Source organism: Desulfovibrio sp. (assembly GCF_019424165.1).
Classification (GTDB): Bacteria; Desulfobacterota; Desulfovibrionia; order Desulfovibrionales; family Desulfovibrionaceae; genus Desulfovibrio.
Genome location: NZ_JAHZAA010000001.1, coordinates 1 through 115,343 on the forward strand (window position 1 = coordinate 1; position 115,343 = coordinate 115,343).

At 59.7% G+C, this 115,343-nt stretch carries 82 protein-coding genes, 1 tRNA gene and 1 riboswitch (1 of these 84 running past the window's edge); of the genes, 43 read left to right on the forward strand and 40 right to left on the reverse strand.

Annotation, left to right across the window (positions count from 1 at the left end; translation table 11 throughout):
* The 3 genes from QZ377_RS00005 to feoB form a co-directional block, all read left to right on the forward strand.
* A partial coding sequence (locus tag QZ377_RS00005; RefSeq protein WP_291438393.1) for a TonB-dependent receptor occupies positions 1 to 1,346 on the forward strand: 1,346 nt, incomplete at its 5' end.
* A gap of 9 nt (positions 1,347 to 1,355) precedes the next feature.
* A complete protein-coding gene (locus tag QZ377_RS00010) occupies positions 1,356 to 2,261 on the forward strand; it encodes a FeoA family protein (protein ID WP_291438395.1) in 906 nt (301 codons plus the stop codon).
* On the forward strand, positions 2,258 to 4,240 hold the full coding sequence (feoB, locus tag QZ377_RS00015; protein ID WP_291438396.1) for a ferrous iron transport protein B: 1,983 nt from the start codon (positions 2,258 to 2,260) through the stop codon (positions 4,238 to 4,240). Before QZ377_RS00010 ends, feoB begins: the two co-directional genes overlap by 4 nt.
* Positions 4,241 to 4,416: 176 nt before the next feature.
* Here feoB and purE read toward each other — a convergent pair whose 3' ends face one another.
* The 3 genes from purE to QZ377_RS00030 form a co-directional block, all read right to left on the reverse strand.
* On the reverse strand, positions 4,417 to 4,914 hold the full coding sequence (gene purE / locus QZ377_RS00020) for a 5-(carboxyamino)imidazole ribonucleotide mutase (RefSeq protein ID WP_291438398.1): 498 nt from the start codon (positions 4,912 to 4,914) through the stop codon (positions 4,417 to 4,419).
* Between the two features lie 276 nt (positions 4,915 to 5,190).
* Positions 5,191 to 6,480: a phosphoribosylamine--glycine ligase gene (gene purD / locus QZ377_RS00025; protein ID WP_291438399.1), complete on the reverse strand. Its 1,290-nt coding sequence runs from the start codon at positions 6,478 to 6,480 to the stop codon at positions 5,191 to 5,193.
* A 107-nt stretch (positions 6,481 to 6,587) separates the two neighbouring features.
* Positions 6,588 to 8,273: a VCBS repeat-containing protein gene (locus tag QZ377_RS00030; protein WP_291438401.1), complete on the reverse strand. Its 1,686-nt coding sequence runs from the start codon at positions 8,271 to 8,273 to the stop codon at positions 6,588 to 6,590.
* A gap of 380 nt (positions 8,274 to 8,653) precedes the next feature.
* Between QZ377_RS00030 and QZ377_RS00035 the strand changes: the two genes are divergently transcribed.
* Positions 8,654 to 10,042 (forward strand): RsmB/NOP family class I SAM-dependent RNA methyltransferase, encoded by a 1,389-nt coding sequence (locus tag QZ377_RS00035; RefSeq protein WP_291438402.1) that lies wholly within the window; start codon positions 8,654 to 8,656, stop codon positions 10,040 to 10,042.
* Positions 10,043 to 10,330: 288 nt separating this feature from the next.
* On the opposite strand, the gene QZ377_RS00040 is transcribed toward QZ377_RS00035, so the two are convergent.
* Positions 10,331 to 13,081: a carbamoyltransferase HypF gene (locus tag QZ377_RS00040; protein ID WP_291438759.1), complete on the reverse strand. Its 2,751-nt coding sequence runs from the start codon at positions 13,079 to 13,081 to the stop codon at positions 10,331 to 10,333.
* Positions 13,082 to 13,160: 79 nt separating this feature from the next.
* The gene (locus QZ377_RS00045; protein WP_291438404.1) at positions 13,161 to 13,370 is read right to left on the reverse strand and encodes a hypothetical protein; all 210 of its coding nucleotides are present in this window, start codon (positions 13,368 to 13,370) and stop codon (positions 13,161 to 13,163) included.
* A 230-nt stretch (positions 13,371 to 13,600) separates the two neighbouring features.
* Here QZ377_RS00045 and QZ377_RS00050 point away from each other — a divergent pair, with 230 nt between their 5' ends.
* The 5 genes from QZ377_RS00050 (at position 13,601) to QZ377_RS00070 (ending at position 18,932) form a co-directional block, all read left to right on the forward strand.
* Positions 13,601 to 14,170 carry an XRE family transcriptional regulator gene (locus QZ377_RS00050; RefSeq protein ID WP_015939326.1) on the forward strand — a complete coding sequence of 190 codons (570 nt, stop codon included), beginning with the start codon at positions 13,601 to 13,603 and terminating at the stop codon, positions 14,168 to 14,170.
* A gap of 238 nt (positions 14,171 to 14,408) precedes the next feature.
* Positions 14,409 to 16,094, forward strand: coding sequence for an AMP-binding protein (locus QZ377_RS00055; RefSeq protein ID WP_291438406.1), 1,686 nt, complete (start codon positions 14,409 to 14,411; stop codon positions 16,092 to 16,094).
* A gap of 246 nt (positions 16,095 to 16,340) precedes the next feature.
* The gene (gene sppA / locus QZ377_RS00060) at positions 16,341 to 17,492 is read left to right on the forward strand and encodes a signal peptide peptidase SppA (protein WP_291438407.1); all 1,152 of its coding nucleotides are present in this window, start codon (positions 16,341 to 16,343) and stop codon (positions 17,490 to 17,492) included.
* 375 nt (positions 17,493 to 17,867) lie between these two features.
* Positions 17,868 to 18,347, forward strand: coding sequence for a hypothetical protein (locus QZ377_RS00065; RefSeq protein WP_291438408.1), 480 nt, complete (start codon positions 17,868 to 17,870; stop codon positions 18,345 to 18,347).
* A 99-nt stretch (positions 18,348 to 18,446) separates the two neighbouring features.
* Positions 18,447 to 18,932 (forward strand): hypothetical protein, encoded by a 486-nt coding sequence (locus tag QZ377_RS00070; RefSeq protein WP_291438410.1) that lies wholly within the window; start codon positions 18,447 to 18,449, stop codon positions 18,930 to 18,932.
* A 310-nt stretch (positions 18,933 to 19,242) separates the two neighbouring features.
* Here the strand turns inward: QZ377_RS00070 and QZ377_RS00075 are convergent, their stop codons facing one another.
* A complete protein-coding gene (locus QZ377_RS00075; RefSeq protein WP_291438412.1) occupies positions 19,243 to 20,196 on the reverse strand; it encodes a diguanylate cyclase in 954 nt (317 codons plus the stop codon).
* A gap of 266 nt (positions 20,197 to 20,462) precedes the next feature.
* The gene (locus QZ377_RS00080; RefSeq protein ID WP_291438413.1) at positions 20,463 to 22,175 is read right to left on the reverse strand and encodes a 30S ribosomal protein S1; all 1,713 of its coding nucleotides are present in this window, start codon (positions 22,173 to 22,175) and stop codon (positions 20,463 to 20,465) included.
* 163 nt (positions 22,176 to 22,338) lie between these two features.
* A riboswitch (cobalamin riboswitch) is annotated at positions 22,339 to 22,562 on the forward strand.
* A 32-nt stretch (positions 22,563 to 22,594) separates the two neighbouring features.
* On the opposite strand from QZ377_RS00080, the gene QZ377_RS00085 reads away from it, so the two are divergent.
* Positions 22,595 to 23,509, forward strand: a complete 915-nt coding sequence (locus QZ377_RS00085) for a sirohydrochlorin cobaltochelatase (RefSeq protein WP_291438415.1) — start codon at positions 22,595 to 22,597, stop codon at positions 23,507 to 23,509.
* Positions 23,510 to 23,835: 326 nt separating this feature from the next.
* Complete coding sequence (locus QZ377_RS00090; protein WP_291438417.1) at positions 23,836 to 24,627, forward strand: helix-turn-helix transcriptional regulator; 792 nt, start codon at positions 23,836 to 23,838, stop codon at positions 24,625 to 24,627.
* 338 nt (positions 24,628 to 24,965) lie between these two features.
* Here QZ377_RS00090 and QZ377_RS00095 read toward each other — a convergent pair whose 3' ends face one another.
* The 5 genes from QZ377_RS00095 to QZ377_RS00115 all read right to left on the reverse strand — a co-directional run bounded on the left by QZ377_RS00095 (position 24,966) and on the right by QZ377_RS00115 (position 32,792).
* Positions 24,966 to 25,565 carry a hypothetical protein gene (locus QZ377_RS00095; RefSeq protein WP_291438419.1) on the reverse strand — a complete coding sequence of 200 codons (600 nt, stop codon included), beginning with the start codon at positions 25,563 to 25,565 and terminating at the stop codon, positions 24,966 to 24,968.
* 206 nt (positions 25,566 to 25,771) lie between these two features.
* Positions 25,772 to 28,888: a hypothetical protein gene (locus QZ377_RS00100; RefSeq protein ID WP_291438421.1), complete on the reverse strand. Its 3,117-nt coding sequence runs from the start codon at positions 28,886 to 28,888 to the stop codon at positions 25,772 to 25,774.
* A 446-nt stretch (positions 28,889 to 29,334) separates the two neighbouring features.
* Positions 29,335 to 30,615 (reverse strand): phenylacetate--CoA ligase, encoded by a 1,281-nt coding sequence (locus QZ377_RS00105; RefSeq protein ID WP_291438423.1) that lies wholly within the window; start codon positions 30,613 to 30,615, stop codon positions 29,335 to 29,337.
* 364 nt (positions 30,616 to 30,979) lie between these two features.
* On the reverse strand, positions 30,980 to 32,092 hold the full coding sequence (locus QZ377_RS00110; protein ID WP_291438425.1) for an asparaginase: 1,113 nt from the start codon (positions 32,090 to 32,092) through the stop codon (positions 30,980 to 30,982).
* Positions 32,093 to 32,288: 196 nt separating this feature from the next.
* A complete protein-coding gene (locus QZ377_RS00115; RefSeq protein WP_291438427.1) occupies positions 32,289 to 32,792 on the reverse strand; it encodes a GNAT family N-acetyltransferase in 504 nt (167 codons plus the stop codon).
* Positions 32,793 to 32,976: 184 nt separating this feature from the next.
* Here QZ377_RS00115 and QZ377_RS00120 point away from each other — a divergent pair, with 184 nt between their 5' ends.
* Positions 32,977 to 34,230 (forward strand): MFS transporter, encoded by a 1,254-nt coding sequence (locus QZ377_RS00120; RefSeq protein WP_291438429.1) that lies wholly within the window; start codon positions 32,977 to 32,979, stop codon positions 34,228 to 34,230.
* Positions 34,231 to 34,718: 488 nt separating this feature from the next.
* On the opposite strand, the gene QZ377_RS00125 is transcribed toward QZ377_RS00120, so the two are convergent.
* Positions 34,719 to 36,296 (reverse strand): BCCT family transporter, encoded by a 1,578-nt coding sequence (locus tag QZ377_RS00125; RefSeq protein ID WP_291438430.1) that lies wholly within the window; start codon positions 36,294 to 36,296, stop codon positions 34,719 to 34,721.
* A gap of 402 nt (positions 36,297 to 36,698) precedes the next feature.
* On the opposite strand from QZ377_RS00125, the gene QZ377_RS00130 reads away from it, so the two are divergent.
* Complete coding sequence (locus tag QZ377_RS00130; RefSeq protein ID WP_291438432.1) at positions 36,699 to 38,585, forward strand: alkaline phosphatase family protein; 1,887 nt, start codon at positions 36,699 to 36,701, stop codon at positions 38,583 to 38,585.
* 85 nt (positions 38,586 to 38,670) lie between these two features.
* Positions 38,671 to 39,222 carry a hypothetical protein gene (locus tag QZ377_RS00135; protein WP_291438434.1) on the forward strand — a complete coding sequence of 184 codons (552 nt, stop codon included), beginning with the start codon at positions 38,671 to 38,673 and terminating at the stop codon, positions 39,220 to 39,222.
* A 135-nt stretch (positions 39,223 to 39,357) separates the two neighbouring features.
* On the opposite strand, the gene QZ377_RS00140 is transcribed toward QZ377_RS00135, so the two are convergent.
* A complete protein-coding gene (locus QZ377_RS00140) occupies positions 39,358 to 40,818 on the reverse strand; it encodes a sigma 54-interacting transcriptional regulator (protein ID WP_291438436.1) in 1,461 nt (486 codons plus the stop codon).
* Between the two features lie 180 nt (positions 40,819 to 40,998).
* Here QZ377_RS00140 and QZ377_RS00145 point away from each other — a divergent pair, with 180 nt between their 5' ends.
* The 8 genes from QZ377_RS00145 to QZ377_RS00180 all read left to right on the forward strand — a co-directional run bounded on the left by QZ377_RS00145 (position 40,999) and on the right by QZ377_RS00180 (position 47,881).
* On the forward strand, positions 40,999 to 41,436 hold the full coding sequence (locus QZ377_RS00145) for an OsmC family peroxiredoxin (RefSeq protein ID WP_291438438.1): 438 nt from the start codon (positions 40,999 to 41,001) through the stop codon (positions 41,434 to 41,436).
* A 2-nt stretch (positions 41,437 to 41,438) separates the two neighbouring features.
* Positions 41,439 to 42,866, forward strand: coding sequence for a dihydrolipoyl dehydrogenase (gene lpdA, locus QZ377_RS00150; protein WP_291438440.1), 1,428 nt, complete (start codon positions 41,439 to 41,441; stop codon positions 42,864 to 42,866).
* A 60-nt stretch (positions 42,867 to 42,926) separates the two neighbouring features.
* A complete protein-coding gene (gene gcvH, locus QZ377_RS00155; RefSeq protein WP_291438442.1) occupies positions 42,927 to 43,331 on the forward strand; it encodes a glycine cleavage system protein GcvH in 405 nt (134 codons plus the stop codon).
* 19 nt (positions 43,332 to 43,350) lie between these two features.
* Positions 43,351 to 44,379 carry a DMT family transporter gene (locus QZ377_RS00160; RefSeq protein WP_291438444.1) on the forward strand — a complete coding sequence of 343 codons (1,029 nt, stop codon included), beginning with the start codon at positions 43,351 to 43,353 and terminating at the stop codon, positions 44,377 to 44,379.
* Positions 44,380 to 44,415: 36 nt separating this feature from the next.
* Positions 44,416 to 44,691: a hypothetical protein gene (locus QZ377_RS00165; RefSeq protein WP_291438446.1), complete on the forward strand. Its 276-nt coding sequence runs from the start codon at positions 44,416 to 44,418 to the stop codon at positions 44,689 to 44,691.
* Positions 44,692 to 44,993: 302 nt separating this feature from the next.
* A tRNA-Met gene (locus QZ377_RS00170) sits at positions 44,994 to 45,070 on the forward strand.
* Between the two features lie 533 nt (positions 45,071 to 45,603).
* Positions 45,604 to 45,867 (forward strand): metal-sensing transcriptional repressor, encoded by a 264-nt coding sequence (locus tag QZ377_RS00175; RefSeq protein WP_291438448.1) that lies wholly within the window; start codon positions 45,604 to 45,606, stop codon positions 45,865 to 45,867.
* Positions 45,868 to 45,979: 112 nt separating this feature from the next.
* The gene (locus QZ377_RS00180; RefSeq protein ID WP_291438450.1) at positions 45,980 to 47,881 is read left to right on the forward strand and encodes a cation-translocating P-type ATPase; all 1,902 of its coding nucleotides are present in this window, start codon (positions 45,980 to 45,982) and stop codon (positions 47,879 to 47,881) included.
* A gap of 348 nt (positions 47,882 to 48,229) precedes the next feature.
* Here QZ377_RS00180 and QZ377_RS00185 read toward each other — a convergent pair whose 3' ends face one another.
* From QZ377_RS00185 to QZ377_RS00250, 14 genes are all read right to left on the reverse strand, one after another.
* Complete coding sequence (locus QZ377_RS00185; RefSeq protein ID WP_291438452.1) at positions 48,230 to 49,648, reverse strand: phospholipase D-like domain-containing protein; 1,419 nt, start codon at positions 49,646 to 49,648, stop codon at positions 48,230 to 48,232.
* A gap of 58 nt (positions 49,649 to 49,706) precedes the next feature.
* Positions 49,707 to 55,034: a 7TM-DISM domain-containing protein gene (locus tag QZ377_RS00190; protein WP_291438454.1), complete on the reverse strand. Its 5,328-nt coding sequence runs from the start codon at positions 55,032 to 55,034 to the stop codon at positions 49,707 to 49,709.
* Positions 55,035 to 55,262: 228 nt separating this feature from the next.
* A complete protein-coding gene (locus QZ377_RS00195; protein ID WP_291438456.1) occupies positions 55,263 to 56,033 on the reverse strand; it encodes a tetratricopeptide repeat protein in 771 nt (256 codons plus the stop codon).
* Between the two features lie 534 nt (positions 56,034 to 56,567).
* Entirely contained in the window at positions 56,568 to 57,218 is a 651-nt protein-coding gene (locus QZ377_RS00200) for a tetratricopeptide repeat protein (protein ID WP_291438458.1), read from the reverse strand.
* The gene (locus tag QZ377_RS00205) at positions 57,211 to 57,348 is read right to left on the reverse strand and encodes a CcmD family protein (RefSeq protein WP_015939361.1); all 138 of its coding nucleotides are present in this window, start codon (positions 57,346 to 57,348) and stop codon (positions 57,211 to 57,213) included. Before QZ377_RS00205 ends, QZ377_RS00200 begins: the two co-directional genes overlap by 8 nt.
* Positions 57,349 to 57,412: 64 nt before the next feature.
* Entirely contained in the window at positions 57,413 to 58,105 is a 693-nt protein-coding gene (gene ccsA, locus QZ377_RS00210; RefSeq protein WP_291438462.1) for a cytochrome c biogenesis protein CcsA, read from the reverse strand.
* Complete coding sequence (locus QZ377_RS00215) at positions 58,105 to 58,782, reverse strand: heme exporter protein CcmB (protein ID WP_291438464.1); 678 nt, start codon at positions 58,780 to 58,782, stop codon at positions 58,105 to 58,107. The genes ccsA and QZ377_RS00215 overlap by 1 nt, the downstream gene beginning before the upstream one ends.
* Positions 58,770 to 59,480 (reverse strand): ABC transporter ATP-binding protein, encoded by a 711-nt coding sequence (locus tag QZ377_RS00220; protein ID WP_291438761.1) that lies wholly within the window; start codon positions 59,478 to 59,480, stop codon positions 58,770 to 58,772. Before QZ377_RS00220 ends, QZ377_RS00215 begins: the two co-directional genes overlap by 13 nt.
* Before the next feature lie 18 nt (positions 59,481 to 59,498).
* A complete protein-coding gene (locus QZ377_RS00225; protein WP_291438466.1) occupies positions 59,499 to 61,478 on the reverse strand; it encodes a cytochrome c-type biogenesis CcmF C-terminal domain-containing protein in 1,980 nt (659 codons plus the stop codon).
* Between the two features lie 126 nt (positions 61,479 to 61,604).
* Complete coding sequence (locus QZ377_RS00230) at positions 61,605 to 62,018, reverse strand: cytochrome c maturation protein CcmE (protein WP_291438468.1); 414 nt, start codon at positions 62,016 to 62,018, stop codon at positions 61,605 to 61,607.
* A gap of 481 nt (positions 62,019 to 62,499) precedes the next feature.
* Positions 62,500 to 64,032: a sensor domain-containing diguanylate cyclase gene (locus tag QZ377_RS00235; protein WP_291438470.1), complete on the reverse strand. Its 1,533-nt coding sequence runs from the start codon at positions 64,030 to 64,032 to the stop codon at positions 62,500 to 62,502.
* Between the two features lie 353 nt (positions 64,033 to 64,385).
* Positions 64,386 to 66,212, reverse strand: coding sequence for a glutamine--fructose-6-phosphate transaminase (isomerizing) (gene glmS / locus QZ377_RS00240; RefSeq protein WP_291438471.1), 1,827 nt, complete (start codon positions 66,210 to 66,212; stop codon positions 64,386 to 64,388).
* A 164-nt stretch (positions 66,213 to 66,376) separates the two neighbouring features.
* On the reverse strand, positions 66,377 to 68,296 hold the full coding sequence (locus QZ377_RS00245) for a SurA N-terminal domain-containing protein (protein WP_291438473.1): 1,920 nt from the start codon (positions 68,294 to 68,296) through the stop codon (positions 66,377 to 66,379).
* Between the two features lie 232 nt (positions 68,297 to 68,528).
* On the reverse strand, positions 68,529 to 70,163 hold the full coding sequence (locus QZ377_RS00250; RefSeq protein ID WP_291438475.1) for a sigma-54-dependent Fis family transcriptional regulator: 1,635 nt from the start codon (positions 70,161 to 70,163) through the stop codon (positions 68,529 to 68,531).
* A gap of 341 nt (positions 70,164 to 70,504) precedes the next feature.
* Here QZ377_RS00250 and QZ377_RS00255 point away from each other — a divergent pair, with 341 nt between their 5' ends.
* From QZ377_RS00255 to QZ377_RS00270, 4 genes are all read left to right on the forward strand, one after another.
* Positions 70,505 to 70,789, forward strand: a complete 285-nt coding sequence (locus QZ377_RS00255; RefSeq protein WP_291438477.1) for a UxaA family hydrolase — start codon at positions 70,505 to 70,507, stop codon at positions 70,787 to 70,789.
* A gap of 4 nt (positions 70,790 to 70,793) precedes the next feature.
* A complete protein-coding gene (locus QZ377_RS00260) occupies positions 70,794 to 71,954 on the forward strand; it encodes a UxaA family hydrolase (protein ID WP_291438479.1) in 1,161 nt (386 codons plus the stop codon).
* An 87-nt stretch (positions 71,955 to 72,041) separates the two neighbouring features.
* Positions 72,042 to 73,430, forward strand: a complete 1,389-nt coding sequence (gene dctA, locus QZ377_RS00265) for a C4-dicarboxylate transporter DctA (protein ID WP_291438481.1) — start codon at positions 72,042 to 72,044, stop codon at positions 73,428 to 73,430.
* Between the two features lie 90 nt (positions 73,431 to 73,520).
* On the forward strand, positions 73,521 to 74,198 hold the full coding sequence (locus QZ377_RS00270) for a dimethylmenaquinone methyltransferase (protein ID WP_291438482.1): 678 nt from the start codon (positions 73,521 to 73,523) through the stop codon (positions 74,196 to 74,198).
* A 474-nt stretch (positions 74,199 to 74,672) separates the two neighbouring features.
* On the opposite strand, the gene QZ377_RS00275 is transcribed toward QZ377_RS00270, so the two are convergent.
* Positions 74,673 to 76,193, reverse strand: coding sequence for a sigma-54 dependent transcriptional regulator (locus QZ377_RS00275; protein ID WP_291438484.1), 1,521 nt, complete (start codon positions 76,191 to 76,193; stop codon positions 74,673 to 74,675).
* A 194-nt stretch (positions 76,194 to 76,387) separates the two neighbouring features.
* Between QZ377_RS00275 and larB the strand changes: the two genes are divergently transcribed.
* On the forward strand, positions 76,388 to 77,176 hold the full coding sequence (gene larB, locus QZ377_RS00280; RefSeq protein WP_291438486.1) for a nickel pincer cofactor biosynthesis protein LarB: 789 nt from the start codon (positions 76,388 to 76,390) through the stop codon (positions 77,174 to 77,176).
* Positions 77,177 to 77,715: 539 nt separating this feature from the next.
* On the opposite strand, the gene QZ377_RS00285 is transcribed toward larB, so the two are convergent.
* Together QZ377_RS00285 and QZ377_RS00290 are read right to left on the reverse strand one after the other, a co-directional pair.
* On the reverse strand, positions 77,716 to 77,940 hold the full coding sequence (locus tag QZ377_RS00285) for a hypothetical protein (protein ID WP_291438487.1): 225 nt from the start codon (positions 77,938 to 77,940) through the stop codon (positions 77,716 to 77,718).
* A gap of 30 nt (positions 77,941 to 77,970) precedes the next feature.
* The gene (locus tag QZ377_RS00290; protein ID WP_291438489.1) at positions 77,971 to 79,467 is read right to left on the reverse strand and encodes a M23 family metallopeptidase; all 1,497 of its coding nucleotides are present in this window, start codon (positions 79,465 to 79,467) and stop codon (positions 77,971 to 77,973) included.
* Positions 79,468 to 79,947: 480 nt separating this feature from the next.
* On the opposite strand from QZ377_RS00290, the gene QZ377_RS00295 reads away from it, so the two are divergent.
* The 12 genes from QZ377_RS00295 to QZ377_RS00350 all read left to right on the forward strand — a co-directional run bounded on the left by QZ377_RS00295 (position 79,948) and on the right by QZ377_RS00350 (position 98,127).
* Positions 79,948 to 81,321 (forward strand): DnaA/Hda family protein, encoded by a 1,374-nt coding sequence (locus tag QZ377_RS00295; protein WP_291438491.1) that lies wholly within the window; start codon positions 79,948 to 79,950, stop codon positions 81,319 to 81,321.
* 148 nt (positions 81,322 to 81,469) lie between these two features.
* Positions 81,470 to 82,624 (forward strand): DNA polymerase III subunit beta, encoded by a 1,155-nt coding sequence (gene dnaN / locus QZ377_RS00300; RefSeq protein ID WP_291438493.1) that lies wholly within the window; start codon positions 81,470 to 81,472, stop codon positions 82,622 to 82,624.
* Positions 82,624 to 85,029: a DNA topoisomerase (ATP-hydrolyzing) subunit B gene (gene gyrB, locus QZ377_RS00305; protein ID WP_291438494.1), complete on the forward strand. Its 2,406-nt coding sequence runs from the start codon at positions 82,624 to 82,626 to the stop codon at positions 85,027 to 85,029. Before dnaN ends, gyrB begins: the two co-directional genes overlap by 1 nt.
* A 274-nt stretch (positions 85,030 to 85,303) precedes the next feature.
* Positions 85,304 to 87,862, forward strand: coding sequence for a DNA gyrase subunit A (gene gyrA / locus QZ377_RS00310; protein ID WP_291438495.1), 2,559 nt, complete (start codon positions 85,304 to 85,306; stop codon positions 87,860 to 87,862).
* 14 nt (positions 87,863 to 87,876) lie between these two features.
* A complete protein-coding gene (locus QZ377_RS00315) occupies positions 87,877 to 88,791 on the forward strand; it encodes a hypothetical protein (RefSeq protein WP_291438497.1) in 915 nt (304 codons plus the stop codon).
* Positions 88,792 to 88,796: 5 nt separating this feature from the next.
* Positions 88,797 to 90,200, forward strand: a complete 1,404-nt coding sequence (gene purF, locus QZ377_RS00320) for an amidophosphoribosyltransferase (RefSeq protein WP_291438499.1) — start codon at positions 88,797 to 88,799, stop codon at positions 90,198 to 90,200.
* Positions 90,201 to 90,450: 250 nt separating this feature from the next.
* Positions 90,451 to 91,701: a histidine--tRNA ligase gene (gene hisS / locus QZ377_RS00325; protein ID WP_291438501.1), complete on the forward strand. Its 1,251-nt coding sequence runs from the start codon at positions 90,451 to 90,453 to the stop codon at positions 91,699 to 91,701.
* A 1-nt stretch (position 91,702) separates the two neighbouring features.
* Complete coding sequence (aspS, locus tag QZ377_RS00330; protein ID WP_291438502.1) at positions 91,703 to 93,604, forward strand: aspartate--tRNA ligase; 1,902 nt, start codon at positions 91,703 to 91,705, stop codon at positions 93,602 to 93,604.
* Between the two features lie 36 nt (positions 93,605 to 93,640).
* Positions 93,641 to 94,159: a peptide deformylase gene (gene def / locus QZ377_RS00335; protein WP_291438503.1), complete on the forward strand. Its 519-nt coding sequence runs from the start codon at positions 93,641 to 93,643 to the stop codon at positions 94,157 to 94,159.
* Complete coding sequence (gene fmt, locus QZ377_RS00340; RefSeq protein ID WP_291438505.1) at positions 94,132 to 95,145, forward strand: methionyl-tRNA formyltransferase; 1,014 nt, start codon at positions 94,132 to 94,134, stop codon at positions 95,143 to 95,145. Before def ends, fmt begins: the two co-directional genes overlap by 28 nt.
* A 541-nt stretch (positions 95,146 to 95,686) precedes the next feature.
* The gene (locus QZ377_RS00345) at positions 95,687 to 96,562 is read left to right on the forward strand and encodes a DUF116 domain-containing protein (protein WP_291438507.1); all 876 of its coding nucleotides are present in this window, start codon (positions 95,687 to 95,689) and stop codon (positions 96,560 to 96,562) included.
* Entirely contained in the window at positions 96,559 to 98,127 is a 1,569-nt protein-coding gene (locus tag QZ377_RS00350) for a transcription antitermination factor NusB (protein WP_291438509.1), read from the forward strand. Before QZ377_RS00345 ends, QZ377_RS00350 begins: the two co-directional genes overlap by 4 nt.
* A gap of 400 nt (positions 98,128 to 98,527) precedes the next feature.
* On the opposite strand, the gene QZ377_RS00355 is transcribed toward QZ377_RS00350, so the two are convergent.
* Positions 98,528 to 99,442, reverse strand: a complete 915-nt coding sequence (locus QZ377_RS00355) for a ParB/RepB/Spo0J family partition protein (protein WP_291438512.1) — start codon at positions 99,440 to 99,442, stop codon at positions 98,528 to 98,530.
* Positions 99,443 to 99,677: 235 nt separating this feature from the next.
* Between QZ377_RS00355 and QZ377_RS00360 the strand changes: the two genes are divergently transcribed.
* On the forward strand, positions 99,678 to 100,085 hold the full coding sequence (locus QZ377_RS00360) for a hypothetical protein (protein WP_291438514.1): 408 nt from the start codon (positions 99,678 to 99,680) through the stop codon (positions 100,083 to 100,085).
* Between the two features lie 107 nt (positions 100,086 to 100,192).
* Here QZ377_RS00360 and QZ377_RS00365 read toward each other — a convergent pair whose 3' ends face one another.
* Positions 100,193 to 100,981 carry a ParA family protein gene (locus QZ377_RS00365; protein WP_291438516.1) on the reverse strand — a complete coding sequence of 263 codons (789 nt, stop codon included), beginning with the start codon at positions 100,979 to 100,981 and terminating at the stop codon, positions 100,193 to 100,195.
* A gap of 295 nt (positions 100,982 to 101,276) precedes the next feature.
* On the opposite strand from QZ377_RS00365, the gene QZ377_RS00370 reads away from it, so the two are divergent.
* Together QZ377_RS00370 and QZ377_RS00375 are read left to right on the forward strand one after the other, a co-directional pair.
* On the forward strand, positions 101,277 to 101,684 hold the full coding sequence (locus tag QZ377_RS00370; protein ID WP_291438517.1) for a response regulator: 408 nt from the start codon (positions 101,277 to 101,279) through the stop codon (positions 101,682 to 101,684).
* Between the two features lie 21 nt (positions 101,685 to 101,705).
* A complete protein-coding gene (locus QZ377_RS00375) occupies positions 101,706 to 102,536 on the forward strand; it encodes a thioredoxin domain-containing protein (RefSeq protein WP_291438519.1) in 831 nt (276 codons plus the stop codon).
* 740 nt (positions 102,537 to 103,276) lie between these two features.
* Here the strand turns inward: QZ377_RS00375 and QZ377_RS00380 are convergent.
* The 6 genes from QZ377_RS00380 to QZ377_RS00405 all read right to left on the reverse strand — a co-directional run bounded on the left by QZ377_RS00380 (position 103,277) and on the right by QZ377_RS00405 (position 113,692).
* The gene (locus QZ377_RS00380; protein WP_291438521.1) at positions 103,277 to 103,927 is read right to left on the reverse strand and encodes a MerR family transcriptional regulator; all 651 of its coding nucleotides are present in this window, start codon (positions 103,925 to 103,927) and stop codon (positions 103,277 to 103,279) included.
* Positions 103,928 to 104,815: 888 nt separating this feature from the next.
* Positions 104,816 to 105,313, reverse strand: a complete 498-nt coding sequence (locus QZ377_RS00385) for a C40 family peptidase (RefSeq protein ID WP_291438522.1) — start codon at positions 105,311 to 105,313, stop codon at positions 104,816 to 104,818.
* 401 nt (positions 105,314 to 105,714) lie between these two features.
* A complete protein-coding gene (locus QZ377_RS00390; RefSeq protein WP_291438524.1) occupies positions 105,715 to 109,248 on the reverse strand; it encodes a UvrD-helicase domain-containing protein in 3,534 nt (1,177 codons plus the stop codon).
* Positions 109,249 to 109,261: 13 nt separating this feature from the next.
* A complete protein-coding gene (locus QZ377_RS00395) occupies positions 109,262 to 110,305 on the reverse strand; it encodes an N-6 DNA methylase (protein WP_291438526.1) in 1,044 nt (347 codons plus the stop codon).
* Positions 110,306 to 110,414: 109 nt separating this feature from the next.
* A complete protein-coding gene (locus tag QZ377_RS00400; RefSeq protein ID WP_291438527.1) occupies positions 110,415 to 112,679 on the reverse strand; it encodes a peptidase U32 family protein in 2,265 nt (754 codons plus the stop codon).
* Positions 112,676 to 113,692 carry an NAD-dependent epimerase gene (locus QZ377_RS00405; protein WP_291438528.1) on the reverse strand — a complete coding sequence of 339 codons (1,017 nt, stop codon included), beginning with the start codon at positions 113,690 to 113,692 and terminating at the stop codon, positions 112,676 to 112,678. Before QZ377_RS00405 ends, QZ377_RS00400 begins: the two co-directional genes overlap by 4 nt.
* 144 nt (positions 113,693 to 113,836) lie before the next feature.
* Here QZ377_RS00405 and QZ377_RS00410 point away from each other — a divergent pair, with 144 nt between their 5' ends.
* Positions 113,837 to 114,961, forward strand: coding sequence for a hypothetical protein (locus QZ377_RS00410; RefSeq protein WP_291438529.1), 1,125 nt, complete (start codon positions 113,837 to 113,839; stop codon positions 114,959 to 114,961).
* Between the two features lie 24 nt (positions 114,962 to 114,985).
* On the opposite strand, the gene QZ377_RS00415 is transcribed toward QZ377_RS00410, so the two are convergent.
* On the reverse strand, positions 114,986 to 115,343 hold the 3' portion of the coding sequence (locus QZ377_RS00415) for a precorrin-8X methylmutase (protein ID WP_291438531.1). It continues 335 nt past the right edge of the window; only the last 358 of its 693 coding nucleotides appear in the window; its start codon lies off the right edge, out of view; it ends in the stop codon at positions 114,986 to 114,988.

Genomic DNA, 115,343 nt, shown 5'->3' on the forward strand with positions numbered 1-115,343 from the left:
GCATGTACGCCGACAAGTACGAAGGGGCCTTTGAAAGTTACGGCCCGCCCGACGGCAGCCTGAGCCTTGAAACACAAAGCAACCGCCGGGGGCATAACGACGGATACCTGCTGGCCCCCACCCTTACCTGGGAAAAAGATTTCGGCCCCGTAACCCTTACCTCCATTACCAACTACAGCCGCTCCAACTACAATTACCTCCAGGACTGGGATTTCACATCTGTGGACGCAATGTATTCCACCTATGACGAAGATTTCAATACCCTGAGCCAGGAGCTGCGCCTGAACGGCGGTCCGGACAGTTTCCGGTGGATGGTCGGCCTGTTCGGCCTTACGGAACGCATCGATACCAAAACGGATATCATCTTCGGTGACGACGCGGGCATGATGTGGATGAATCCCGGCGACCATGCCCAGCAGAACTCCACCATTTACAGCAATATCGCCTCGGCATTTGCCCAGATCATCTGGCGGGCGCTGCCCATGATTGAAATCACCGGGGCCGCGCGCTTTGACTATGAACGCAAAAGCCTCGACTGGGAAAACAAGACCAACATTATGGGCGTGCCCACCGGCAGCCTGAACATGAGCAAGGACTGGACGGCCGTATCTCCCTCGCTCAGCATTGCCTGGCTGTTCACCGAGCGGCAGCGCGTTTACGCCTCCATCGCACGGGGCTTCAAATCCGGCGATTTCAACAACGTCATGGTGGAAAAATCACTGGTGGAGCATGCGGTGGACCCCGAATATACCACCACCTACGAACTGGGCTACAAGGGAAAGCTGCTGGACAACCGCCTGGAACTGAGCGCCGCACTCTTTTATGTGGATTGGGACAACATGCAGGTGGATATCGAATCCCCCTCCGGCATGTTCAGCAACTACCAGAAAATGAACGCGGGCCGCGCGCATTCCTCAGGTTTCGAGGTTGAAGCCCGCGCCCTGCTTATGCCCGGCTGGGAGGTGTTTGCCAGCGTGGGCTACATGTTTGACTATAAGTTTGACGAATTCAAACAGGATGCCAACAAGGATCTTTCCGGCCAGAACCTGCCCTATACCAATGCCTACACCCTTGGCGCGGGCAGTGTTTTTCGCATGGATTCCGGCTTTTTCATGAGCGTGGACGGCAGCCTCAACGGGCGCAAATACCTGCTCGAAGACAACAGCCTGCGCCAGCCCGCCTATGCGCTGGTCAATGCCAAAATCGGCTACGAGAAAGACAACTGGGACGTGTTTCTTTATGGCAGAAACTTGCTGGACCAGCGCTACGCCACCACGGCCTTCGGCCGCTCCAAACGTGCCGGAGAGCCGCTCATGGTGGGCGTGCAGTGCGGGCTGAGCTTTTAGGGGTACGGCATGAAAGCGATCCAGCCCCTTTCCCGCAAGATGCTCCTCTGCCTTGGCGCACTGGGCGCGGCACTTATGTACGCAGGCGATATGCTGCTTTACGCGGGCAGCGGGGCAACTGACCTTTCGCCCCTGGGGCTGGCTCCGGCCATGGCCGGGACTTCTTACAGCAGACTTGCGCTCGGGGGCCATATAGGCCCCCTGGCAAGCCTGCTGTATGCGGCGGGTTTTTTGGGCATTGCCCGGCTGCTGCGCCCAGGCCACCAGATACTGCAATGGCTTGTCTTTCTGCTGTTCTGCATGGCCATGCTCTACGGTGGCGCATATCACAGCCACTATCCGCATCTGGCGTTCACAGCCACCAGCCCGCATACGCTTGCCCGCACGGCCGAATACATCAACCTGCTCACCCTGGGGGCCACCGTGCCTATGGCCTGCGCCAGCGTGCTCTTCATCTATGCCGTGCTGCGCGGCCTCACCTGTTGCCCAAGAGCCATGGCCCTGCTGACGCCTCTGCCGCTTTTCCTGTGCGGCGCGGCGCTGCAAGGCCTGCCGGAACCGTTGCTGCTCCCTCTTGCCGGTGGCTGGAACAACCTGCTCTTCATCATCTTCTTTCTGGCCTGCGCCCGCATGCCCAGCGGCGATGGCGCGCACAATGCAGCACAGGCCCACCGGGCTGCATCCGGGCAATTTCTGGACAGCCTCCCACCCGGCCGGATCGGAATCATCCAGTCCGTGAACTGCCCGGCAGATGTGCAGGAACGCCTGGCAGCCCTGGGCATCAGCCCCGGCAGCGCCGTGCGCATGCTGCGCCCGGGCGGCAACCGCGTGGTGGAGTGCTGCGGCACTTTTGTAGCCCTGGCGGAAAAGTTCGCCGGGCGCATTACCATTACTCCAACGGACGAAACGCCATGAGCAGCATTGCCGAATCACTGATAGCCGTAGCCGGGCAGCCCAATACCGGCAAGTCCACCATCTTCAGCGCCCTTACCGGCGTGCATCAGGAGGTGGGCAACTGGCCCGGAAAAACCGTAGAAAAAAAACAGGCCCGCGCTCCGCAGAGCCAGGGCGGCTATTCTGTGGTGGATCTGCCCGGCAGCTACTCGCTCCACGCGCACTCTCCCGAGGAGCGCATCGCCGTTGACTATTTGCTGCACGCCGCTCCGGACATCACGGTGGTGGTGGCCAGCGCCTTGAGCCCGGAACGTACCCTCGCCTACGCTCTTGAGGTGATGGCCCTGGAGCGGCCTATGGTTCTTGCCCTGAACATGACCGACATGGCTGAAAAAAACGGCATTTACCTTGATGTACAGGCAATTTCCGCAATGCTTGGCGTGCCGGTGGTCCCGCTTTCGGCCATCCGCAAAAAAGACGTGGCTTCATTGCGCGAGGCCGTCCGGCAGTCGCTGTACATCCGCCCGCAACCAGGTCGCCTGCCTGTGGGCGTTCTGCAAAGCCTGCCCCCGCCCCTGGCCGAAACAGCTAAAAAAAGCATCACGCTGTTGCAGGAGCAGCACGGTTTTTCCGAACAGGCTGCGCTGGCCCTCATCTGGCGGAGCATGAGCGGCGAAGGAGAAAGCACAACCCGGCTGCAAGCCCTGACAGGCAGCCTTGTTGCCCCGCTGCTCACCGACGAGGCCCGACGGCTCTTCGCCGCGGCCCGACGGGACTGGATAGCCCGGCTGACAGGGCGTGAAGGCCGGGAGGCCCTGACACGGCAAAGCGCCACCGCCGCATGGGACCGCTGGTTCCTGCATGCCGTCACCGGCCCGTGCATCATGGCAGCCATCCTGCTGCTGGCGCTCTGCCTGGGCTTTGGCGTGGGCTTTCCCCTGGCGTACCTGACGGGACAGGCGCTTTCACTGGCCACGCCCCATATTCTGGCTTTGGAAGCATATGGCCTGCCCCTGATCGCGGCCATGAGCACAGGCGTATGGCACGGCGTAAGCGCTGTGCTGGCCATGCTGCCCTTTGTGGCTGTTTTTTATATGGTTTTCGCCGTTCTTGATGATGTGGGCTACATGGCCCGCGCGGCCTTTATTATGGACAGGGCCATGAGCCGCCTGGGGCTGGACGGCAAGGCCTTTGTGCCTCTGCTTTTTGCCATACCCTGCAATATTTCCGGCATTGTGGGCTGCCGAACCATTGATGATCCCCGCCAGCGGCTGTTGACCATTCTGGTAGTCCCCCTGGTTCCCTGCACAGCCAAGATTATCGTTATGGTCACCCTGTCGGCCTGGCTGTTCACCCCCACTGCCGCCATCCTTGTCGTGCTTGGCCTGCTGACACTCAATACGCTGACTCTGGCCGGGGTATGCCTGCTGGCGGGAAAAATGATGCCCGCGCCTGTCCGCGAGCGCGGCCTGCTTATGGAGTTGCCCCACTTTCACCGGCCCAATGCCCGGGCAATATCCCGCTATGTATCACGCAACATCATGGCTTTTATTAAAAAAGCCTCAACCCTGATCGTTGCCTTCAGCGCAGTGCTCTGGTTTCTTTCATACTATCCCTCGGCAAATATCGAACAGAGCCTGCTGGGGCAGATGGGCCGGGTGCTTCAGCCCCTGGGCGACCTTATGGGAGCGGACTGGCGGCTTCTGACTGCACTGCTGGCATCGGGCGTCAGCAAGGAGGCCCTCATGGCCACCCTGGGCGTGCTGTATGACACGAGCGCGGGGCAACTGGCAGAAACACTCCGGGCCGGAGTCAGCCAGGCCAGCGCCCTGGCCTTCATGTGTGCGCAAAGCCTGTTTTTGCCCTGCGTTTCCACAGTGGGCATACTGTATAGCGAGGCAAGGTCATTGGGGCTTCTGGCCGCTGTCGTTGTCTACTCCCTTGTGCTGCCCTTCGGCCTTGCCATACTGGTCTATCAGGCAGCGCGCCTGCTGCCCTGAGCCGGGTCGGCAGCGGCTCCGCCCCGTACCCGACATCCTTGCAGCGCGTAATGCGCGTGTACTCAAAATGCGTCATGCCGCCGGAAACTTTCCGGCGGCATGACGCATTGCGGTAAAAACCGTTTTATACAAAACGCGTAAAGCCCCAAAACAGGCTTACCCCGCAGCACTGCGGCTCAGGCATATTTTCGGGTGATCTCGTCACCGGCCTTTTCCACATCTTCGCGCATTTTTACGCGCGCGGCGACGAGCTTACGGCTGAGGTCAGCGTCCGACAGGGCCAGAATCTGGGCCGCAAGCCAGGCCGCATTGCGCGCCCCGGCCTTGTCCAGGGCCACCGTAGCCACAGGAAATCCCGGAGGCATCTGCACAGTGGCAAGCAGGGCGTCCATACCGCCAAGGGCCACGCTGGACACGGGAATGCCTATCACCGGGCGTGTGGTGCGCGCCGCCACGGCCCCAGCCAGATGTGCGGCCATACCGGCGGCACAGATAAATACCTGTGCGCCGGCGGCTTCGTGTTCGCTCACCAGCTTTTCTGTGCGTTCAGGGGTGCGGTGGGCGGAGCTTACCGTGATGACACAGCTTATGCCCAGGCTTTTCAGCACGTCAACACAGGGGCTGACCTTGTCTTCATCAGACTGTGAGCCCATCAATATAACCACTTGAGCCATGATATAATATCCTCTGCTTGCTGCCCGCTCCGGCGCACTGCGCCCGCAGCGTTTTTGTGCGGCGATGGTTTATTTTCATATGGCTGCGCGCAGCGCCCGGACAGACTGCCCCGGAGCGTAAAGCCGTTTTCTCCGCCAAGGCTGTATACCACTGGAATATACATCCGGAAGTCTTCAAGACGCACGCGCAGCGCGGCAGCGCAAACAGACCGCGTTGCAGCCACACCGCGCGTCTTTGGGCAACGCCTGAAACGGCTGACGTGGGTTACGCCCCGGCTATTTTACGCTTTTCAGACGGTTGATGCCCTTCTGCCCGATGTCTGTGCGGTAAAAGCCGTCGGTCATGCGTACCTTTTCCACAGCGGCATAGGCGGCTTTTTTCGCATCCTCAAGATCATTCCCCAGCGCCGTAACGCAAAGCACACGGCCGCCGCTGGACACCAGCGCACCATCCTTGAGGGTTGTACCACTGTGAAAAACCTTGACGCCGGGCAGACTGTCGGCCTCTTCAGTGTCCGCAATGGCAAGCCCCCTGGAGTACGCGCCCGGGTAGCCCTTGGCCGTCATAACCACGCCGAGGGCCGTTTTATCGCTTTGCCCGATGCTTGCGGGGTCAAGCCTGCCCTCCACGCAGTCAAGCATGATGCGGGGCAGATCGCCCTCAAGCCGCATGAGCATGGGCTGGCACTCCGGATCGCCGAAACGCACGTTGTATTCCAGCACCTTGGGGCCGTTCGCGGTCATCATAAGCCCGGCATAGAGCACGCCCACAAAAGGATGCCCGTCCTTGGCAAGCTCGCGCAGAATGGGCCGCACGGTAAGGTCGGCCATTTCTTCAAGCATGTTGTCGGGCAAAATGGGGGCCGGGCTGTATGCGCCCATGCCGCCGGTATTGGGGCCTTCGTCATTATCGAAAACACGCTTGTGATCCTGCGCCGAAGGCAGGGGAACGGCGCGTTCGCCATCGCACAGGCAGAGAAAAGAAGCCTCTTCGCCCACAAGGCATTCCTCAAGCACCACAAGGTCGCCTGCGGCGCCAAAGGCGCGGGCGCTCATGATGTCGTTGACGGCCTGCAGGGCTTCCTGAGAATCGGCAGCCATGATGACGCCCTTGCCAGCAGCCAGGCCATCGGCCTTGACCACCAGGGGGCCGCCCACCTTTGCCACATAGTTTCTGGCCATTTCCACATCGCTGAACACGGCGCTCTGGGCTGTGGGAACCTTGGCCCGCGCCATGATCTCCTTGGCAAAGGCCTTGCTGCCTTCAAGCCGCGCGCCGTAGCTGTCCGGCCCGAAACAGGCGATGCCCGCCTCGCGCATGCGGTCGGTAATGCCCAGAGTCAGCGGCAGTTCCGGCCCGGGAACCACAAGGTCTATTTTTTCCCTGCGGGCCAGTTCAACCAGGCCGTCCAGATCATCCACAGGCACAGGCACGTTGACCGCGCCTTCCCTGCTGGTGCCGCCGTTGCCGGGAGCGACGAAAACCGCGCTCACACCGGGGCTTTGCATGAATTTCCAGACCAGGGCGTGTTCCCGCCCACCGGATCCTATTACCAGGATGCGCATGCTCACTCCTTGCCGTGTGCTGATGAAAAGTAAAGCCCCATAAAGGGGCCTTACCGGGGGCGGGCTGCCCGCCGCAGTGCGCGTGGGCCGCCCGCGCCCATAAACGCCTAGTTGGGGCTTACCTCAAAATCGCTCATATCCGCAGGGGTGTTGGGGTCCGTGGCCGACACGTCCAGCGGGTACGCCGTAATCATGCACTGGCGGCTGCCAATGCCGAGGTCGGGCGAGGTATTCAGGCCCACCACAAGGTCAAGAACGCCGTTGTTGGTGGCGTCGGCCAGGTCCACTGCCGCCACGGAACCACGAATGCGGCGCGTCTTCCACTTGAGGCCGAGGCCCACGCCGTCCCAGTACAGGGCATGGATTTCGCCCTGCGGGAAGTAGCGGTAACGGTCAAACATCTGCGAAGCTGTGGAGATGGGCTTGTTGACCAGCATGACGTATTCGCCGGTGTGGCCGATATCCGCAGCAATAAGGTTCATGGGCGCATAGTACTTGCTCGGCAGCTGGTAGTTCTTGTCTACGCCGAGGCCGGGCATGCCCTTATAGTGATCCATGCCGGTGGAGGAGCCGGAGAAGCGCTCCATGGTGGTATGGACAAGGGTATTGCCATTGCCCTGAAAAACCTTGAGCCGCTCATCATCAGTAAGCATGACAAGCTGATCGCCCTTGCCGCTTCTGCCGCCCGGCAGCCAGGCCACGTTAAAGACGGTGGCTCCGGTGGGCAGGTCAAGCCGCGCGCCGAAAGTGTACTTGCCGCCGGTTTTCACCATTGAGTACACGCCGGGGGCAAAAAGCTTGAGCGAATCCCAGCCCTGACCCACGAGGGTGGGCGTGAAGGTGGGGGGCAGGCGCACCACGCTGACAAAATAGGGAATGCGCTCGGCCACCTGGGTGAACTTGTTGCCCTTGAAGCTGTAAAAATAGCTGTAGGGGCGGTTGCTGTCGTCCTCAAAGGTGGCGACCACGAGATCCATAGAGCCGTCGCGATTGAGGTCGATGGCCTTCATAGAAAAGTTTTTGTTGGAACGCGAAATGAGGGTTTCGCCCAAAAGCTTGAGCTTGCCGTCATGGTCCCACATATAGATGCGCAGGTGATTTTCGCTCAGCAGGGCGATTTCGTTCTTGCCGTCGCCGTTAAAGTCGCCCACGGCCATGCTGACCATGGTAAAGGGCAGACGCTGGCTGCGCAGGCGCGAGCCGTCGCTGGCTCCCGACCCCTGATAGCGGAACTGCGGGTTCAGGTACATCTGCTGCTGGCCGGTTTCATTTGTAATGATGTCGCCCCCGGGAGCGACACTGCCGCCACGCGGCCCTGCGGCAGCCGTGCTGCCGGGCGCGCGCACGCCTGCAATGCCAAAAACTTCCTGCCCCAGGGCGGCGCTCAGGGTCTGCACCGCGCCGGTCAGGCCGCTTACCGTGCTCTGGGCGGTCTTGCTCCAGGTTTTGCCGGCCTTGTCCACGCTATTGACTTCAATGGTGCACTCGTTGCCCATCACGTTGACAGAACCCCAGATGGCGTGACCCGCACCGGCGGAATTCATGGCCTTGGCGGCTTCGGCCTGTGAGGAGGCCTTGCCCTGGACGGAGCGTACATCAAGCACACCGGGGCGGTTCAGGCGGCCCTGAATGGTTGCCGGAACGGCCTTGGAAAGATAGCTGTAACTTTGCGGCGCATTGACCGTGAAGGGCAGCACAACGGCACTTCTGGCCGCCGCCTGCGTTGTCGTGGCCAGCCCGGCGGCGAACAGCGCAAGGCAGACCGCAAAAGTCAGTCGCATGGCGAATTTCATTCCGTTCTCCTTGGGCATCTGGCAAGATGCCCGGTAAAATAAGGGAAGCGCCGACCAGGCGTTTTTCGCTTCCGGCAGGCGGGGCATTTCCGCAAATGGGGCCATCCGGGGCGGACGGCGTCACGCGGAAAGGCCGCATGCGGCCAAAAGGCCAAAAAACCGGTCAGAGGTTCCCGCAGCCCGCCAGCGAAAAATACACAAAAGCAGGCGCACCCTTGAGCGCGCCACGCGGGCACGGATGGGCGAAACCGGCACGGCCGCCACATCCACCCACTATACGCGCACTTGACGCGCCGCGCAATATCTAAGCCGGGGCAGTCGCCACCAGCGCGGACAAAGGCATAAAAAACCGCTTGCGGCTGAAATCACATCTCCATACTATGCCGTCCATGCAAAAAACTGCCGTCCGTTCGTTCCGTATTATCTGCAAAAACACGCACACCGCCTCGGTGGAAGCCCTGCTGCGCGCCCAGGGATATGAGTTTGAAGCCGAGCCTTTTTCTCCCCTGTGCCGCCGCCTCGTGGCGGAGCCGCGCCCGCTGGGCAGTTCACTGGCGGCTTTTTTCGGCTACATCTATATCCAGGACCGTTCCTCCATGCTGCCCCCCCTGGCGCTGGCCCCGGAGACAGGCTCGGCCGTGCTGGACATGTGCGCCAGCCCCGGCAGCAAAACGGGCTTTCTGGCCCAGCTTGTGGGTCGCACCGGTTTTGTGCTCGGCAACGAGCCTTCCCCGTCGCGGCTGGCGACACTGCGGGCCAACATGCACCAATGCGGCTTCATCCATACAGGAACCTGCTCCTACAGTGGCGACGCCCTGCCCCTGCGCCCCGGCTCGTGGAAAAACATCCTGCTGGACCCTCCCTGTTCGGGATGGGGAACAGTGGAAAAAAATCCACAGGTGCTCAAACTCTGGCAGGGCGACAAGCTCGACAACCTCACAAGCCTGCAACGCCGCCTGCTGCGCCATGCAGAACGCCTGCTGGCCCCCGGCGGGCGCATGGTTTTTTCCACCTGCACCACCAATGTGGCTGAAAATGAAGATCAGGTACGCTTTGCCGAAGAATATCTGGGGCTTGTGCGTGAACACATCACCCCGTTCCCCGGTTTTGTATGGGAAGAACTGCCCGGCGGCGAAGGCACGTTGCGGGTAGACGGCGCGCGTTCCCAGGCCCAGGGTTTTTATGTGGCGCTTTTGCGCAAGCCCGAAAATGCGTCTTCCGGTCACAGGGAACCGGAGGCTGAGCGGGCGGCGTGCTCCGGGCCTGCCAGCGGTGCCGCAGGAGAGGCGGCAGGGCCGTCTCCGAACGAAAGAACAGCGCGCAGCAAAAATGGCCGCCGCCCGGACGCGCGCACGGGCAACCGTGTCCCGGCAGGCACGCCCCTGCCACGGTCATGCCTTCACGGCCCCACATGCGATCCGGACCTGCTGCCGCCGGGGCAAGCCATGCTGTACGGCGAGCATGTGCGCTTCATCCCGGAACAGGCCGCCGCGCTACTGCCGCCGGACTGCGCATGGCAGGGCGCACTGCTCGGCAAGTTCAACGGCGGCAAGCTGGATGCGGCCCCGCGCCTGCGCACCCTCATGATGCCGCAGCCTGACCGGGAAAAGAGCCTGATTCTTGAAGATATTTCTGATATTTCGGCCCTGCTCAGCGGCCAGAGCCGCCAGACGGGCCTTCAGGGGCGGGAGGCGGCACTGTGGTGGCGCGACCTGCCCCTGGGGCGGGTGGGCCTCAAACAGGGGCGCGCCCTGGCGGGATTCAAATAGCGCATTTTCACGCTGAGGCTGGCCTCTTCAACGAGTTCTGTCTCTCACGATGGCGCACGCCAGAGCGATTATCACACATTGCCGGACACTGCGGCTTGTTTCGTAAGCCTTTTGAGCAACGACTGAAGCCTTGCGCCGCCGGGGTGGATGCCTGCCTGCACGTCCGCCAAAACAGTTGCAACCAGAACAGTTGCAGCCAGAACAGTTGCAAGCGGAACAGTGCAAGGTTGAAATGGCCCAGGCAGCAGGGGCAGTGCTTCGCACGGCAACCCCCTGCCGTACCGCGCTTTATGCTCCTGCTTCCATTCGAGCCCCGGCCGCCAGCATCCGCCTTCCCCACACGGCCTGCCCCAGAGACAAGCCCCCGTCACCGGGCGGCAGTTCATGATGGCACAGAACTTCCAGCCCCTGCCGCTCCAGCAGAAAGGGTAAAAGACGGGCCATAATGCCGTTCTGCATGACCCCGCCGCTCAGGGCCGCCACCCCCACGCCGCGCTTACGCGCGGCACGGCCGGTCATGCTGGCAAAGGCTGCCGCCAGGCTCAGGTGAAAACGCGCTGCGACCTCTTCCACAGGCATGCCGTCCATCGCAGCCTGAACCACACGCGCATAAAGCCCGGCGCTGTCCAGCGTGAGCAGACCGCTGCGAAAGGCCATGCCCACGGGCCAGACCAGTTCCGCCACACGGCGCAGGTCTTCCATACGACCCGCCATAACCTCACCCAGAGCACCCCCGGCACGCAGGGCCGCATCTTCAAGCCGAATGGCCGCCTGCCCCTCATAGGTAATGCACAGGCACAGGCCAAGCCGGGCGGAAACGGCGTCAAAAAGCCTGCCGCAGCTTGAGGTTGCGGGGCAGTTGATCTGCCGTGCCAGCATTTCTTCCACCGCCCGCGCGGCAGCCGCGTACCCGGCCAGCCAGGGCGCTGCCGCCTGTACGTCTTCCGGCAGGCAATGCCCGGCTTCAGCCGCTTGCTGCCCGAGAGCCAGCGCGATACGCCACGGCTCACGCACGGCCGCATCTCCACCGGGCAGGGCAAAGGACGACAGACAGCCCACACGCTGCCATTGGGGCGTATCAAGCTGCATCAGCAGCAGTTCGCCGCCCCATATGGTTCCATCGTCTCCAAGGCCCGTGCCGTCCAGGCACAATGCCAGCGCCGGGCCGAAGCAGGCGTTTTCGGCCAGTACCGAAGCCGCGTGGGCCGCATGGTGCTGCAAGCGCCACAAAGGGATATTGTCGCGAGCGGCGCGCGCTTCGGCATAACGGGTAGAAAGAAAGTCCGGATGCAGGTCACAGACCAGCGCACTGGGCCGCACCTCCAGCAGTTTTTCCATATGGGTCGCCACTTCTTCGTAAAAGGCCAGGGTGGCGGGATTTTCCAGATCGCCGACATGCTGCCCCACAAAGGCTTCGTTGCCCCGCGTCAGGCAGATGGTGGCCTTGAGTTCGGCCCCTGCGCCAAAAACACAGGCGGCGTCATTGCACCCGGACGCGCCGGACGGCCCGCCGTCAGCCTTTTCGCCACCATCAGCCAGAAAAACCGGTCGAGGCACATAGCCGCGCGCCCGGCGGTAAAAAAACGGCGCGGCCCTGTGCGGCGGCCCGTTTTCATCCACAACGTCGGCCCGCGGGCGCAGGCTGATCACGCTGTCATCCACGCGCACCAGAATGTCCCTGTCGTGCAGAAGCCAGGCATCGGCAAGGCCTGCAAGACGCGCAACGGCCTCACGGTTGCCGAGGCAGATGGGTTCGCCCCCGGCATTGGCTGAAGTCATGACCAGCACAGGCGGTACTGGCGCATGGGCCTTCAGCCAGGCAAAAAGCACACTGTGCAGAGGGGTGTTGGGCAGCATGACGCCCACCTGACCCACATCAGGAGCCACCAGAAACGGCAGTTCCGGGCCATCGGGTGTACCCGCGCCATCCGCGCTACCAGTGCCGGCCGTTTCCCCCGGCCCCCCCGGGCCATTCAGGTCATCCACACCGTCCGTATCATACGGGGCGCGGGGTTTGGCCGCGCGGCGCGGGCAAAGCACAATGGGCTTTTCCGGGCTGGTCAGAAGGGCCTCATGCTCCGGGCTGAGGTCGCAAAATGCGCGTACCGTCTCAAGACAGTCCGCCATAAGAGCCAGCGGCTTGTGCGGACGGTTCTTGCGCTCGCGCAGCAGGGCCAGGGCGCGCTCGTTACGGGCATCGCAGGCCAGTTGAAAACCACCCAGCCCCTTGAAGGCCAGAATGCCGCCGTCAAGCAGCACGCGCCCGGCACGGCGGAGAGCCTCACGGGCGGCGGCTTCCGCGCCGGGAAGACCCGCACGGGGGGCAGCATCCGCACAGTCATGAACATGCGTGCTATCCGCATCCGGCCCGCTGCAAGCCTCCGGCCCTGCAAGGCCGCAATCCGCCCGGAAATGCTCTATGCCGGTACGCCCCGCCATTGCCGCGGCCTTGTCCACAAACCACAGGCGCGGCCCGCAGTCGGGGCAGGCAATGGGCTGCGCATGAAAACGCCTGTCCGCGGGATTGCCGTATTCGGCGGCGCAACGCGGGCAAAGAGGAAAACAGCTCATGGACGTGACGGCCCTGTCATAAGGAATGGAGCGAGTGATGGTATAACGGGGACCGCAATTGGTGCAGTTGGTAAATGCGTAGTTGTGGCGCGGATTTTCCGGGTCGGCCATGTCGGCCAGGCAGTCGCCGCAAATGCCCACATCCGGGCTGACAAGCACGCTGTGGCCCGCATGCCCGTCGCTTGCCACAATGGCAAAAGCCGCCTCGCCGGGCAGGGCAGCCATATCTTCACGGCGCAGCGCAGTCAGGCGTGCCAGCGGCGGCAGTTCTTTTTGCAGGCGCACGCCGAAGCGTTCCACCTCTTCCGGCAGGCCCTGCACTTCCATACGCACGCCGTCCGAAGTATTTCCCACGGCTCCTGTAAGGCCGCCCTCGTGGGCGAGCCTGTAGACAAAAGGGCGAAAACCCACCCCCTGAACCTGGCCGGAAGCCACAAAGGCGCGCCGTATCATCTGTTTCTCGCTCATGCGGCAAGAGTAACGCACAAGCCCCGGGCTGTCAGCAGGGTCGGAAGTGTTTTCTGCAACGGACCCGGCGCAGCCCGGTTCACACGGCATGATCCCGTTGCCGCAACGTGCTGCGGCGTGCCGCCTTTTGCCGTGCGCGGCGCAAAATCGCCCGCTGGCCCGCCACCTGCGGTACAAAACAGTCTGCCGCGCGCGTGCCTTGCACGCGCGCGGCCCTGCCTCCGGCGGCAAGGGGAACAATACCGCAGCCCTTGCGGCTTACGAGGCTTTTCGCTAGGGTCTTTTTCACATATTCCTTTTGCACGGCAACTGTGTCAAAGCGGGGCGTTATCTACAGCCGCGCACCACAAAAGCATATCCCCGCTGCCAGAGGGACCTGGCCTTTCCCCCTGCCGATGCAGAGCCATGACCGGAAACAGCCCCAGGCCGGGCGGAGTACCGCTTTTTTTCATTGCACCATCAAAAAAACGCCCGGACGGCGCATAACCGTTGCGCCGGGCTTACAGCCAGGAGCCTGCCATGCCCGCTGCCCGTACCATCGGTTCGCGTATTCGTGCCTTTCGCGAAGAGCGCGAGGTCGACCTCGAAACCCTGGCCCAGAATACCGGCCTGGACCAGTGCTACCTGCAAAAGCTTGAAAGCGACACCATCTATCCGAGCATCGGTCCCCTGCAAAAGGTGGCCCGCGCCCTTGGCGTGCGCCTGGGAACGTTTCTGGACGACCAGTTCACCCGCGACCCCATCATGGGCTGCATTCACAATTCGTGCGAAGGTGAAGAAGCCCTGCACACAGGCCGCATCCCGCGCCCGAGCTATACGTACCAGCCCCTGGGCAAGGGCAAGAACGACCGCAACATGGAGCCGTTTCACATCCGCATTTTCCCCGACAGCGGCGAACGCAAAACCAGTTCGCATCAGGGCGAAGAATTCATTCTGGTGCTCAAGGGGGAGCTGCTGGTTGTTTACGGACGTGAAAACCACGTGCTCAAACCCGGTGAAACCATCTATTATAATTCCATCGTTCCCCATTATGTGGGTGCAGCAGGCGACGAACCGGTGGAAATTCTGGCCGTGGCCTACAACCCCTAGGCAGCCGCACGGGCAACGTGCGGTTTTCGGGCGCCCCCTGAACGAAACAGGGCGCCCGCCACAGCATGGGGAACGCGCCTGCCTCCAGCCCGGCAGCAGACAGGGCCTGACGCAGGCGGGTTTTGCCCGCCGCCGGACGGCATCATCAAGGCAAAGCCGCTCCAGCCCGTGACGCGCCTGTTTTTCGGGTGGTCTCACGGCGAAAACGCATCTGCCCCGCCAAGGCACAGGAGAAAATATGGAAGAAAAAGTTCGCCAGCGCCAGGCCCAGTTTGAACTGCGCGAATGGACGCTGGGCCAGATTCTTGACCATACGGTAAGCCGGTTCCCCGACAGGGAAGCCCTTGTTTACGCCGACCGCGATTACCGCCAGACCTGGCGGGAATTTGGCGATATGGTGGACCGCTTCGCCAAAGGGCTGATGGCAATGGGCATTCAGAAAGGCGAAAAAGTGGCCGTATGGGCCACCAACGTGCCGTACTGGGTGGCCCTGCAGTTTGCCACGGCCAAGATCGGGGCCATTCTGATCACGGTAAACACCAACTACCGCGAGCACGAGCTGCGCTACCTGCTTACCCATTCGGAATGCGAAAATATTTTTCTGATCGACAGCGTGCGCGACCATGACTATCTGGAAACCCTGTACCGCATCGCGCCCGAGCTGCGCGTACAGGCCCGGCGGTCCTTTGTGTGCAGCAGCCTGCCGCACCTGAAGCGCGTATGCTTTCTGGGCATGGAAAAACACCGGGGCATGTATTCCGTGCCGGAGATACTCTCCCTGTCGGTGATGGTGGATGACGAAGAATACAAGGCCCGGCAGGATTCACTGCACCCCTGGGATGTCATCAACATGCAGTATACATCGGGCACCACGGGCTTTCCCCGCGGGGTGATGCTTACCCATGTGGGCGTGGGCCTGAACGGCTACTGGATAGGACGCCACCAGAACTTCGGCCCTGAAGACAGGGTCTGCCTGCCTGTGCCGCTTTTTCACTGCTTCGGCTGCGTGCTGGGTGTTTCGGCCTGCGTCAACCACGGGGCCACCATGGTGATCCTTGAGTCCTTCAATCCGCTCAAGGTGCTGGCTGCGGTGGATTCCGAACGCTGCACGGCCCTGTACGGCGTACCCACAATGTTTCTGGCGGAACTGGAGCACAAGCTCTTTCACCGTTTTGACATGTCCAGCCTGCGCACAGGCATCATGGCCGGTTCTGTTTGCCCCGAGCCGCTCATGCGCCGCGTCATTGAAGACATGAACATGAAAGAGATCACCATCTGCTACGGGCTTACGGAAGGGTCGCCCGTCATGACCCAGTCCGACAGTCACGACAGCCTGCAACTGCGCTGCGAAACCGTGGGCTGCGCCATGCCCGGCATCGAGGTGCGCGTGGCCGACCCCGAAACCTGCGAAGAACTGCCGCGAGGCCAGGTGGGCGAAATTCTCTGCCGGGGCTATAATGTCATGAAGGGCTACTATAACATGCCCGAAGACACGGCCCGCGCCGTCAGCCCTGATGGCTGGCTGCATTCCGGCGACCTTGGCGTTATGGATGAAAACGGCTACCTGCGCATCACGGGCCGCATCAAGGATATGATTATCCGGGGTGGAGAAAACGTCTACCCGCGCGAAATAGAAGAATACCTCATGGGCATGCCCGGCGTGCTGGACGTGCAGGTGGTGGCTGTGCCAAGTTTCAAGTATGGCGAAGAGGTGGCGGCCTTCATTATTCCCCGCCCCGGCGTGGAAATTGGCCCGGAAGACGTGCGGGCTTTCTGCCGCGGCAAAATCGCCTGGTTCAAGATACCAAAGTATGTCGCAGTGATAAGTGGCTTTCCCCTTACTGCCAGCGGCAAGATACAAAAATACAAGCTGCGTGAGCAGGCTGCCCAGATGTGGCCTGAAGCTATGGAGCCCAAACAGTAGGGCGCGTTTGCCCAGAACCCCGGCACGGATCTGATGCCGTGCCGCGAAATGCCTGCGAGACGCCTTTTACGTCCCGCAGGCGTTCGCCACACAAATGCCCGGACAGCCCGCATGCCCCAACTGGCGCATGCCTGCCCCACAACGCCCGCCCGGCAGACAAACGTTTTTGCTGCCTTGCAGCCTGCGGGTGTGTGCGCGTCACGGCAAAACAGACAACACGGCCATGCCGGGTGCAAAGGATCCCACGTGAGTGATAAAGACTTTTCCTATGACGAGCCGCTGTCAATGACAGGCGCTCCCGCCTCCGCCACCGACAGTAAGGTTGCGCATGAGCAGGCCCCGCAGGCAGAGCCTGCCCGGGCGCAAACCCCGGCCCCAGCCCCGGCGGACGCACCAGGCGCAGCCCCCTGTGCTGCGGCCTGCCCGCTGGCGCAGATTCCCGCCTCCGTGTGGAAAACCCTGCTGCGCCGCCCCTTTCGCAAGCGCCATCCCATACTGTTCTGGGCCGCCATAGTGATTGTTCTGGGCACTTTGGGCTTTGTGGCCGGAAGCTCGGGCAAGGACGGCGGCCTTATGGGCGGCGACCGCATAGCCCTGGTCAGCGTAACCGGCCCCATTATGAATGTGGAGCCTACCCTCGAATGGTTGCGCACGGTGGCCCGCAATCCGTCGGTCAAAGGGGTGCTTGTGCGGGTGGATTCGCCCGGCGGCGGGGCAGCGGCCTCGCAGGAAATATATGATGCCCTGAAAAATCTGGCGCAAAAAATGCCCGTGGCCGTCAGCATGGGGTCTATGGCGGCCTCCGGCGGGCTGATGGTCAGCATGGCCGGCCAGCGGGTATTCGCCAATCCTTCCACGGTTACCGGTTCCATCGGCGTGCGCATGGACGTGCCGCAGTTGCAGGGTCTTATGGACAAGGTCGGTGTGGGACAGGAAACCCTTGTGGTCGGCCAGTACAAGGACGCCGCCTCCTACATGCGGCCCATGACGGCCGAGCAGCGCGCCTATTTTCAGGGCGTGCTTACCAACATGTATGACCAGTTTGTGGACATTGTGGCCCAGGGGCGCGGCATGCCCCGCGAACGGGCGCTCAAGCTCGCCAACGGCAAGGTCTACACCGGGCAGGAAGCCCTGGGACTGGGCCTTGTGGACGAACTGGGCGGGCGCGGGCAGGCCCTCGACTGGCTGGCGCAAAAAACCGGCGTGCCTGCCGGGCGCAAGCTGCTGACCCGCCCGCGGGAAGACGGCCTGCTTGGACGCGGGCTGCGGGTCATGCTTGGCGCTGTGCTCGGGCCTGAGGCCGACGCCCTGGGCGGGCTGGCCTCTCTTGCGGGCCTTGCGCAGGGCGGCAACGCCCATGCCGGTCCGCAAACCCCGGCCTTTCTGTACCAGTTTTAGGGCAAGGCCGCGTTACCACTGCCCTGACGGTGCGTGACAGACATTGGCTGCGCAAAGCGTGGGGCCGCACACCTGAGCACCAGCGTGAACGTCTTGCAGCCTTTGGGAATACAGACCGTTCAACGGCAGCATACGTCAGGCACGCCACCGGCAGGCTCCCGCCCTTTTACAGCGGGGAAAAAGAAAAAGGCAACGGCCTTGCCGCCTGTGAAACAGCGTGTCTTGCAGGCCTGCCGGCGTCTGCCAAAACCATTGCCGTCCCCTCGCCGCAACCGGCACTTTCGCTGTCGTGCGGCACAACGAACGCCCGTGGCCGTGTGGTGCAGGTGTTCAAGACTGTTTCAGCCCAGACCCGGCCCCGCGCCCTGGAGAACGATGATGTACCCACGTTTTGTTTTTTCCCTGCTGGCCCTGTGCCTGACCGTTTTTGCCGCCCCTGTGGCCGCCAAAACCTATGACCTGGCCTTCATAAGCGCCGACATCCCCGATGCATGCCACTTTATGACACGCGACGGGGCGGTGTTTGTGGTGGATGACGACGACCATTTTTTTACCATAAATATTGTCGAGCGTGACAAAGACACGAGCCTTGAAGAGCACGCCCAGAAGCTTTCCCGCTCCATCAACGGCGGGCCTGTAAGCCAGGCAGGTGAAAACGCCTGGACCTTCATAGTCAAGGTGGCTGTGGTTCCCTTTGACGTTCTTGTCATGGGGGATGACGAGCATGTGGTGGAGCTTTTTACCGACCAGAACCGGGCGGATTGGCCCAAAGACATAAAGGGCGCTCTTGATTCCATCAAGGGCAAAACACCGGCGCTGGACAGCCTGGTGCAAAAGGTTCTTGCGCCGCGCTAGCCGCGAAAATCCTCCTGCCCTGACGCTACTTTTTTATGGACAAACAGACAGGCCCGTGAGAATTTCTCACGCATCGAGGATCATACACAGGAGATCACCATGTTGAACAGATTTTTCCTGCTTCCCCTCTTCTGCCTGTCGCTTCTGGCCCTTTCGTGCCCTGCCCTGGCCAAGGAGATGAAGTTTGCCCATTTCAGCATGGACGTGCCTGCCGCATGTACCGTGCAAGAGCGTGAGGGCAAGGTCACTGTCAGGGCCACGCCCGAGATTTTCTTTACCATCGCCGTCTTTACCAGAGGCGAGGCCGGGAACCTTTCGGACAAGGACTTTGCCGCCAGACTTGCACAACAGCTCAAAGGTTCGGCCCCCATAGCCACCGAGGACGGCGGCTGGAGTTTTACCGCCAAGGCCGGGACCGTTGCGGCCAATGTGGATGTGATCGGCGATGCTGATTACGTCATGATGTTCATGAGTGACGCCGGTGACAAGGAATGGCCCGAGGCGCTTCAGGCCGCCTACGACTCCATCAAGGGCAATAACGCCAAAGTTGATGATTTTTTGCAAAAAACCCTGTTTGCCGAATAGCGGCAGCGACAAGGCCGCCTGTTTTCACAAGCAGCGGCACAGCCCGCATATGACAGCCCGGTCTTTTTAAGGCCGGGCATGTTTTATGCCAGGCCCGCACAGCCCCTGCCGGGACATTCCTCAGGCCGGGAACCGGCCCGGGCAAAACAGAAGCGCGCACAGAAAAACACCTCGGCGGCAAACGGCATACAGTGGTTGGAGTGCTTCACACGTGGAATGCTCTATAAGGATTTGTCTTCAAATCTTTGTAGCCAAATGACTGTAGGGGACCTGGCCGACCGTTGAGCAATCATTTGAAGCGGTAACGGCTCTAGCGGCACGCGGACCCTGCATGTACGGCAGCAACCGGATTACGTCGCGCCACCCATACCCGGTTGCGCCCGGAGCGCTTGGCGCCATACAGGGCCTTGTCTGCCCGGTGCAGAACCCGCAGGGCGTCTTCATTCATTTCGTATTCGCTGCATCCGAGGCTGACTGTCACAGGCTGGCCGTCAGGCCCGCGTATCACGCCGCAAACAGCCCTGCGAATTCTTTCCGCAGCCTGCTCGGCCTGCTCCAGAAGGCTGCCGGGCATCAGCACCACAAACTCTTCGCCGCCATACCGGCATACCGTATCCATTTCACGCATACAACGGCGAATAATCTTCGCCACATCTTTCAGCACACTGTCACCCACAAGGTGGCCGAAACTGTCGTTGATCTGCTTGAAGTGATCCACATCCAGCATGATGCAGCAAAAAATCTTTTTCTCCAGCCGGGTGTACCGTTCCAGCACCATGTCCAGATATTTGCGGGTATACAGGCCGGTAAGCGCGTCTGTCAGGCTGCTTTCATCGGCCTGCCTGACCCTGGTGATCATAGAATCAAGCTGGCTGCGCAGCGCGTCTATGGTGTGGCTTTGCTCCGCAATATCCACAATAACGCCCAAAAGGCCGCGCACGCCGTTTTCGTCTTCAAAACCGCCGCTCCAGTAAAGACAGGTATGCTCCTTGCCGTCTGCAAACAGGTAACTGTGCACGTGGTGACTCACCTCTTGCCGACGAATCATCTCTTCGTCTTCAGCCTGGTACATTTTCCTGTCTTCTTCCGGGAGGTATTCCAGATCCAGAACAGTTTTTCCCAAAATATCCTTTCTGCTGACGCCGAACATTTTTTCATACGCCCTGTTGATGAACGTAAAACACAGGTCGGCATCCTTGACAAAGACGGCATTGGGCAGAGTGTCCAGCACGGTCATCAATGTAGCAAGACTGAGGCTGTTCATAATTTTTACACGGCCCATCATGCGCGGCGCGGCCAATGGCCCGAAACCGCAGCAATGGCGTTAGCAGGTGACAGGAATCAGCAATGTGGTTTAGCTGACTGTAAACGACATGGCTTCCTCTTTCCACTGGTAAAAAAGCCCGTATAAACCGGAATGCCGGGCAGCAGGCGGTGCAACGCCAAACCTTCCCAAGCACAACTACCTGGCATCACAATAAAAAAGGGCGCCCCCACGGGAACGCCCTTTGTAGTATCTAGAAACAGCGTTTAGCTGTTTTCGCTTTCTTCAAACTTCTGCTTGAGCAGGTCGCCCAGGCTCTGGCCGGATTCCTGCGGCCCGGAATGGAATTCCTTGGGCTTGCGGCGTTCTTCCACTTCCTGAATCTGCTTGATGGACAGACCAAGGCGGCGCTCTTCAGCGCTGACATGGATGACCTTGGCCTGAATTTCCTGGCCTTCCTTGTAGATTTCAGCCGGGGTCTTGACCTTTTTGCTGGACAGTTCGGAAACGTGCACCAGCCCTTCAATGCCTTCTTCCACTTCAACAAAGAGGCCGAAGTCAGTGATATTGGTCACGATGCCCTTGACGGTGCAACCCACGGGGTAGGTGCTGGGCACATGGCCCCACGGATCGTCCACCAGCTGCTTGACGCCCAGGGTAAACTTTTCGTTTTCCTGGTCAACGGTCAGCACCTTGGCCTGCACGGTATCGCCCACCTTGTACATTTCGTTGGGGTGGCGCACCTTCTTGGTCCAGGAGATGTCAGACACGTGGATGAGGCCGTCAATGCCGTCTTCGATACCAATGAACATGCCGAATTCGGTGATGTTCTTGATAACGCCCTCAAGAATGGTGCCTTCAGGATACTTTTCGGCAACCAGTTCCCAGGGGTTGGGACGAACCTGCTTCATGCCGAGGCTGATGCGCTTCTTTTCGCCGTCCACGCCCAGGATGACCACTTCGACTTCGTCGCCGGTGTGAACCATCTGGGAAGGATGACGCAGTTTGCGCGTCCACGACATTTCAGAGATGTGCACAAGGCCTTCAACGCCGGGCTCCAGTTCCACAAAGGCGCCGTAGTCAACCAGGTTGGTGACCTTGCCGGAGCACTTTGCCCCTTCGGGGAAGCGGGCGGAAATGTCCTGCCACGGATCGGGCACAAGCTGCTTGAGGCCCAGGGAAACCTTGTTGTTGTCACGGTCAAAGGAAAGAACCTTGAGGGTCAGTTCCTGGCCGATGGTGATCATTTCCTTGGGATGGCGGATGCGCTTCCAGCTCATGTCGGTGATGTGCAGCAGCCCGTCAAGGCCGCCAAGGTCAACAAACACGCCGTATTCGGTGATGTTTTTGGCCTTGCCTTCCACAGTCTGGCCCTCTTCAAGGGTGCGCAGCAGATCCTGACGCTTGGAATCGCGCTCTTCTTCAAGCAGCACGCGGCGAGAAACGATAACGTTGCTGCGGCGGCGGTTGATTTTGAGCACGCGGAACTCGAACTCCTGGTTGACCAGGGCGTCCATGTCCGGCACGGGGCGCAGGTCCACATGGGAACCGGGCAAAAAGGCCTCTACTCCGCCGATATCCACAGTGTAGCCGCCCTTGATGCGACGCACGATGTGGCCCGTGATGACCCTGTTGTTTTCCTGCACGTCTTCGAGCTGGTCGAAAACCTGCATGCGTTTGGCCTTTTCAAAAGAAAGGGTGATGGTTCCGTCGTTTTCGTTCTTGCGAACAACGTACACGTCCACCTTGTCGCCCACGGCAACGCCGATGTTTCCGGCGGCATCGCGAAATTCGGCCGTGGGGATCTGCCCCTCGGACTTGAAGTTCACGTCCACCAGCACATTGTCGTCATCCACACGAACGATCTCACCCTTGGTGATAGAGCCTTCTTCAAGGTCGCCAAAATCGGAAGTGAGGTAGTTTTCGAGGGCACTCTCGAAATTCATTTCGGTTTCGTGCCCGGTTTCCAAACCTGCCATATGTCCAGCCTCCAAACATGATTTCCCTAATACAAGGGAGGCCGCATAAGTACCAGAATTCTGCCGAAAGAACAAGGAAAAATCCGCCAAAAATGGCCTGCGGAGCCGAAAATCGGTTCCGAAGTCCCTGTATTTCCCCGGCTGGCGCAAGCCATCGCCTGCCTTGACATTTACCGCGCCCTGTTGTCCTCTGTCGTTTTGGCGGGGAATTTCGTGCAAATCGAAAACAGTCGCGCTGCGGTAAGAGGGGACAACGCTTCTTCATGCTGCTCCGAAGAGCGGCATGTGACAGCCAGTCGCACATGCGGTGAAGGCGAAGCCAAGGCGCGGGCCACATGGCCCCACAGCCCTCAAGTCCGAACATCCGCCGGGGCCGGTGCCCTTTGCGAACCTTTCAACGCGAAATTGAGGAGGTTGCCATGCCGCGTATCCTTTCACATGCCGGGCTTCGCCCGCTGCTTTTCGTTCTGCTGCTGCTCGCGGGCCTTTGCCTGCACGGCACAAGCCATGCCGCCGATGCCCCCAAGGAAGGCGTGCTGCTGGTGGCCTTCGGCACCAGCGTTCCCGAAGGCATGCCCGCCTTCAAAGCTGTAGATGCGGAATTTAAAAAGGCCTTTCCCGGTTCGCCCGTGGTGTGGGCCTATACATCGCAGATCATTCGTAAAAAACTGGCCGAACAGGGCCAGCCCGTGGGCGGCATCAGCGACGGCATGGCCCAGCTTGCCAAAGACGGCGTAAAGATTGTGCGTGTGCAGTCGCTGCATGTGCTTGGCGGCGAAGAATTTTCAGCCCTTGAACGGGCCGTGCTGCTTGACGTGAGCAAACATCCGGGCCGTTTTGACGCGGTTTTCCTGGGCCGCCCCCTGCTGGAATCCAAGGTCGACGCGCAGGAGCTGGCGACGCTCCTTCTGGCTGACACCAAAAAGGCCCGCGGCAAAAACGCTGCCCTTGTGATTATGGGCCACGGCCAGAGCCACGGCCGCGCCGACCTTGCCTTTGAAGGCGTGTGGGCCGTGTTCAAGGCTGCGGACAAAAACGTCCACATGGCTACAGTAGAAGGCGCGCGCACTTTTGAAGACCTGCTCACGGAACTCAAGGCCGCCAAGGTCAAGCAGGTGGTGCTGGCTCCGCTGATGGTGGTTGCCGGAGACCATGCCCGCAACGACCTTGCCGGCGACGAGGAAGACTCGTGGGCCAGCCAGCTCAAAAAAGCGGGCATAAAGGTTGACGCTCACCTCAAAGGCCTGGGTGAAATGCCCGGCACGGCTGCCATTTTTGTGCGCCATGCCAAGGAAAGCACCGACGACCTGACCAAGGAACCCAGAAAGCCGTAACAGGCGCGGCACAAACGCCTGTTAGCTGCACGCGCCCGCACGGGTGCGTTATACAGCAATGTCAGGTGCGCGGGCCGGGCCATACCCCGGCCCGCGCACCTTTTTGTGCTTTCCGCATCAGACCGGACGACCGGGCCTGCCATGGCAGACGCGCCCGCAAAACAGATACGCCCGGCTGCCGCCGGCAACGCTTACTGCCCGATTGTGGGATCTTGGGGTACACAATATCTGTTTTTTTGTGTACCATGCCTTAAAATTTCATTATGAACACGCCGGGCGGCCTTTTGCCACACAGCCCGGTTCCCAGTCTGCCGGGGGAGGCCCGCATGCCCAAGCAAAATCGCAAGATATCCCCGCCGCGCGCCGCCGCACAGCCCCGCCGCACGGCCAGAAGCGGGCGCGCCTACCCGCAGGATACGGAAAAAGCCGCCTGCCATAAGGCCGAAGCCCAGGCCATATTCGCCAACGCCAAACGCATGGCGGCAATGGTGGCCCGCACCCTTGGCCCCTTTTGCGAAGTGGCCGTGCACGACTTCAGCGACCTTGAGCACTCCATCATCCACATTGAGGGCGCTCTTACCGGGCGCAACGTGGGCGCTCCGGCCACCAACATGGTCACCAAGGCCTGGCGGCAGGGCGGCGACAATGTGCAGGACATCATTGCCTATTCCGCCGCAACCCCCTCGGGGCGGACGCTCAAGTCCTCCATCAGTTTTTTACGCAACAGCGAAAATCAGGTCATCGGGGCGGTCTGCATGCATTTTGACCTGACAGACCTGGAGCGCTTTCAGGGGGTTCTGCATGCCCTGCTGCGTTTTGAAAGCGCCCCTGGCAAGGAGATGAGCGAGGCATTTCCCTCCTGTCTTGGCGAAACCAGCGATGCCATCATTGAAACGGCCATCCGCCGGGCGGGCAAACACCCCGCCACCATGACGCGTGAAGAAAAACTGCATTTTGTACGTATTATGGACGAAGAAGGGGCCTTTCTCATCAAGGGCATGGTGCAGTATCTGGCAAAAGCCATGCGCGTGTCCATCTACACCGTGTACAACTACATGCGCCAGATCAAGGAAGACGCCGGCCGCGATACGGGCTCAGGCCAGAAAAAGGCTGATTAAAGCTTTTTCACTTTGAAAATGCTCTGGCGGCTGCGCCGGCAGACGCCCGCCGTGGAGGCGCAAACGAATGCAGTTGCGCTGTTGAACACCGGAGCGCCACGCTGCCGTTGCCTGAAGAGTTTGAAGCGTCACGCTGTCATGCGGTCTGTTCTGAAAGCACCACAGTGAACGACGCATAGCGGCGTTGAAACCATCGGCTTTCAATGCCGGTCTATATTCATGAAAAATCCGGCCGGAGCCGGAACCTTCAGAAAAGCAGAGTCATGCCGCCACGAGCAGGCATTTTTTCAGGCGCGCAGCCACCACGCGGCACGCTGATGCCACCTTTTTGCCGCAGCCTACTGCCAGCCGCCCCACAGGGCAATCCGCGGCAAACCCAGCATTGCAACAAGCACCCCTGCCTGAAGAATCAGGGCCGCAACAAAAACAGCGACCTTGCCCCGCATGCCAAACCGCGCCGGGGCCATCCCGACCGCCATGCCCCACACGCCCTGCAAAACGCGCTTGAGAGGCCATACAAGCGCCAGCCCCATCCACAGCAGCCCGCCCCAGGTGAAATACCTGATGTCGGAAATAGCCCAGAAACGCTCCAGAACAGCACCCAGGCCAATATTGCCCGCACTGTAGGCACTGCCAATGGATTCCACGGCGTCCAGCGCTTTTCCATCGCTGAACAGTACACCGACTGCCCCGAACAGCAGCACAAGGGTCACAAGCAGCATGAGCAGCAGCCAGAATGTGTTCATCTGCCACCGCGCATGCCCGAGCAGCACCCTGTCGCCCTGCGCCCCGGCCACACGGCGCAGCACAGGGGCCAGCACGAGCACGGGCAAAGGCAACACCCCCAGTATGGGCAGCCACAGGGCAAAAGCGCCCCCGGCAAGACAGAGATATCCCGCCCAGGCCAGGCCCGGGGCCAGCATCTTGCCTGCGGACATGAAACCTCCCGTGCTGAACGTACCGCGTGCATGCAATGTCACCCCATAATCGCATGGCCGCCTGCCACGAGCAAGGTTTTATCGCTTCTTCGGTATATCGGCCGCCGCCATGCGACACAGGCAGGGGATGTCGCGCAAAAAAACGCAGGGCCGCCGCTCCTTCAGGAAACGGCAGCCCCGCGCCTGCATGTTTATATTTTTACGGATTATCCGCCAAATTCAGACGTTATCTGCTGCTGGGCCACAAGCGTACTGGTGTCATCGCTCACGCTGTCGGTATGTACGCTTTCATAGCTTTGCTCTGTCTGGCCGGATCCTCCGCCACCAGAATCATGTTCATTGCCTGTAAGCCCGGCCTCGCGGTACGCATCGGGCATGTCGTCAGCCACGTATGCGGCGGCAGCCGCGGCACCGTCAACAAAGCCGACCTGGTAACCGCTGAAGTGATCACTGTTAAAATAGTCTTCCAGGCTGGCCCGGTCGGCATCGCCCAGGCCATTGACGCTCACATGGATTTCTTCCACCTGGATAGTGTCGATATTTCCCTGCAACCAAGCATCGTACTTGTACATAAAGTCGTCAAAGGAGTCGGCCTTGAGCACCAGCAGGTCATGGCCTTCGCCGCTGATGATGGAAAGACCGCCCTTGACGAGGCCGTCCAGCACTACGGTGTCGTTGCCGGTTCCCAGATTGATGGTGGTGTTGCCGCCCGTGATGTTGCCGTTGATGACCACCCGGTCGTCGCCATCGCCCATCAGTATCTTGTTTGCGCCGCCGGTAATATTGCCGTTGATCGTGAAGGCGTCATTGCCGTCCCCCATATTGAACGTATTGTCCGCACCGCGCAGCTCACCGTTGATTTCGATATGGTCGTTGCCGCTTCCGGTATTGATAACGTTGGCATGGCCGACCACGTTGCCCGTAAGCGTGATGTTGTCGCCGTGTTCATCGCCGGCCTTGCTGCCACCCTGGATAAGGTTCAGCCCGCCCGCGTTGCTGTACATGGCGAATGCCTCGCCGGCGGTTCCGGCCTTGGCCGTGATGACAACCGTAATGGGGCTGTCCGAGTTTTCAATAATATTCTGGGTCGAGGTTCCCCATCCGTCACGGGTGAACATGCCGTAGGCCCAGCCGTTGTCGCTCCCGCTGGCGTCGGCAGTGATGTTTACATTATTGACATTGGTGATCTTGTTGATGGCTGTTCCCCAGGCCGCATTCATGCCGAACGCCCCGCCCATGACATCCATATAGTCGGTCGAAAGCGTTTTCGTGCCGGTAAAGGTGGCGTCTATGTTCACCGTATCGTTACCGCCGCCGCCATCAATGACCGTCATGCCGCCAGCCTGTGTGGCAAGGCCGATGGCCGCCGCCCCGTTGTGCGCGGAAGCGTTGATATTGATGACATCATCGCCATCGCCGGCATTGATGCGGGTTATGCCGTGGTTGGTGGAGGTGATACCCACACCCCAACTGGGCGCGTGGCCGCTGATATTCAGCTCGTTGCCGTTATCCGAGGTATTGATGTTGACGTTGCCGCCATAGCCCGCATAGATGCCCGCAGCAGTTCCCTTGCCGGAAGAGGCGTCTACCGTGGCGCTGATGTTCACATCACCGGTCTTGACGTTGATATAGGACTTGCTGCCCCCCCCGTCCTGACCAGCATTGCCGGATGCCGTAAGCCCCATGGAGGTAAAGCCCGCAGCGCGCCCGCCTGTCCAGGAAACGCCGGAATAGGGGCTGTCATACGGTGATGTCTCCTGGTATGAAGAAGCGTTGAACGTGCCGTTTTCAGCCGTGGTGATGTTCAGGCTGGTACCCGCGGAGGTGCGGAAGCCGCTGCTTGTTACCGTGCCGTCAGCGCCGCCGCCCGCAAGGGCCTTGGCTTCGCTGCTGACGTTCTGCCCACTGATGTTCACAGTGGCCTGGTCCCGCGTGTAAACTCCTGTGGACATGTTGTCCACGGTGCCGCCCTTGGTAACGCTGGAAAAATTCACATCACCCTGGGCTTCCACATTCACTGTGGTCTTGCCGGAACCCCATATGCCCGCAGCCATTTTTTCTGTGGCATTGGCGCTGAAGCTGATATCACGCCCACGCACAACGCCGGAAGTTTCATACATGCTGCCGTCAGCAGCCTTCTCGCTTGAGGTGGCCATGGCCATGGCTGTTCCCGTACCGGAAGAGGCGCTGATGTGTACGTCGGCCTTTGTGCCTGCATCGATGAGTCCGGCGGCGTTGCCGCTATAACCCTGGATATAGTTGCCGTAAGCGCCGCCGCCTTCCGCCTTGGCGGCAATATCGACCCTGCCCGCTGTATCGTGGGCAAACGTCATCTCGGTATTGTGCGTGGCGTAGGCATTGCCGGAATCTCTGGCATTGACCACAAGGATGTTGTTGATGCTGTCACCGCCCAGCGTGATCGTTTCTCCACTGACAATCTTGCCGTGTGAAACATACCATTCGCCCTTCAGGGGGCCGTCCATGCCCGCCTCGGCTTCACGCTGCGTGTAGTCATAGGTGGAAGTTCCACCGCTGCCCAGCAGATCCATAGTGTAGGTCTTGCCGCCGATGCTCACCTCAAGCGTGGAGGCAAACTTGCCCCCTGCTGCCAGCGCCGCCTTGCCCGCCTCGGTAAGCGTAACGGTAACAAGGCCCGTGGCCGGGTCAACGGAAGGAGGATTGAAGTATTGCGACACGCCGCCGGCAAAGGCAAAACTGAGCTTGGACGCATCCGTAACCAGATGGCCGTTTTCATCCACAGCCTGAAAAGACAGGGACTGCCCGCTGCCGTGGCTCATGACAAGGCGCGTGTGGTAGGAGCTTCCATCGGGGTCGGGACCGGGGCCGGGACCAGGAACAGGGCCAAGCGTGTCACCGCCACCGGAGGCAGTCAGAAGACCATCGGCGGGAAACTCTGTTTCGGACGCAAACAGCGGCTGCATCTGCCAGTCCAGGCCATCAAGGTGATCCACGCCTTCGGCAAGGCTGGATTCTGCAAATTCATTGTAGCGTGCTCCACGCTCAACCCCGGCGGGACCAGCGGCGGGCATCAGGTCATCATGCCCCAGTGCCGCAAAAAATTCCTTGCCGGAAAGCGTCTGCCCATCCACCAGAAATTCGGGCACGTTTGAGCTGGAATAGGTGGTATAAAATCCCTCAAGGGCCAGCGTGCCGCCATCGTCAAACGTAAAGGTCAGCGCCTCGCCTTCACGGGCAAGAGTGGCTTCTCCAGCCGGAAAATTCAGAACAACCGTTTCATTGGACGTACTGTGAAAAACATTATGCTGTCCGCTTGCCGGGCGGGAAAGAATCAGGTTTGCCATGTGGTTCTCCGTCATGTCGCTAAGAAATATGTCGGGGAGGCGAGGATGCCTGTGCGCCCTGGAGGCAGAAATACCCGCCGCACGTTCTTCACAGAGCGGCGGCAAAAAAATGCACAGGCAGATCGCAAGATGATAATGGATGGTCAGAAGAAGAATCTGATCGAGCAATATCCCTGAAGACATTGCCGTGACCAATAGCTGGTCAGAGGGGAAAAAAGGCGGCTTCAGAAGCAAGTCGCGTGGGTTTATCCCACACAGTTACTATTAACCCTAATAACGTACTTGTCAACCCATTAGAAATATTAACCATCTACCCACAATTGGTACATATAGTTCACATGGTTATACATATTTCCAATAATTTTTATCGGTCATACCAAAAACAGACCTTGCGTGGGAGCATTATACGAGCGCCGGGCGCCCATCCGGCAGACACCCCGGGCGGCTCAGCGCTTGTCCACCACCCGGCGAGACTTGCTGAACGTGCGCGGCAAGGCGGCATAATCCACAATGCTGACATCCATACGCGCCATGATGGCCTTGTGCAGGCGCTTTTCAAGCGCAGAGGCCAGGGCAGGATCGTTACCCCCGCAGGCATTCTGGGCGCGCTCCACTGTAAGAGCCAGATGGTCGAGGCCGCGCTCGTCGCGGCTGAGTTCCACCTGATATTCGCCGCCCAGCTCGGCAAATTCCCCGATTACGGCCATGAACTGGCCGGGGTAAATATTGACGCCCCGGTAGATCAGCATATCGTCTGAACGGCCCAGAATGCGGTCATGCCGCGGCATATTCAGGCCGCAGGCGCAACGCCCCGGCAACAGGCGGCACAGATCGTGGGTGCGGTAACGCAGCAGAGGGACAGCCTCCTTGCGCAGACTGGTCACCACCATTTCGCCCACCTCGCCCTCGGGTACGGGTTGCAGGGTGACGGGATCAAGCACCTCGATGATGAAAAGATCCGCCCAATAGTGCAGACCGTCGTGGGCGTCACAGTCTATGGCCGTACCGGGACCGTACATTTCGGTCATGCCCGCGATATCATGGCAGCCTTCAAGCCCCAGCTTGCTTTCGATGGTCTGGCGCATTTTCTCACTGCGCGCTTCAGACCCGCAGATCATCTTGCGCAGCCTGAGCCGCCCCCCAAGGTTTGCCCGCTCCACTTCTTCGGCCAGCAGCAGAGCCATGGAGGCAGTGGCGCCGAAACAGGTGGATTCGAGGTCCTGCAAAAGCTGCAAGTGCATCTCAAGGTTGCCCGGCCCCACAGGCACGGTAAGCATGCCGAGTTTTTCGCTGCCACCCTGAAAGCCCACTCCGGCTGTCCACAGGCCGTAGCCTACGGCTATCTGCATGCGGTCTTCGGCTGTCAGGCCAGCCAGCTCGTAACAGCGGGCCATCTGCAGGTTGAATGTTTCCACGTCCGCCGCGGTATAGGCCAGAATCTTGCGCTTGCCCGTCGTACCGCTGGAGGCATGAACGCGCACCACCGCGGCAGGCGGCACGCACAGCAGGGGCAGGGGATAGCCCTCACGCAGGTCATCCACATCCACAGTGGGCAGGCGCGAAAGATCGTCCAGGCCAATGGCGTCGTCAGGCTCAAGCCCACAGGCCCGCAGCTTGCGGCTGTATTGGGGCGAGTTCCAGGCGCGGCGCACTGTCCGGCGCAGGCCTTCCTCCTGCTGGATGCGGATTTCCTCATCCGCAAGCTGTGGAATGAAGCGGTATGACATGCTTCTGCGGCTCCTTTGACCTTGAGGCAGGTTCATCTGCAATGCCTGACGGCAAGCCCCATGTATTTTCTGAAACCCGGCACAAAACGGCTGCGCCCTGCAACAACAGGGCTGTAACATTTCACCTGGAACGGCTCTGGCGGCTGCAAGAGCAGACGCCCGCCACGAAGGCCCAACGCAGTTTCAGGCGTCGCCGAATGGCTACGGATGCAAACCGCTGTGCTGCGTTTTGCCCTGTTCTGCGTCGTAATGCGCGCATGAAACCTTAATTTCTGCATCCGCAAGGTTACTGCCCGGGGTTGCACAATGCGACAGCGCAGGGCGATTGTGCGTCTTTTCAATCCGTCAGGCAAGTCAAATGGCCCTACGGCGCGGGATGCCCGTCGTGAGCAGAGGGGAAACCGTCAGATCGCGTGTGCCATACTTCGTGGCAACATGCAAAAGCGCGGCGCACGTCTGCAACCAGGGCCTGCGGGCGGTCTGCTCCCTGCCGGGCGGCTTCGGCCAGCGCCAGCATGAGCAGCACCCGCGCCTTGGGCGCGGAAAGCATGCCCGAGGCTATAAAGGGCGCGTATCCGTCCAGGTCCGTCACGGGGCCGCCGCCCGTGCGGCTGGCCCGCACCACGGGCTTGCCCGCAGCAACGGCCCCGGCAAGAGCCTTGCGCACATCTGAAGGCATGGATCCATTGCCCATACCCGCCACCACAAGCCCGGCCGAGCGCTCCAGAGAAAAGAGCGTCGCGTCCAGAGGCATTCCGGCACAGGCGTAAAGAACGTCCACGCGCGGCAGGTGGTCTTGCCCCGCATGGGCCGCATAGGTTCCGGCCAGGGGCGGGCCATCCTCCCCCTTGTGATAAAAAACAGGGCGGCCGTTGATAACCCGGCCAAGCAGGCCCGATTCCAGAGCGCGAAACGCCTCCACATCAAGCGTTCCGGCCTTTACCGCCGTGCGCGCCGAAAGAATACGCCCGTTCATCACAATGAGAGCGCCGCGCCCGCGTGCGCCAGGGCTGGCCGCCACGGCCACGGCATCGCGGATATTGATGGGGCCGTCCGCACTCAGGGATGTGGCCGGGCGCATGGCCCCCGTAAGCACCACAGGCTTGGGGCTGTTCATGGTCAGATGCAGGTAAAAAGCCGACTCTTCAAGCGTATCTGTGCCGTGGGTCAGCACCACCCCGCACATGGAAGCGTCATCCAGGGCCTCGCCGCAGTCGCGCCCGAGTTTGGCCCAATGGCAGGGGCGCATATCCTCGCTGGGCAGATTGCCGCACTGGCGACTGGCGATACGGGCTACACCGTCAATGCCCGGCAGGCTTTCCAGCATGCATTCCACAGAAAGCACGCCCGCCTGATAGCTTATCTGCTCCAGCGGGGTGTCGGCCACCCCGGCAATGGTTCCGCCCGTCCCCAGCAGGGCTACCTGAGGCAGCGGCGCGCCGCACGGAGCATCAGCGGAATGGAAAGAACAGCTCATGAAGGCTCCCGCCGCGCAGTACCGCCCTGTTGCCGGGGAGCAGCCGCGTGGACTTGTCGTTTCAGGTTGACGCATGTCCGGCCAGAAGATGCCCGTCACGTCTGCGCGGCGCTGGAACGCGGCGAACCGCAGGCCGCGCACAGCTGCCGGAAAAACGTATTGCTCAAAACGGCCGCCGGTCCGACGGCCAGGCGCTTCAGTCGTTGCCCGCACCGGGCGGCGGTGTGGGGGGTACGGACGCGCGCCACAACATTTCCACCACAGGCTGGCCCGTATGCCCGCACACACTTTCACCCGCCGGCCTGAAGCCCATGCGCTCATAAAAAGCTCTGGCACCGCTGTTGGCACGATACACATCAAGGCACAGGCTGTCGCGCCCGACCATGACATGCCGCAGCAAGATCGCGCCCAGCCCCATGCGCCAGCACGAAGGGCGAACAAAAAGCGCGGCGATAAAATCCACGCCGTCAGGACGGCAAAGGGCGGAAAAAGCAACCGGCTCGCCCTGTCTTTCCAGCATGACCAGGTCCGATGCCGGCAGATAGTGCTGCTGCATGGCGTCACGTTGCCGCTGCCACAGGGCCGGGTCCACAAAATCGTGGGCCAGCAGCGACGCTTCAAGCCAGAGATCCGCGCAGGCCGCATAATGCCGGGGACTGTTACCGCGCATCAGTGTTATGCCGTCGGGCATTGTGTTCATGATCATCCTCACCCCGGCAGACAAGTGCCGCGTGCGGCCTGCCGGAAAAAAACGTCCGTTTCTCCCGCATATGTTTATGCAAGGCGGGACGTTGCGTCAACGCGGCCCGGCCGCCGCCACGCACTGGCAGACGGGCTTTTACGGGACACTTGGTTTTGTCATTTCCTTGGTGTAGCGTGCGCGCATGGACAAGAAAAAAATATCCCTTGTATCGCTCGGCCACTTATCGTGCGACGTCAATGGCGGGGCATTACCCGCCATTCTGCCTTTTCTGCGCACCCACTACGGGTTGACCTACCAGGCCACGGGCGGCCTCATGTTCGCCTATTCCTGCCTGTCTTCCATCATACAGCCGCTTTTCGGACTTATGGCAGACAGGCTCTCCAAGCCCTGGCTCATCCCCCTCGGCGTGTTTCTGGCAGGCATGGGCCTGGCGGCTGTGGGCTTCATGTCCAGCTACTGGGCCATTTTTGCGGCCATCGGCCTGAGCGGCGTGGGCGCAGCCCTTTTTCACCCCGAGGGGGCGCGCTTTGCCAACAAGGTGTCCGGAAAAAGCAAAGGCACCGGCATGAGCATATTTTCCATCGGCGGCAATGCGGGCTTTGTTATCGGGCCGCTGCTGGCCACCTTTTTCCTGAGCTGGCTGGGCATGCCCGGGACCTTTATTTTCGGCCTGCTGGCTACGGTCATGTCCTCCATCCTGCTGCTGCTCATTATGCGCATGGTTGCTCCTGAAGCCGCGGCCGCAGCCCAAAGAACCGCCGAAGCCGCCTACGGAGCGCCCCAGGCCGGAGCACAGGGCAAAGACGGCCAGGCCAGCCCCGACGGCACACCGGCGGCAGACGCCAGGGCCGAAGAAGCCCCGCAAAACAACTGGCATGAATTTTCAAAGCTTACCGGGGCCATCATTGCGCGCTCCGTTCTTTTTGTGGGGTTCAACACCTTTATCCCGCTGTACTGGGTAAACGGCTTTGGGCAGAGCAAAACCGCCGGAGCCATTGCCCTGACCATTTTCTGCACCTTCGGCGTCGCCAGCAACATACTGGGCGGCGTACTGGCTGACAGGCACGGCTTCAGGGCCATCGTGCGCCTGGGCTTTGCCCTGATGACGCCCGCGGTGCTGGCTTTCGGGCTGCTGCCCAATCTCTATGCCGCCTACGCCCTGCTGCCTCTGCTGGGCTTTGTGCTGTATGCGCCTTTCAGCTCTCTGGTGGTTCTGGGGCAGACGTACCTTGCCAGGAATATCGGCTTTGCTTCAGGCGTCACCCTGGGGCTGGCCACCAGCCTGGGAGGCGTATTCGCGCCGCTGCTGGGCTGGATTGCCGACAACCACGGCCTGCCGCGCACCTTTCAGTGCCTGGCCGTGGTAGCCTTTATCGGCACGGTATTCGCCTTTGCCCTGCGCGAATACACGGCAAAAGCTCCGGCCAGGGCATAGCGCCTCCGTCAGCCGCAGTTACGAACATTCAAAAGGCCCCTGCCCCGGAAATGCCGGTGCAGGGGCCTTTTTTCGTGCGCGCCGACAAAATCCGGCCCCGGTGTGTTCACAATGTCAGTTGTTGTGCAAAATGCCCTGTAGTTTTTGTGCATAACATAAATAATAATTTATAATTATTTACTTTTTTACAAATACATATGTTCTTTTCCATCAAAACACGGTCCGCGCGGGCAACATCAGCGGAGATGGCCGCATGCCCGCGGGGTCGGCGGCAGATGTACCGTAGGCTTCCGGCATAAAAAAATGAGTGCGCAAACTGTGCGTATCTCTTTTAACAGTTTAAAATATAACTATATTCATATTGAATAAATTGTTTCTTTCATGTGCGCCATAAAGACAGTCCGGAAACCGGCAGGAAGGAGAGCCACCGGTTTCCGGACTGTTTGCACGGGCTACGCCCTTGGGCCGCTCGGGGTGCGGCCGTGTTCTCAGAGCTTTGTCTGGTACTTGCGCAGCACCGAAGGCCCGTCAGTGCGGATGATCTTGAGCCAGCAGAAGGTCAGCAGCAGCGACGGCAGGGCCATGAGCGCGCCGGAAAAATTGCCGAACATCTTGGCAACGCCGAGGCCGCCCATGCAGATCATGCCCAAGGCCAGGATGCATTGCACAAGGCACCAGAAGGTACGGTGCAGGCGGTGCGGTTCGGAATCGGGACTAAGGCGGCGCGTGGCCGTGCTGGCGACCACATAGGAGCCGGAGTTGACAGTGGTTGCCAGAAAAATGGTGGACAGCAGGCAGTACGCCACCAGCACCACCTCTTTGAACGGCAATGTGCCGAGCACGGCAACCATGGCCGCAGCCCCGCCCTCGGCCTTGAGAATGCTTACGGCGTCCAGAATGCCGGCATGCTGTACATAGAGCGAATAGGAACCAAAAATGCCGTGCATCAGACAGCCGCCGGAGACCGTTCCCGTCATGCCCCACAAAATGATTTCACGCACGGTACGCCCGCGTGAAATACGCGCGATGAACAGGCCCATGAAGGGACCGAAGCCTGCCCAGAACAGGGCGTAAAAAATGGTCCAGTCCTGCGGAAAGCTGCCGCCGCCCCAGGGGTCTGTCCAGAAAACCATGTTGGGATAGTTGCCCAGCCATTTGCCGAAGGCATTGGTAAAAATGTTGAAGAGCTGCACGGTCGGCCCGGCGAAGAAACAGTAGGCCGCCAGCAGCAGGGCCAGAATGACGTTGACGTCGCTCAGCCATTTGATGCCCTTGTCCAGCCCACGGTACACCGTATAGCCCGCCACCAGACCGCTGAAGGCCAGAATGACAACCTGCGTGGTCAGGTTGGGATTGATGCCGAACACGCTTTGCAGCGCATAGGCCACTGTGGGCAGGGAAAGGCACATGGTCACGGCCGTGCAGAACATGAGGCCCAGAATAAAGAATACGTCAATGCACAGGCCCAGCCAGCCGCGCGCCATGCGCTGGCCGATAATCATTTCTGTGGCCGTGCTGACCCGCAGGAAAGGCTCCTTGCGGATGTAGAACATGTAGGCAATGGGCAGCGCCGTAATCAGATAGGTGCACCATGCGTTGGGTCCCCAGTGCATCAGCAGGTAGGCCAGCGCCCAGTCATAGGCCTGGGTGCTCATGGGGTCGGCATACTGGGGCGGGATAAGTATGTTCCAGAGCGGCTCGGTAATGGCCCAGAACATGATGGCGCCGCCCACGCCGGAACAGAAAATCATGGCTATCCAGGACGGCAGGGCAAACTGGGGCTTTTCGTCAGGTTCGCCGAACTTGATGTCACCCCAGCGGCTGAAGGCAAAGTAAAAACAGAGAAAGATCAGACCAACGGTTATCCAAAGGTACAATGTGCCGAAGTTGGCCGCAAAAGGCTCGTAAATTGCCGTAAGCACCGATTCCGCAGCCTTGGGTACAATGACTGCGGGCAAACTGATGAGCAGCACGATAAGCAGGCCCGGAACAAAGATTTTCCAGTCCGGTCGCAGGTCCTCGGCGTTGTTTTCGCCAGACGCGCCAGTGGGCTTGATTTCAGCCATGTTGCCTCCCGATGAGCAGATAGTGAAAAAGATTTTCACCTGTTCTGCAGTAGTCGTGCCAAAATTCACCAAGCTGAAATACTTGTATTATTTTATATTGCCAAGCCCAAAGAGCTTTCTGCGCGACAAACGTGTCGCCTTTTGCGACAAAAATGCCATTTAAAAATATCCTTTAAATCAAGCATATTAAATAACACACTCCACATTTTACGCCATTTTGGTCGCCTTTGGCCACCCGCGCAGGCCAAAAAGGTTTGTGCTCATTATGTCATGCCCAAAAATCATACATATATATCCATGTAAAAAGGGGTGTTATCGGCGTTGGCATGCTTATTGATTAATCTGGCGGCATCACACGGCAATCTTATGCTCGTCATGCATTATCAAGGAGGTTTTATAGTTATGTCCGCCAAAGCCAAACGCGCCGCCCTTATCGGCTACGACTGCCTTATCCCCAAAAGGCTTGAACATATGCTGGCCCAGGGAGGGCTGGAAAATTTCCGCAAGTTCATGAACGAAGGCAGCTACATTCCCGAAGGGTTCAACCTGCCCACGGTCACCCCGCCTTCGTGGGCTACCATCTGCACCGGCGCGTGGCCCCGCACCCACGGCGTGGAAGACTATTACTACTATCACGAAGGCCGCAGCCTGGACTATAAAGAAACCACACAGGCTTTCGGCTCCGACATCCTGACCGCCCAGACCATCTGGGACGCCTGGGACAAGGCGGGCAAAAAGTGTCTTGTGATCAACTACCCCATGTCCTGGCCTTCCAAGATGGACAAGGGCGTCATGATCATGGGCGAGGGCCTCAGCCCCGCGGAAACGCGCTGGCCCCTGCACGGCAACGAGCACAAGGAATTTCTCTGCTCTGAAAGCGTGATCTCCACCGACTATTATCCCATGGGCGCCCAGGGCGTTTTTGACGACGCCAAAGGCTGGAAAAACCTGCCCGAAGGCGATGAGCCGCTGGAAATGACCGTGAACATGACCTTCAAGGAATCCATCGAACCCATTGAAGATCAGGTATGGCACTGTCTTGTCTGGCAGAGCGAAGACGATGGCTATGACCGCATGGCGCTGTGCCCTGAAAAAGACTATGCCAAGGCCTTTTTCACCATCACCCTGGGCGCGTGGAGCGAACCCGTGCAGCACGACTTTACCGTAAAGGCCGATGGCCGCACGGAAAAGGGCGTGTTCCGCTGCAAGCTCATGCAGTTGTCTGACGACGCTGAAGAATTCAAGCTTTACGTGTCCGGCATAGCGGGCCGCTGCGGCTTTGTGTCGCCTGCCGAAGCCGCAGCCCACATTGATTTTTCCAAAGACATCACGGCCAACGACATCGGCCTTGTGGCCTACCTGCACGGCATTATCGACACCGACACCGTGTGCGAACTTGTGGAATTTCACAGCGCGTGGCTCTGGAACACCATCAGTTCACTCACCAAGGCCAATCCGGACTGGGATCTGCTCTACATGCACTCCCACCCCATTGACTGGTTCTACCACGGCTGGCTCAGCGATCTGGACAGCACGGACGAAGCCATCCGCACCCGCGCCGAAAAAATGGAACGCCACATCTACGAAGTGGAAGACCGCCTGCTGGGCCGCCTGATGGACATTATGGGCGATGAGACCCTCATGTGCGTCTGCTCCGACCACGGCGCAACCCCCATGGGACCCATCCTCAATACGGCCCACGCGCTCAAAGAGGCCGGGCTGTGCTCCTACGAGCCGAAAAAATCAGAAAACTACTGGGATATCTACGAAGAAACCGAAGGCTTCAACTACGTGCTTGACGTGAGCAAGTCCGTGGCCGTGCCCCAGCGCTACATGTTTGTCTACGTCAACCTGAAGGACAAATATCCCGGCGGCATTGTGGAAGCCGAGGATTATGAAAAGGTGCGTGACCAGATCATCGATGCCCTGCTTGACTACAAGCACCCCGAAACCGGCGAACGCCCGGTACTGCTGGCCGTGCGCCGCGAAGACGCCCATGTGTTCGGCATGGGCGGCGCGCAGGCGGGCGACGTGGTGTACGTGCTCAAGCCCGAATATATGGCCGAGCACGGCTATGGCCTGCCCACGGGCGAATCCGGCTGCGGCAGCCTGAAGAACCTGCTCATGTTCCGCGGGCCGAACATCAAAAAGGGCTATCGCTACACGCGCCCGCGCTGGCTGGCCGATATCGTGCCCACCTTCTGCTATGTGACAGGCAACCCCATTCCTGAAGATGCCGAAGGCGCGCCCATTTACCAGATCATGGAAAACCCCGACCTGGTGGACTAGCCAGCCCGTATTTGCAACCGGCGGGGCGCACCCCGCATCAGCCGCGCCCGCCCTCACGGGCGGGCGCGAAGTAGAGGAAAAAATCATGGCAGAAAAAAAAGCAATACTGCTCCTGGCGCCGGAACTGAGCCTGAACGCCGCGTCGGAAACGCTCGACAAACTGCGCAAAAAGGCCGCCCTGCTGCCCAGGGCCTGCAAAGACGGTCTTGAGGCCCACGCCGCGGCCCTGGGCGCAAAAACTGTAGACACAAGCGCCCTGACGGAACAGAACGAAGAAGCCTTTTTGCTGCTCAAGGGCGGCGAGGCCGAGCTGGCCGCCATCCTTGAATATGCCGACAGGCGCACCCTTGTGGTGGCCGCCGGGACCGATGCCGTGGCCTTTTACGGCCTGGCGGTCAACGGCAAGGCCGGTGCCGTGGACCGTGCAGTCAACGCCGAAGACATTGCCCTTACCATAGCCACCATCGCAGACCTGCCCATCACGGCGGAATGCACCGGCGGCATCGTGTATCAGGTCATGAAAAACCCCAACCTGAAGCTCGACGAGATCCGCAAACTCAAGGAAGCCCTGCTGCGCATGGAATCCGTCATCCAGCGCGACAACCGCGAACCCTGGGACAAGCACGACTGCGCCTGATCTCCCTTGCCAGGAGACGCGTCCATACCCCACGCCGGGCGACCCGCCGCAAAACATGCGGCGCGGTCGCCCGCGCCGTTTCATGCCTCGCACGCCCAGTATTCCCGTACACAGGGCAACCGGAAGCGCAAAAATCTACTGTTTTTTCTGTGGCGCCCCGCCCTCGAGCATCAGGGTTCCTGTTCTTGGTTCGCTCATGCCAAGCCGCTTCATTTTACGTTGCAGGGTGCGCAGATTAAGCCCCAGTGCCTGCGCCGCCCTGCCCTTCTGCCAGCGGCACTGGTCCAGGGCCTGCCGGATCATGCGTTCTTCCAGGCGCATGACGGCCTGATCCAGGGTGGCCGCCTCTGCCTCCACGGTAAGCACCAGCCCCGCATCGGCATGCAGATCGCCCAGCGAAGACAGGGCTTCTTCGCCAAAGGCCATGTACCTGTCCAGAAAGTTGTAAAGCTCGCGCACATTGCCGGGCCAGTCGTAGCGCTCCATGGCAAGGCGCACATGCTGCGGCAGCACCATGAACACCTTGCGCCGCTCCATCCAGGCATCCACAAGCAGGGGGATGTCGCCTTGCCGCTCACACAGCGGCGGCAGGGTAATGGAAAGCACATGCACCCTGTAATAAAAGTCCGAGCGCATTTTCTTTTCGCGCACCATACGCGCAAGGTCCTGGTTGGTGGCCGCGATAAGCCTGAATGAAGACTTGCGCGGCTTGTTGTCGCCCACAGGGGTGTACATCTTGTTTTCAATGGCCCGCAGCAGCTTGACCTGAAGGTGCAGGGGCAGCTCCCCTATTTCGTCCAGAAACAGCGTGCCGCCGTGGGCCGCCCCGATATAGCCGTCCTTGTTGGCGTGCGCACCGGAAAAAGCCCCCTTTACGTGACCAAAAAACTCACTTTCCAGCAATTGCTCGGGGATGGCCCCGCAGTTGACCGGCACGTAGTTGCCCTTGCGCCCGCTGTATTCATGAATGCTGCGCGCCACCAAGTCTTTGCCACAGCCTGTTTCACCGTAAATGATGACGTTTGAATCCGTTTCCGCAGCCCGCAGTATCTGGCTGTAGAGCTGGCGCATGGGTTCGCTCTGGCCGACCATTGCGCCAAGACCGCGCAGATTGACCACAGACTCCCGCAATGCGCGATTTTCTTCACGAAGGGCCAGCTCCTGAAACTTCTGCTCGCTCACGTCCATGATCAGGCCTTCCAGATATTGCGGACAGCCCTCTTCGTCATCCACGCATTCGCCCTGGTCCCAGAGCCATTTTATCCGGCCCGACGGCAGCAAAAGGCGGTACATCACCTGATAGGATTCCCGCGCGACAATACTGTCGCGTATGGTTTTCCTTGTCCGCTCAAGGTCCTCGGGGTGGGTCATGCGTTCGATGGTGTTGTTATGCCCCATCAGCATGTCCCCGGCTGTGATGCCCAAAAGGTCGTAACAACCCCGGCTGACGAATTCCAGCTCGTAGATCAGGTTTTTCTTTTCATCACGAGTATCGCCCAAAATGCGACAACGATAGGCCATCCCCGGCAAATGATTGAGTAAACGGCGGTAACTTCTTTCCACGTTTAAAAAAAGGGGTTGAGAGGACAATGTCATGGCATCACCTTTTACAATTCTTGTCGCCATACGCGACAAAACTGTCGTGTTTCGTAAGCGATAATCGCCCGATGTGCCAGAAAACACAAGCTCCGGCGTGGGCCTCGCGCACAAAGACCTCTGGCACCATTAGTGCAATAGGCAGGCCAACTGCTCCAAACCCATTCCGGAGGACTCAACATGTCGCATAACCTCAGTGTTTCTCTTTCCCGCAAGGGGTCCAGGGTCAACCTTGATATGGATGTGGCCGCCATCGGCACGATCTCCATTGACGGAGAGGCGGTCCCCTCCGAAGAGCGCGCGGGCGTAGCCAAAAAGATGCTGGGGGCCTCGGCCCTGTACTGCTATTGCGCCGCTCTGGACAAGGCTCTGGATACCCGCAACGCCAGGTACGACAGCATCGAAGGCTCGGCCACGGTGCGCACCGGCACGGACGAACTGGGCCGGGGCCGCGTCATCGGCATTGATATTGACGTAACCGTTCATATGGACGAGGAATTTGCCTTTATTTTCGACCGGGTTGAAAAGGTCATGCGCAAGGGCTGCCTTGTGACGGGATCGCTGGAAAATGCCTTTCCCGTGACCTACAAGCTCACCCTTGCCGAAGACGAGGACTAGGTATGGCTGCCGAAACCAAGACCCTGACAGTCATCGGCGGCGGTCCGGGCGGCTACACGGCGGCCTTTGCGGCTGCCCGCGCCGGCATGCGCGTCACACTGGTGGAATGCGAAGCACTTGGAGGAACCTGCCTCAACCACGGCTGTATCCCCACCAAGACCATCAAGTCCTCTGCCGAGGCGCTGGAACTGGCCCAGAACGCGGCTGAGTTCGGTGTGCGCATTGATGGCGCCATACATATAGACCCCGCGGCCGTGCTCCAGCGCAAGGAGCGTGTGCGCTCCATACTCTGTTCCGGCCTGGAAAAAACCTGCGCGGCACTGGGCATTGATCTGGTGCGCGGCCGGGGCCGCATACTGCGCGCCGGGCTGGTTGAACTGGTCGAACCTGGTGGCAGCCGCACGGTGGAAGCCGACAATATTATCATCGCCACCGGTTCACGCCCGGTGGAACTGCCCGGCCTGCCCACAGACCACACGCACATCCTGAACAGTGATGACGCCCTGCGGCTGGAATCCGTGCCGTCTTCGCTCATCATTGTGGGCGGCGGCGTCATTGGCTGTGAAATGGCCTGTATTTACCGTGCGTTCGGCGCAGCCGTAACCCTTGTGGAAGGGCAAGGCCGCATTCTGCCCCTGCCCTCGGTGGATGAAGATATCAGCGCCCTTTTACAGCGCGAGATGAAAAAACGCCGAATCACCTGCGAAACCGGCTGCACGCTCAGCAAGGTGACCACCGGCCCGGACGGCGTGCATGCGGTGCTGGCGGCATCGCCCTTTGCGCCTTCCGGCGCTGCTCCCCGACCGGAAAAACCCGTACACGCCGAAAAAGTGCTGGTAACCGTGGGCCGCGCACCCTGTACAGACGGCCTCGGCCTTGAAGAAGCGGGCGTTGCTGTGGACGCGCGGGGCTGGATTGCGGCTGACGCGCGCATGCGTACCTCAGTGCCGCACATTTACGCCATTGGCGATGTGCTCGGTCCCGGGCGCGTCATGCTCGCTCACGCGGCCTCGGCGGAAGCGCTGTGCGCAGTGGAAGACTGCCTCGGCCGGAATACGGGCCGGGATATGGATTACCGCCACATCCCTTCGGCCATCTTTACGTCACCCGAAATAGGCTGTGTGGGCATGAGCGAGCGGCAGGCCAGAGATGCCGGACATGACGTCAAAACGTCTGTGGTGCAGATGCGCGAACTGGGCAAGGCCCAGGCCATGAGTGCCCTGCCCGGCTTCTGCAAACTGGTGGCCGATGCACGCACCGACGCCCTGCTGGGCGTGCATATGGCCGGGGCGCACGCCACGGACCTTGTGGCCGAGGGCGTTCTGGCCCTGCACCTTGGGGCTGCGGTTGCGGATGTGGCCACGGCTGTCCATGCCCACCCCACCCTTGCGGAAGTTATGGGCGAGGCCGCCCTGCGCATGCCCCAGTAATCCACGCCCAAACGCCACAGAACGGCGCGTGGGAACAGCAACAGAGATCAGGAGAACAGCATGAAAGATCTGGATCAGGTGGAACTGCCCGAAAACATCCGCTACACCAGCGAGCATGTCTGGCTGCGCATGGACGGCGAGGCGGCCCTTGTGGGCATCAGCGACTTTGCCCAGGACCAGCTCGGCGAAATAGCCTTTGTGGACCTGCCCGCCGAGGGCGCGCATTTCAAGGCGGGTGAAGAGTTCGGCACGGTGGAATCCATCAAGTCCGTCAGCCCCCTCTACATGCCTGTTTCCGGCACGGTACGCACCGTAAACAGCGCTCTTGAGGACGCGCCCACCCTTGTCAATGTGGAGCCGTACACCGAAGGCTGGATGATCTGCATCACCCCCGACAACGCCGATGACGCCACAGCCATGGCAGACGCCGCAACCTACCGCGCGCTGCTGGCCGACAACGCATAAAACAGGGCCTGGAGCAGGCATGACGGACGCATCCCTGGCGCTCAGCCATCAGAAAGACCGGGCCTTTGCCCGCAAGGGCCTGACCGTTGCCGCCATAAACGGCATCTTTTTCAGCCTCGACAGTATGTTGCTGAAAACAGGCCTTGGCGGAAGCCCTTTTTGCGATCCGCTGCTCTGGCTGCTTGCCCCCCTCTTCGCCGCGGGTTGTCACGATCTCGCTGCCGCCTTTCTTTCCCTGGGTATCAACACTGCCCAGGGAAAACGGCGCGAGGTCTTCCGCACCCTGCGCAGCAGGCCCGGCCGCTGGTGCATACTGGGAGCGCTTATCGGCGCGCCCCTGGGCATGGGCGGTTTTCTGCTGGCTCTGGCGCTGGCCGGGCCTGCTTACGCCCTGCCCATCACAACCCTGTACCCCGCCATTGCCGCAGTGCTGGCGCGGGTGTTTCTCAAGGAGCGCATTTCACGGCGCACGGGCCTGGGCCTTCTGTGCTGTGTTGCCGGAGCCGCCGTTATAGGCTGCGCCCCGGCAGCGGCTGTGCAGGGCAGCCCCCACCTGTATCTGGGCATCGCCTTTGCCTTTGTGGCCGCTCTGGGCTGGGCAGCCGAAGGCGTGTGCGCGGCATCGGGCATGGATTTTATTGAACCGGGCGTGGCGCTCAACGTATATCAGCTTGTTTCCGCTGCCTTGTATTTTTGCCTCATCATCCCTGTGACGGCCGCATGGCTTGTACTACAGGGGCATGGATCCGCCCTGGCAGACATGGCCGCCCGCGCCATGCACAGCCGTGAACTGTGGTTTTTTTTCGGCGCAGGCTGGCTCGGCTGCCTGTCTTACCGCTGCTGGTACATGGCCATGAACATGATCGGCGTCAGCCGCGCCATGGCCCTGAACATCACCTATGCCCTGTGGGGCATATTGTTCAGCGTTGTTTTCATGAACGCACTTGTGACAGGGCGGCTGCTGGCAGGCGCGGGGCTTGTTTTTTGCGGCGTGGTCTTTGTTATACGCAGCCGCCATGAGGGCATTGCCCTGCGCCATGCGGACTGATGACGGACAACTTCGCGAAAGCCGACAGGAAGCCATATGAACAGACCCCCTGCGCGCACTGTGCGCCTGAATATAGGAGCCATGCTGCTGGACGGCCAGCCCCGGACCGCGGAAGAAATCCGCTCCGGCCTGGCAGGATTCTACCCCGGCGAACGGCATCTGTGTACCGAAGCCGTAGAACTGCACCTTCAGGCGCTCAGAGCCGTTGGCGTGGTCACCCTGGCAGAGCCTGCGGATGCTGAAGCCCGGCAAGACCTGACCTATATTCTGAGCGCTGACGGCAAAACACGCGTGCAGCGCAACCTTGAATAAAACCCGCGCCCAAGCAGCACTGATTGCGGTGCGGGAACAGAATCCTCCGATACCAAAAATTCCCGCTGATGCCCAAAGGGTGCTCAATCCCGGCAGGCATACAGCAGACAACGGCAGGGTGCGCAGCACGCACGAACCAGGGCGGCATATCCCGCACAATAAATTCCGGCAGATGTTTTGCCCAAGCCCCAAAGCCCTGCCCGCTTTTTGTACTTTTAACAATAATTCAACTTTTATGCTTGACACCATCAGGCCAAAGGGCTATCTATCTACTTCGCAACAACATGTTGTTGCAGACGTGTCGCGGGGTGGAGCAGCTCGGTAGCTCGTCGGGCTCATAACCCGAAGGTCGTAGGTTCAAATCCTGCCCCCGCAACCAGATTTTTCAAGCCCTTACGGAGACGAGCCGTAAGGGCTTTTTTGTTTGTCCTGATCGCTGTTGCCTCACGCAGCATGCTTTGCCCCAACCGGCCGTATTTACCGGACTTACAGTTGTTGCGAACCAAGGGATGTCAGCACCGTCCCCCCATAAGCCGTATCCGTTAAAAGTGCGCAAGCTGGCAAACAGGCTGCCCGCCCCGCTACGGTCCTTTGGGCCAAACCCGTTACCGTTTATGTTCCGAACCCGCCGAGCACCGTCCCCCCCCCATCACCGGCTTGCTTGAAGCAGGGTCACGATAACCCGCTGCGACAGGGTTTTGCCGAGGCGCCGCACTCCCCCCTGCCCCCTGTGTGTAAACAAAAGCAGGGACAGTTGCATAAAAGCCGGCATAGAAGCACAACCTCTGCGTCCCAGCCACCCCATACGGCAATGTGGGGTCGCATGCCGGAAACACACGGTTTCGGCATTGACGTTATACCCCTGTGGGGTATACTGTCCGAAAAAATGAAGGTGAGAACATGAGAGACTGTATGGACGTCGAAGCTGTTACCAAACGGCTTCGGCGTATTGAAGGCCAGATCAAAGGCATCATAAAGATGGTCGAGAGCGACAAGCCCTGCGAGGACGTGCTTATCCAGATCGGCGCGGCCAAATCCGCCCTGCATAAAACCGGGCAGGTCGTCCTTGAAGGGCATATGCAGCATTGCGTTCTGGACGCCGCCAAGAACGGAAATGAAGCCGAAGTTCTGAAACGCCTGGCAGCGGCCATTGAGCAGTTTTCTAGAATCGTTTGATTTTACAATATATGTGGCACTGCCACATATATTTTTTTGTCCATCTAATATACCCCATAGGGGTAGATAGTATATAAGAGCGGCTGTTTTTATTTCATAAAAGGACAACGTTATGGTGAAAGCTCTCTTCAACTGCCTGGCCGGAACACGCATGACCCTGCTGGGGGGCGTATTTTTGGCCGCAAGCCTGCTGATCTGGCTGGGTGATGTCTCCGTGCCGGTGGACCCGGCCTGGGTTACAGTTTTCATTTGTGGATTTCCCCTGGTTTATCTCGCCCTTTACCGTGTTTTTTTTGAGCGCCGCATTACTTCCGCCCTGCTTATTTCCATCGCCATGTTCGCATGCATTTATATCGGGGAACTGTTCGCCGCCGGAGAAGTGGCGTTCATCATGGCTCTCGGCGCTCTTCTGGAAGAAAGAACCGTAGAAAAGGCAAAAAGGGGCATAAAGGATCTCATCGGCCTCTCGCCGTTGCAAGGCCGCAGGCTGGCAGGCTCCGCCGAAACCATGCAGGAAGAAATGGTCGCCATTGAGGACATCCGTTGCGGCGACCTGTTGCGTGTTTTACCGGGTGAAACCATCCCCGTGGACGGCATTGTCCGTATGGGCAGCACATCCATAGACCAGTCCACAATGACCGGAGAATCTCTGCCTGTGGACAAGGGCGTGGGGGATGACGTTTTCAGCGGTACAATCAACCGTTTCGGAGCGATTGATATTGAGGCCGTCAGAACCGGAGAGGATTCTTCCCTGCAAAAACTTATCAGCATGGTGCAGAAAGCTGAAAAGAGCAAAGCACCCATGCAGCGCATTGTGGACAAATGGGCCGCATGGCTTGTTCCTGCGGCTGTTGCCATTGCCATTGGCGCGTACCTGATCACGGGCGACATCGTACGGGCTGTTACCGTTCTTGTGGTGTTCTGCCCCTGCGCTCTGGCGCTGGCAACGCCCACGTCCATCATGGCTGCCATTGGCCAGGCCACCAAACAGGGCGTTTTGATCAAATCTGGTGAAGCTCTTGAAAATATGGGCAAGGTCGACCGCATAGCCTTTGACAAGACCGGAACGCTCACCCACGGCTCACTGGTGGTGAGCGATATCATCTCCTTTCTGCCTGAAAAGACGCCTCATGATCTTCTGCGGCTTGTCGCTTCAGCCGAAGCCCTGTCAGAGCATCCGCTTGGCAGGGCCGTCGTGGCTCGGGCCAAAGAAAGCGGCATGGCCCCGGCAACACCGGACGACTTCATCATGACGCCCGGCAAGGGCATCAGCGCCACTGTTGGCGGAGTCGCCGCGCTCATCGGAAATATCGGCTATTTGCAGGACAATGCAGTGTTTGTGGATGCAACCGCCGCCGCTGCTCTGGCAAACCTGCGCACACAGGGCAAGGCCGTGGTTCTGGTAGCCCTTGATGGCGTCTGCGCCGGTGCAGTGGCATTTTCTGACACGCTACGAGCCAACGCGCAAAATATGGTAAAAGAACTGCACGCGATGGGGACCGGTACGGTGCTTTTGACTGGCGACCATACGCAAACGGCAAGCTATTTTTCGCAACAGGCCGGTATTCGCCTTGTCTTCTCTGAACTGCTTCCGGCACAGAAGGTCGAACACATCAAGGCATTGCAGGAACAGGGCCATGTTGTATGCATGATTGGTGACGGCGTGAATGATGCCCCGGCGCTGAAAACTGCTGATGTCGGCGTGGCAATGGGCTCTATGGGCTGCGACATTGCCATTGACGCGGCAGACATAGCGCTCATGGGCGACGACATTACAAAAATCCCCTATCTGAAGCGCCTTTCCAACGCCACGATCAGGACCATCAAGTTCAACATTTCCCTGTCGATGGCAATCAATTTTGTTGCCATCGGCATGTCGGTCATGGGCTTGCTTAACCCCATAACAGGAGCACTGGTACACAACGCTGGCTCCGTCCTTGTTGTGCTCAATGCCGCCCGCCTGGGGCAGCAGGCACACAGTATGGCGCGTCCGGGCAATAACACGTCGCAGTAGTGCAAAAAATGCGCTGAGCCCGCCAAGGCAAGCCATGTGCCGCAGTGCTCGGCCCTGCATCGCAACAGCCGTAAAAACCGTGCTCCAGACCAATGCAAAAAGGGTGCGCACTGCCCACAGGGGCAATAGGGCCAAATTATCGCCGTCCGGCGTGTCGGGGCGGGCGGCAATATTTTTCCCTGTACGGCCCTGCCTTCAAAAAAATGAAAGGCTTTTCATGAAAACATCGCGCTGCGCAATGCCTTCATGAAAAGCCTTTTTGCATCTTTTTCCTGTCGCGGCAAATACCCCTTGTGGCCGCCTTCGCGCGCGTTGCCGTTTCCGGCACACACCCGGATTTTCGCCCTCCTACAGGTAAGGAGAGAATATCCAGCAACCCGCATTGCGCAGTTTAACGGGCAGAGACTGTTTTTTCAGGTCTTCTGCCGTAATTTCCGTGCTCTTGCTGATGATCTTGTCAATATAGCCTGCGACCTCGCCGCAAAAGCTCGTGTTGAATATTTCCATATTCAGTTCAAAATTGAGCCGCAGGCTGCGCGTATCCAGGTTGGCCGAGCCGATCTGGCTGTAGTAATAATCGACAGTAAGCAGCTTGGTGTGCGCAAAGGGCGGCGGCTGATACCATACGCGCACGCCCGCCTCAAGCAGGGTAGGCAGCAGGCGGAACTGCGCCCAGTGGACGTAAAAGAGGTTGTTTTTAGCCGGAAGCACCACCTGCACATCCACGCCGCGCTGGGCCGCGCTGCGCAGGGCAGACACAAAACCGTGCGACGGCAGGAAATAGGGCGTCATTATGCGCACAGACTGACGGGCCGCATTGATCACGCCGCAGTAAATGTCGTTAAGCACATCGGCTTCGGAACCAGGCCCGTCCATAATGATGCGGCAGCGGCTTTCACCGGCGGGCAGAGTGCTGGCCGGGGGCAGGGGAGTATACTTGCCTGTGCAGAACCCCCAGTTGAGCAGAAAGGCCCGCCGCAACTGGTCCACAATGGGCCCCTGGCAGTGAAAGTGCACATCCTGCACATATTTGGTTTTTCCGGCGGAAATATTGTCATCTGAAATGTTCATGCCGCCGGTAAAGGCTGTGTTGTCGCAAACGAGCATCTTGCGGTGGTTGCGCAGATTGATGCTGAAATTGGGCGGAAACAGGCGCGGCGGAAGAAACATGGCCACGGTTACTCCACGCTCCGCCAGTTTTTTCCAGGGTTTGCGCCAGGAGTAAAGCATGCCGATGCCGTCCACCAGCAAGCGCACGTCCACCCCGCGCTCGGCGGCTTCGGCCATGGCATTGCCGAAATCCGTAGCGGTCTTGCCAGCGTTAAAGATGTAGGTGCAGAGAAAAACCTGCTCCTTGGCTTCGCGTATGGCCTTGAGCATGGCGGGATAAGCTTCGTCGCCATTGTGCAGGGCAGTCAGGGAGTTGCCCCCGCACAGGTGCTGCTCTGTCAGGCGGCGGCCAATGCGCTCCATGCTGATGATGTACTCGGGTACGTCCTCCGGCGGCAGCTCGGGAAAAGGAGGGTCGGCGTAGTCCGGCTCAAGGGGCTGCTGCTGGCGCATCATGCGGCTGGCGTGGCTTTCTGCCCTGCTGATGCCGAACGTGGCGTACAGCAGCGGTCCCACAAGGGGCAACAGCAGGGCCGTTACCGTCCAGCCCAGAGCCGCCCGCGGGTCATGCTTGGTAAGCAGGGCATGGCAGACCGCAATCCAGGACAGCACATGTACGCCTATGAGAACCAGTGTTTCCAACACTCCGATAATCATTCAGTATCCTTTGCAAATTTTACACGTCAGCCTGTCGCCGTGCATGGCGGCCAGCACATTACCTGCCCTGATGGTGCGGATTGAGCGCAATGCGGTTGCGCTCCACAGCCACGGCCAGTTCCGGCAGCAGATCGCGCAGGGCGCTCATGTCATTGGCCCGGGCGGCGCGTTCCACGCAGCGGGCCATACGCGCCAGCACCCGGAAGCCAAAACCGTCAGATTCATTGGCGATACGGCCTGAAGCCTCTGCCACGGCCGGGCAGTTATGCCCCTTGTAGGCCCGTTGCGCATCTTGCATGGCGGCGTCCAGGCGCTCCACCAGGCGTAAAAGCGTTTCGTCCTGCTGGGGCCGCTGGGCCTGCACAGGCGGCGCGACCGGGGCGGCATATGCGTCAGATGAGGCGGAAGCGACCTGTACGCCAGCCTCGGAAACATCCGCACCAGCCACCGGATCGTTGCCGCCAGAGGGCGGTGTGGCCCCTGCGATGAAGTCCACGATGGACGCATCCTCCGCAATATTGCGCCCTGCGGAGGCGGGCCTGAAGCCCGTATCACCGCCTTGCGGGCGGGCGGCAGCGGTGCTTCGCCGCGGCTGTTCCTGCGCGTTCTCCACAAGCGGCGGGGTATCGGCCGTGCTGCCCAGCAGCTTGAGTATCAATCTGCCGGTGGCCGTGCGTGGCATTTCACGCTGGCTCGAAGAAGGCTTGCTGCTCCGGCTTGCGGCAGCAGCGCTCTGCCCCGCAGGCGCATCTCCCGGCCAGGGGATGGCGCGCCTTTCCGACGCCGCTGGTACCGGCCGGGCAGGCTCGGGCCTTGATTCTTTTATGGCATTTCTGTCTATGGGCATGGGCTCACCAACCCATTCCCCCGGCCTGGCAAGACTCGGGCTGACATAGCCGCCAGCGGCAGGAGCGGGCAGAGGCGCATCATTTGCCCGGGCAGGGCTGCTCGACGACACGGGCGTACCCACGGGCATGGGTTCACCAACCCATTCGTCGCCCCAATCAAGCTTTTCGTGCGGTACTGCATCCACCGGGCCGGGATATGTGGCGTCCAGATACCCCTCCGGTTTGCGTGCTTCTTCGCTGGAATCTTTTGACGACAGAGCCATGCCTGACGGCATGTCCGTCGCGTGATGGGCTTTTTCTTCGCCGGGGGCCTCGGTGGGCAGTACGTCAGACAAACCGCCGGACAGACCGGACAGGCCGCCGTTCGCCTCAGCAGAAGCATCGGGGCGCGGCGCATTGACCGGCCTGAGAACAGCCTCGCCGATCCTGCCCCGAACACTGATAACAGGCTGCCCGGCATGCATGCCGGAACCGCTTACGGCAGCGGCAAGCGTAGTCGCCGCAGGAACGTCTGCCCCTGTGCTTTCCGCATGTTCGCCGACAGCGGGAACCGAAGAGTCTGCCGCCACAGCGGCTGGCGCGTCGGACTCTTTTTCCGCCGGCACGTCATCCTGCTCCCCGGCATCCTGCTGCCCGCCGTTTGCTTCAGCGGGTACAAGTAATTCCGGGGCCTGCACGGAGTCAGTATCTTCAAAAGACGGAGCCGCGCTGTCATCTGCGGGCAGCGACTGTTCCGCACTGGCAGTACCCTCTGCGGAGGCGGGGACGGAAAGCGCCTCTTTTTGCGGCTCTGCAACTTCTTCCGGTTCTTCTGGGTTTCCCGGCGCTTCCTGTTCTTCAGGCGCAGAAGTTTGCAGTGTTTCCAACGGCTCTTCTTGCGCCTCCAGGTCGGCGACATCCTGCATCATGTCCGGTCCGGTTCCGGCGGCATCCGTTTCCGGCTGCACAGCAATATCCGCAGGGGCTTCGGGTTCTTCTTCCTGATCCGGAACAGCGGAACCGCCTGTCTCGTGGCCATTGGCCGCGCCTTCGGCTACAGACGGGGCTTCTCCGCCCCACGCGGGGCCTTCCAGCCCGGCAGAGGCAATAAATTCCGCATCACCGCCGGGCGCGTCAGACGTAGTATCTTCTTCCGGCGCGTCAGCGGGCTGCTCCACAAAAGACGGCGCTGCGGCGTCATCCGCCGCCAGCAGCTCTGCGGGCGGCACGGCGTCCGTAACGTCATGGCCGCCTGCATGCATTTCCGCCTGCGCGGGCGTGTCCGCAATGCTATCCGCCCCGAACTCCGGTGCATGTTCCGGGGCAGGCTCCGGCGCGCGTTCCTGTCCGGCGGCAGCGCCGAAAAGATCCGGCACTTCCTGCGCGAGGCGCTGATCAAAGTCAGCCACAGGCTGTTCGGGTACAGGCGGCACATGCGGCAAAAGCACCCCGGCATCCGCGGCAAGCACGGCTGCATGGGAACCGCCGCTGCTCACCACAGTATCATCCGCCGTACCGGGCGAAGCCGTCATATTGTCCGTGGCTGTCAGGCCGGGGCTGTCAGCCAACGCCGTGCGGTTTCCGCCCAGTTGGTCGGCAAGGCCCAGAATCTGCGGCAGGGCCGTGAGGTCGGGCAGACGCGGCGCAGCGTCATTTGGGGCAGCCCACGTCTGATCCGTGCCAAAAAGATCGGGCAGGGGCGCGGAAGGGGCCACCGCCCCCTTTGCTCCCAGCAGCAGGCCCGCGCTCAGGACGTTTGCAGGGGCAACAGCTTCCGACCCGGCAAGGCCGTCAGAGATATGTACTCCGTCATCAGATGCCTGCCCGTCATCTGTCTGGGTATCAACGGCGTCGGGCGGGACGGTACGGCTGTCCGCATCCCGCATGGCATCTGGCCCGGCATCCTGCAGGGCATCTGGCACAGCATCCGGCCCGGCAATACCCGCCTCTTCCAGAATTTCATGCACAGTGGTCGCGAAAGCGGCTTTGTCAACAGGCTCCAGCAGGGCATGCGTATAGCCGGTGTCGGCCAGGGCTTCCCACCGGCTGTCGTCAGAGGTGACAGCCAAAGCCTTGCAGAACGGTAAGCCGGCCTCGGCAGCCTGCTGCTTAAACTGCTCAAGCATGGTGTATTCCGCAGGGCCGTCCATAGGCGCATGCGCCACAAGCAGCAGGGCGGGATTTTCCCTGTTCAGTTCCAGGGCTTCACGCATGGTGCGGGCCTCGGTGCTCGACAGCCCCACGCCCGCCACCATATGGGCAAGCCCCTGGCGTTCTACGGCCCCGTCCGCCACAACAGCCACATGGGGGCGCAGATCCTCAACGTCAGCGGAATCATGCTCCAGCGGCTTCAGGCGCAAGGTAAAAGAAATACTCGTTCCCTGGGGGGCGCATTCCACATTCAGGTAACAATTGTTGGTTCCGGCCAGCTCCCAGGCCCGTGCCAGAGCAAGGGTGGAGCGGTTGCGCGGCGGAATTCCCGTGCCTGTATCCGTCACCGTAAAAAGCAGATGCCCAGGGTCGGCGCTTTCCGGTACGCGCCGTACCGAAAGATGCACAGCCCCGCGCGATGTGGCCCGCACGGCGCTTTCCAGCAGAAGGCTGAGGGTTTCGCGCAGGGTCTGGGCCTGGCCTTCGTACATATGTCCCAGCAGGGGGGGCATATACCATGCAAGGCCGATCCCCGCATTCTCGGCAGCGGCACTGACGGCATCGTGCGCCTCGCGCACCATGTGCTGCAGATTGAACGAACTGCGGGGTTCGCCTATGCGGCTCTGATCAAGCCCTTTGCCGGGATTGTCCAGTGCATGGGCCATGTCGGCGGCAGCCTCAAGCATGTTTTCGGCGTACTGCCGCACCGCCGGGGGCAGGGCGCAATTGCCGAGGGCCGCTCCTTCGCGCAGCAGCCGTTCCAGCGGCGGGCGCAACGCATTTTCCCACAGGCAGGGGTCTGCCCCTGACGGAGCATGTTGCGCTGCTGTTGCAAAGCGGGCAGCCGGGGCAGCATCTTGCGACCAGGCTGCTTCATCAGAAGGCGCTGCACCCAGAGGAACATTACCGCCAGCCCCGCTCCAGCCGCCCTGACCGGAACTGCCCGACCCGGAACTATCCGGTCCGGGGGCGGGCGGCAGCAGGCGCAGATTCGGGTCATCCAGGGGCTGGTCAAGATTGATGACGCCGCCGTCCATAGAAAGGGATGCCTCCGCGCTCTTGCGGCCCGCAGCCTTGCCCGCTTCGTTGCCAGCGGAAAGCGAACCAAAGCCGTCCAGACCGGGCAGCGGAGAGTCTTTTTTCCTGCTCCCGCGCGCGGCATCATCATGCGCCATATCGCGCGGAGCCCCGGTTCCCGCAATAATGAGAGCACTCAGGGCCGTTCCCCACAGCGGGGCGGAAGCCATGAGGTTGGCCGCATAGCCGCTGTCCAGGCCGAGAATTCCGGCGGCCACAAAGGCCGGTGGCAGCAGGCAGCCCAAAAGAAAGCGCCGTGCGCCCCCAAGGCCCATAACAGCCCCACCGACGGCGCTGGGGACGAATATGAGCGTACACAACGGCCACAGGGCAAGGTAGCGTATAAGCCAGCCGAAACCGGGCAGCAGGGGCAGCAGGGCCAACACCGCGCCCGGCAGCGAAAGCAGCACAAACTGCATGTCCAGCAAGCGCGAGCGCCCCTTGGTGCGCAGCAGATGGCGCCCCACGTGCGGCAGCAGCATGAGGGCCACGCCGGGGCTGAGCACCGCGGCGGCCTCCATCAGGGTTATGTGGCCGGAGCCGTAGGCGGGCATGCCCATGATGGCCTGCGCCAGCGCTGCGGCCACATAAAGCGCTGTCCATATGCGCCACTGCCCCCGTTCGGAAAGGCCGCGCAAAAGGCAGAGCAGCATAACCACGGCCATGGCCAGCACTGCCGCCGTACCCGCCAGACTGCCCCAATTGTTGGCGGCATCCTGCGGGGTGCGCAGCATGGGCTCAAACCACAGCCCGGGCAGCCCGTCAAGGCGGAGATAGCAGGTAAGCGGCTCATTTCCCGCCTCGGGCAGCAAAAGCACATCACGCTGACTGGGCGTTATTTCGCGCCATTCCACGGCATCGGTCAGAAGATTCGTGTGCGGCTCGTAAAGAACCGGGCCGTCAGGCACGCTGGCCCCCATATCAAGCAGCATGGCCCCGGGCTTTACCCCTTGCGGCAGGGGCGCCAGGGTAAAACGCAGCCACATGATGCCGGTGGAACGCGGCAGACCTTTCATCTGCAACGGCTGAAAGGCGCTGGCATTGACCGGAGCGGCCACCTCTTCCACATCCATAGTTCCGGTATGGTCGATGAAATACTGAAGCCGGGGCAGCAAAGGGGCGCTTGGTGTAAGCAGAACCGGAGGAATCATGCTCTGTTGCGTACCTGCCGGGGCGGGCATGAGCATGGCCTCTGTGGGCGCGGCCCTGAGCGCGACCGCGGGCGACAGCAGCCAGCAGAGCGTCAGGCACAACAACAGGGTGCAAAGGCGCGGGGCAGAAGCGCAAAAAAGACCTTGCCCGGAGCAGGGGCCGGAATGGGGATGTGTCATTGGTATTTCCTACCTGTATTCTCTGGTCTTGCGCGGCAGGCCCGCTGCCGGGGCGCATCGTGCAAAACAGGCGAGCGCGGGTTGCCGCGCCGCCGGAAAAGCCCGTCCGGGCGCCTGCGCCATGTGGCGTTCAGGCATCCCATGCGGCCGGAAACAGCAGCTTGCGGCCGCGCCGCACCGCACCATGCCCGGAGCCGGACGTATACATGCGTTCAATGTCGGTTCACTCTAATGCAGGTGCTGTATGAGCTCGGAAACAGGCTGGCCGTCCGGCGCGCGGGCATCAGGATTGACGCGCAAAAGCCGCTTCCAGGCCGCTTCGGCTTCATCCTTGCGCTTGAGGTCGTAATACAGCACCACGCCTTCGTTAAAAATGGCGTTTTCAAGGTCGGGCTGAAGCGCTGCGGCCTTACGGAAGCTTGCCACGGCATTTTCAAACTGCCCCAGCTCACGCTGCATAATGCCGAGATCAGTGACCACATGGGCATTGCCCGGCTCAAGGGCCAGAGACCGCTCATAGGCAGACACCGCCTTCTGGGCCTGCCCGGTATCAAAGTACAGGTTCCCCAGACCGGCCCAGCGGGAGGCGTCTCGGGGGTTTTCCAGCACAGCCTTTTCCAGTTCGCCAATGCGCGCCGCCAGCTCCGGCGAAACCTGCGGCATACCCGCCTGCGGCGCGGAGCGCATGCCGTCGGGGGTCTGCGTTGCCGGGGCCTGCGTCTGCGGCGCGGGCGCGGAACCTGGGGCTGAATCGTGCATCAGGGACGGAATAAGGCTGCCCAGGTACAGGCCAAGCACAAGGGCGATGATCACCCCCATAATAAATACGCCCTTGCGCACCATGCCCTGGGGTGCGGCTTCCTGCTGGGCAGCAGGAGCGGCAGCCGGGACGGAGGCCTGGTTCGGGGGGCGTTTTTCGCGCGTATCTTGCTCGGTGGATGGTGACTGGGCCTGCTTGGGAGCGGGCGAGCCTTTGCTTTTGCTTTTACGACGGGCCATATGGTCCTCATTGGGGCATTTTCACATTGAGCGTGCGGCTGCAACGTGGGGAAAACACCTGCCCGGTGGGCCGGACATGTATGCGGCGGCAATCAGAAAACCTTGCATTAAAACGGCCCTGCCAGCCGCGTGAGCGGGCGTCCGCCAGAAAAATACCGCCGTGCCTTGCCTGCGCGGTCAGACACCGCGGAGAGCAGTTGAAAACCTTGGGGAACATCTACTCCCCCAGAAAAAAGCCCCTGACAGGCATGGCCGCCGCTTTTCCGCCAGCGGCGCGGCTGTCGGCGCACGGTACACAGCCTTTCACGGCAGAAACCGCCGGAGTGGAGAAATTCATGAACTGGCGACAGCCCGCACCCGGCGGCCGCGCCCTTTGCTGTAAAAGGTACAACCTGTAAAAAAAAGAGGCAAGCCCGCAGCTTGTGTGGAGGCTGCGGGCTTGCCCGGAATATATGCCTGGGCTGAACCAGCCGGAGCGGCACAGCAGCGTCTGGGAACAGATGCAGTCAGCGTCCCCGGACAGTACGGCAGCGGTTACTGCGCTTTCGCGGGGGCTGCCGCCTTGCCTTTTGCCTTGTCCGCGGGAGCCGCATTGCCCGGCTGATCCGGCTGCTTCGGAAGCGGCGTTTTTTCCAGTTCCTGCATAATGGCTTTTTTCAGTTCTTCCGGCGCATTGGCATCATGCAGCCCCGCGCTCAGGTGTTTCACACCCTTGGCAGGGTCTTCGAGGTAATGGATATAGAGCACCCCAAGGCTGTAGCGCACCGAAGCCTCATCCTTGATGGCCAGCACTTTTTCAAGAGCCTCGGCGGCTTCCTTGTTGCGGCCCTGATTGTGCATGATGACACCGAGCAGATACAGCGGCTTTGAATTGCCCGTATCAAGCGTTACGGCCCGCTGGGCAAAGGTTTCCGCGGCTTCCCAGTTTTGCGCGCCGATGAGGTGCTCCACAAGGTGAACCATGGCCGTGCCGTCATTGGGATTTTCCGCCACCTGCCGCATGAGCTTGCCGATCTGCTGCGCCTCGCTGTCTTGAGCGGCCGCCGCGCGGGGCCGCCGCTGCTCCGTAAGCCCGGGGCTTTCAAAGCGTTCCTTGAGCGATACGGCCAGCATGACCATCAGGCCCAGGCCCAGCAGGATAATGAGCGCGCGAGATGAGGTATTGCGCTTTGAACTATCAGTCATTGTTAAGAATCTCCCATTGGGCCAGGCGTGCTGCAAGGGAGCGCTGACGCGCGCCCATGAAGGCCAGGTAAGCGCCAAGGCCGATCCAGACGGCGGCATTGGCCATGATTATCCAGGTCAGGGTATCCATATATCCTCCGGGAATGCCTTACGGCCCTGCGGACCGGCGGCGCATGACGGCGCAGGCCGTGCGTTTACAGTCCTTCCGGCGTACATTGGCTCTGCTGCAGCCTGTCCAGGCGTGCGGCCAGGTCAAGCTGGCGTTTGCGCAGCCACACCAGCCCAGCCCATAACAAACCGAACGAAAGCACACAGGCTATGACGGTAAGGCGCATCTCCGGCTCAAGGCCGCCCTCCTTGCTGGCAAACACAGAAGGATGGATGGAGCGCCATATGCGCGCGGACAAAAAAACCAGCGGCACATCCAGAAAGGCCACCACCCCCACCACCGCGCAAACCATATTGCGGCGCTGCGGCGGCAGATCCAGCCCGCGCAAGACCAGATAGCCCGCATAGACGAACCACATGATCAGCGTTGTCGTGAGCCTCGGGTCCCACGTCCACCAGACGCCCCAGGAGCGGCGCGCCCACAGCATGCCCGTCACCAGGGCCAGGCCGCTCAGCAGCACGCCCACTTCGGCGGCAGCGGCGCACAGGCGGTCGGCGGCGGGATTGCGCCGCCACAGGTAGGCAACAGAGCCGGCAAAGACCACCAGAAAGCTCATGAGTGCCCACCACGCCAGCGGCAGGTGGATGTAAAAGATTTTCTGCGCCAGCCCGAGGGTCTGCTCCACCGGGGCATAGGCATAAATGAGCCACTGGCAGGCGGCAAAGGCCAGACCGCCCAGAAATACCAGCAGTTGCGGCAGCGCCGAAAGCTTGGGCATTATTCGTCTCCCGCGTAGATATGGCCGAACAGCAAAAGCCCGGCGCCCAGAAATACCGCGTCAAAAGCGGCCGCAACTCCAAGCCACGCGCCCGGCCCGTCGGGATTGGGCGCGCCCAGGGCCTGCGCCCCTACACTTATGCCCGCGAGCAGCAGGGGCGTCAGCAGGGGAAAAAGCACAATGCTCAGCAGTGATTCGCGCGCGGCCTGCCCCTGGGCCAGCGCCCCCAGCAAAGAGCCCATGGCGCACATGCCCACATCCGTGAGCACGAGGGCGAGCAGTGCTTCGGGCAACGGCCCGCCAAGCTCCTGCCCCAGAAAAACCACACCCGCAGGCAGAAATACCACCTGCGCCAGCAACAGCAGCACAAGCCCGGCGCAGCCCTTGCCAAGCCAGACAGCCTGCACGGGCGCAGGGCAAAGCAACAGCCCCAGCCGGGCGCTGTTGACCTCTTCCAGGGCATACAACTGATTGAACACAAGCACCTGACAAAAGGCGGAACTGAGCCAGAACACGGCCGCCGCGCTTTGCGGTGTCATGCGTTCACCCACCCCCTGGGACAGGCTGAACACAAAAAGCAGCAGCAAACCCAGCAACAGGGCCTGCACAAGCCCGCTACCGCGGGCCAGCGTCAACGAAAGGTCTTTACGGGCAATGGCCAGGGTCATGCGCAGCATTGCGGCCCCTCTGCGGGCATGCCGGGCTGCCGCCCCACGCCACAGTCTCCAGCCGCCGAAATGCCTGCCACAGGCCCGTAGGCTTCAGGTGGGCCGTCATAGGCCAGCTTGCGCCCCTCAAGGGCAAGCAGCCTGTCGGCAAGGGGCGCATCACCCGCAAAATCATGGCTGATAAGAACAATACAGGCCCCCCGGGCGCGGGCAGCCACAACCTCACTGCGCAACAGCGACAACGAGGCCGCATCAAGCCCGGTTCCCGGCTCGTCCAGCAGCAGCAGGTCCGGCGTCTGCATGAGCACACGGGCCAGATTGAGCCGCTGCGCCATGCCGCGCGAAAACACACCGGCCCTTTCGTGGGCATAGGCTTGCAGCCCCACACGCTCAAGAGCCGCCACAAGGTCCTTGCGCGAAAGCGCCAGGCCGCAGGCGGTCCGCCAGAAATCAAGGTTTTCCAGCGCCGTGAGGCCGGGATACAAAAATGTGGCGTGGCCGAGGTAGCCCAGGCGCACCTGATCGCCCAGCCGGGCTTCACCCGCGCTTGGCCGGGAAAGCCCGGCCATTATACGCATGAGCGTGCTCTTGCCCGCACCGTTGCCGCCCACCAGCATGGTGACGCTGCCCCCGCTAAAGGCGCAGCTCACATCCTTGAAGATGACCTTGACCCCGTAGGTCTTGGCAACACGCGCAAGTTTCAGCACCAAGAACGCTCCGGCGGGCTAGGCCGCGCCATGCTTGCCGCCGGACCCGCCATCGTCGGGCGCGGCGTCATCATCGTCCAGGCCGTCGGCCAGTTCCGCGGCCTCGGCAGCATCAGCGGGCTTACGGCGGCGCAGACCCAGAAGGGGCACAAGGCACATGATGGTTCCGCCTATCCACAGCCAGTTGACAAGAGGCTCCACGCTGAGCTTGACCACCACATGGGAGTCTTCATCAAGCCCCAGCAAAGAGGCGTACAGCTCGTCCCCGAGGCTCGGAATCACGTCCACCTCGGAAAACTGCATGCTGCCGAATTTTTCGTACAGACGGCGCTCCGGCGCCACAACGCCAAGCTCCTTGCCGTCCTTGCCGGTAATGCGCACCTTGGCGGCGATATACTCATAGCCGGGGCGGCGGCCTTCTTCCAGTTCCAGCAAAGTCGCCTTGTACCCGGCCAGCGTCTGGGTTTGCCCCACGGTAAAGTGGATGTCACGCTCAACCTTGTACGGCCCGGAAAAGGCTATGCCGATGGCCATCAGCGCCATGCCGAGATGCGCGCCCAGCGCGCCGAGGCTGTTGGGCTGACGCCGCACGGACCTGTCAGCCAGTTGAAAGACCACGCCTGTGAGAATGGCTACGGACGACGCGGCTCCGAGCAGAGCCGTAGGCTGGCGGTAGCCCATAAACCAGATGGCCGCGCCGCTGACGGCAAAGGTGACCACCACGGCGAAAAAGGCTTTTTTGTTGCGTATGCCTCCACCCCAGCCGAGCCAGGGGCAGGCCGCCATCATGAGCATGAGCAGTGCGCCCAGGGGCAGGCACACGCGATTGTAGAAATTGGCGTCAAGGCCGCGCGGGGCGGCAGACCACAGCTTGCTGATGACCGGCCACATGGTGGCCACAAGAATAATACCCGCAAGCGCCAGCAGCACCCAGGCCACAAGGGTGAGAAAACCCTCACGGCTGTCAAGGCCCGACAGGGGGCGGCCACGGCAGGGGCTTGCCAGCGGAACCCACAGGGAAACAGCCAGCCCCGCCAGGATGAACATGGTAAGGGGCGTCCCCACGCTGCCATCGCCAAAGGCGTGCACGGAATCAATAACGCCGCTGCGGACAAGATATGTGGCAAAAAAGGCCGAAACCGTGGTCAGGGCCATCATGGCCACGTTGACGCGCCCGAGCTTGTTGCGGCGGTCTTCAACAATAAGGGTATGCAGGGCAGCGGAGGCGATGAGCCAGGGAATGAGCGAGGCGTTTTCCACCGGGTCCCAGGCCCAGTAACCGCCCCAGCCAAGTTCCATATAGGCCCACCACGCGCCAAGCACAATGCCCGCGGTAAGGAACAGCCATGCGAGAATGATCACCGGCCTCGCGATGCGGAACCATTCCCCTTCGGTATCAGCCTTGCCCGAAAGCGCCTGGGCCAGGGCAAGACACGCGGGAATGGTAAAACCGCCGTACCCGAGAAAGAGCAGGGGCGGGTGAATGATCATACCGGGGTTTTGCAGCAGGGGGTTCAGGCCGTTGCCATCGACCGGAACAGGGGTCTGGAGCATGAACGGATTGCTCCAGTTCGTGAGAATAAGGGCGAAAAAGGCCATGATCGTGTAAAAAAAGGCCCAGTACCACAGCCGCGTGGGGCGGCTGATGCCCTTATAGGCGCGCGTACATGCGAAAAGAGAACCGCTGACGCCAACGGCCAGCGCCCAGAAAAGCATGGAGCCGGGCTGGCCGGCCCAGAAAGCCGTAAGGCGGTAAAAGACCGGCAGGATGCGGTCGGTATAGCTGGCGACATACTGCACCTGAAAATCAAACCAGAAAAGCGCGTGCAGCAATATGGCCGAGGCAACAAGCAGAGCGCCGCTGACAGCGATATGCGCTTTTTCTACAAGACGCAGGGAGTCTTCACGTCCTTGCCACAGTTGCAGCAGGGCCAGACCGCCGCCGCCCAGGGAGGCGAGCAAGGCCAAAAGAAGGAGGGCAAAGGCAAAAACGTACATGTGACTCCTTTTACCGGCCTCGTGGACCGTGCTGCGGGCTCATGCGCCTTACCGGACCCGGCAGGGCGCGCCCCATGCGCAATATGTCCGGCAATGCCGGGCCTGTTGTTCCATCAGGGGCTGACGTCAGCTCTGGCGATTTTCTTTCTGGTACTTGGACGGGCACTTGGTCATGAGGGTTTTAGCCACAAAGTGGCCCTGGGCGTCCATGCCGCCTTCCACAATAACCTCGGCCCCAGCCTTGAAGGTGTCTGGCACAGTGCCGCTGTAGCGCACCGCGATGGCCTGACTGGCATTGTCCTTGTCTGCAAGAAGAAAATTGACGCCAGTACCGGCCGAAGCCTTTTCAATGCCTTCAGGAGCCACCGTGCCGAAAAGCCGGGCAGAAGCCAGCTTGTCCGGCGTGGCGGCCTGGGCTTCGGCAACATTCAGAAAATAGACGCTGTTTTCCGAAAAGCCGGAATACACCAGATAGCCCACGCCGCCAAGAAAAAGCAGCAGCGCCGCTACATAGATGCCGGTATTTTTTTTGCGGGCCATGATAACCTCGTTGCTGCGGCAGACGCGCTGTGCCGCGTAATCGGCTTTTGCAGCGCCGGGGTTCGGCGCCGCAGCCATACCCGCATGACGCGGGACGGTATGCGCTGTTTTACGGCTAACAACCTAGACCATTTCCATCATTCTGACAAGGTGATAATATTTACTGTTAAAAGGGCAGGACAGGAACTGGCGCGGCTTTTGTGATGCAGTCACATGTACAAAGCCGCCTTTCGGCATGACGGATGCACACGAGCAGAAAAGTATACCTTAAAACTCGGACAGATGCGTAAAACTCGCGCAGCAAGCCCCCGTACCAGCCAAGCATACGGCCGGGGCAGGGCGTGCGCCTGTCCCGGCCGTACTTAATTCCATTGCCGAAAAAATATGACACAGATACAACTGCCGATCCAAAAAACACGAAGGCGGTTTTTCAGGCCCGGCCCCAATGAAAGCCGCGGCAGCATTTTCAGGCACTGCTGCGCTAGGACCCTTTGATTGTGCCGGAACTGGACATGACACAGTTTCTCTGGCGCTTGCCCTCGTAAAGATAAAAATCCGCCTCTTTGACAAGCGAGCTGAACGACTTGCCACTGGTGTACTCCACCACGCCCAGCGTGATGGTGACATTGATAATAGTGGTTCCGCTGCGGATGGGGGTAGTCTCCACGGCTTTGCGCAGCTTTTCCGCCAGCGCCAGCCCGTCTTCAAGGCCGCAGGAAATTGCCAGAATAAGAAATTCCTCACCGCCCCAGCGGGAGGCGCAGTCTTCCTGCCGTATATTTTTCTGAAAAATGTCTGCAATGGATTGCAGCACCACATCGCCCGCATCATGCCCATAGGTGTCGTTCACAGCCTTGAAGTGGTCAATATCGGCCAGCACCAGGCAAAACTGCAAACCCTCGCGCTGGGCGCGCGAAAATTCCTTCTCAAGCCGTTCATACATGGCCCGCCGGTTGAGCAGACCTGTAAGAAAATCATAATAGGCAACGCGCTCCAGTTCCTTGTAGGCATCATCAAGCTTGTTTTTTTCTTCCCGCAAGGCGGTTTCGTCATCCTTGAGCTTGAGAATGAAGCCGTTGACCATGCCCGTGAGGTGACGCTCGAAAAAAATCATCAAAACGGCGTACAGCAAAGCCATGATGGAAATTATTCTGGCAAAGGAAACAACCTGGTCTTTGAATGCGCTGCGGAAGTCATCCTCGCGCTTTTGTACGATGACCTCCATATCATTTGTATAGATGCCCGTACATACAATCCAGTTAAACGGCTTGTAGAGTTTGGCATATGTAAGCTTTTCGCTTACTTCGTCCGAATTCGGCTTTTTGAAATAGTAGCTGAAAAATATGTCGCCGTGCGCAACAACGCCTTCCAGTTCTTCCTTGTACGGCAGGTTGCCCTTGATGTCGGCTGTCTCTGTGGACAGGGGCATACCCTCTGTTTCCGGCTCGGCAACGTGCACGGCCCGCACGGCATAGCCCGGGCCGCCGCTGTAGTCGCGCACCTCATTGATCCATACGTACTGGTTGAAGGGAAAGCGCAGGGTACGGATAATGGCCTTGCAGCGGTTTTTGGCTATTTCATCTACAGCCCAGTCCGTGCCAAAAACAACAACTTCCTTGCTGCCCCCAAGCCGCCCGACAGCCCATACAGGAAACTCCGCGGACGGCTCAACCCGCCCTTCCAGAAGCCGCTCACGCAACACATGGGTGAGGTCTTCTTCATCAGTCCACACAAGTTCATTGGTGGCCCTGTCAAAAACAGCCACCCCAATACCCGCCATATGCAGGGCAAACCTTGTGGTACGCCTGGTCACCCGGGGATCAAAAGCGCCAATAATTTTTTCAGTATTCATATCCAGCGTACCAAGCATGGCGCACAATGCCTTGGCCATGGCCTGATATTCCGCATACACGGTGGCGCGCATGGCGCTGATTTCTACGCTGACCCTTTCCACCCTTTCCACAAGGGTCTGCTTTTTTTCTTCAAAGATGCGGCCCTTTGTTTGCTCAATCATGATGTCAAACTGGGTGCGCACCGAAATAAAATACGGAATTCCCAGGGCCACTGACATCAAGATCAACGCCAACAACCCGGAAATATAATAAAAAATACGAATTTTTCTTTTTGCCAGTTTTTCCATGATATGTCTTCGCCGGAGGACGGCAGATTGGAGGCCCCAGACAAATCTTTCAGGATGTTCTGGAGACGCAAACAGTATAGCCAATAACCCGTGCATAGGAAAGCAATCTTGAGGGCTTCTCGCAAGTACGGAAAAGCGGATTTTTATAACTGCTTAAAATGATAAAAAGCCGACCCGGAGTTTTCCGGGTCGGCGTATGTGTTTTTTTATATTTTACTGATTATACGTTATTCAACTGTGACACTCTTGGCAAGATTCCGGGGCTGATCCACGTCCTTGCCCAGATAGTCCGCAGTTTCATAGCTGAAGAGCTGCAACGCGGGCAGCGCCGCAAAGGCGGAAAGCGGCGCGGGCAGTTCGGGTATGTCCCACCTGTCTTCAGCTTCCAGCTCCACCCCTTTGTTGGTCAGGGCAATAACCTTGCCCTGCCGGGCCTGCACTTCTACCATGTTGGACTTGACCTTGGGCAGCAGCACGTCATTCAGTGCCAAGGCAAAAGTGGGAAAATCCGGATCAATAAGGGCGATGGGACCGTGCTTCATCTCTCCCGCGGCGTAGCCTTCAGCGTGGATGTAAGAAAGCTCCTTGAGCTTGAGCGCCCCTTCCAGAGCCAGCGGATAACAATGCCCCCGCCCGAGATAGAAGAAATTGCGCACCTGCGCGTACTTGCGTGCTATTTCTTTGGCGCGCTCATGCAGGGCGGGCAAGTTGTCGTCCAGCAGGGCGGGCAGGTTTTCAAGAACCGTAAGCTGCTCACGGCATTCCCCGGCAGACAGGCAGCCCTTGCGCGTACCCCAATAGAGCGCCATGAGGGTCAGCATGAGCATCTGGCTGCACATGGCCTTGGTGGATGCCACGCTGATTTCCGGCCCTGCCTGGGTGTAGAGCACGGCAGAAGCCTCACGGGCAATGGACGAACCCACCACATTGCACAGGCCGAGCACGGTGACGCCGTGCTGGCGCGCAATACGCAGGGCCGCGAGGGTATCGGCCGTTTCGCCGCTCTGGCTGATGACAAGCACCATATCGTCCTTGTCCAGCAGCAGGGTGTCGCGGTAGCGGAATTCCGAGGCTATCTCCACCTGCACAGGCACACGCGCCCAGTGCTCCAGCAGATGCCGCCCCCACAGGCCGGAGTGGTACGACGTGCCGCAGGCCACAATATGCAGCCGGCGCGGCACAGGCAGGGCATCCAGCTCGGGCAGGCGCACCTGGCCCTGCTGCGCATGCGCGCGGCCGGTGAGACCGTCGGTAATGACGCGCGGCTGCTCAAAAATTTCCTTGAGCATGAAGTGGCGGTAACCGCCCTTTTGCGCGGCCTGCATATCCCACTGGATGGTCTGCGTTTCGTGGCTTACAGGGCTCAGGTCCTCAAGCCGGAGTATTTCGTAGCTGTCGGCTGTGGCGCGCACAAGGTCCCCGTCCTGCAAAAAGACCACCTGACGGGTGTACGGCAGAAATGCCGGAATATCCGAGGCCACAAAATTTTCGCCTGTTCCCTGCCCGAAAATAAGCGGGGCAGACATGCGCGCCGCATAGATGACGCCGGGTTCCGCCTTATCCATAAGGCAGACGGCGTAGGCCCCGTGGGCCTCGCGCAGGGCGGCGGCAAAAGCGTGCAGCAGGTCCGGCTCGGTCTTGCGGCGCTCGGCAATAAGGTTGACGAGCACTTCCGTGTCGGTTTCAGAGCTGAACGTATAGCCCTTTGCCGAAAGGTCCGCCTTTATTTCCTGATAGTTTTCAATAATGCCGTTATGCACGAGGGCCAGTGAGCCGTCATTGCTGCGGTGAGGATGGGCGTTGCGCTCGGCGGGTACGCCGTGCGTGGCCCAGCGGGTATGCCCCATGGCGCAGGTCGGCGTGGTCACCGGCTCATGGGCGAGTTTTTCTTCAAGTGCGGCCAGTTTGCCCATAGCGCGCACAACATGGATGTCATTCTGGCGCACAAAGGCCACGCCAGCGGAATCATAGCCCCGGTATTCAAGCCTGCGCAGCCCTTCCACCACAACGGGAACAGCCGGTCTGTGTCCTGCATAACCTATAATACCGCACATAACGTGCCTCCTTGTATACCGTCAAAGCCCCCGGCGCGTGGCGCGGAGCAGGGCGACACTGAAACGTCTCCGCCTTCGGGCGGTCTGCCTTGCTCTGACAAAGAAGGCCGGAACCGTCAAGCGGCCCCGGCCAGTATATTTCTGTTCCAGGCGCGCGGGCCTTGCTACATATTTTTTCTGTCTATGAAATCTTCGTTGTACACTTCGACCTTGGCGCCGGAAGCCAGACGCTGCATGAATATCTCAAACAGGCCGTCTGCGCGGTCGCGGGCCACTGCGTTGGACATGATGTCCTTGACCATATCCCATTCGGCGGCATCAGGGGGTTGAACGCCCTTGACACGCACCACAACGGCGCCGGAACCGCTGCCGTCTTCCACGGCATAGGCCACAGGCAGCCACTGCCCGGCGCGGGCTTCAAACAGGGCCTCGGCCATAACCGGATTGGGACCGAACGAAGCCAGTACGCCGTTACGCTCCATCCCCTTGGCAACCTTGACCGTGCGGCCCTTGAGGCCTGCGGCGCCCAGGGGCGCGTTCTCAAGCTCCTTGCGCAGGGCTGCGGCAGATTCCAGAGCGGCTGCAAGCGCTTTTTCTTCCACAAGCCCGGCCACTATACGCTCCTTGACAGATTCAAGCGGCGCTGTGGACGCGGGTTCGGACTTGATCACGCGGGCAACCACATAGGTTTTTCCGGCTTCAAGAGCCGTGTCAACGGGATTGCCCGCCGGGGTTGCCACAAGAGTGGCCGCGCCCTGAGCCGTGACGCCCAGCGTTTTTTCAAGCTCGGCAGCGGAAAGCAGACCGGTTTCGCCCCACTTGAGGCCGTATTTTTCCGCGCTGTCTTTCAGGGAGCGGCCCAAAATATTATCTTCAATCAGATTGTCGACCACGTCATGCAGCTTGTCCGTCCCCTGTTCCTGGGCCATGGTCGCAAGAACTTCGGCTTCAACCTGCTTGAAGGGCGGCAGGCCGCCGTCCTTCTTTTCTTCAACCTTGATGATATGCAGGCCAAACCGGCTGCGAACCGGGGCGGAAACCTTGCCGGGCGCAAGGGCAAAAGCCGCATCTTCAAAAGGAGTTACGGTCGTGCCGCGCTTGAGCCAGCCAAGCTCGCCGCCAGGCCCTGCGGCATTGGGGCCGTTATGCGCATCGGCCACGGCAGCAAAGCTTTTTCCGGCCTTGAGCTCGGCTTCAATGGCAGCGGCCTGCTCCTGCGCCTTTTTCACCTCGGCTTCAGAGGCATCTTCAGCCAGAGGCACAAGAATATGGGCGGCCTTCACTTCTTCCTGCTGCTCGAAACGGGCAGCATTCTCCGCATACCATTTTTCGGCAGCGGCAGAGCTGATGCCGCTGGCCTTCACAAGGTCCTGCGGGCTTACGAGCACATAAGTGATATCGGCCCTGGCAGGAATGGCGAACTGTGCCTTGTGGCTTTCATAATACGCCTGCACCTCTTCATCCGACGGTTTGGCGGAAGCGGAAAAATCCGAGGCAGGGATAAAAATATAGTCCACATCGCGCTTTTCGCGCAAAAATTCAAAGCGCTTCTGGGATTCGGCGGGATCAACCCAGGCGGGGGCCGTTACCATAGCAAAAATCTTCTGGCGCAGCAGATCGCGGGACATGTCCTGCTCGAACTGGGCGGGAGCCATGCGCTGGGCAGCCAGAACGCGGGTATAGACCTCGGGGTCGAACTGTCCCTTTTCGTTCTGGAAACCCTTGATGTTGCCGACGGCCATCCGCAGTTCCAGCGGGGTAATGCTCACGCCGGTGCGGGCGGCTTCCTGCGACAGCAGCACCTGGGTAATAAGGTCGCGCAATATCTGGCGGCCCAATTGCTGCTGCTTTAACTGCTCGCGGGTCAGACCGGGATTGCTGCGCAGCAGGTTTTCCTCTGCGTTGCGGTAGGCCAGTTCAAACTCCCGCATGGAGATGGGGTCGCCGTTGACCACGGCCACAAGTGTCCCCGAACTGCGGTCGTTGAAGTTGCCAACGCCCCAGAAAACAAAGACAAGGATGATAAGACCAAAGGCCAGTTTGACGCCCAGGGACTGCGATTTGTCGCGAATATACTCAAGCATGCGAACTCCGACTGCGTAATTGCTCTTGACGTAGAGCGGCATCATATGCGCAATCCAGCGGAAACTCAAGAAAGGTCATGACGGATTTTGGCGAGATGCTACGCGTACCTCTGGCGATGCTTTTACCCACAGGCCCCGGCAAGGCCAGACCGGCTGAAATGCCCTGGCTTGTGCCGGGCGGCATGTTCCTGCAATTCCGGCAAAACAGCCCGTGTGCAGGCCGTCCGCCCGGTTATCTGACACCAAGCTTGCGGATGCGGTATTGCAGGGTCGAGCGCGGAATGCCGAGCATATCCGCCGCGCCGCCGGGGCCGGACAGCTTGCCGCCGCAAAGGCGCAGGGCCTTTTCTATATGCGCCCTCTCATTATCCTCAAGCGAAAGCAGGGCGGGCGGCGCTTCCCGCTGCGCCGGAACAGGCGCAGGGGGGCTGTACCCGGCATCACGCGCAACAGCGCCGGACGCAGGCGCCGCAGGAACGGACGGCGCTGTTCTGGCCGGGCCTTTCCAAAGATGCAGGGCTTCGTCCACAAAGCTGCCGGTTATCTGCCCGTCCAGAGTCTGGAGCAGAAGGCGGCTCACCACATTGCGCAGTTCCCGTATATTTCCCGGCCAGACGTGTTCCTGCAGGGCATCCATAACCGGGCGTGAAAGCCGGGGCGGATGTATCTCGTATTCTTTGGAAAACTGCCTGACAAAATGCTCCACAAACAACGGGATGTCGTTTTTGCGCTCACGCAGGGGAGGCATGCGCAAAACCACCGAACCGAGGCGATAGTACAAATCACGGCGCAGACGGCCCTCATCCATAGCTTCGGCCATGTCAATATTGGTGGCCGACATGACACGCATATCCACACCGATGGGCGCGGCCTCGCCCACGCGTTCAAAAGAATTTTCCTCCAGCACCTGCAAAAGCTTGCTCTGCATTTCCGGCGCGAGCTCCCCTATCTCATCCAGAAACAGTGTCCCCCCCTGGGCCAGCTCCACCCGTCCCACCCGCTTGCTGGTGGCCCCGGTGAACGCGCCTTTGGCGTAGCCGAACATCTCACTTTCAAAAAGCGTGGGGGGCAGGGATGGGCAGTTGACCTTTACAAAACTGTTCTTGCGCCTGGGGCTGTGCAAGTGCAGCCAGCGGGCCAGCATGCTCTTGCCCGTACCCGTTTCACCCAGAATCATGACGGGAATATGCAGCTTTGCCACCTTGCGGGCCAGCGCCATGAGCTTTTTCATGTCCGGCGTTTCCAGCAGGCTTGCGGCCAGCAAGATGCTGCCGGTGGCATCGACCTCCGGGCTGCGCGGAGAACCCGCCTGAGCCGCGCGCATTTTTTCAAGCCGCTCTTCGGAAAGCACGGCAAAAAGAAATGTGGACAGAACGGGGCTTAGCTCCAGCAGCACATTGAGTATCTGCACGATATTTTCGGGCGGCTGCATGAAAGACACGTGCAGCGTGCCGATGACCTCGCCATTGATAATAAGCGGCAGGGCGATGGTAGAGTTCAGGCCCACAGTGGAAAGGGGCATGGGCGAATCGCCGAAGTCGTGTTTTGCCAGATCATTGATGACCACGGGCTTGCGTGAGGCGATAGCCAGACCGGCCACCGTGTTCTGGGCAATGCGCGTATTTGAAAGCGATTCGACCACCGTGCCGTCGGCTGCGGTGAACAGATTGAGAAATTCCCTTTCCGCATCATACAGGTTGATACAGAAACGGTCATAGTGAAATAAAACACGAAGCTGTTTTGAAAGCATGCGAAAAAAGGCATTGCGGTCCATCTTGCCCACCACAAGCCGCGCCAGATGGTGTACCACCTGGCCCACCGTCTGCGAAGGGTTGCTCAGACCGCTGGCCGAAAGCTCGTATGGCATAATCTCCCCCTGCCGAATATTAGGCATTTATCTGCCTAAAAAACAAGCCTGATGACCATATTTAATCAAAACAGACTGATCAACCAAACAGTGTTGTGAAAAAATATCCTTTATTGACGTCGATTAATACCTTCGGAGCGTTCTTGGCACGCACATTGCTCTATAGGCCAACAAGACTAGGGCGATACAGGCAGAGCATGTTTTATCTGATACCTAATACAATATTTTTATACTGTATTGGAACGCAAAAACCATGCGCATAAACAGATAACACATATATCAATGATTGCTTGTGTATTACATCGCGTTCTACTACCAACATACTATCCAAGGAGAACAGTATGACAACCCACTTTGTGGTGCACGAACCCGGCGACAGCGTTGGCGTGGTCGTGGTTGAAGGCGTCAAAAAAGGCGACCAGCTCAACGGCTGGGTCATGGACGGCGACACCACACTGAAGTTTGAAACCCTGAGCGACATCCCGATCGGTCACAAGATAGCGCTCAAGGATCTTGCCGTCGGCGATACCATCATCAAGTACAGCACGGATATCGGCAAGGTGATCAAGCCCATCAAGCGTGGCGAACACCTGCATGTGCACAACGTCAAAACCAAAAGGTGGTAAACCGATGAACAAGACATTTATGGGCTACCGCCGCGAAAACGGGCGTGTGGGCATTCGCAACCATGTGATCATTCTGCCCCTGGACGACCTTTCCAACGCTGCCTGCGAGGCTGTGGCAAACAACATCAAGGGAACCATGGCCCTGCCCCACGCCTACGGCCGCCTGCAGTTCGGTGAAGACCTCGACCTGCACTTCCGCACCCTGATCGGCACGGGCTGCAACCCCAACGTGGCCGCCGTGGTTGTTATCGGCATCGAGCCGGTGTGGACCCAGCGCGTGGTGGACGGCATTGCCAAAACCGGCAAGCCCGTGGTGGGCTTTGGCATCGAGCAGCACGGCGACCTGGAAACCATCCGCGCCGCTTCCCTCAAGGCCAAAGAATTTGTGCACTACGCCAGCGAACTGCAGCGCACCGAATGTACGGTGGATGAACTGTGGGTTTCCTGCAAGTGCGGCGAGTCCGACACCACTTCCGGCATCGCCTCCAACCCCACCGTGGGTAACGCCTTTGACAAGCTGTGGGAAGCCGGGGCCACCACCCTGTTTGGCGAAACCACTGAAATCACCGGCGGCGAGCACCTGGTGATGGAACGCTGCGCCAATGAAGAAGTGCGCGCCAAATTCAAGGCATTTTTTGACCGCTACGCCAAGGTCGTGGACGACCACAAAACCGACGACCTCTGCGACTCGCAGCCCACCAAGGGCAACATTGAGGGCGGCCTGACCACCATTGAGGAAAAGGCCCTGGGCAACGTCCAGAAGATCGGCCGCAAGGCGCCTGTGGTCGGCTGCCTCGACAAGGCCGAGTCTCCCACCGGTCCCGGCCTGTGGTTTATGGACTCATCTTCCGCTGCTGCCGAAATGGTTACCCTGTGCGCCGCTTCGGGCTTTGTGGCCCACTTCTTCCCCACCGGCCAGGGCAACATCATCGGCAACCCCATTCTGCCGGTCATCAAGCTCTCGGCCAACCCGCGCACCGTGCGCACCATGAACGAGCATGTCGATGTGGACGTTTCCGGCATTCTGCGCCGTGAAATAAATCTGGATCAGGCAGGGGACATGCTGCTTGAAATGCTCATCCGCACCTGCAACGGCCGCAACACCTCGGCTGAAGCACTGGGTCATCGTGAATTTATCATGACCCGACTCTACGAAAGCGCGTAAGAACCATAAAGAGCTGGCGCCGGTCTGTACCCGGCGCCAGCTCTTATGGCCCTGGGCGCTCGCCCACTAATGCCGTCCAGCAAGCCGATGGCGCCCCCCCATACACTACTTGTGACTACGGTAATCAACTCAAACAAAATCTTTTCTACGCTTTATTTCAAGGTGCTTCTGGGCATCGCCCTCGGCATTGCGTTCGGTTTTATCGAACCTGACATTGCAGTCAAGTTAAAACCTCTCGGCGACGCGTTCATCAACCTTATCAAAATGATCATTACGCCGGTCATTTTCTGTACTGTTTCAGTGGGTATCGCCCGCATGGAGAGCCTCAAGGCTGTTGGCCGTGTGGGCGGAAAAACGCTGCTTTATTTTGAAATAGTTACGACGCTGGCCTTGATTATCGGTCTTATTGTTGTGCATGTTTTTCAACCCGGCGCGGGCATTCATGCAGACCCCGCCACTATGGACGCCTCGGCTCTGGGCAAATTTGCCCAGGCCAAACAGCAAAGCACACAGGAATTCATTATGGGCATCATACCCCATAGTGTGGTGGGCGCTTTTGCAGAAGGCAATCTTTTGCAGGTGCTGCTGTTCTCTGTGCTGTTCGGCATGAGCCTTTCGCACATGGGCGACAAACCCAAGCAGGCCATACTTGGCACGCTTGACCGCTTCAGCAACGCTTTTCTGGGCGTGGTCAACCTGATCATGAAGCTTGCGCCCATCGGCGCGTTCGGGGCCATCACCTTTACTATCGGCAAATACGGCGTGGGTGCGCTGGCCTCTCTTGGCAAGCTCGTGGCCTGTCTCTACATCACAAGCGCCCTGTTTGTCATTCTCGTGCTCGGCTTCATCTGCAAAATGTCCGGCGTCAACATCTGGCAGCTTATCAAGTACATGAAGGAAGAAATCTTCATTACTCTCGGCACTGCCAGCACCGAAGCCGTTCTGCCCCGCAGCATGGAAAAAATGGAAGCCCTGGGTATCAAAAAATCCGTGGTCGGCCTTGTTTTTCCCACGGGATATTCCTTCAACCTTGATGGTGCGGCCATCTATCTTACCATGGCGGCCTCGTTTATTGCCCAGGCTATGGACATTCACCTGGATCTTCAGCACCAGGTTACCCTGCTGCTTATCCTGCTGCTGACCTCCAAAGGTGGCGCGGGTGTTGCCGGAGCGGCGCTCATTGCCCTTGCGGCCACGCTTTCAGCCACCAACATCATTCCGGTTGTGGGCATGACTCTGGTTATTGGTATTGACCGCATCCTTAACGAAATGCGCGCCGTGGTAAACCTCATAGGAAACTGCGTTGCCACTGTTGCCATCGGAAAATGGGAAAAATCCATCGACCTTGAACACGCCAACCTTGTTCTCAGCGGAAAAATAAACGTCGAAGGCATGCTGGACACGAATCAGGACCTAGACACCATAGACAACGCCTCGCCGATTCCTGCGGGCCAGACCGAAAAATTGGGCGCATAGTACTCCTCCATGCCCCACATGGCGCCCATCCGTATCATATCGCCATTATTGCGGATGGGCGCAGAATTTTTTCAAAACTGAAGGTTTGCCATGCGCTACGCCATCAACAGCAGTTTCTCCCGGCCACATCCTTCCATCATTGACCAGTATAAAAACCTGCCCGTGGCCGACATCGGTGATGCTCTGGGGCGCAACGCCGCTCTGCCCGCGGCCCTGCGCCCGTTGGGTACTGCCCGCATGCTGGGTACGGCCTATACCGTCAACCTGCCGGCCAGCCAGAACCTGCTGCTCTATTACGCTGTGGACAATGCCCGGCCGGGTGATGTGCTGGTTGTCTCATGCGCGGCCTATGAAGACCGTGCCGTATGCGGCGAAATCATGGCCCATCTGGCACTCAGGCGCGGCCTGGCGGGCTTTGTCATCGATGGGGCCGTACGCGATGCCCGCGCCCTGAGCGAACTGCCTTTTCCGGTCTACGCCCGCGCCGTAACTCCCAACGGACCGTACAAGGACGCCTGCGGCGAGGTAAATGTTCCTGTAGCTATTGGCAGTGTGGTCATTGCCCCCGGCGACATCATTGTGGCTGACGATGACGGGATCGTGGCCGTGCGGGCCGCGGAAGCGGAAACCGTGGCCGCCCGGGCGAGGGAAATCACAGATGAGGGAAAAGAAAAGCTTCGTCGCATTGAAGAAGGCGGTACGCCGGACTTTTCCTGGCTGTATGAAAAGCTCGACAAATCCGGTTGCGTCATTCGCGACGGTCGTTGATCTTTCACCACCGCGCGGACCACAGGGGCAGGCTAGCATAATCAGCATCACTTCTAACGGCCTATGCTGATTGCGGATTTAAAGAAGACGGGCGGCCTCTGCCGGGCCGCCCGTCCATTTCAAGGCTGCGCCTCAAAGGGCGCGCCATTTGCCGATCATTGTGCCGGTTCCCTACACTCCCGCGCGTACACGATCATGTTGCAGCTCTTGCAGATGGCCGCGCCGGGGAAGTTTCCTCCGATACGGGGTATGGCCCCGGCACCGCGTTCGCTGATGCGCATGACAAGGCGGTACACCAGAGGCTCAAGCTGTCCGCCGGAAACAAAGAAGTTCGGCTCACCACGCTCCGTCTTGCCGGAATTAGATCTGCCGTTGCACGCTGTGCATGTGTTGGCGGTTTTCTTGAAATCTTGAGAATCTGTATCCTCAAGGGCAAAGCGCTCTCTTGCGGACGCGGCAATGCCTCAGGCGGAATCAGTCTACGGGATGTCCCGCAGCGCGGTATTCGTTGAGTTTGTTGCGCAGGGTCCGCACAGAAATACCAAGAAGGTCGGCGGCCTGTGTGCGGTTGCCGGATGTTGCCTCAAGCCCCTTGAGAATCATGATCCGCTCCATCTCATGCAGCGGAATGACCGCGCCGGGCATAGCACCGGCTGAAGGCGATGCCGCAGGCCCGCTGTCATGAGCAGCAGCGTTTGTCGCAGGCGCTTCTGCGGCAAGCGCCGCGCCACCGGAAAAGTCCGGCGCAGTTGCGGCCCCGGAATGTTCGGGGGCAAATTCCGCGTTGTCATCCTCAAACAGCGGCCAGTCATCATCTTCCAGCAGAAAATGGCGCGGCTCTACAGGACGGCCATTGGCAAGCAGCACGGCGCGTTCCATCAGGTTTTGCAATTCGCGCACGTTGCCGGGAAAATCATAGCCGCGCAGCCAGTCTATGGCGCTTTGCGAAAGCACGGTCGGGGCAAGCTGGTATTCGCGTATGTACATATTCATAAAAAATCCGGCCAGTTCCAGAATATCATCGCCGCGTTCCCGCAATGAGGGCAAGCGCAGCGGAATAACATTGAGCCTGAAATACAGGTCCTGACGGAATTTCCCCTGCTTTACCCAGTCCTCAAGGTCCCGGTTGGTAGTGGCCAGCACACGTACATTAACCTTGAGCGGTTCTGTACCGCCCACACGGTCCACCTCGCCCTCTTGCAGGACGCGCAAAAGCTTGGCCTGAAGGGAAAGGTCCATCTCTGAAATTTCGTCCAGCAGCAGCGTGCCGCCGTCAGCAAGCTCAAATTTTCCCGGCTTGCGGGCAATGGCACCGGTAAACGCGCCTTTTTCATGCCCAAAAAGTTCGCTTTCAAGAAGGTGCTCCGGCAGGGCGGCGCAGTTGACGGCCACAAAAGCCCCGTCGCCACGTTTGCTCATGGCGTGCAGGTAACGGGCAAACATCTCCTTGCCCGTGCCGGATTCGCCGGTAATCAGCACCGTAGCGCGCGAACCGGCCACCTGGCGCGCCAGATGCAAAACCCTGCCCATGGCCGGATGTTTGCCCACAATACGCGGTCCGGCCCCTTCGCCATAATGGGCCTTACGCCCTCCAAGGGTAGATGTGGCGGGCGCAGCCGCCTTGCGCTGCCCGGCTCCGTTGCCCAGCGACCGGGCCGCGGCCATAATGCGCTCTACATCCAGCGGTTCAAGCCAGTAATCCTGCGCGCCGAGACTCATGAGGCGTTCTGCCTCATCGGCGGTTCCTCTGTCCGTAATAACAATAACCGGGGGAAAAGCAGGGTCTTCAGCACCAACAGCCAGGAGATCCTCAACGCGAAAACCCGGCAGGCTGGGCCGCGCAAAAATAATGCCCGGTCCGGACTTGCGAATAAAGACAGAAGCGCCCTTGAGATTTTCCGCAATGCCAAGTTCATATCCGGCATCACGCAGGGCAGGAAAGACCGAGGTTACGGCCTGAGCGGGGGTGAGAAATAGCAGACGGCGCGTCAACATGAAATTTTCTTACCGTGTCAGGCGATACAATGCAACCAACGGATGTTGAAATACCCTGAAACAGGACCTTTTTACGGCATAAAATGGTCTGTTGGCCGGCATGACGTGACAAACACGCTTTCACGGCCGCAGCCGACGGGTTTTAACGGCATGCCCGCTGCTGACAAATACACTTGCCTGCCGTATAAAAAGGCATGTCCAATCCTCACATCCTGCACATCCTTTCTGAAATTGCCGCAGGCCGCATGCGGCCCGAAACAGCTCTTGAACTTCTGGGCGCGCAAACAGTGTGCGATACCCTGAACGGCCTGACCCTGGATACACAGCGCGGGCTGCGCACCAGCCTTGGTGAAGTTGTCCTGGCGCAGGGCAAAAGTGATCAGGCGCTGGTGGCCGCTGTTGGCGGCCTTGCCGGGCATAGCCCTGTTCTGGCCAGCAGGGTCAGCCAGGCACAGGCGGTCCTGCTGGAAAAACATTTTCCCACGGGCCGGTACTGGCCTTTGGCGCGTCTGTTTTCAGTGGGCGGCGCGCCGGGTTTTGCGCAGGCCATGCAGGCCCCCTGGCCGCAAAAAGGCGACGCGCTGGTGGTCACCGCCGGGGCAGCGGATATCCCCGTGGCCCTTGAGGCTTACGCCACTCTGGCTTTCTGGGGCAAAAGCTGTGGTCTTATCACCGACGTGGGCGTTGCGGGCCTGCACAGGCTTACTCCCCATACGGAAGCGCTGCGCGCCGCCAGCGTCATCATTGCCGTGGCAGGAATGGAAGGTGCTTTGCCGGGCGTACTGGCAGGTCTTGTATCCTGCCCCGTACTGGCCGTACCCGTCTCTGTGGGCTACGGCGTCGCATCGGGCGGCTTTGCGGCCCTTGCCACCATGCTTGCCACCTGCGTGCCGGGTGTGGCTGTTCTTAATATCGACAACGGCTTTGGCGCCGCAGCCTTTGCGGCAAAAATGCTGCATCGGGAGCAGCCTGAACAAAGCTGAACAGAAAAAACAGGCCACGCCTGAAAGATTCATGCTGCCAAAAATGGCGGCATGAATTTTTTTATGCTGCCGAAAAAAGCGTTTTTGTTCCTTTCTTCATTAACTAATTTGAATATATTGTTTTTTTAGTAACAATCCTCTTTGTTCCCGTGCATGTGCGCAAAGCAGACAAGCGAAAGTATGCCTTGCCTGCGCAGCCTGTCCTGCACATGCAACGGGCCGACAAGCCGAAAAGAGCCGCACAGGCCCGCCGGACATCAGCCCTCAAATGAAGGGCAAGCGCAGCAGCCGTACAGGGCTTTCAAGCGACCCCTCCAATGCAAACAGGCAAAGCGGCTTCAGAAGCCACATGTACTTTCTCAGCATGGTGCTGGCCTGCTGTGATGAAACACAGGGGAAACAGCCTGCTCCATCCCCGTCGGAACAATTTCACCTGCAGGCAACTCTGAAAACAAAAAATACGGGCAAGCCACAACGCGCTTGCCCGTATGCTGATATAATCTGGTATACAACGAGTTCAGAACAACAAGGTGCGGGCCTTATGCCCACCCTCCGGTAACAGCCCCGATCCCCAGCATGTTGGCGGCTGCCATGCGCCACTGCGTCTGCATGAACGAACTGGCGCTGTCCGCTGACTGAAGCTGGTCAATGGCGGCGGTAATGTCATTGATAACAGAAGGCAGGTAAGCAATGACATCAGTGGTATCGGGCGGGGTATTCTGGGCGACCAGGGTAATGCCCGAAAGTGGCTGAAAGTACATCATGACAGCCCTCCTTGCGAGAGCGGCGTTACTTCAGCGCCGCCCCTTTTTGGCGGGTTTGCTTTTTTCTTTTTCCGCGGGCTTTTCAGGCGCGGGAATGGGATTATCAGGCACTATGCTGCCCGGCTCATAGTCAGAAAGAGCTTTTTCTCCGTTAAGATAGGCCAGCTCAAGAGCCACAATTTTTTCAAATTCGGCCATGGCCTTTTTGGACACCGGCTCGCCGCGCGGGTTGATGGCCTTTGCCGGGTCAATAAACTTGCCGTTCTGACGCAGGCGAAAATCCAGATGCGGGCCGGTAGCCAGACCGGTGCTGCCCACAAAACCGATAACCTGCCCCTGGCGCACACGCTGCCCCTTGGCAAGGCCGCGCGCATACCCTGAAAGGTGCGCGTACATGGATTCCAGCCCGGCAGTATGCTTGACGATAATCTGGTTGCCATAGCCCCCGGCCCAGGCGCGCTGTGTCACAACCCCGTCACCCACAGCCTTGACCGGAGTACCTGTAGGCGCGGCATAGTCCACGCCGTGGTGGGCGCGTCTGTAATTCAATATGGGGTGCAAACGGCTGTTTGTAAAGCGCGAGGTGATACGCGTAAAGGCCAGAGGAGCCTGCAACAGGGTCTTACGCAGGCTTTCGCCCTTGCGGTTATAATATTCGGCCCTTTTGCCGTCCCGGAACATATAGGCTTCGTAGGTCTTGCCCTTATTGGTGAAGTGGGCGGCAAGAATACGGCCATAGCCCTTGTATTCGCCCTCGCGGTAGCGTTTTTCCACCAGCACGGCAAATGAGTCGCCCTGTTGCAGATCACGGATAAAGTTTACTTCCGCGCCAAAAAGGTCTGCCAGTTTGAGGGCCATTTGCGGGCTTTCGCCCATATCCGCCACAGCCTGAAAAAGATTGTCGTTGATGGTTCCCGCAACAGAATCCAGCAGTACAACGTATTCAATGGGTTCCAGCCTGGCGGCGGGGGCGTCCGTACCTTCGACCACAAGACGGTGATGGCTGTCTATCTCGTATTCAAAGCGTTTGACCTTGCCGGATTCCGTATCTGTAACCACAACATAGGGCTGTCCCTCACGGAAGGAGCGCATGGAAAAAACCTGACGCGCCGCACTGATATACTGGTGCGTTCCCTGCCCGCCGGAATTTTCAAGAACCTTGCTTACGGTATCGCCCCGTTCAAAAGTTCCGCGTACCACAGCCTCGCCGGGCGCTGCCCCGGCATCCGCCGCATCGGCGGCTGCGTCGGCGGCCAGGTCTGCACTGGTTGAATCGCTGGAGGGAGAAGAAGCGGAGGAAGAAGCTGGTTCGCCGGAGCCGGCGGAATTGTTTTCTGGGTTCTGGAGTGATGGATCGCCCTGGGAGCCGTCATGTTCCTGCGTTTTTTCGCTATCCGGAACTGTCGTCTGCTCCTGCGCGGATTCCGGCCCGCTAACGGCCGAAAGACCGGGCAATCCCGCATGGCGGGCCACAACAAAACCCAGCACCGCCAACAGCAAGACCCCTGCCAACCATAGTCTTTTCATCTTTGATCCCATGAGGAGCTTATACGCATGGGCAAGGGCCTTGTCCAGTTCAACGCTCAGGCCCCCGGTACGCGCACGTTTTTTCCCATTTGCCAGTCCCTTCGCGCGTCATGCTTGCCATGGCCTTCTGCCTGCCGCATATCCCCGGGCGGACATGAAAATGCCGTTTCAACCAGCGGGTACAGCCCGCGCCAAAAGCAGGGCATGGGCAAGGCCCTGCCGCCCTATGCCTCTCTGCATAAAACTGTCTGTTCAATGCGACCCCAGAAAAGCAGCCTGCGGCACAGTGTTTTCCACAGGCATCCACAGGAAGCAGTATTTGCGGGCAATGGCGGCCCTCTTGTTTGAAATCAAGTTTTATGCTACGAGTATCTCTTGTTCCTGTGCGGCCGGGGCCGCGAAAATCGAGCCTCATGCCGAACCTGCGGGCAGAGCCTTTATCCACAGGGCGCGCCCTGCGAGGCCAATGAATCGTATATTATGCTGAAAAAAGAATTGCGGGAAATACTGGCGGAAAATCGGGCCACAGCAGGAGAAACCTGGCTGGAGAGCCTCACCCTGCGCCAGGAAGAAAACACCCTGAGGGTGGTTTTTCCGCACATGTATTTCGCCGACTGGTTCAGTCTGCACCGGCGCGCTGCCTTTGAAGATGCGCTGCGAAAGCACTTTACACGTCTGCACGAAGATTCCGTGCCAAGGATCGTTTACGAAAGCGCCACTCCTGGCGCTTTCACCGCCAGGAATCTGCCGCAGCCCGTCAGCCCGCCCCCCGGGCCTGACTGCCGCAGCAACATAACGGCTGAAGCGAAAGACCCCTTTGCAGATTTCATCTGTAACGACAAAAACGCTTTTCCTCTGGCAACAGCCAGAGAGCTGGCCGCCGACACCACATCCACGGCCTATAACCCTTTTCTGGTCTGCGGGCGCAGCGGCACAGGCAAAAGCCGCCTTCTTCAGGCCATGACATCCGTGATGTCCCGCACCGCCGATCCCGCCCGCATGATATGCTCCAGCGCCGCCCGTTTCTGCTCTGAACATCTTGTGTGGGCCAGAAGACCGGAACTGTTCTGGCTGCGCTATGACGTACTTGTTCTGGATGATATTCAGGACCTCGCCGGGCATGACGCCTGGCAACGCAAGATTATAACCATTATGGATACCTGCCCCGGCAGGCAGAAAAGCTCCCCGGATATTTCCCCCCGGGAAGAAACCCCACCCGCGGGTGAACAGGCACACAGAGCCGCCCCGCGCATGATTTTTGCCTGCTCCGGCCAGCCGCAGGCCCTGAAAGCGCTTGACGAACGCCTGCGTTCACGCCTTGAAAGCGGGCTTGTGGTCGAGCTTATGGAGCCGGACCTGGACGTCCGGCTGCGCTACCTGCAGACCATGTGCAAGGAACGGCACCTGCCCCTGACGCGTGAACAACTGCTTTTTCTGGCCCAGCGCTGTTCGCAGTTCCGGCTTTTGCAGGGCCTCATGCTCAAGGTGGGGGCGTATTGCGCTGTAAAAGGCAATAACCTTACGCAGTCTGACATGGAAAATATCGTGCGTACCGGAGTGGCGGAAAAAATGCCCGGCTGCCGGGAAATTCTGGGTGAAGTAGCCAGAAGGCTCAACCTGAGGCCCGAAGACGTGCTGGGTGCCAAACGCCGCCCGGACCTCGTGCTGGCACGGCAGGTGTCCATGTATATATGCCGCCGGAAACTGGGACTTTCCTACCCGGAACTTGGCCGTGCTTTTGGCGGACGTGACCATAGTACAGTCATATATGCCATTAATAAGATTAAGAAATTGCTGGTTAGTAACAAAAGTGTGCACCAACTGGTGACAGAGATTGAAATGAAAACACCCTGACCTCGTAAATCAGGGTAAAAGCTTTTGGGCTGTTACCGGTGTTCTCATAAAACACGTCGGGCTGTTCCATAAAAAATTCAATCTTTACAGGGCGTTTAAGCCGATACGAACATAGAAACACTGCCAATAATAGTTAAGGAAAGAATGTATGAAACTTACTGTTAATAAAGAGCAGATCATCGAAGGGCTGTTGAAGGCTGTTGCCATTATTCCCGCCAAGGCAGGGGCGCAGTATCTGCGCTCCATCTGGCTCAAGGCGGAAGACGGCGGCCTTTCGGTCATGTCCACTGATGCCAACATCGAGTTTACGGGGCGCTATCAGGCAGAAGTGGCGCAACCTGGACTCATCGGTGTACAGGGCAGGGCCTTTGTGGATCTGGTACGCCAATTGCCCTCGGGCGTGCTGCACCTTTCCCTTGACGAGGCTTCGGGCAACCTGCTGGTGGAGCAGGGTCGCCGTACGTACAAACTGCCTGTGAGCGGCGCCGAGTGGTTTCAGAACTTTTCCAGCTTTCCTGAAGAGAACACGGTGACCTGGTCTGGTGACTTTCTTCAGGACCTTCTGGACAAGGTGGCCTTTTGTATCAGCGATGACGATGCAATGGACGCCATCTCCTGCCTGTGTATGATGCCCAAGGGCAATGGGCGCATAGACGTCTGCGGGCTTAACGGCCACCAGTTTGCTCTTGTTTCCTTTACGCACGACGAACTTGCCGAACGCCTGCCTGAAGAGGGCATTCTCATCCAGAAAAAGTATCTTCAGGATATCAAGAAGTGGCTGGGCGTGGATGAGATTGAGCTGAGCATTACCGGCAAACGCCTGTACCTGCGCAACATGAGCAAGGCCGAGACCCTGAGCCTGCCCCGTGCCGCGCACCAATACCCGGACTACAGCATCTTCATGAGCAAGCTGGCCAGCGAAGACATGCACCCCATGACGCTTGACCGCAAGGAAGCCATGGAGGCCCTTGGCCGTATTCTTATTTTCAATACAGAAAGCGACCGCTGCACCTATATGGACCTTTCCTCCGGCGAAGCCCTGCTTTCTGCCCAGGGGCAGGACGTTGGCTCGGCCAGCGAAAGCCTGGAAGTAACTTACGGCGGTGACATCAAGCGCATCGCCTTTCCCACCCGCAACCTTATGGACGTGCTGGCCCACTTTGTGTCGGCCAAGACAGACATGATGCTTACGGGCGCTGAAGGCCCCTGCGGCATACGCGGGGCCGATGATCCGGACTACACCGTTATCATCATGCCCATGAAGGTTTCGGAAACGACATATTATAGCGAGGAAGACGTTTAATGGCTCTCCAAAACCCCGTCGACGGCGGCTACACCGCTTCTTCCATCACCATTCTGGAAGGGCTTTCGGCTGTTCGCAAGCGCCCGGCCATGTATATCGGCTCAACGGACGCGCGCGGCCTGCACCATCTCGTTTACGAAGTGGTGGATAACTCCATTGACGAGGCCATGGCGGGGTTTTGCACGCGCATCACCGTCATTCTGCATGCCGACAACAGCGTTACCGTGCGTGACGATGGCCGCGGCATTCCCGTTGATATCCACCCCAAGGAAGGCGTGCCTGCCGTTCAGGTAGTCATGACCAAGCTGCATGCCGGCGGCAAGTTTGACAACACAAGCTACAAGGTTTCCGGCGGCCTGCACGGCGTGGGCGTGTCCTGCGTTAACGCGCTTTCCGAAGAGCTGACAGTCACTGTGCGCCGTGACGGCAAGCGGTACCGGCAGCGTTATTCCCGTGGGCTGCCGCAGGATGAGCTGACTGTCATTGGTGAAGGCGTGGACGGCCACGGCACTACCGTGCGCTTCAAGCCTGACGAGGAAATTTTTGAGGTTTCCGAATTTTCTTACGACACGCTGAAAAAACGCTTTGAAGAGCTGGCCTATCTCAACAAGGGCCTGTTTATCGAATGCATTGACGAGCGCATCGGCGAAACCCACGTATTTCACGCTGAAGGTGGCATACGTCAGTTTGTGGGCGATCTTAATTCCGGCGAGCAGGGCATCCATTCCATTGTCTTCGGTGAAGGCTTCGTGGACAATATTACTGTGGATTTTGCCCTGCAATATAATGCCGGCTACAAGGAAAATATCCTCACTTTCGCCAACAATATCCGCACCAAGGAAGGCGGAACCCACCTCGTGGGCTTTCGCACGGCCCTTACCCGCGCCATCAACGGCTATATCAAGGGTCAGGCCGACCTTGTCAAAAAGATGAAGAACACAACCCTTTCCGGCGACGACGTGCGCGAAGGGCTTACGGCTGTCGTCAGCGTCAAGCTGCCGCAGCCGCAGTTTGAAGGGCAGACCAAGACCAAGCTTGGCAACAGTGAAGTGGCCGGTCTTGTGGCCGGCGTGGTGTATGACCGCCTGAATGTCTATTTTGAAGAAAATCCCAAGGACATCAGGATGATCATCGAAAAGGCCGTGGACGCCGCCCGCGCCCGCGATGCCGCACGTCGCGCCAAGGAACTGGTACGCCGCAAGGGCGCACTTTCTGACAACGCCCTGCCCGGAAAGCTGGCGGACTGCCAGAGCAAGGATCCTTCGGAATCCGAACTGTTCATCGTGGAAGGTGACTCGGCCGGCGGTTCCGCCAAGCAGGGGCGCAATCCCAAAAATCAGGCCATCCTGCCCCTGCGCGGCAAGATCCTGAACACAGAACGCACCCGTTTTGACAAAATGCTTGCCAACAAGGAAGTAAAGGCCCTTATTACGGCCATGGGCGCGGGCATTGGCGAAGACGACACCGACCTTGAAAAGTTGCGCTATCACAAGATCATCATCATGACAGACGCCGACGTGGACGGCGCGCACATCCGCACCCTGCTGCTGACCTTCTTTTTCCGTCAGTATCAGGAAATGGTGGAGCGCGGCTTTGTCTACATCGCCCAGCCGCCGCTGTACCGCGTCCACAATTCGCGCATGGAAAAATTCATCAAGGACGATGTGGAGCTGAACAGCTTTCTGCTTTCGCGCGTCAGCGAAGATGTCACGGTAATAGCGACCAACGGCAAGGAATACACGGGTACGGCCCTCAGCAGCCTTGTGGAGCGCATTGAAACTCTTGAATTGCGCCTTGACGATGCTGAAATGACCGGAACCCCGCGTGATCTTTTTCTGGCGCTCACCACGTATCCCGAACAGGTGGATGCGGCCATGCTTGAGCGGCAGGACGCCGGGCTTACAGAATGGCTTAACGAGCGCGGCTATATGCTCACGCTGGAAAGCGAGCAGAGCGAAGATGGTGAAGAGCGTCTGTTTGCCATTTTCGAGAATACCGGGGGCCACCAGTCTCGACGCGGCATGGAGTTTTTTGCCTCGCGTCTGTACCGCATGACCTGGCAGCTTTTTTCCGAGCTGCGTGAGGAATGCGGCGGCCTGGATCTTGTCATGCGGCGCAAGGACGGCGAAACGCCCGCACAAAACCTGTTTGATCTCATGCGCATGGTGCTGGACGAAGCCCGCAGGGGCATCAATATCCAGCGTTACAAGGGCCTGGGTGAAATGAACCCCGAGCAGCTCTGGGTAACCACTATGAATCCGGAAAACCGCATTCTGCTTCAGGTTTCTGTGGACGACGCCAACGAGGCTTCGGATGCATTCATGGAACTTATGGGAGACCGCGTGGAGCCGCGCCGCGAATTTATCGAGCGCAACGCCCTGGCTGTACACGATCTGGATATTTAGGAAGGTTTTTTTGGGTAAAGCAGGGATGTGGAGCCGTTAGCTCCGCTGTTCGCGTGCCGGCCGCCTTGCGGTCAGCGAGTATCCTGCCGGAGAATGCCGTACGGCAGTCTGAAAAGAACCCTTTCCCGGGGCATCCCAAAAAACTTTTATAGGGAGTGGCATGAACAGTTAAGGCAGTTCCGTACGGAACTTCGGGGGGCATGGCCCCCTGAACCGCCGCAGACCGTTCGCATCCACCCAACATCATTACTTAGCGAGGCCAGCAGTGGCAGAAATGCAGCAGCCGCAGATAAGCATAGAAACTGAACTCCGCAAGTCGTACCTGGAGTATTCCCTTTCGGTCATCATTGGCCGCGCCATCCCTGACGCCCGTGACGGTCTCAAGCCCGTACACAGGCGCATCATGTTTGCGCAGTACGAGCTTGCCAATAACTACAACCGTCCGCACAAAAAGTCCGCCCGCATCGTCGGTGACGTGATCGGTAAGTATCACCCGCACGGCGATTCGGCGGTGTATGATGCTCTGGTGCGTCTTGCGCAGGATTTTTCCATGCGCGATCCCCTGGTGGACGGGCAGGGTAACTTCGGCTCCATCGACGGCGACGCTCCGGCGGCCATGCGTTACACCGAAGTGCGTATGTCCAAGCTGGCCCAGGAATTTCTGGGCGACCTGGACAAGAATACGGTGGACTTTCGCCCCAACTACGACAATACCTTGCAGGAACCCACGGTTATGCCCAGCAAGGTTCCCAACCTGCTGCTCAACGGCAGCTCGGGTATTGCCGTGGGCATGGCCACCAACATTCCGCCCCATAACCTGGGCGAACTGTGTGATGCCCTGCAACTGCTTCTGGATGAACCCCAGTGCAGCATTGACGATCTTATGGAGCATGTGAAAGGCCCGGACTTCCCCACCAGCGGCTATGTTTACGCTGGCAAGGGGCTGTACGACGCCTACCACACCGGACGCGGCACGGTGAAAGTGCGCGGACGCATGGAAATCGAGGACCGCAAGAAAAGCGCGCAGTCCATCATCATCAGGGAAATTCCCTATGGGCTGAACAAGTCTTCTCTGGTGGAAAAGATCGCGGCCCTGGTCAATGACCGCAAGATTGACGGCATCACCGACCTGCGCGACGAATCCGACCGCAGGGGCATCCGCGTTGTCATCGATCTCAAGCGGGGGACCATTCCCGAGATCGTCATCAACGCGCTGTACAAATTCACGCCGCTGGAATCGAGCTTCGGCATCAATATGCTGGCCGTGGTGGACAACCGCCCGCAGCTTTTGAACCTCAAAAGCGCGTTGACCTGCTTTGTGGATCACAGGCGCGAAGTGGTCATCCGCCGTACCCGCTATGATCTTGAAAAAGCCGAGGCCCGCGCCCATATTCTTGAAGGCCTGCGCGTTGCCATTGACAATATTGACGAGGTGGTGGCTCTTATCCGCGCTTCGGCCAGCCCGGACGAAGCCCGCGCTGCCCTTATAAAGCGCTTTGAACTTTCCGAGCTTCAGGCCAAGGCCATTCTTGAAATGCGTTTGCAGCGCCTCACGGGCCTGCAACGTGAAGAACTCATGGCCGAGTACAAGGACCTTCTGCAAAAGATCGAATTTTACCGTTCGATTCTTGAAAATGTCGAAGTGCTGCGCGGCGAACTCAAGCGCGAAATCCGCGAAATCCGCGAAACGTTCGCCACGCCGCGCCGTACAGAAGTGCTGCGTGAAGCTCTTACCGACATTGATATTGAAGACCTCATTCCTGATGAAGATGTGGTCATCACCCTGTCGCGTCGCGGTTATATGAAGCGCACCGGGCTTGAAAACTACCAGCAGCAGAAGCGCGGGGGCAAGGGCATCGCTGCCCTGTACACCTCTGACGATGACTATGTGCAGGAGTTTTTGAGCACCACCAACCATCAGTTCCTGTGCCTCTTCACCAACAAGGGCCGCATGCACCAGCTCAAGGTGCATCAGGTTCCTGAAGGCAGCCGTACGGCCAAGGGCGTGCACATCAACAATCTGCTGCCTCTTGAAGAAGGCGAATGGGTCACCACGGTGCTTGCCCTGCGCGAATTTGCCGAAGACAAGTACTTCCTCTTTGTGACCAAGCGCGGCATGGTCAAGCGTTCTTCGGCCTCTCTGTATGCCCGTTGCCGCAAAACCGGCCTTATGGCCGTGGGCCTGCGCGAAGACGACGAGCTTGTGGTGGTGCGTCCCATACGCAATGACAGCCATATTGTGCTGGCCACGGCCGACGGCATAGCCATACGCTTTTCCTGCAGGGATGTGCGCCCCATGGGCCGCGTAGCTACGGGCGTCAAGGGCATTGCCCTGCGCAGGCAGGACTTTGTGGTGGCCGGGGTTATTGTGAAGGAAACGGACCTGACCACGGAAATCATGTCCATTTCCGCCAACGGCTTCGGCAAGCGGACCAGCATCGAGCTGTACCGCCTGCAGTCGCGGGGGGGCAAAGGCATCATCAACTTCAAGGTTACCGGCAAGACCGGGCCTGTGGTGGGCGCCATGCCCGTGCGGGATGATGACGGCCTTATTCTGCTCACTTCGTCCAACAAGATTGTGCGCATAGGCCTGGATGAAGTACGCAGCAAGGGCCGCGCCACCATGGGCGTGATGCTCGTACGTCTGGACGAGGGCGCGCATGTGGTGGGCTTTGACCGCGTGGACGAAGGCGGCCAGACCGGCCATGACCTGAGCGAAGACATGGACGAGGATGTGGTGCCGGAAGGCAGCGCGCCCGCGGTTCAGGAGACGCCCGCTTCCGCCCCTGCAGACATGGGTGGAGACAAGGGCGAGGCAGGCGAAGACGCCTGATATGGATCCGCATAATGTTTTTCACTGTTGAAAAACGTGGTTTCAGGGGGGCATTGCCCCCCTGTCCACCTGAAGGACGGCAACGTCCCTCGGGCGGACGCGGTTTTTCTCTTTTTCCCCTGGCTGGCCGTGCGCGCGGGCTTGCATTGGCCGTGGCTTTTTGTTTCTGTTTTGGCTTTGCGGGCTGCGACAGCCCGGTATTGCAGGGCGATGACCTTTCCCAGGCCAGGGAGGCTGTGGCGCAGCGCCAGTGGTCCCTTGCCGAAAGGCTGCTTGAGCGTTATCTGCGTGAGGCACAGGACAGCCAGAATGCGGACGACCGCTGGGAAGCCTGGCAGCAGTTGCTGCTGGTGGTCAACGCCGCGGGGCAAGAACCCCGCGCCAGCCTGGAATATCTTGAGACCATGCTGGAAGAATATATGGACGACGACGCCCGCAGCGCGGTCGTCCTGCGGCGCATGGCCGAGGTTAATGAAAGCCTGCATCGCCACGAGCGCGCCGTGGATTTATGGAACGCCTACATAGGGCTTGGCGGCCTTGGGCCGGAGCAGGTGCTTGAAGGGCATCGACGTCTGGCAGCCATGCAGTTCAGCCTGCGGCGTTTCGATGCCGGAGAGGACACGCTCCAGCAATGCCTGGGTCTGCCCCTGCCGGACCATGACAAGATCATGTGCATGTATGATCTTGCAGACCAGAATATGGCCCGGGAGCGCTGGCAGGACGTGGCCGATCTTTCGCAGCAGATACTGGACAGCGACCCTGACCAGAATTTGCGTGGGCTGGCCGGCTATCTGCTGGCTGATGCCCTGGAACAACTGGGCAAGGGCACGGAAGCCCTGAAACAATTTGAACTGGCGCGCGACGCATACCCCAATCCGTCGGTCATCGACAATCGCATTGCGCATTTGCGCAAAAAACTGAAGAAGTAAGGCTTATGATTAAGCACGAATGCGGTGTTTTCGGCATTTATGACCATGACGATGCTGCCCGTCTGGCCTATTTCGGCCTTTATGCCCAGCAGCACCGGGGACAGGAAAGCGCGGGCATAGTCACCTTTGACGGCAAGGCCGTCCACGAGCACAGGGGTATGGGTCTTGTACCCGACGTGTTTTCCGAAGCCGACCTTCAGTGCCTTGTGGGGCGTCATGCTGTGGGGCATGTGCGCTATTCCACCACTGGCAGCTCGTCCAGCGGCAACGCCCAGCCTTTTCTTGCCAATTACAAGGGCAGGGCCATTGCCTTGGCGCATAACGGCAACCTGGTCAACGCCGCCCAACTGCGCGAAGACCTGGAAAACGAAGGGGCCATTTTTTCTACCAGCAACGATACTGAAGTGTTCATGCACCTTCTGGTACGCGCCCTGCGCCACAATGATCTGCCCGGGGCCGTCAAAGAAGCCTGTTACAGGGTGCAGGGGGCCTATTGCCTTCTGGTCATGGCTGACGGCGTTATGGTGGCCGTGCGCGACCCTCACGGCTTTCATCCGCTTGCCTTTGGCCGCATGAACGGCAGCCCCGTCTTTGCCTCTGAAACCTGTGCCTTTGACCTGCTGGAAGCCGAGTTCGTGCGCACGGTGGAGCCGGGCGAAGTGGTGGTAGTGGAGGGCAACAGCGTGCGCAGTGAGCGCCTCATAGGCCCCATGCCCGAAAAGCCCGCCCAGTGCATTTTTGAGCTGATCTATTTTGCCCGGCCGGACTCGTATGTTTTTGACGAGCAGGTGTATCAGTGCCGTAAAAAAATGGGCTGGAATCTGGCTATGGAATCCGCGCCGGATGTGGATTTTGTCATGCCGTTTCCTGACTCGGGCATTTACCCGGCCCTGGGTTTCGCGCAGCGTTCGGGCCTGCCCTACGAGCATGCAATGATACGCAATCACTACGTGGGGCGCACGTTTATTCAGCCCTCGCAGAGCATGCGCAGCTTTGGCGTGCGGGTAAAGATCAATCCCGTTCGTGAAATGATAGAAGGAAAGCGTATCTGTATTATTGACGACAGTATTGTGCGCGGTACAACAATGATGACCCGTGTAAAAAAGCTGCGTGAACTGGGAGCAAAAGAGGTACATATACGTATTTCTTCGCCGCCGGTCATGTCGCCCTGTTATTACGGCATAGATTTTTCATCACGGGGTGAGCTTATTGCCGCGCAGCACAGTCTGGAAGAAATAAAACGCAAGCTGGATGTGGATTCCCTGCATTATCTGAGCATTGAAGGACTCATGGGTTCTGTAAGCAAACCCCAGCATTACTGCATGGCCTGCTTTACCGGAGAGTACCCCGTGCCTTGCGAGGAATGCGGCGACAAGTTTAAGCTTGAAGGCTCCTGCGGTTCACGCTAATTTCTGGCCCCAGGCCGAATTTCAGGGGTTGGGAACGCCGGGATGTTTTGATTTTGGGGATGTATATTCTCAAAGCTGTACGGCGCTCGCTGTGGCCTTAACAGCGCAGATACATAGCGCCGCGCTTCAGCCGCAAGCCTTTTGGTAACGGCTGAAACGGCGTCCGCATCTTCGCTGCGGACGCCTGCCTGTGCAGCGTCAGGGTACTTTCAAGGCGAAATTTTCTTATTGCGCCACTATTGAGGACGACATGAGTATTGCACGTATCAAGGGTTTTGCGGACATGTTCCCGCCGGACAGCGACATCTTTACCCGTATGGAAAATACCGCACGGGATATTTTCGGCCGCTACGGCTTTGTGGAACTGCGCACGCCGATAGTGGAGTTTACCGAGCTTTTTCAGCGCTCCATCGGTGAAGAAACCGATGTGGTGCAAAAAGAAATGTATACCTTTCCCGACCGCAAGGGCAGGTCGCTCACCCTGCGGCCCGAGGCCACGGCGGGCGTTATGCGCGCCTATATTGAAAGTGGCCTTGCCAACAGGGAGCCTGTCAGCCGCCTGTTCACCACAGGCCCCATGTTCCGCTACGAGCGGCCGCAAAAGGGCCGCATGCGGCAGTTCCACCAGATCAACTGCGAATGCCTGGGATCGCACAGCCCGTATGCCGATGCCGACCTTATCAGCATGCTGCTGCGTTTTCTTGATGCCCTGGGGCTGGAAGATCTGACCCTAAAGGTCAATTCCCTGGGCTGTTCGCAGTGCCGTCCAAAGTTCAAGGACGCACTGCTGGCCTATCTTGAAACCGTGGACAGCGCCGCCCTTTGCGCGGACTGCGCCCGCAGGGTGCACACCAATCCCTTGCGCGTGCTGGACTGCAAGCAGCCCGGTTGCCGGGCCATTACCGACGCGGCCCCGAAGCTGCTGGACTATAACTGTCCGGAGTGCAGGGCGCATTTTGACACGGTACTTGACCTGCTTAACGGCGAAAATCTGCCTTTCGAGCTTGACCACAGGCTTGTGCGCGGGCTTGACTACTATTGCCGCACCACCTTTGAGGTGGTAAGCGGCAGCATTGGCGCGCAGGCGGCGGTGGCGGGCGGCGGCCGTTATGACGGGCTTATCAAGAGCCTCGGCGGCCCTGATGCTCCCGGCGTGGGCTTTGCCGCCGGTATGGAGCGCCTGGCCCTCATGATGGGCGCCGGGGCGGCTGTTCCGGCTGATTTTTACCTTGTAGGCATGGATGCGCAGAGCAGGACGCAGGGCTATGCCCTGGCGCAAAGCCTGCGCGCCGCGGGCCTGCGGGGCGAGATGAGTTTCAGCGAGGCGGGTTTTAAAAGCCTTATGCGGCAGGCCGGAAAATCCGGCGCGCGTTATTGCCTCATCATGGGACCGGACGAAGCGGCCCAGAACACTGTGGTTGTAAAAAATCTGGAAAGCGGAGAACAGACCACTGTGCCGCAAGCCCAGGCACTACACATTTTGCAAACGGGAACCAACTAACATGACTGAAGAAAGCCAGATGGCGGAGCAGACGGCCCAGGCGGCCGCGCAGGGCCAGGACGTACAGCAGGAACACCAGAAGTATATCACCGGCCTTGGCGACTGGCACCGCAGCCAGACCTGCGGTGAACTGACCCTTGCCAATAACGGGCAGGAAGTCTGCCTTATGGGCTGGGTGCAGTACCGGCGCGACCACGGCGGCCTTATTTTTGTAGACCTGCGCGACCGTTCGGGTCTTACCCAGGTGGTCTTCAGCCCTGATGCCGCCCCGGAAGCACATAAGAACGCCCACATTCTGCGCTCGGAATATGTGCTGGCCATAAAGGGCCTGGTGCGCCCGCGCCCCGAGGGCATGGTGAACCCCAACATGGTCACCGGTGAAATCGAGGTTGTGGTGACGGAGTGGAAGCTGCTCAACACTTCCAAAACCCCGCCCTTTGCCATTGAAAACCGTTGCGATGCGGGCGAGAACCTGCGCCTTGCCTGGCGCTATCTTGACCTGCGCCGCCCGCGCATGCAGGACAACCTGCGCCTGCGCCACAAGGTGGCCCAGTGCATACGCCGCCATCTGGATGAAGACGGTTTTGTGGAAGTGGAAACGCCCGTGCTTACCAAGTCCACGCCTGAAGGCGCGCGTGACTTTCTGGTTCCCAGCCGCCTGAATACGGGCGAATTTTACGCCCTGCCGCAATCGCCGCAGCTTTTCAAGCAGTTGCTCATGGTGGCGGGCATGGACCGCTATTTCCAGATCGTGCGCTGCTTCCGCGACGAAGACCTGCGCGCCGACCGCCAGCCCGAGTTCACCCAGGTGGACATTGAAATGAGCTTCGCGGACGAAGAAACAGTCATGGGCATGGCTGAAAAGCTCATGGCCCGGGTATTCAAGGATGTTATGGGCAAGGAGCTTTCCCTGCCGTTCCCGCGCATGCCCTGGGACGAGGCCATGGCCCGCTACGGCGTGGACAAGCCCGATACCCGTTTTGGTCTGGAGCTTGTGGACATTACCGAAATTGTGCGCGGCTCGGGCTTCAAGCTTTTTGCTACGGCCCCGCTGGTCAAGGGCATGAGGGTTCCCGGCGGCGAAAGCATGACCCGCAAGGAAATAGACGCCTTTACCGAGTTTGTGAAAATCTACGGCGCGCAGGGGCTGGCCTGGATCAAGATCAAGGCCGACGAATGGCAGTCGCCCATTGCCAAGTTCCTTTCCGACGAGGAACGCAAGGGTATTGCCGCGGCGCTGGATCTTCAGGTGGGCGACATTGTGTTCTTCCAGGCGGGCGAACCGGGCATGGTCAATGCGGCGCTGGGCAACCTGCGCGTGCATCTGGCGGACCATATGAACCTGATACCCGAAAACACCTTTAACTTCCTTTGGGTTACAGATTTTCCCCTGTACGAATATGATGAGGAAGAAAAGCGCTATGTGGCCTGCCACCACCCCTTTACCTCTCCGGCCCCCGGTCATATGGAAATCATGACCAGCGATCCCGCCCGCGCCCGCGCCCGTGCTTATGATATGGTGCTCAACGGCAGCGAAGTGGGCGGCGGCTCCATCCGCATCCACTCCGGTGAGGTGCAGCGCCGCATGTTTGAAGCTCTGGGCTTCACGCCCGAGCAGGCCGAAAGCCAGTTCGGCTTCCTCATCCAGGCGCTGGAGCACGGCGCTCCGCCGCACGGTGGCCTTGCTTTCGGTCTTGACCGCCTTATCATGTTGCTGGCAGGGGCCAACAGTATTCGCGATGTCATTGCCTTCCCCAAAACGCAAAGGGCCACCTGCCTCATGACGGAGGCGCCTTCGCCCGTAGCAGCCAAACAGTTGCGTGAACTTGGCCTGCGTCTGCGCGAGCAGCCCGGTGAAAAAGGCAAGGCTGACAAGCCCGGCGAGACGGAAAAGGCGGACTAAGCCCGGCAGAAAGGCTTGGAGCACAAGGAAGCAGCTATGATTCTTGATATTGTCACCTATCCTGATCCGCGCCTCAAAGAGGTGTGCGAGCCTGTTGCGGAAGTGACGGACGAAATCCGCCAGCTTGCCGCTGACATGCTCGAAACCATGTATGAGGCCCCCGGCGTGGGACTTGCCGCGCCTCAGGTGGGGCGCAATATACGCATGCTGGTTATGGACCCTTCTGTGCAGAAGGATGAGCGCAACCCCCGTGTGCTCATCAATCCGGTGCTGACGCTCTCTGGCGAAGAGATCATCAGTGAGCAGGAAGGATGCCTCTCCGTGCCCATGAACTACCGGGCGGACGTGAAGCGCATGAGCAAGGCGCACCTGAGCGCCATTGACCTTGATGGCAACGCCATTGAGGAAGATCTGGAAGACTTTGCCGCCATTGTCATGCAGCACGAATACGACCATCTTGACGGCATACTCTTTATTGACAAGGTAAGCCGCCTGCGGCGCAGCCTGTACGACAGCAAGGTAAAAAAATGGCTCAAGAGAAAGACTGCCGTATAGTGTTTATGGGTACTCCCGGCTTTGCGGCCGCCAGTCTGAAAAGGCTGGCGGCCTGGCCGCGAGCCCGTATTGTCGCTGTATATACGCAGCCTGACCGCCCGGCGGGGCGCGGTCAGAAACTCGCCATGTCTGCCGTGAAAAAGCTTGCGCTGGAGCTGGGCATTCCTGTCTGCCAGCCAGCCAGCCTCAAGGGGGCTGAAGCCCAGGCCGAACTGGCGGCCTTCAGGCCCGACGTACTGGCTGTGGCCGCATATGGCCTTATTCTGCCTGATGCCGTGCTGGATATGCCCCGTCTTGCGCCGGTCAACGTACATGCCTCCATCCTGCCGGGCCTGCGCGGTGCGGCACCCATACAGCGCGCCGTTATGGAAGGCTGGCAGCCCGGGGCCAGAGCGGGCATATCCATAATGCGCATAGGCAGCCGGCTTGATGCCGGCCCTGTGTATGCCATGAGCGATACCCTGATTGGTGAGCATACTTCAGGCAGCCTGCATGATGCCCTGGCGCAGATGGGCGCGGAGCTGCTTGTCGCCGTTCTGGATGACCTGATGGAGGGCAGGGCGGTGGCTGTGGAGCAGGATGAAAGCCTCGCCACCCATGCGGCCAAGCTGGGCAAGCGTGACGGCTATATAAACTGGACGCGCAGCGCGGCTGAAGTTCACGCGCAGATACGCGGGGTTACCCCCAAACCCGGCGCGCGCACTGTGTTGCATCTGGATGCAGGAACAGACTTTGCGGCCCAAAGCATGCCGCTGATTGTTTCACCTGGAACAATCGGAGAACCTGCCGCAGATTCCGCACCGGGTAGCGTGCGGCATGACGGGCAGGGCATCAGCATTGCCTGCGGCGACCTCTGGTACGCCCTGGGCATGGTGCGGCCTGAAGGCCGCAAGGACATGCCGGTGCGTGATCTGCTTAACGGCAGTTTAAAAAATCTGCCGCAGGGCGTGTGCGGCGAGGCGCGATCGCCGGAAGAGTCTTTGTAGGGCTTTGTCCTCAGGCCGTGTCCAGAGTATTTTATTAGTGATATTTTTTGTGGGGAAGGCCCTTTTGCAAAAGGGCCTCATCCCCTACGACCCCACCGCCCAAAATTTTTGTTCCAGGGGCTGTCTCCAAAAAAAATGATTTTGCGCCAGGGCAAGGGAAAGGGAGTTTTTACGAAAGGAGTGCACTCTTGCGGTGCATGACCGGAGTAAAAAATGGCCTTTTGATGCAGCCCGGTGGATAAAAGAATTATGGAGAGACAGTTCCTGGTTTGCGTCTGTGAGAAAAATTCTCCTGACCTGAGCCGGGGGACCAGAGCCGCGCCTTTCAGTGTCCTTCAGTCACGACACTGCCTCAAAGTTGACCTGCCCCGGTGAGGCTTATTGGGGCCTCTTTTTTTTCTTTTTCGTATGGTGGGAAGGGCAAAGGCTCTTTGTTGCGCCTGGCCCTTGTGAGGCGTAAAAAAAGCCATATGCCCTTTTTTCTTCAAACCGGGCCTTTTTACCGGCCTTTTTCATGCCCGCTATGCTCCCCCGAGGTTTCATGAAGCTGCGTAAATCTCCCTTCTCGCTGCCGCCCGAACAATATGGAGGCGCGCGCAAGCGCATCTTTATCGGACTCATGCTGGCATCCTGCCTGGTGGTCTGTCTTGGGCTGGCGGTTTTTCTCATCCTGCCCTGGACCGACCTGCTGGACGGCATGGTCTGGCTTGAGCGCCTCAGCATTACGGTGGGCCTTGTGAGCATAGGGGCGCTCATGTGGCTGTGCCTCATGCTGGTGTTTCACATTTATACCGGCAAGGCGCTGCCCGGCGCGCGCAGCGTGCGACACATCACCATCCGCCTGTTCTTTCCGCTTATGGAACTGCTGGCAAAATTTGTGGGTATAGAGCGCGGCAAGGTGCGGCGCAGCTTTATCAAGGTCAATAACGAACTGGTGCTTTCCTGCCGCAGGGCGGTGCAGCCCAAAGAACTGCTTTTACTGCTGCCCCATTGTGTGCAACGTTCATCGTGCCCACATCGCCTGGTGCATAATGCCGACCTGTGCCGCCGGTGCGGGCAATGCCCTGTGGGGGATCTGCTGCACCTGCGCGACAGGTACGGCATACGGCTTGCCATAGCCACCGGCGGAACCATCGCGCGCCGCATCGTGGTGCAGACCAGGCCGCGCTGCATCATTGCCGTGGCCTGCGAGCGCGATCTTACCTCGGGCATACAGGACAGCTATCCCTTGCCGGTTTTTGGTGTGCTGAACATGCGGCCCAACGGTCCCTGTCTGGATACCCTTGTTCCGCTGACGGCTCTCGAGGATGCCGTGCGGCTGTTTCTTGGGCTTGAACATATGGCGGCACACGGACAGGCAGGCGAAAAATGCCCGTCTGCCGATGCGGTAATACCTGATGGAGAGGGCAGAGCATGAGCAGAAACATATCGTTGCGTAAGCTGCCCTGTAACGGCCGCACATCTGCCTTGCGGGGGCTGTTGCTGGTTGATGACGGGCTGAGCGCCCAGCAGGCTCTTGCGGCTGTTCTGGACGGTCCTGTAGCGCACGGGACTCCGGATAGCTCGCGCCAAAAGAGCCGTGCCGAAAATGCCGGCAGGTGCCAGGGCCTTTCAGCGCAGGACAGGGCGCTCTGCACTGAACTTGTATATGGTTGCCTGCGTACAGAACTGCGACTGAATTTTTTGCTGGGTAAAGTGTTGCCCAGGCCCCAGGGCTTGCCGCGCCCCATGCAGATACTGCTGGCACTGGCTGTATACGGCCTGCTGTTTCAGGACAAGGTTCCGTCTCATGCCGTTGTTTATGAAGCAGTGGAGCAGGCCCGAGCGCTTTTTGGGCAGGGGCTGGCCCGGGTAGCCAACGGCGCATTGCGGTCTTTGCAGCGCATGGGAGAGGAACTGACGCAGCCATCCTTTTATGAGAGGCAGCCGGGTGCAAAAAAACACCGGCATGGCGCGGGCGGGCCAAACAGTTTTTTGGGGCAATGTATATTTTATTCCACCCCCTTATGGATTGGTGAGCTTTGGCGCTCCGCCTACGGTGAAGAGGCGGCGCTGAGGCTCATGCAGCGCTCTTTTGAGCGGCCCTGGTCCGCATTGCGGATTAATGCCCGCCATACTGATGCCGCAGCCCTGTACGCGGCTTTGACGGCTCCGCAGGTGGCAGAATGCGCTCCTGCGATGGCCGGATTATCCGGCGCGGCCACTCAGGAAAACGGGACGGGAAAACCAGATTTTTCAGATTATCATGCTGATATTGCAGATAAAGATGAATCTCATGCAAGGCAGGGCAAAGGTTACGCGCCTGTTGCCCTAGGGACGTGGGGCCTTGCTTTTGCGCCGGGAACCATGCCGCGTGAGGCTCTTGGCCTTGACCTGCGGCAATGGCAGGCGCGGGGAGCGTTAAGCTGGCAATCGGCGGGATCACAGCAGGCTTTGCTTGCCCTTGGCCTCGACCGCTGGCATGAGCCGGTGTGGGATGCCTGCGCCGGGCATGGCGGTAAAAGCGCGGCCCTGATGGAGTGGGGTGTACCGGTGGGCTTGTGCACGGACCGTTCTTTTGCGCGTTTGCGGGGGCTGCCCGCCCAGAGCGTAACACTGGGGCTGCCTGTACCGCCGCACTGCCTGGCTGATGCATGTAGACCTCCGGTAGTCCGATGGCCCGGCCACATCCTGGTGGACGCGCCCTGTTCCGGCCTGGGAGTGCTGGCCCGAAGGCCGGATATCCGCAGACGGGAACCGCAGCATCTTGCTGAACTTGAAGTCCTGCAGCAAAACATGCTGGGCGCGCTTGCCGATATATTGCAGCCGGGCCGGGAACTGGCCTACATAACCTGCACCCTCAACCCCGCGGAAAACGAATGTGCTGTGAGCCAACTGCTTGAAAAAAATTCTGATCTGACAGTTGAGCGTCAGTGGCAGACAGAACACAGCCACCCCTGGCTTGAGGGAATGTTTGGCGCTGTGCTGCGCAAGAAAGGCTGAGGGTAAAAGAGGGGCAGGGGGTTCGGGCTTTTGCTGGTCTGGTAGGGCGGATACGATTGTTCGCCATAACAGGCGTATAAATATGGTAAAACAGGCCCTGGACGGTATATCCCGCCCGGGGCCTGTCTGTAGTATGCGCAATGCGGTTTTTGAATGTGCTTCAGGGTGTTTTGTGTGCAATGCCTTTATTGTCTTTTTTGACCCGCCGGTGCGGGCGGGGCAAGCTTGGCACTGGTACACTCTGACATGCGCTGGCTGTCGTGGTCTGTCGCCTGCCGCACAGGGCCATCCATTTATGCGATTCGATACGCCCTCAGCAAGCATGCAGGCAATTTGCGCATATTTCTTGTGATGGCCGCCAGCTTGCGAGCTGCCAACGCCAGTTCAAAGTATGCTTGCGCTATTCGCCTTCAAGGGCCACGCCGAATTTTTCCAGCAGCGCGTCTAGTTCCTGCTTGTTGGTGTAATTCAATGAAATGCGCCCGCCGTTTTCGTCGCCGCTTATTCTGGCGGCGCAGCCAAGGGCGCTGCTCAGGTCTTTTTGCAGCACCTTGAATGCCGGGCTTTTCTTGCGTGAAATTTTTTGTGGCGCGGTTTTGCGGTCTTGTTTTTCTTCTTCCAGCCAGGGGAGGGCGGAGTTGCCGCGCCAGAAGGCTGCGGCGTCTTCTGCCTCACGCACGGTCATGCCGTGGCTTTGTATGCGCAGGCGCAGCGCTTCGGCAGCGGCAGGTTCGTCAATGCCAAGAAGGCAGCGGGCATGCCCGGCGCTGATGCGCCCGGCCTGAAGGTTTTCTCGCGCGGCGGCGCTCAACTGCAATAGACGCAGTGCGTTGGCAACGGCCGGGCGGCTTTTGCCAAGGCGTGCCGCCAGTTCTTCCTGCGTGAGGTCCAGAGCCTCGCGCAGAGCCTGAAGGGCCTCGGCTTCTTCAATGGGGTTCAGGTCTTCGCGTTGCAGGTTTTCAATAAGCGCGGCGGCCATAACCTCTTTGTCGCTCAACTCACGGATATACACGGGCACAGTATCAAGACCGGCCATCTGCGCGGCCCGCCAGCGGCGCTCACCAGCCACAATCTGGTAGGCTTCGCCTCCTGCGAGAGGGCGCACCAGCAGGGGCTGGATAATGCCCTGAGCCTTGATGGAGGCCGCCAGTTCACGCAGGGCGTTTTCGTCAAAGTGCCTGCGGGGCTGACCCGGATTGGGGCGCAAAGAAGAAACGGGCAGGGTGCTGCTTGCCGCTTCATGCTCGCGTTTGGGTTCAGAACCGCCGAAAAGCGCGTCCAGACCTCTTCCCAATCCCTTCTTGTTGCCGCTCATATGTATCACCTCATAAGTTCTCGCGCCCGCATCCGGACGCCTTCAGTTGCTGTTTCAGCATGAAAAGTGCTTTGCCAGGTCGGGAGCCTTGACAAGGCTGTCCGTGACACGGCAACCTGCGGCATGCCACGGCCATACTATTTTCCCGGCGTGAGCCGCCGGGGCATCCAGCCGCACAGTCTGCGGCCCCAAGCCCGCGCCCGGCCGTGCCGCAGGCAAGCAAAAGGACAGGTCAATGTTTGAGCATCCCGAGCTACGCTATGTCACTGACGCCAAAGGCAATGTGGAAGCTGTGCAGCTTTCGTACAAACTTTGGGAACAGATCGAGCCAAAGATTCGCAACCATATAAGCTGTCAGCCGGCGGACAAGCCCCTTGTGCAGGCAGAAGCGCCTCTTAAAGGTTTTGAACAGCTTTTGCAGTACTGGGATTTTAAATATCCTTATACACCTGACGTGGCTTGCCCCCATTGCGGCGCAAAAACCGATGACTGGCGTACAGACCCTGCGCAGCCTTTTCTGCTGACCAACGCCAATATCGGCGGGCTGCTTGTTTTTCTTTGCAAATGCTGCCGCACGACAATCAGGAAAAAGCATTTTCACAAGCATGTGGCGGTGGAGCATACCACTCCCAAGGCGGAGTAGCCCTTTCCATTTCGCCTCTTCGCCATTTCCGGCTGTCAGGACCCGCATGCATCAAGCGCGCGGGTCCTGCTTTTTTTGTCCGCAGCGCCGTAGGCGGTACTACCGGCTTACTGCAGCACCGTGCTTTTTTTTGAGGGCCGCCGCAGCACCACTTCTTTTGACAGCCCAAGGTAGGCATCCGCGCCCTTGGATTTGATGTCGTAATGGATGATGGACTTGCCGTGGCTCGGCGCTTCAGACAGGCGCACGTTGCGCGGGATGACCGTTTCAAAAAGATGGTCGGGAAAGCAGCGCCGCACTTCATTTTTTACTTCGCGCGTGAGGCGGTTGCGTGTGTCATACATCGTCAGGACCACGCCCAGCAGTGAAAGCTCCGGATTGAGCCGTTTTTTCACCTGTTCGTAGGTTTGCAGCAGCTTGACGATGCCTTCAAGCGCAAAAAATTCGCACTGTAGCGGAATAAGCAGTTCCCTGGAGGCGCACAAGGCGTTGAGGGTAAGCAGGCCCAGCGAAGGGGGGCAGTCCAGTATTATGTACTCATAATCTTTCTGAACGGCCTTGAGGCATTCGTTCAGATAAAATTCGCGCGCCATCTTGTCTACCAGTTCCAGTTCAACGGCTACAAGATTTGTGCTGGCGGGCAGGATGTCCAAAAACGGCGATCGGCTTTTGGCGATATTCTGGCGTACCTGTTCCGGCTCATAAAATGTGTTGTACAGGTCGCCGTGCAGATTTTCCTGCTGTAGGCCAAGTCCGCTGGTGCTGTTGGCCTGTGGGTCACAGTCAACAAGCAGCACTTTTTTCTCCATAACGGCCAGCGCCGCGGACAGGTTGATGGCCGTGGTGGTTTTGCCCACGCCGCCTTTTTGGTTGGCAATGGAAATAATGCGAGCCATGAAAGCCTCCCCGCCGAAAGGGCAGTGGTGTAAAATTGCCGTCTGCCGGTCTTTGCGTGCAGACAAGCCGTGCGACGAGCCTGTTTTTGAACGTTTCACATGAAACATTTGTAAAAAACACGTCAGCACATTGTGTAGTTATTAAAAGAGAGAGCGTGTACCGTCAAGGTGTAAAAAAAATAGACTGCAAAGCTAAAAAAGTTAAAATTTTCATAGCCGGAGCCTTGCCCCCCAGCGTGTTTGCAGGGTAAAATAGGGACGTTTCTGAACATACTGAACATGATGGTAGGCGTGTATGGGTTTTAAAAAGATCCTTCTGGTTGATGACGAGGAAGAAGTCACACGCATCCTGGCCAAACGGCTGGGCCGCAGAGGCTACGAGTGCGCCACGGCCGCGAATGGGCAACTGGCCCTGAACGCGATGGAAGACACGGCGTATCATGTTGTTATCATGGATGTGAAAATGCCCGTTATGGACGGCATGAGCGCCCTGCAAAAAATTCACAGGCTCTGGCCGTGTACGCAGGTCATTCTTCTTTCCGGCCATGCAGATATGCAACTGGCCGTGCAGGCCATGAGCGAAGGGGCTTTCGGCTATCTGATGAAGCCCGTTGACCTGGATGAACTGCTGTTTAAAATTGAAGATGCCGCAACGCAATGCCAGCTTGAGGCAGAGCAGGGTGGCGCAAATAATCCGTCTTGATAGACGCTTACAGGATGCTTTATGACTGTACTGAAAAAAGCAGGGGCAATGGCCCTTTTGGGCTTGATGACTTTTCTGGGGTGGTCAACCGTGGCGCAGCAGCCTGCACAGGCTGCATCCATTCAGGTGACGGAAGAAAATCTGCCGCAGCTACTGGAAAAACTTTTTCAGGAGCGCCCGGACCTTGTCATGGACGTGCTGCGCAAGCATAGCGAAGCCGTGCTTGATATTGCGCAGCAGGGTTCAAACCTGCGCCGCCAGCGCAGCCTTGAAGCGCAGTGGAACCAGGAAATGAAAACGCCCAAGCCCGTCAAGGTGGAAGGGCGCCCTGTGCTTGGGGCAAAAAATGCCAAGGTGCGTATAGTCGCATTTTCTGATTTTACCTGCCATTTCTGCCAACAGGCCGCAGGCACGGTGAGCGGCATCATGAAGGAGTATGGCAAGGACGTGAGCCTGGTATTCAAAAACCTGCCGCTGGACGAGAAAGGCCCGGCCAGCATCGCATCCAGATATTTTCTTGCCGTAGCCCAGCAGAGCGAAGAAAAAGCCTGGAAGTTTCATGACGCGCTTTTTGCTGACAGAAATCGGCTTGTGACCGAAGGTGAAACTTTTTTGAAAAAGACCGCCCAGGACCTTGGCGTGGATATGAAGCGCCTTGCCAAAGACGTACACAGCAAAAAAGTTTCGGATATTATGGATGAAGACCAGCAGGACGCGCAAAAACTGGGCGTGGAAGGAACACCGTACTTCCTGGTCAACGACCTGGTCGTCCGTGGAGCGCTGCCGCCCGATCTTTTCAAAAGGGCAGTTGATATGGCTAAAAGTCAGGCAGACAACAAGCCCGCAAAATAAAACGCAGAGTTTTTGTTAACGCAAGATGGTATCCTGAAAATGGTTTGCTTTCTGCCAAAAAGGGCAGAGCAGGGCTACAGCAGAGGATAAATCCGGATAGTCGGCGTCGCCCTTATGTGCAGGCCCCTGATGCAAGCGGCCGATAAACCTCTGATACAAGTTCTTGCCGTAAACATCTGTCGCAACCGAAAAGACATCGGTTTCTCATAAAGGCCCTTCGCAGAAATGCGTGGGGTCTTTGTCTTTTGCACGGCGTGTGAGAGGGCCGTGGCCAATGCGGGGCCGCAGGTGAGGCGCTGCGGTCGTTGGGCGTTCCGGGATGTGGAAAAGCTGTTTGACGTAAGGGCATTACAGCCCGATCCGGTCGCGCAAGGCTGAAGTGCGCGGCCTGCCGGTCGCTGTTGCCGGGTACTGCCACAGGAATGCAAGGCCGTTATGGCGCGCTGCTTTTGACGGTGCGCCCGCTGTGTATGTGGTGGTGGGGGCGGTATTATGGCAGGGGCGCAGTTGAGGCCTTTCATATACCGCTGTGATGGCGAGTGGAGAAAAAAAGGCTGCGTTGCGCCAGTGCCGGTAGAAACGCAAGGCGCACGGTCCCCCTGCCTTGCAATGGCGAGGTGCCGGCTACGGCTGAAAACTGATGCGAGGTGTACGCGAGGGAGGGGGGCGCTCTGTGCAGAGCTGGCTTGCTGCGGAACCTGTGCACAGGTTGCTGCAACTGGGGGGATGGGCAGCTACGGCTAGCCGTAGCCGGGAGTGGTTTTTCCATGCTTTGTCGCTGGGCCTGTGGCCTCAGCCGGGGTATCCGCAGTGCCTCTGCTGCGGACGACACGTCCCATCCATTGCCGTAGTTGTTCAAGGTCAGCTTGTTGCGTTTTTTCAGATGAGTGGAGCAACAGGCGCAGGGTGTCCAGCTCTTGCCGCAAGTCCGCATTTTGCCCGTCAGCACCGGCAGCACCGGAAGCTGTCTGGCTTGCCTGTGCGGGCAGGCGTTCCACAACGGCATGCAGCAACTGCGCAATCCCTTCCAGCGCCGTGGCTTGCCGCTCCATCAACTGCAATGCTGCTGAAGGAAAAAAATCCTGGGCGGGCGGTTGAGCGGCCTGAAGCGGGGTATTGCCCGCAAGTGCCACAGCATTGCGCGGAAAGCGCGCCAGAAGGGCGTCTTCCACAGCAGCCGCAGTGCGGGATTTTTGCATCTGCTCAAGTATGGCGGCGATAACCTCAAGCGTTTCCGGGCGGTAGCGGCGTCTTCTGCCTTCACCCACACTGGGAATAAAGGCGGCAAAGCGCTTGCAGTAATAGCGGGTTGTGGATTCCGGGAGGGAAAAATGGCGGGATATGTCCGCAATGCTCAGCAGGCTTTCACTAATAGCAGTTTTGCGCGCCATGTCTCCTCCTGTGCGAAGCGTGAACTTGCATATTGTTGCGTTGTTGCCCCGGCCGCCCAAAGAAATACGCCTGAAAAAGAGCAGGGCCGCGGGAGACGTCATAACCGCAACAAAGAAACTACGCTGCGCATTTTCTCACGGGTTACGCGAAAACAATAATAATGGCAAGCAAAAGCGGCAAAAAAGGGGGCTTCTGGCAGGGATATTGCGCAATATTGATATTGTGGAAGTGAAAATCTTACGTCGTAATATTGCCATGTGCAGAAGCTGGTGCAGTTGCTGCCGTAAAGGGGAATGGCAACGCGCATGAAGCTGCGGCAAAAACGAGGCCGCAGCATGGGCCGGAAACCGCGAAAAATGAAGCTGTTGCGCGTCGAGACTGTCTGGTGGCCGCGCCAGAGCGGCAGCCGTGGCGTCGTAAGCGCGGTTTGTCTGCGGTATACACGGTAAATGCCGAAAAGACGCGCATGGCTTGGCACGGCTGCGCAGGCAATAGCCGGATGTTGCGGAAGATGGGCAGGTTGCCGGATTCGATAGCCGGAGCGGAGCGGACGGAGAACCGCAATATGTGTTGCGGCATTGCGCAGTGTACGTCGGCAGGGGGTTGATCGCCCATAACCCCGGCAACAGGTATCGGATGGCGGCGCCTGGTCAGTATGCTTTCCGGCAGAGCAGGGCGGCGTGATCAACATCGGGATCCGTGAGATCCGTGCTTGTCCGCGGGGTGGCGAAGGCCGGGTATGCCTGTGTTCAGGCTATGGCCGTACAAGAATCCCCACGGTCATAGTTGACGGCTTGCTGCCGTACACGGGGCCGGGGGGCAGAACGCCTGCCGTGCAAGGGCCTGTGGCCTGCATTCGCATCGTTCGTCAGGGTGGCGTCAGGCTGTCAGCGCACCACACGACGCACGGCAATAAGTTTGCTGCGCCAGTAGGGAATGGTTATGCTTTCCATGCGTACATTTTGACCCCGCCGCGGGCTGTGGATAAAGCTGTCGCCCCCGGCGTAGATGCCGGTATGCAGACCGCGCGGGCTTGAACCGGTGCGAAAGACAACGATGTCTCCGGGGCGTGCCTGATCCTTGGGGACGGCATACCCGGCCCTTGCCTGGTCCACGGTAATGCGGGGAACCTTGTAGCCATTCTGCTTGTAGACCCACCAGATGAGCCCGGAGCAGTCAAAACCCTTTTGCGGCGACGCGCCGCCGGAACGGTATTTTTTCCCCATCTGGCTATAGGCCGTGCGCACTACCTTGTGGGCGGATTCCGGAGCTGGGCCGGGATCTACCGGACGTTGCAGACCGCACCCGGCAAGCAGAAAAAAAGCGAGCATGAGCAGCGCGGCCCACGGCTTTGAAAAAATATGTATGTCAGTCATTCCTTTCATGGCAGCCTCATACACAGATACCCTTGCGGGCAGGCGGTTTTCTGTGCAGCCCATGCCTTTTATGGCAACAGGACAGAATACTTGATAACCCGCGATGTTATTCAAGCATAATGTGTGCCAGACGGTTTTGGCGCAGTAAAAGGGATGCTATTTCAACTGGTAGAAATTGTTTAGAAATGCCGGATATTTTTTACAGCAACTTCTGCCGGGTCTTGCGTCTGCATTCTGACACGGCTCGTGCACAAAGAGTGCCTTATGCGGCCTGTTTGCATGATGCCAATCGCACAGGAAAACCAGCGTAGTTTCCTGCTTCTCCACAGGCCTTGCGCTGCAAGGCCTGTGGAGTCCGCAAAAAAACTGGAAATAAATATTTTCAAGGCCGCTACACGTTGGTTTCCGGCTCAGGCTTTACCCTTGGGCTTTTCCTCCGACTCTGAGGGCAACAGGGAAAGGGAGCGTACAAGTGTCTGCCTGTGCGGAGTCAGGACGCTCTGGCGGCAGCAATGGCGTATCTGCTCAAGAAAGGGCGAAGGCGGCAGGGCAAGGCTTTTCCCGTACAGCGTGCGTCTGGCGCTGTGGCTCACAAAAAGCGCCCGGGCGGCACGGGTCAGGGCCACATAAAGCAGGCGGCGTTCTTCCTCTTCCTGTTCCGGGGTCTCGTGCCCGTTTTCGGCAGACGCGGCATCTGCGCACGGTGTGCCGGTTGCGGGCGGTGTGGCGCCATCAGCATTGCCGGCGCTGCCCTTGCCCGCAGCGCTTGCCACCTGCGTCGTATCCGTTGGCACATCCGTGGCCGGGCCGAAAAGCATGTCACGGCGCAAAGGCAGCAGGCCGTCCTCAAGACCGGGCAAAAAGACGGCCTGGAATTCAAGCCCCTTGGATGCGTGCATGGTCATGATCTGCACATGCTCGGTTTTGTTGCGCACCATTTCTGTTTCCTGAAGCCATGCCAGATGGTGCAAAAACTCCTGCCAGCTTTTCTGTTCTTGCCAACTGCGCTTCAGTTCGCGCCAGGCCCGCCCGGTAAGCAGTACCTCTCCTGCCCAGTTTTGCCCGGCCAGCCATCCTTCAAGGTCGTCCGGAGGAGGCAGGGGACCGGCAGCGGCAAAGGGATTGCCCGTCGCGGCAGCCAGATCATTTTGCAAATTTTGCTGCGGCGTGGTTGTGTCAAATACCTGTGCCAGTTCGGAAAACCCGCAGTGCACTGCGGCCAGGGCAAGCAGCCGGGCGCAGCCGGCATCTTGCCAAAAGGCCTCTTCGACCGGGGCCGAACAAGGAATGCCCGCCTGCTCCAGTGCGGCCTTCAGCGGGGGGATCTGCGCGCGCAGGCGCACGAGAACGGCAATGTCGCCGGGGGCAAGGGTTCCGTCCAGTTCGTGAGCATCGGCGCTGTTCTGCTGCTGGTCCAGCAGGGTATGCCCTGTGGCCCCAAGCAGGGCCTGAACGCGGCGGCTTATCCAGCGCAGTTCGGCCTGCTGGTCCGGTGCGGAGAACAGGCGCAACTGCGCATTGAGGCTCTGTGCCGCCGTGAGAGGGCCGCATTGGCCCTTGTGGAGCAGCAGGCTGTGCGCCATGTTCAGCACCGCCTGGCTGGAGCGGAAGCTGCGGCCGAGGCAGAAAACAGACAGCCCGGGCCAGATGGCGCGCAGGCTGGCCTCGCTCTGGCCCGACACGCCGCGAAAGCCGTAAATGGCCTGATCCGGATCGCCAATGCCGAAAAAGCCGGAACCGTCAGGCGGCAGCATGCCGCGTATGATATCAAGCTGCACGGGCGAAAGGTCCTGCACTTCGTCCACCAGCACATGTTGCGGCAGCATGTCGCGCGGCAGGTCATCCAGATGGTCCAGCCACCAGTCCAGCAGGTCTGCGTAATCGACATAGCGAAAGCCCGGGCGTTCGGCCTTGCGGGCCGTATACCGTGCGGCGGCCAGTTCAAGTGCGGCATGCCCGGCGTGTAAGGTGTGCCGTGTTTCGCGCACCAGAGAAAGCTGGCGCCACAGTTCGCGTGCCTCGCGCGCCTGAAGTTGCGGGTTGGCAGCCATGAAAAAGCGCAGGGCAGCGTCTTCGCCAAGCAGCAGACATTCCTGCCCCTGAGCCTGGGTCACGACGCGCATACGGCCCCAGGCAAGGCCGTGCAGGGTATCGCAGCAGGGCAGGTCCCGCATGTGCGGCAAGGCTGCGGCAAGCCGCTGGCGCATTTCATTGGCGGCGCGGCGCGTAAAGGTAACAGCAAGCAGTTTGTGCGGCGCTGTACCCTGATCAAGCAGGTGCTGGATGCGCCCCACGAGCACACGTGTTTTACCTGCGCCGGGACCGGCCTGCACCAGCACAGGGCCGGGACCGGCCACAAGTGCCATGTGCTGCTCTTCGCTGAAAGCCCCTGTGCCGCCTGATGCCACAGTGCCGTGCTCCGGCTGGCTGGTTCGGGAGGCCGAGGTTGCGGCGGGGCGCTCCTTCATGAGGTCCAGCATGTTCACCGAAGCTGCCCTGGCCCGGCGCGTTTTGCCTGTCGGGGCTGCATCGGCGGCACTGCCGCCAGCGGCTTTGACGGCGGTTGCCGCGCTCGCCCCGGTCTTGCGGCTTTTGACAGGCCCAAGGCCGGGCAGGGCGCCGCGTCCTGTGCCACGCCAGGTATTGCGGATGTCGTCCAGTTCTTCAGGTGTAAAAACACGCACCACGCCGTATTCACCGTCGTAGCCACCCTGGCGGATGACCTGCCCCCGGCGCATGCGGGCTACGGCTTCACCCAGTGGTTCCCAGTGGGCGCGTATTTCCTGTTCGGGCATGCGGCAAAGAATGTCCAGCTCTGGGCCAAGCTCGCGCAGCAGACTGCCATAGCGCTCCTGTACCCTGCGTGATGCGACGCCCACACCCAGAATTTCTCCCACCACTTCGGCCAGAGGAATAAGTGGCCGGGCTTCAGGCTCATGCGGAAGCTGGGGCGACTCTTCCCTGTCGGCCAGTTCCCATACACGGTGCAGCACGCCCACCGTAAGCGGCTTGCCGCATACGGGGCAGATATTGCCGAGCTTGCGTGATTCTCTGGGTTCCAGAACCACGTTGCAGGCGCGGTGGCCGTCCAGATGGTATTTGCCTTCGTCCGGGTAGAATTCCATTGTGCCGAGAAAGCGGCAGTCCAGGGCATCCTGCGGCTGACGGCGAGCCGCCGTGCGCAACGCCTCAAACATGCCCGCATAGGAGGGACGCCCCGCAAAAAGATTGGCTTCGCGCCCCAGGTTGGCTCCGGAGTGCGCGTCTGAATTGGATACAAGGGCGTAGCCATCGAGCTGACTGACCAGCCGGTTCATTTCCGGGTCGGACGAAAGGCCGGTTTCAAGGGCAAAAATATGTTCCGAAAGGTCGCCGTAGCAGTCGGTCAGGCGGTCAAAGCCGGACTTGGAGCCAAAAAGCGCGAACCAGGGGGTCCACACGTGGGCGGGAATCATCACGGAGTCTTCGGCGCATTCCAGCATGATTTCCAGCAGGTCGCGCGAATCAAGGCCGAGAATGGGCCTGCCGTCCGAATGCAGGTTGCCGATCTGCTCAAGGCGCAGCGAAAGCCTTTCGGCATCTTCAAGGGTGCGCACAAAAATAAGATTATGTACCTTGCGCACCTTGCCATGCCGTTTGTAGATGGAGCTGATCTCGGCCTGAAGCATGAAAAGCGGCTTTTCGGCGCTGACGTCGGCCATATGCCCGCCAGCCATGACATCAAGCTGTTCCGGCTCTCCTTTGAGGCGGTACAGGCCGCTGGATTCGTCCCGTTCAAGCTGCTCTGACAGTTCCGCCCGCCATTGCGGATGGGTAAAGTCACCCGTGCCGAGAACGCTGATGCCTTTGCAGCGCGCCCATGCGGCCAGATGGCGCGCATTGAGGGCCTTGCTGGTGGCCCGGGAAAAACGGGAATGAATGTGCAGGTCGGCTATGAAATTCATATGCGGTTCTCTGTCATGATGCGGTGAAAAGAGCGCTGTCGCCGGAATCGTTCCGGCTCAGCCAGGGGCAAAAACGCAGCGCTTCGGCTGTCCATAGCGGTCTGCCGTCGGAAGAATCGCCGTGCAGGTACAACGGCGCTTCAAGCGCCGCATCATGGGCCGCATTTTTGCGTGACGCCACCAGTACACGCAGGGCAGGGCCGCCCGAGCGGGCATGCACGGGCAGAATACGCCTGATCCCAAAGCGGGCCGCCTGCAGGGCGGCGCACAACTGCGGCAGGGCGCGAGCGTCATGAATGCAGAAAAAATAGCCCTGATGGCGCAACAGCATGGCGGCGGCACGGCAGAATGTGTCCAGTATTTTTTCTCCACCGGCGGCATTGCCGTTTCCGCGCAGGGCGCGCTCACGCATGGCCCGGGGCGAAGGGCGGCCCCCGGTATCGTACGGGGGGTTGGCCATGACAATGTGCTGGTTTCCGGCAAGCCGTTTTTCGCCCGCCGGGCTGGTTCGCACCTGTGGCGGCGCGGGAGCAGCAAGGGCGGCCAGAGCGGGCCTGTCGGCAAGGTCCAGCACGGCAAAGCGCGTTTGCCCGGATGGAACGGCCGGTCCGGCTACACCAGACAGGTCGGCCTGTTCGGCCAGGTCAGCCGAATCAGGCAGATCGGATACGTCGGGCAGGCCAGCTTGGCCTGCCTGGCCGGAGAGCCCCAAAAGGTCGGCATTGCGCCGTGCGGCCTGCACCAGCGGCTCCTCACGCTCAAGGCCCAGTCCCGCCACCTGCGGGCAGCGCAGGGCAAGGGCCAGCAAGGCCGCGCCACAGCCGCTGCCAAGCTCCGCAACAGGTACATGGGCCGGGCCAGAAGGCAGCCCAGAAAATGGCACCGGGGAGCTGTCAGCCACGTGCCTGTGTTTTTTTGCTTCCACATGCCGCGCAACAAAGGCTGCCAGCAACAGTGCGTCCGCACCAAAGCGAAGACTGCCCTCGGGCTGTTCCAGCCCGGCCGGAAAGCGCGCTCGGGCGCTCATGACATCGTGTGGCGCGATATGCTGCGTCATCGTCACTGTGTGCCGCCGGGCGGCATGCTCTGTCGCCGCATTGCGGGCGTACCTTGCGTTGCGCGCCGGGCAGCGGCCTTTGCTGCCGCCCGGGCATATTCCATATTGTTTACAGCAATGAGCCGTCCCAGTTGAACAGGCTTTCCCGCCGCATGTCGGGCAGGCTGGCTGGCGGGTTTTCCTGCATGTGCGCAAAAAAACCGTAGCCTGCGGCGGCCATTTCCTGCCTTTTGGCAGTGAGGTCAAGGGGCCAGCCGGGGTATATCCAGATATTGCCGCCATATTGCCGCGCCCAGAAAGGCTCGCCTTTGGGACTCAGGAACGGCTCGTTGGTCTTGACGCCAAGCAGGCCGAAACGGCTCAGGCCCACAGGCCAGAAGCCGGAAAGCACCGCGCCGAGGGGCAGGGGGCTTTGGCGGGGCAGGGCCAGCATTTCTTCACGCGGCAGTTCCGGGCTGACAAACGCTCCGGTAAAGCCCATGCCTGCCAGTATGCCCAGGGCAGGGGCGTTGGCCGCGTTGCAGAACGGCCCCGCCAGCAGGTCTGCGTTTTCGTCCAGGCTGTCGGGAAACAAACCGCGCTGCCACGGCTCGTTACAGACAAAGTGGCGCGCGCCGTCGCGCCAGAGGCGCGCGATGCTGCGGCGCAGGGCTTCTTCTTCGCCGGGCCAGACAACGGGCGGCAGCCACCAGCAGATGCGCTGCACCACCGTGCGCGAGATGTCGGCGCTGCGGGGCGAAAGCCAGAGGGCCTGCAACTGGTTTTTGCCGCCGCGCATTTCCTTGCCCTGCGGAATGCTGGAGCGGACGTACATGTCCGGGCGGGGTCTGGGCTTGACGGGTACAGGCATGCGCGGGCTGGATTCCACGGCCTTGCTCTGGCGGCCGGGGAACTGGTCAAGGCGTGCCTGCCAGCTTTTGAGAATGCGCATAAGCTCCGGCTCGCGCCGGTCAATAAGAAAGACGGACGTACCCGCTTTGGGCGTTTTGTGCTTGGGCAGGCGCATGATGAGGCTGCCGCCCTTGGGAATGCGCCTTGTCACGGGCAGGGTGGCATGCCAGCGCTCGTCTTCCACACCCACGCGCAGATAATCCTGCGGGAGCAGCTCAAGGTGGGGCTTCAGCACCACGCTGCCGTCCTGCTCGATACGCAGTTTACCCGCCAGAAGGCCGGAGCTGGTCTGGCCGTCGGGCGTGGTAGGCACGGTATTGTCTTTTTGCGGCAAAAAACGCGCCCGTGTGGCCGGACGGCCCAGAGCCATCTGAAGAATTTCCTCGGCAGTCTTGCGGGCTTTGGGGTCGCCGGGGTTATCGCGCAACATGCGGTAGGCCGTGACCACATGGTAGACGTAGTGCGGCCCTTTCTTGCGTCCTTCTATTTTCCAGGAGACAAGGTGGGGGATGTCCAGCAGCGTTTTGGCAAGCACGTCAAGGGAAAGGTCAAGGCATGAAAACCAGCGTCCGCTGTGTTCCTTGCGGCCCGGACCACGCATGTTCCCCTGCTTGCCGGAGCGGCCCCTGCCGTGGGCAAGGGCGGCGACTTCATTGCGGCTATACCGCCCGTCACGGCGGTCGTCGTGGCGGTCACGGGCGTCACGTGAACCCCGGCGATCCTTGCGCGCGATGTCCATGCGTGACTGCTCCTGACGCGCACGGTCCATTTCTTCCCGTTCCGCATTGCGGACAAGGGCCATTGCAGCGGGGCCGCCCTGGCGGTAGACGCGGCGGCAAGGCTGCACGCAGCGGCCGCGCAGGCCGCTTTTGCCGCCCATATAGCTGGACCAGTAACAACGGCCGGAAACGCAATAGCACAGCGCGCCGTGCACAAAACACTCAAGGTCAAGCCCTTCGGGGCAGGCTTCGCCCATGAGGCGTATTTCATCAATGGAAAGCTCGCGTGGCAGAATAACGCGGCTGGCCCCAAGTTTTTTTGCTTCCACAAGGGCGTCGGGATGGGTGAGGTTGGCCAGGGTGGAAAGAAAAATGCCGCCCTCAAAACCGGCCTGGCGCGCCAGATCAAGTATGGCAAGATCCTGCACGATAAGGCCGTCCGGGCGCACCTGGGTTGCCAGCCGTTTGGTGAGGCGGTAGGCGGCGGCAGGCTCGTCCGGCTTGATGAGCGTATTCATGGCCACATAAACGCGGGCATTTTCGGCATGGGCCAGGTCGGTCAGGCGTGAAAGTTCGGTCAGGCCGAAGTTTTCGGCCTGCATGCGCGCCGAAAAATGCTTGAGGCCCAGATAGATGGCGTCTGCCCCGGCAGCCAGCGCAGCCAGAAAAGACGGAGTGTCTCCTGCGGGGGCCAGAATTTCCGGCCGGGCCGGAGTGGGGACAGTAACAGCGTCAGACGCCGGAATAATTGGAGAATCGCTCATATTTTGTAATACTCTTTATACCATTCCACAAAGCGGGCGATGCCCTCGCGCAGGGGTGTCGACGGGGCAAAGCCCGTAAGGGCGGTGAGGTCGTTGATGTCGGCCCAGGTGGCCTTTACGTCGCCGGGCTGCATGGGCAGCATGTCCTTGCGGGCCTTCATGCCCAGCGCGTCTTCAAGGACGGCGATAAAATCGTTGAGTTCCACAGTGTTGTTATTGCCGATATTATATATGCGCCAGGGCGCTGAACTGGAAGCCGGGTCGGGCGCTGCCGGGTCAAAGGCCGGGTCCGGGCCGGGGGCCAGGGGCAGCAGGCGTACAATGCCTTCCACTATGTCGTCAATATAGGTGAAGTCGCGGCGCATGCGGCCTTCGTTAAAGACCTTGATGGGTTCGCCGCGCACAATGGCGGTGGTAAAAAGGTGCAGGGCCATGTCCGGCCTGCCCCACGGACCGTAGACGGTGAAGAAGCGCAGACCGGTGCAGGGGATGCCGTACAGATGGCTGTAGGCATGGGCCATAAGCTCGTTGCTTTTTTTGGTGGCCGCGTACAGGCTTACCGGATGGTCCACATTGTGCCGCACAGAGTAGGGTTGGGCCGTGTTAAGCCCGTAGACCGAAGAAGATGAGGCAAAAAGCAGGTGACCGACCTTGTTGTGACGGCAGCCTTCAAGCACATGCCCAAAGCCAGTCAGATTGGAGCTGAGATATGATTCGGGATTGACGAGGCTGTAGCGTACCCCGGCCTGAGCGGCCAGATTCACAACATGGCTGAAACCTTCGCGGGCAAAAAGGGCGGCCATGCCCGGCCCGTCGGCCAGATCCAGCGGCTCGAAGCGAAAGCGCGAGGCCTGGGGTTGGGCGGCCAGTTGTGCCAACCGGTTTTTTTTCAACTGCACATCGTAGTAATCGTTGCAATTGTCTATGCCTACCACGCTGTGTCCATCGGCCAGCAGCCGCGCAGCCAGATGATAGCCGATAAATCCCGCCGCGCCGGTTACCAGAACGTGCATATGATTTTCCTCCAGTTGTGCATGCAGGCAAGGTAAGCCAGATGCCGCCCGTGAGCAAGCAAAGGCCGCAGAACCGGCGCGCTTTGATGAAAATCTGCCGCGTCCGGCCGTTCAGAACGGGTATATGGGCTTGCGGGATGGGCCTTGGCAAAGTATGCTGCGCAGCCAGAGGTGAGCATGCACATATCCGACAGAAAAGAGCGCCGCGCCCCGACCGGCAGGGCTGATGGAGCGGGCGCGGAGCGCCCGGCTGACGACCGCAAAGCCGCCGGAAAATCCGGTGAAGGGGCCTCCTCCGCCAGGACGGGAAAAAGCTCTGCGGGCCGTTCGGCTTCCGCGGGCGCGCAGCCCTGGTACGCCGGGCAGCACAAAGACGCCCTTTTGTACCTCATGATAGCCATTTTCTTTGTGGAACTGGCCGTGGGCGGCGTTGCGTTTTTTTATGGCGTCATGCATGCCGCGCCGGAAGTGCCGGGCGGGCCGCCCATGGCGCGCTTTCCCTGGCTTGGCTGGGTGCTGGCCGCCATTCTGGCCCCGGTGGGCCTCATACTTATCGTGCACCTTGCCGGAACCTGGGTTTCGCGTTTTCTCGGGCGTGAAGCCGGGGATATGGCGGCTGCCTCTGGCGGAGGCGGCAATGCTGCCGATGCCGATCAGGTTCCGGAACGTCTACAGCGTTTTTACGCCATAATCCGCAATGCGCCCACTGTGGTGGTGCTGCTGGGCATTCTGCTGCTCGGGGCAGCGCTCTTTTTTGTGGACGGGGCATTCACGGCCCTTGTGGCTCTGGGTAGTTCTCTTGTTCCCTATATTCCCTGGATCGCGGGCAGCGTGGCGGCCATGATTGCCGTGTGCTACCTTGTGCATCGCCTGTTTATCTATCGGCATCACCGCATGCAGCAGGAATTTGCCTATCGCCGCGAGGTGCTGGAGCGCACGGGTATCGTGCTGGTGGATAAGAACTGTATTCCGCTGCCGCAGACGGAAGAACAGCGCCTGGCGCTGGGCGAGGCCCGCATTGTGGACGCGCAGGCAGCCTTGCCGCCGGTGGACGGCGCGCCGTCTACAGAAGCAGGGGCAGCAGGAGCGTCTGGTCAGATGGGCCGGAGCGCCTCGGGTAGTGCGGACTTTTCTTCTGCCGGAAGTGCTGAAGACGAAATTATGGATGCCGAAATCATCACGCCTGAAGCGTCCGCCCATACACCTGCCGAGGCTTCCGCAGGCAGCGGAGAAAATGAGGCCAAAAACCAGTCAGCCGAAAAAGCCTGAGCAGCCGAAATTTGACAAAACAGGCTATAGCGCCGCCATTTGCGTCAGGCCACGCCGCGCCAGGGCAATATCTGCCAGGGCGTTGACGCAGGCCGCCGCCACTGCCGAGCCGCCCTTGCGCCCAAGCAGGGTAAAGTGGGGCCATGCAGTACGGCGGAGCAGCTCTTTGGACTGGGCCGCGTTAACAAAGCCCACGGGCATGCCCACAATAAGGGCCGGGGGCGGTGCGCCCTGTTCCAGTACATCCAGCAGGCCGAGCAGGGCTGTGGGCGCATTGCCGATAACCATGATATGCCCCTGCATCTGCGCGGCGAGGGATTCCAGCCCCGCGCGGGAGCGTGTGGTTTTTTTTGCCCGCGCAAGCGCATCAAGCCCGGGCAGG

Coding starts and splice junctions, on each gene's coding strand:
- def (WP_291438503.1), top strand. CDS start 93,641: ATGATTCTTGATATTGTCACCTATCCTGATCCGCGCCTCAAAGAGGTG.
- QZ377_RS00125 (WP_291438430.1), bottom strand. CDS start 36,296: ATGGCTGAAATCAAGCCCACTGGCGCGTCTGGCGAAAACAACGCCGAG.
- QZ377_RS00245 (WP_291438473.1), bottom strand. CDS start 68,296: ATGCTTGAGTATATTCGCGACAAATCGCAGTCCCTGGGCGTCAAACTG.
- QZ377_RS00175 (WP_291438448.1), top strand. CDS start 45,604: ATGGACGTCGAAGCTGTTACCAAACGGCTTCGGCGTATTGAAGGCCAG.
- purF (WP_291438499.1), top strand. CDS start 88,797: ATGATTAAGCACGAATGCGGTGTTTTCGGCATTTATGACCATGACGAT.
- QZ377_RS00135 (WP_291438434.1), top strand. CDS start 38,671: ATGGCAGAAAAAAAAGCAATACTGCTCCTGGCGCCGGAACTGAGCCTG.
- QZ377_RS00350 (WP_291438509.1), top strand. CDS start 96,559: ATGAGCAGAAACATATCGTTGCGTAAGCTGCCCTGTAACGGCCGCACA.
- gyrA (WP_291438495.1), top strand. CDS start 85,304: ATGCAGCAGCCGCAGATAAGCATAGAAACTGAACTCCGCAAGTCGTAC.
- QZ377_RS00255 (WP_291438477.1), top strand. CDS start 70,505: ATGACAACCCACTTTGTGGTGCACGAACCCGGCGACAGCGTTGGCGTG.
- QZ377_RS00195 (WP_291438456.1), bottom strand. CDS start 56,033: ATGGCCCGTCGTAAAAGCAAAAGCAAAGGCTCGCCCGCTCCCAAGCAG.
- dnaN (WP_291438493.1), top strand. CDS start 81,470: ATGAAACTTACTGTTAATAAAGAGCAGATCATCGAAGGGCTGTTGAAG.
- QZ377_RS00200 (WP_291438458.1), bottom strand. CDS start 57,218: ATGACTGATAGTTCAAAGCGCAATACCTCATCTCGCGCGCTCATTATC.
- QZ377_RS00295 (WP_291438491.1), top strand. CDS start 79,948: ATGCTGAAAAAAGAATTGCGGGAAATACTGGCGGAAAATCGGGCCACA.
- QZ377_RS00065 (WP_291438408.1), top strand. CDS start 17,868: ATGATGTACCCACGTTTTGTTTTTTCCCTGCTGGCCCTGTGCCTGACC.
- QZ377_RS00035 (WP_291438402.1), top strand. CDS start 8,654: ATGCCGTCCATGCAAAAAACTGCCGTCCGTTCGTTCCGTATTATCTGC.
- QZ377_RS00260 (WP_291438479.1), top strand. CDS start 70,794: ATGAACAAGACATTTATGGGCTACCGCCGCGAAAACGGGCGTGTGGGC.
- QZ377_RS00360 (WP_291438514.1), top strand. CDS start 99,678: ATGTTTGAGCATCCCGAGCTACGCTATGTCACTGACGCCAAAGGCAAT.
- gcvH (WP_291438442.1), top strand. CDS start 42,927: ATGAAAGATCTGGATCAGGTGGAACTGCCCGAAAACATCCGCTACACC.
- QZ377_RS00225 (WP_291438466.1), bottom strand. CDS start 61,478: ATGTACGTTTTTGCCTTTGCCCTCCTTCTTTTGGCCTTGCTCGCCTCC.
- QZ377_RS00395 (WP_291438526.1), bottom strand. CDS start 110,305: ATGACGCAGCATATCGCGCCACACGATGTCATGAGCGCCCGAGCGCGC.
- QZ377_RS00085 (WP_291438415.1), top strand. CDS start 22,595: ATGCCGCGTATCCTTTCACATGCCGGGCTTCGCCCGCTGCTTTTCGTT.
- QZ377_RS00090 (WP_291438417.1), top strand. CDS start 23,836: ATGCCCAAGCAAAATCGCAAGATATCCCCGCCGCGCGCCGCCGCACAG.
- QZ377_RS00165 (WP_291438446.1), top strand. CDS start 44,416: ATGAACAGACCCCCTGCGCGCACTGTGCGCCTGAATATAGGAGCCATG.
- QZ377_RS00370 (WP_291438517.1), top strand. CDS start 101,277: ATGGGTTTTAAAAAGATCCTTCTGGTTGATGACGAGGAAGAAGTCACA.
- feoB (WP_291438396.1), top strand. CDS start 2,258: ATGAGCAGCATTGCCGAATCACTGATAGCCGTAGCCGGGCAGCCCAAT.
- QZ377_RS00375 (WP_291438519.1), top strand. CDS start 101,706: ATGACTGTACTGAAAAAAGCAGGGGCAATGGCCCTTTTGGGCTTGATG.
- QZ377_RS00215 (WP_291438464.1), bottom strand. CDS start 58,782: ATGCTGCGCATGACCCTGGCCATTGCCCGTAAAGACCTTTCGTTGACG.
- QZ377_RS00140 (WP_291438436.1), bottom strand. CDS start 40,818: ATGACATTGTCCTCTCAACCCCTTTTTTTAAACGTGGAAAGAAGTTAC.
- QZ377_RS00355 (WP_291438512.1), bottom strand. CDS start 99,442: ATGAGCGGCAACAAGAAGGGATTGGGAAGAGGTCTGGACGCGCTTTTC.
- QZ377_RS00075 (WP_291438412.1), bottom strand. CDS start 20,196: ATGAACAGCCTCAGTCTTGCTACATTGATGACCGTGCTGGACACTCTG.
- gyrB (WP_291438494.1), top strand. CDS start 82,624: ATGGCTCTCCAAAACCCCGTCGACGGCGGCTACACCGCTTCTTCCATC.
- glmS (WP_291438471.1), bottom strand. CDS start 66,212: ATGTGCGGTATTATAGGTTATGCAGGACACAGACCGGCTGTTCCCGTT.
- lpdA (WP_291438440.1), top strand. CDS start 41,439: ATGGCTGCCGAAACCAAGACCCTGACAGTCATCGGCGGCGGTCCGGGC.
- QZ377_RS00285 (WP_291438487.1), bottom strand. CDS start 77,940: ATGATGTACTTTCAGCCACTTTCGGGCATTACCCTGGTCGCCCAGAAT.
- QZ377_RS00235 (WP_291438470.1), bottom strand. CDS start 64,032: ATGATTGAGCAAACAAAGGGCCGCATCTTTGAAGAAAAAAAGCAGACC.
- purE (WP_291438398.1), bottom strand. CDS start 4,914: ATGGCTCAAGTGGTTATATTGATGGGCTCACAGTCTGATGAAGACAAG.
- QZ377_RS00315 (WP_291438497.1), top strand. CDS start 87,877: ATGTTTTTCACTGTTGAAAAACGTGGTTTCAGGGGGGCATTGCCCCCC.
- QZ377_RS00080 (WP_291438413.1), bottom strand. CDS start 22,175: ATGGCAGGTTTGGAAACCGGGCACGAAACCGAAATGAATTTCGAGAGT.
- QZ377_RS00205 (WP_015939361.1), bottom strand. CDS start 57,348: ATGGATACCCTGACCTGGATAATCATGGCCAATGCCGCCGTCTGGATC.
- QZ377_RS00100 (WP_291438421.1), bottom strand. CDS start 28,888: ATGGCAAACCTGATTCTTTCCCGCCCGGCAAGCGGACAGCATAATGTT.
- QZ377_RS00400 (WP_291438527.1), bottom strand. CDS start 112,679: ATGAGCGATTCTCCAATTATTCCGGCGTCTGACGCTGTTACTGTCCCC.
- QZ377_RS00095 (WP_291438419.1), bottom strand. CDS start 25,565: ATGTCCGCAGGCAAGATGCTGGCCCCGGGCCTGGCCTGGGCGGGATAT.
- dctA (WP_291438481.1), top strand. CDS start 72,042: ATGGCGCCCCCCCATACACTACTTGTGACTACGGTAATCAACTCAAAC.
- aspS (WP_291438502.1), top strand. CDS start 91,703: ATGACTGAAGAAAGCCAGATGGCGGAGCAGACGGCCCAGGCGGCCGCG.
- QZ377_RS00030 (WP_291438401.1), bottom strand. CDS start 8,273: ATGAAATTCGCCATGCGACTGACTTTTGCGGTCTGCCTTGCGCTGTTC.
- QZ377_RS00055 (WP_291438406.1), top strand. CDS start 14,409: ATGGAAGAAAAAGTTCGCCAGCGCCAGGCCCAGTTTGAACTGCGCGAA.
- QZ377_RS00365 (WP_291438516.1), bottom strand. CDS start 100,981: ATGGCTCGCATTATTTCCATTGCCAACCAAAAAGGCGGCGTGGGCAAA.
- ccsA (WP_291438462.1), bottom strand. CDS start 58,105: ATGCCCAAGCTTTCGGCGCTGCCGCAACTGCTGGTATTTCTGGGCGGT.
- QZ377_RS00185 (WP_291438452.1), bottom strand. CDS start 49,648: ATGATTATCGGAGTGTTGGAAACACTGGTTCTCATAGGCGTACATGTG.
- QZ377_RS00120 (WP_291438429.1), top strand. CDS start 32,977: ATGGACAAGAAAAAAATATCCCTTGTATCGCTCGGCCACTTATCGTGC.
- purD (WP_291438399.1), bottom strand. CDS start 6,480: ATGCGCATCCTGGTAATAGGATCCGGTGGGCGGGAACACGCCCTGGTC.
- QZ377_RS00010 (WP_291438395.1), top strand. CDS start 1,356: ATGAAAGCGATCCAGCCCCTTTCCCGCAAGATGCTCCTCTGCCTTGGC.
- QZ377_RS00105 (WP_291438423.1), bottom strand. CDS start 30,615: ATGTCATACCGCTTCATTCCACAGCTTGCGGATGAGGAAATCCGCATC.
- QZ377_RS00070 (WP_291438410.1), top strand. CDS start 18,447: ATGTTGAACAGATTTTTCCTGCTTCCCCTCTTCTGCCTGTCGCTTCTG.
- QZ377_RS00050 (WP_015939326.1), top strand. CDS start 13,601: ATGCCCGCTGCCCGTACCATCGGTTCGCGTATTCGTGCCTTTCGCGAA.
- QZ377_RS00270 (WP_291438482.1), top strand. CDS start 73,521: ATGCGCTACGCCATCAACAGCAGTTTCTCCCGGCCACATCCTTCCATC.
- QZ377_RS00180 (WP_291438450.1), top strand. CDS start 45,980: ATGGTGAAAGCTCTCTTCAACTGCCTGGCCGGAACACGCATGACCCTG.
- hisS (WP_291438501.1), top strand. CDS start 90,451: ATGAGTATTGCACGTATCAAGGGTTTTGCGGACATGTTCCCGCCGGAC.
- QZ377_RS00380 (WP_291438521.1), bottom strand. CDS start 103,927: ATGGCGCGCAAAACTGCTATTAGTGAAAGCCTGCTGAGCATTGCGGAC.
- QZ377_RS00290 (WP_291438489.1), bottom strand. CDS start 79,467: ATGAAAAGACTATGGTTGGCAGGGGTCTTGCTGTTGGCGGTGCTGGGT.
- QZ377_RS00345 (WP_291438507.1), top strand. CDS start 95,687: ATGAAGCTGCGTAAATCTCCCTTCTCGCTGCCGCCCGAACAATATGGA.
- QZ377_RS00230 (WP_291438468.1), bottom strand. CDS start 62,018: ATGGCCCGCAAAAAAAATACCGGCATCTATGTAGCGGCGCTGCTGCTT.
- QZ377_RS00160 (WP_291438444.1), top strand. CDS start 43,351: ATGACGGACGCATCCCTGGCGCTCAGCCATCAGAAAGACCGGGCCTTT.
- QZ377_RS00190 (WP_291438454.1), bottom strand. CDS start 55,034: ATGACACATCCCCATTCCGGCCCCTGCTCCGGGCAAGGTCTTTTTTGC.
- QZ377_RS00385 (WP_291438522.1), bottom strand. CDS start 105,313: ATGAAAGGAATGACTGACATACATATTTTTTCAAAGCCGTGGGCCGCG.
- QZ377_RS00110 (WP_291438425.1), bottom strand. CDS start 32,092: ATGAGCTGTTCTTTCCATTCCGCTGATGCTCCGTGCGGCGCGCCGCTG.
- fmt (WP_291438505.1), top strand. CDS start 94,132: ATGGCTCAAGAGAAAGACTGCCGTATAGTGTTTATGGGTACTCCCGGC.
- larB (WP_291438486.1), top strand. CDS start 76,388: ATGTCCAATCCTCACATCCTGCACATCCTTTCTGAAATTGCCGCAGGC.
- QZ377_RS00390 (WP_291438524.1), bottom strand. CDS start 109,248: ATGAATTTCATAGCCGACCTGCACATTCATTCCCGTTTTTCCCGGGCC.
- QZ377_RS00130 (WP_291438432.1), top strand. CDS start 36,699: ATGTCCGCCAAAGCCAAACGCGCCGCCCTTATCGGCTACGACTGCCTT.
- QZ377_RS00275 (WP_291438484.1), bottom strand. CDS start 76,193: ATGTTGACGCGCCGTCTGCTATTTCTCACCCCCGCTCAGGCCGTAACC.
- QZ377_RS00145 (WP_291438438.1), top strand. CDS start 40,999: ATGTCGCATAACCTCAGTGTTTCTCTTTCCCGCAAGGGGTCCAGGGTC.
- QZ377_RS00040 (WP_291438759.1), bottom strand. CDS start 13,081: ATGAGCGAGAAACAGATGATACGGCGCGCCTTTGTGGCTTCCGGCCAG.
- QZ377_RS00115 (WP_291438427.1), bottom strand. CDS start 32,792: ATGAACACAATGCCCGACGGCATAACACTGATGCGCGGTAACAGTCCC.
- QZ377_RS00250 (WP_291438475.1), bottom strand. CDS start 70,163: ATGCCATACGAGCTTTCGGCCAGCGGTCTGAGCAACCCTTCGCAGACG.
- QZ377_RS00405 (WP_291438528.1), bottom strand. CDS start 113,692: ATGCACGTTCTGGTAACCGGCGCGGCGGGATTTATCGGCTATCATCTG.